Genomic DNA, 114,593 nt, shown 5'->3' with positions numbered 1-114,593 from the left:
CCGAGCGGGATCACCGCGCACGCCGAGCCGGTCAGGGCCAGGGCGAGCGCGACGCCGGCGGCGGCGCCGGCCCGGCCCGCCATGCTTCGCGCGGGCGCGATCAATGGGCACCTCCGTCCATCGCGTCGACCGGGGCGGGGGCCTGAGCCGGGGCGGAGGACGAGGCCGGCGGCGGGAGCGCGGGGGTCGCCTGGCCGCGCCAGGTACGCCGCATCTCGATCTCGGGCGGCACCAGCGACAGGGGTGAGCCGCGCAGCTCGGCCCCGGCCACGCGCGGCAGCGAGAGCCGGAACTGCGAGCCCTCGCCGGGCGAGCCCCACGCCTGGAGCCAGCCGCCGTGCAGCATGGCGTCCTCGCGCGAGATGGCCAGCCCGAGCCCGGTGCCGCCGATCGTGCGGGCCCGTGACGGGTCGGCGCGCCAGAAGCGGTCGAAGACCAGGTTCTCCTCGCCGGGGCGCAGGCCGACGCCGTGGTCGCGTACGGCGACCGCCACCGCGTCGCGGTCGGCGCCGACGGTGACCACGACGTCGCGGCCCTCGCCGTGCTCGATGGCGTTGAACAGCAGGTTGCGCAGGATGCGCTCCACCCGGCGGCTGTCGATGTCGGCCATGCACGGCTCGCTGGGCAGCCGCAGGTCGAACCGGATGCCCTGTTTCTCGCCCAGCGCCTCGGAGTCGGCGACCGCGCGCAGCACGACGTCGCGGATGTCCACCGAGTCGATGTCCAGGGTGGCGGCGCCGGCGTCGTACCGGCTGATCTCCAGCAGGTCGGCGAGCATCGACTCGAAGCGTTCGAGCTGGTTCTGCATCAGCTCGGCCGAGCGCGCGGCGGCGGGGTCGAAGTCCTCGCGCGCCTCGTAGAGCAGGTCGGCGGCCATGCGCACGGTGGTGAGCGGGGTGCGCAGCTCGTGCGAGACGTCGGAGACGAACTGCCGCTGGACCTGCGACAGCTCCTCGAGCTGGTGGATCTTGAGCGCCAGGTTGGCGGCCATCTCGTTGAAGGAGTGGGCCAGGCGGGCCAGGTCGTCCTCGCCGCGGACCTTCAGCCGCTCCTCCAACTGGCCGGCGGCCAGGCGCTCGGCGGCCTGGCGCGCGAGGCGTACGGGGGTGACGACCTGGCGGGTGACCAGCGAGGCGATGGCGGCCAGCAGCACCACGAGCCCGATGCCGACGACGACGAGCATCTGGCGCAGGTCCTGGAGGGTCTGCTCCTCCTCCGTCAGCGGGATGAAGTGGTAGATCTCGTAGCCGCCCTCGACCTTGACCCCGATGACCAGCCCCGGCTCCGGCTGCGACTTGCCGTAGTAGTACAGCGACGTGGGCTGCCACAGCGTGTCGTTGATCTGCCGGTCGCGCAGGTCGGCGCGCATCTTGGCGCTTATGCTGCGCGGCTGGATGTCGTTGGTGGCGCGGTACTCGCCCGGCAGCGACTCGTTCCTGATGATCACCGAGTAGCGGCTGGAGTCGCCCGCCCGGTTGGCCAGCGCGTTGGCCGCGCGGTCGATGGGCGAGTTGACCGCGCTCTGACCGGGCTCGCCGCCGATCGCGCCGGTCGCCTCGGGCCCCTCGGCGGTCTGGTTGAGCTGGGCCACGATGGTGGCGCGGTCGGCGAGCGCGTCGGTGACCGCGGAGGCGGCGCGCCCGTTCACGATCGTCGTGGTGATCTGCTGCATCAGGAAGAAGCCGAGCACCGCGACCACCACCACCGAGATGACCAGCGTGCTGGTGACGACGCGAAGCTGGAGCGAGCGGCGCCAGAAGCGGCGCACCTTGCCCGCGGCGCGGCGTGCCCGGCGGCGCACGCCGCGCGCGATCTGCGCCGGGGTGCGCCGCTTCGGCTTGCGCGCCGGGGGCTTGCGCTTGTCCTTCGGCTTCGCCTTCGCCTTCGCGTCCTTCGCGTCCTTCGCCTTCGGAAGGGTCATCTCGGGGTCCGGGTTCAACCTCGGGGGCGGGGGGATGCGGCCGTCAGGCCGGGCCGGCCTTGTAGCCCACGCCGCGGACGGTCACCACGATCTCGGGGTGCTCGGGGTCCTTCTCGATCTTGGCGCGCAGCCGTTGCACGTGCACGTTGACCAGCCGGGTGTCGGCGGCGTGGCGGTAGCCCCACACCTGTTCGAGCAGCACCTCGCGGGTGAAGACCTGGCGCGGCTTGCGCGCCAGCGCCACCAGCAGGTCGAACTCCAGCGGGGTGAGGTTGATGGTGTCCTCGCCGCGCTTGACGGAGTGGCCGGCCACGTCGATGGTGATGTCGCCGATCTGCAGGATCTCGGGCGTCGGCTCGTCGGTGCGGCGCAGCCGCGCGCGGACCCGGGCGACCAGTTCCTTGGGCTTGAACGGCTTGACGATGTAGTCGTCGGCGCCGGACTCCAGGCCGAGCACGACGTCGATGGTGTCGCTCTTGGCGGTCAGCATGACGATCGGCACGCCGGACTCGGCGCGGATGCGGCGGCACACGTCGATGCCGTCGGCCCCGGGGAGCATGAGGTCGAGCAGGACGAGGTCCGGCCGGGTGTCGCGGAACGCGTCGAGCGCCTTGTCGCCGTCTGAGACGAAGGACGGTTCGAAGCCCTCTCCCCGCAAGACGATGCCGAGCATCTCGGCGAGAGCGGCGTCGTCATCGACGACCAGCACGCGTCCTTTCATGGCCCCTCATTCGTTCTTCGCAGTTTGGGAGTAAATGGGCGAACCAGCACGATCGACGAAGGTTACCCCTGTCCAGCGCCAAAGCGGTACAAGGACCAACGCCGAGACCACTCGTCGCCGAATTTTAGGCGCACACGAAGCGAACGTGCCGGAATCCTCCCCGAATGGCGGCGACCGGTACCGGCCACGCGCCGGATGGTGCCCACGCGGACGCCTCCACCTCACAGTCTGCGATATCCGACGGTGTTTCGGCCATCCCCGCACCCGATCTCGGCGCCGGAACGGCCCTTGCGGGCCTCCCGGGACCCTCCCGCGGCCTCCTCGCGCCCCCTGCCGCCCCCGCGACCGCCGCACTTCGGCGCGCCTCATGCCAGGATTGGGGACATGTCAGACGGTCACGGGTCGCCCCCGGAACAGCCGCCCGGTTGGGCGGCCGAGCAGCCTCCCCCCTACACCGGGGCCTCGGCTTCACCCTGGGCCGCCCCCGGATCGTCCCCCGACGCCGGGTCCGGCGCGTCCCCCGCGCCCCCGCCCGCCCCTGGGCCGCAGGACGCCGCGCCGCCGCATGGGCAGGCGCCGCCGCAAGGCTACCCGCCCTACCCGCAGGCCGGATACGGCCCGCCCCCCGGATACGGCGGCCAGGGCGCCTACGGGTTCCGCCCGCCGCCGCCCGCGCTGCGCCCCGGGATCATCCCGCTGCGCCCGCTCGGCCTGGGCGACATCCTCGACGGCACCATCAAGCTGGTCCGGTCCAACCCCAAGTCGGTGCTCGGCCTGTCGGCGATCGTCGCCGCGATCGGCTCCATCCCGGTCGCGATCGGCAACGCCCTGCTGTACGGCGAGCTCGGCGAGAACCTGGACGACCCGGGGGCGCTGGAGAACGCCACCACCAGCGGGGTGGCCACCCAGTACGGCAGCACGCTGATCTCGCTGGCCGTGCAGTTCGTCGCGGTCACGCTGCTCACCGGGGTGCTCACCCGCATCCTGGGCCGCGCGGTGTTCGGCGGCCGGCTGACCGCGGGCGAGGCGTGGCGGCTGGTGCGGCCCCGCACCGGCGCGCTGTTCGGGCTGGTCGCGCTCACCGGCCTGATCATGCTGGCGCCGATGGTGCTGCTCGCCCTGCTGCTCGTCGCGGTGTACGCCGGCAACGCCGACCCGGTCGCGGCGCTCGGGCTGACGCTGGTGTTCCTCCTGCTCTACATCCCGTACGTGCTGTTCTTCACCACCCGGTTCGCGCTCGCCGCGCCCGCGCTGGTGCTGGAGGGGCGCGGGGTGACCGACTCCATGCGCAGGTCCTGGAACCTGGTCACCGGAGACTTCTGGCGGGTGCTCGGCATCCTGCTGCTGACCTCGCTGCTCGCCGGGCTGATCGGCTCGGTGTTCACCATTCCGTTCACCTTCGTCGGCGCCTTCGTCGGCCTGCTCGGCGGCGGCTCGACCGGCTCGATCATCCTGACCGCGGTGCTGATCACGGTGGGCGCCACCCTGGGCTCGATGATCACCTATCCGGTCCAGGCCGGGGTCTACGGCCTGATGTACGCCGACCGCCGCATGCGCGCCGAGGCGTTCGACCTGGTGTTGCAGACCGCCGCGATCGAGCAGCAGCGCCAGGGCTGGGTGCACGCCTCCGCCGACGACCTCTGGCTCCCCGAGAACGCGACCCCGCCGCAGCCGCCCCGCGCCGACACTCCCTGACCCCGACCCCACGCGCCCATGACAACCCCGTACCTCCTGCTGAGTCCGCCGGTCGACATCGAGCGCGGCGAGGCGCAGGGCCGTGCCCTGCGCGAGCTGCTCGGCGGGCGCTACGAGCACGAGTCGCTGCCCGACCGCGTGATGCGCACGGTGCAGCAGTACCTCGGCGACCTCTTCGACACCACCGCCGGGCCCGCCGGCGGCCTGCTGGCGGTCGCCGGGATCGTGCTGGTGCTCGGCGGGCTGGTGGCGCTGCTGGTGTGGCAGGCCAAGCGGGCCTCACGCGGGCGCGCCAAGCGGGCGGCGGAGGACATCTTCGGCGCGCGGGCGCGCAGCGCGGCCGAGCACCGGGCGGAGTCCGAGCGGCTGGCCGCCGAGGGCCAATACGCCGAGGCCGTACGCGAGCGGCTGCGGGCCGTCGCGCGCGACCTGGAGGAGCGGGCGGTGGTCGATGGGCTACCGGGCCGCACCGCCGACGAGCTGGCCCGGGAGGCCGGGCGCGCCCTGCCCGCCTTCGCCGCCGACCTGGCCGCCGCGGCCCGGGTGTTCGACGACGTCACCTACGGCGAGGTGCCCGGCACCCCGGCGGCGTACGAGACCCTGCGCTCGCTGGACGAGCGGCTGCGCGCCGCCAAGCCCGCGCTCGCCGAGGGGGCCCGGTGAGCGCGCCGGCGGCCCCGTCCACGTCCCTGGCCCCGACGCCGGGCGTGGTCTGGCGGCGGTGGCGGGGCACCCTGGTCGTCGGCCTGCTCGTGCTGTTCACGGCCGGGGTCGTGGCGGTCTTCTCCGGCGGCGACTCGGGCGAGGCGAACGACCCCGCCGACTCCTCCCTGTCGGGCTCGCTGGGCCTGGCCCGGCTGCTGGCCCAGGAGGGCGTGCGCGTGGAGCGGGTCACCAGCGCCGCGACGGCGGCGGCCGCGGCCGAGGCGGCGGGCGGCGACGCGCTGCTGCTGGTCACCGCGCTCTCCTACCTGACCCCCGGCGACCTGCGGACACTGGCCGACGCGCCCGGCGACCGGCTGCTCGCGGGCGTCGTCTCGCCGCACCTCGCGCCCGGTGTGACGGCGGTGGACAGGGCCCGGCCCCGCTCCCGCGAGCCGGAGTGCGCGCTGCCCGCGGCGGTGAAGGCGGGCTCGGCGTACCTGGGCGGGGTCGCCCTGGACGGCCCGCCGGGTGCAATCGGCTGCTATCCCTCCGCCGACGGGCCCACGCTCGTCTCCTACACCCACCAAGGCCGCCGGATCACGGTCGCGGGCGGCGCCGAGTTCCTGACCAACCTGCGCCTGGCCGAGGACGGCAACGCCGCGCTCGCGATGAACCTGACCGGCGCCCGCTCCACCGTCGTCTGGCTGACCGCCCCCGACGAGCCGCCGCCGCTCGCCGGGCCGTCCGGCAGGAGCTTCGAGGAGCTGATCCCCGCAGGCGTCTGGTGGGCGGCCGGGCAGCTCGCGCTGGCGGTGGCGCTGCTGGCGCTGTGGCGTGGCCGCAGGCTCGGCCCGGTGGTGGCCGAGCGGCTGCCGGTCGTGGTGCGCGCGGCCGAGACGGTCGAGGGACGCGGACGGCTGTACCGGGCCGGGCGCGCCCGCGACCGGGCCTCGGCGGCGCTGCGCGCGGGCCTGCTGGACCGGATCGTCCCCCGCCTCGGCCTGCCCCCCGACTCCGGCCGCGACGCCGTGATCGCCGCGGTCACCGCGCGCACCGGACGCGACGGCCACGAGGTGGCCGCGATCCTCTACGGGCCGCCCCCGGCCGACGACGCGGGGCTCGTGGCCCTGGCCTCGACCCTGGACACCCTCGAAAGGCAGGTCAAAGACTCGTGAGCACCGACTCCGTGAGCAGCGCGGCGGCCGAGCAGGCGCTGTCGGCCCTCGGGGCGCTCCGCGCCGAGGTCGCCAAGGCCGTCGTCGGCCAGGACGCCGTGGTCACCGGCCTCGTCATCGCGCTGCTGTGCCGGGGGCACGTGCTGCTGGAGGGCGTGCCCGGCGTGGCCAAGACCCTCCTGGTGCGCACTCTCGCCGCCGCCCTGTCGCTGGACTTCAAGCGGGTGCAGTTCACCCCCGACCTGATGCCCGGCGACGTCACCGGCTCGCTGGTGTACGACGCGAAAACCGCCGAGTTCGAGTTCCGCGAGGGCCCGGTCTTCACCAACCTGCTGCTCGCCGACGAGATCAACCGCACCCCGCCGAAGACCCAGGCCGCGCTGCTGGAGGCGATGGAGGAGCGGCAGGTCAGCGTCGAGGGCGCGGCACGGCGCCTGCCCGACCCGTTCGTGGTGGCCGCGACGCAGAACCCGGTCGAGTACGAGGGCACCTACCAGCTTCCCGAGGCGCAGCTCGACCGGTTCCTGCTCAAGCTGACCGTGCCGCTGCCGCCGCGCGAGCAGGAGATCGCGGTGCTGGAGCGGCACGCGCGCGGTTTCGACCCGCGCGACCTGTCGGAGATCAAGCCGGTGGCGACGGCCGCCGACCTGGCCGCCGGCCGCGCCGCCGCGGCGGCCGTGCACGTGGGCCCCGAGGTCCTGGGGTACGTCGTGGACCTCGCCCGCGCCACCCGCCAGTCGCCCTCGCTCCAGCTCGGCGTCTCGCCCCGCGGCTCCACGGCGCTGCTGGCCGCGGCCCGCGCCTGGGCGTGGCTGTCGGGCCGCGGCTACGTGACCCCCGACGACGTCAAGGCGCTGGCCCGGCCCACGCTGCGGCACCGCGTGCAGCTCCGGCCCGAGGCCGAGCTGGAGGGCGCGACGCCCGACGCGATCCTGGACGGCATCCTCGCCTCGGTCCCGGTGCCGCGGTGACGGCGGCGTACAGGGGGCCGCTGTGGCGCTGACGGGCCGCGCCGGGCTGCTCGCGGCGCTCGGCGCCGTCGCCGTGCTGTTCGCGCCCGAGCCGGGGCTCGCCCTGGCCGGGATCGCGCTGCTGCTGCTCGCGCTGATCCTGGCGGACCTGGCGCTGGCGGGCGCCGTACGCCCGCTGCGGTTCCACCGGGCCGGCGACTCGACCGTGCGCCTGGGGAACCAGGCGCGGGTGGAGCTGATCGTGGAGAACCCCGGGTCCCGGCGCGTACGCGGCGCGCTGCGCGACGCGTGGCCGCCCTCGGCGGGCGCGGCGCCGCGGCACCTGGCCCTGGACGTCCCCGCGGGCGAGAAGCGCCGCCTGGTGACCACGCTGACGCCCACCCGCAGGGGCGACCGCGAGGCGGTCACCGTGACGGTGCGCTCGCTCGGGCCGCTCGGCGTGGCCGCCAGGCAGGGCGCGCACGAGGTCCCCTGGACCGTACGCGTGCTGCCGCCCTTCCTCAGCCGCAAGCACCTGCCGTCCCGGCTGGCCCGGCTGCGCGAGCTGGAGGGACGCCATCCGGCGCTGGTGCGCGGGCAGGGCACCGAGTTCGACTCGCTGCGCGAGTACGTCGTGGGCGACGACGTGCGCTCCATCGACTGGCGGGCCACCGCCCGCCGCCACGACGTGGTCGTACGCACCTGGCGGCCCGAGCGCGACCGGCGCGTCCTGATCGTCCTGGACACCGGCCGCACCTCCGCCGGCCGCGTCGGCACCGCCCCGGTCCCGCTGGCCGGCGCCCTGCCCCGCACGCCACCCGGCGAGGCGGCCGGCGCCGACGCCGTGCCGCCCGGCTGGCCCCGCCTCGACTGGTCCATGGACGCCGCCCTGCTCCTCGCCGCCCTCGCCGCGCGGGCGGGCGACCGCGTGGACTTCCTCGCCTACGACCGCGCGGTGCGCGCCTGGGTGTCGGGCGCGAGCCGTACGGAGCTGCTGTCGGCGCTGGTGAACGTGATGGCCCCGCTGGAGGCCGAGCTGGTCGAGTCCGACTCGGCCGGGATGGTCTCCGCCGTGCTGTCGCACGCCAAGCGGCGCTGCCTGGTGGTGCTGCTCACCGACCTCAACTCGGCGTCGCTGGAGGAGGGCCTGCTGCCGCTGCTGCCGCAGCTCTCCGCGCGGCACCTCGTGCTCGTCGCCGCGGTCTCCGACCCGCGGGTGGCGGCCATGGCCCGGGGCCGCGGCACGCCCGAGCTGGTGTACGACGCGGCGGCGGCCGAGCGCCTGAACGCCGACCGCCGTGCCATCACCGCCCGCCTGCGCCGTCACGGCGTCGAGGTGGTGGACGCGCTGCCCGACGACATCGCCCCCGCCCTGGCCGACGCGTACCTCGCCCTGAAGGCCGCGGGCCGCCTCTAACGGGGGCCGGCCGCGCGGGGCGTCAGCCTGCCGACGGGGCCAGGTCGGGGGCGCGCTCGACGTCGCCGGTCTCTCCGGACAGCGCCGCCCGCCGCCCGAACACGAGCACGTACGCCAGGAACACGACCTCGGCCAGCACCCCGATGCCGATCCGCGCCCACGTGGGCAGCCCGGACGGGGTGACCAGCCCCTCGATCAGGCCCGCCACCAGCAGCACCGCGACCAGCCCGAGCGCGACGCTCATCACCGCGCGCCCCTCCTCGGCCACCGCCTGCATGCGGGCGCGCGCGCCGGGCGCCACCGCGGTCCAGCCCAGCCGCAGCCCCACCGCGGCGGCCAGGAACACCGCGGTGAGCTCCAGCAGGCCGTGCGGGGTGATCAGCCCGAAGAACACGTCGAGCCGGTCGCGCGAGCCCATCAGCCCGGCGATGACGCCGACGTTGGCGGCGTTCTGCCACAGGATGTACGGGATCGGCAGCCCGAGCAGGATGGCCGACACGATGGTCTGCGCCGCCACCCAGGCGTTGTTGACCCACACCTGGCCCGCGAACGAGCCGGCGGGGTTGGCGGAGTAGTAGTCGGCGAAGTCGTGCTCGACGAGCTGGGTGATCTCCTCCGGGGTGCCGACCGCGGCCTGCACCTGGGGGTCGCCCGCCACCCAGAACCCGATCACGGTCGCGACCGCGTAGAACGCCGCCGCGCTCCCGAGCCACCACCACCGCGCCCGGTAGGCCACGACCGGGAACGACACCGCGAAGAACCGCACGAACTCCCGCCAGGCCGGCGTGTGGGCCCCGGTCACGGCCGCCCGCGCCCGCGCCACGAGCGCCGAGAGCCGCCCCACCAGCGCCGCGTCGGCCGACCGCGACCGCACGATGGACAGGTGCGTCGCCACCCGCTGGTACAGATCGACCAGCTCGTCCACCTCGGCCCCGCTCAGGGACCGCTTGTGCCGCACGAGGTACTCCAGCCGATCCCACGTGCCCTTGTGGGCCCCCACGAACGCCTCGATGTCCACGCTCCGACCCTAGTGCCCGAGCGGGGACCCGTGGCGCCGCGTGGCCCCGCTCGCCCCCGCCGCCCCGCTGCCCGCCCCGTCGCCCGCTGCCCGCCCCGTCGCCCCGTCGCCCATCAGCGGCCGGAGCCCGGGAAAGGGCGGAGTGCGGCAGAATGGGCGCGGTGCGGGGGCGATGCGGCGAGGGGAGGCTTGTCGGGTGTCCGATGTGGTGACGGGGGACGCCGTCGTCGTCGAGGTACGGGTGGCGCAGCTTCCCAGCCGGGCGCTGGCCCTGATCATCGACATGGTCGTGCAGCTCGCGCTGATGCTGCTCGTGGGGCTGCTGGTCGGCAGCGCGACCGTGCTGACCGACGAAGCGCTGACGTTCGCGCTCACGCTGCTGCTGTCCGTCCTGGTGGCCGTGGGCTACCCGGTGATCTTCGAGACGCTGACCCGGGGGCGGAGCCTGGGCAAGTACGCGCTGGGGCTGCGGGTCGTGAGCGACGACGGCAGCCCGGAGCGGTTCCGGCAGGCGCTGTTCCGGGGCCTGGCCGGGGTGCTGGAGCTGTGGATGCTCAGCGGGGCGCCCGCGCTGATCTCCTCGCTGATCTCCGAGCGGGGCAAGCGGCTGGGCGACGTCTTCTCCGGCACGATCGTCATCTCCGAGCGCATCCCCCGGGCGGCGCAGGCGCCCGTGGTGATGCCGCCGCAGCTCGCCGGCTGGGCGTCCGGGCTCGAACTGTCCCGGCTGCCCGCCGAGGTCGCCGACACCGCGCGCCAGTACCTCTCCCGCTGGCACGACCTGTCGCCGTCCGTGCAGCACGCCATGGGCGGGCGGATCGCGGCGCAGGTGGCCTCGTACGTGTCTCCGCCACCGCCGCCGGGCGTGCCCGCGCACGCGTACCTGTCGGCGGTGCTGGCGGAGCGGCGGCGGCGCGAGGAGATGCGGCTGGCCCGGCAGTCCCCGTCCCCGGCCGTCCAGGCCCCCGCCGCCCCGGCGCCCCAGTACGGCCTTCAGTACGGCCCTCAGGGGACGTCCTACGCTCCCCCTCCCCCGCCTCCTCCAGCCCCGGCCCCGCCCCCGGCTCCAGCCTCGAACCCGGCCCCCGGCGAGGGGACGCGCGACCGGCCGACGCCGGGCGGGTTCGTACCGCCTGCCTAAAAAATTCTCTGGATGTGTGCATGAGTCCCCCTGTGCCGGGCAAAGGGGCACGAAGCGAGTGATTGGGGCATTGCTCGCTTTGGGGGACTGGGGACGGCCCGCGCGGAATGGGAGAGGCTGCGCGGACCGTCCCCTTCTTCGTGTTACGCCGCTACCGGCCTAGTGGTGGTGGCCCCAGGTCCGGTACGACTCCTGCGTCTGGACGTTGAGCAGGTCGAACTTGACGCGGTTGGCCGAGTTCGTCCGCCAGTCGTTGATCTTCAGGATGTCCAGGCCGTGGTTGAAGTCGGTGCCGTAGATGTAGCCGTTGTAGTAGTACGCCGACCAGAAGCCACCGGCCAGCGGGGTCGCGTACGGGCCGCGCTCGAAGTAGCCGATCTCCTTGGGGTTGGCGGAGTCGGTGAAGTCCCAGATCGAGACGCCGCCCTGGTACCACGCCTGCACCATGATGTCGCGGCCCTTGACCGGGATCAGGGAGCCGTTGTGCGCGACGCAGTTCTCGGTGTCCGCCTGGTGGCGCGGGATCTTGAAGTAGCCCTTGAACACGAGCTGCTTGTTGACGATGTCGTAGATGGCGTTGGCGCCGCGGTTCGGGCCGGTCGCCTCGTTGCAGGTGGCGCCGCTGCCACCGCCCAGCTCGTCGGTGAAGACGACCTTGTCGCCGCGGTTGTTGAAGGTCGCCGAGTGCCAGAACGCGAAGTTCGGGTCGGTGGTGCGCGCGATGACCTTCGGGTTCTCCCGGTCGCGGATGTCGAACAGCACGCCGTCGCCCATGCAGGCGCCCGCCGCGATGTCCTTCTCCGCGTACACGGTGATGTCGTGGCAGCCGGAGGTGGGCACGAGCAGGCCGGGCTGGGTCTCGTTACCGCCGTCGGGGAAGACGACCGGGGTGCTCACCACGGCCGCCGCCGTCGGGTTCCGCAGCGGGACCTTTACGATCGAGATCTTGTCGTGCGGCGTCTTGCAGTTGGGGAAGTTGTCCGCCGGCAGGTACGACGAGATGTACAGGTAGACGTTCTTGCCCCACTTGTCGGGGACGAGGGTGTGGGTGTGGGACCCGCAGTCGGTCTCGACGGACTTGATGTACTTGGGGTTGGCCTTGTCCCTGATGTCGAAGATCCGGATGCCCTCCCAGGACGACTCGATCGTCGCGCTCTGCGACGTGCTGGAGCACGAGTCGTTGTTCCTGGAGGAGTCCACGGAGCCGAACAGCAGGTCGCCGTAGACCGACACGTCCATCTGCGAGCCGGGGCACAGGACCGAGCTGACCACCTTGGCCTGCTTGGGGTTCTTGATGTCGTAGATGGTGAACCCGCCGTAGTTGCCGGCATAGGCGTAACGGCCCTGGAAGGCGAGGTCGGTGTTGATGGTCGTTGCCAGGGGCTCCGGCTTGGGCACGTTGAGAACATGCTGCACGTTCTGGCTCATCACGATCTCATCGGGCCCCGGGATGTCCGCTGCTTGGGCGGGCATCGCCGTGAACCCCAGCGCCGCCGCGACGGTGGTCGCGACGGCGATCCGGCCTCTCAGACCGGTCCGGGCGAGGGAGAACACTCAGGAACCTCCTTGGTCCTACGCACACAGATAAGGTGCGCATAAATGAGCAAATTCTGACTCCCATCCCGTCAATGGTCTAGGCAGCAATGTGTCAATAGAAAGTACATGTCTGCCCCCTTTACCCGACATACCGCCACAAGTTAGGGTGCACGGTCCCACATCAGACATGAAGGAGGTCGGGTGCGCACGGCATTCGTCCTGGTCAGGCAGATAAGGGCGGGACGCTTTTCCCCCGGGCTCGCGCTCGCGGGCACGGCGGCACTGGTGGCGCTGCTCGCCTCGGCCGGGTGCAGCGGCTCCCCCGCCGCCCCCGTGACCCGGCCCACCGCCCCGGTGATCGCCCCGGGCGAGCCGGGCGAGCCGGCCAGGACGCTCCAGCCGAGCGAGGCGGCGACCGCCATCCCGACGCCGACGGCCAACGCCGCCGACGTGCTGTTCATGCAGAACATGATCGTCCACCACCGGCAGGCCCTGGACATGAGCCTGCTCGCCCCCTCGCGCGCCGCGTCCGACGGCGTCAGGCGCTTCGCCGACCGGATCAAGGACACCCAGGGCCCGGAGATCAACCTGATGACGAGCTGGCTGCGCGAGCAGGGCCAGAAGGTGCCCGACCACCACGCCGCGCACGCCGGCATGCCGGGCATGGCCACCCCGGAACAGCTCGACCGGCTCAAGGCCGCCACCGGGGAGGAGTTCGACCAGCTCTACGTGCAGCTCATGATCGCCCACCACCAGGGCGCGATCACCATGGCCCGCGAGGTGCTGGAACGCGGCTCGCACGTACGGGTACTGGAGCTGGCCGAGGACATTTCGGTCACCCAGGCCGTGGAGATAAACCGAATGAGCCGCCTTTAATACGCTTTATTACCTAATGTCGGTTTCGGTGTCAGACGTAACACGCATTTGACCCGCCCTCAACACAGGCCGCGCCAGCCCGACCGATAAAGGGCCGGGCCGCATGAGCGCCCTGGTGTCCGCTCCTTCACCCCAGGCCCGTGCCGGGCCAGGGCGGTACGGGGCGCGGAACCGGTAGCAGCGCGCCCCCACCCCGCGCTCGTGCCGGGCCAGGGCGGCGCGGGGCGCGGAACCGGTAGCAGCGCGGCCCCACCCCAGACCCGTGCGAGGCCAGAGCAGTGCACGGCCGAAGCCGGTGGCAGCGCGGCCCCGCCCCCGGGCCCTTGCGGGGCCAGAGCAGTGCAGGGCCGAAGCCGGTGGCAGCGCGGCCCCGCCCCGGGCCCTTGCGCGGCCCCGCACCGGGCCCTTGCGCGGCCCCGCCCCGGGCCCTTGCGGGGCCAGGGCGGCGCGAGGCGCGGAACCGTAGTAGCGCGGGCCCGTGCGGGGCCTGGGTGGTGCAGGGCCGGCGCCGGTAGCAGCGCGCCCCCACCCCGGGCCCGTGCCGGGCCAGAGCGATGCGGGGAGCGGAGCCGGTAGCAGCGCGCCCCCGCCCCAGACCCGTGCCGGGCCAGGGCGGCGCGAGGCGCGGAACCGTAGTAGCGCGGGCCGTGCGGGGCCTGGGTGGTGCAGGGCCGGCGCCGGTAGTAGCGCGGCCCCACCCGGGCCCGTGCCGGGCCAGAGCGCGGTGCGGGGCACGGAAGCGGTAGTAGCGCGGCCCCGCCCCAGAACCGTGCGAGGTCAGGAGGCCGGCCTCTCACCTCGGCCTCCTGGGAGGCGGGGCGGACGGCCTTTCACATTCCCGGTCTCGTGGGCGGCCCGGGGCGGCCCACCGTGCACCGCGCATGCCACGCCTCGGACGAGGGGGCGCGCCCTGGGGGGCGGTTCAGGCGGTGCCGGAGCGCCAGGAGTGCAGGTACGCCTCCTGGTCCGGCGTGAGGGTGTCCACCCGTACGCCCGCCGCGTCGAGCTTGAGGCGGGCGACCTCGGTGTCGACCTCGGGCGGCACGTCGTACACGCCCGGTTCGAGCCCTTGGTGCTCGCGGACCAGCCAGGTGACCGCGAGCGCCTGGGCCGAGAAGGACATGTCCATGACCGCCGCGGGGTGGCCCTCGGCGGCCGTCAGGTTGACCAGGCGGCCCTCGGCCAGCAGCAGGAGGCGGCGGCCGTCGGGGAGGACGTACTCGTCGGTGCTGGGCCGGACGCCGCGGTGGACGGCGGCGGCCAGGCCCTCCAGCGCGCGGACGTCGATCTCCACGTCGAAGTGGCCGGCGTTGGCCAGGATCGCGCCGTCCTTCATCAGCACCAGGTGCTCGCCCCGGATGACGTCGCGGTTGCCGGTGACGGTGACGAACACGTCGCCGAGTTCGGCGGCGGCGGCCATGGGGCGCACGTCGTAGCCCTGGAGCGTGGCGTCCAGGGCCTTGACCGGGTCGATCTCGGTGACGATCACCCGCGCGCCCAGGCCCTTGGCCCGCTCGGCGACGCCCCGGCCGCAGTAGCCGAAGCCGGCCACCACCACGGTCTTGCCGGCGAGGAGGGTGTTGGTGGCGCGCATGATGCCGTCCACGGTGGACTGGCCGGTGCCGTACCGGTTGTCGAACATGCGCTTGGTTCGGGTGTCGTTCACCGCCACCATCGGGAACCGCAGCGCCCGCTCGGCGGCCATCTGGCGCAGCCGGATGATGCCGGTCGTGGTCTCCTCGCAGCCCCCGATCACGCCCGGCAGCAACTCCACCCGCTCGGTGTGCAGCGTGTTGACCAGGTCGCAGCCGTCGTCGAGGACGATGTCGGGCCCGATGTCCAGCGCGGCGTTGATGTGCCGGTAGTAGGTCTCGCGGTCCACCCCCGCACGGGCGTGGACCGCGATGCCGTAGTCGCCCAGCGCCGCCGCCACGTCGTCCTGGGTGGACAGCGGGTTGGACGCGGCCAGCGCGATCCGCGCGCCGCCCGCGCCCAGCGCGCCCATCAGCACCGCCGTCTCGGCGGTGACGTGCAGGCACGCGGCGATCTTCAGGCCGTCGAGCGGGCGCTCGGCGGCGAAGCGCGCGCCGACCGCGTGCAGCACGGGCATCGCCCGCGCCGCCCAGTCGATGCGCCGCTCCCCCGCCTCCGCGATCTCCACGTCGGTGCCCGCCCGGGTCGGCTCAGTAGCGGTAGTGGTCGGGCTTGTACGGGCCCTGCACGTCCACGCCGATGTACTCGGCCTGCTCCTTGGTCAGCTCGGTGAGCTTGACGCCGAGGGCGTCGAGGTGCAGCCGGGCGACCTTCTCGTCCAGGTGCTTGGGCAGGGTGTACACGCCCACCGGGTAGTCGGCGGTCTTGGTGAACAGCTCGATCTGCGCGATGACCTGGTTGGTGAAGGAGTTGGACATCACGAACGAGGGGTGACCGGTGGCGCAGCCCAGGTTCATCAGCCGGCCCTCGGCCAGGACGATGATGGAGTGGCCGTCGGGGAAGACCCACTCGTCCACCTGCGGCTTGATGTTGTTGCGCTTGATGCCCTCGACCCGGGCGAGGCCGGCCATGTCGATCTCGTTGTCGAAGTGGCCGATGTTGGACACGATCGCCTGGTGCTTCATCTTGGCCATGTGCTCGGCCGTAATGATGTTGAAGTTGCCGGTGGCGGTCACGAAGATGTCGGCGATGCCGACGACCTCGTCCAGGGTGGTGACCTGGAAGCCGTCCATGGCGGCCTGGAGCGCGCAGATCGGGTCGATCTCGGTGACGATGACCCGGGCGCCCTGGCCGCGCAGCGCGTCGGCGCAGCCCTTGCCCACGTCGCCGTAGCCGCACACGACGGCGACCTTGCCGCCGATCAGCACGTCGGTGGCGCGGTTCAGGCCGTCGATGACGGAGTGGCGGCAGCCGTACTTGTTGTCGAACTTCGACTTGGTGACCGAGTCGTTGACGTTGATCGCCGGGAACAGCAGGCGGCCGTTCTTGTGCATCTCGTACAGGCGGTGCACGCCGGTGGTGGTCTCCTCGGTGACGCCCTTGATGCCCTTGGCGATCTCGGTCCACCTGCCGGGACGCTCGGCGATCGAGCGGCGCAGCGTGTCGAGGATGATCTTCCACTCCTCGGGGTCGTCGGCGCTCGCGGTCGGCACGGCGCCGGCGGCCTCGTACTCGGCGCCCTTGTGCACCAGCAGCGTCGCGTCGCCGCCGTCGTCCAGGATCATGTTCGGGCCGCCCCCGTCAGGCCACTGCAGCGCCTGCTCGGTGCACCACCAGTACTCCTCCAGCGTCTCGCCCTTCCAGGCGAAGACCGGCACGCCCTTGGGGTCGTCGGGGGTGCCGTCGGGGCCGACGACCACCGCGGCGGCGGCGTGGTCCTGGGTGGAGAAGATGTTGCAGCTCACCCAGCGCACGTCGGCGCCCAGCTCGACCAGGGTCTCGATCAGCACCGCGGTCTGGATCGTCATGTGCAGTGAGCCCATGATCCTGGCGCCGGCCAGCGGGCGGGTGCCGGCGTACTCGCGGCGCGTGGCCATCAGGCCGGGCATCTCGTGCTCCGCGAGCTGGATCTCTTTGCGTCCGAAGGCGGCCAGCGAGAGGTCGGCGACCTTGAAGTCCATCTGATTCCCCTCTGGATGATGTCGTCGCAGCGAGTTTACGGGCGCGCTTCACACGGACGCACCTTGACGCGAGCGAATCTGACACAAGAATGTGAAGATGCGTATCACGGAGGCGGCACGGCGGCTCGGCATGTCCCCGCGGATGCTCCGCTACCGGGAGGCGCTCGGGCTCCTCCCGCCCGTGCGCGACCGGGGCGCGCACCGCAGGTTCGGCGAGGAGGAGCTGGCGGCGGTGGCCCAGGCCATGGAGCTGGAGCGGCGCTTCGACGTCTCCCCGGCCGAGCTGGCCTTCGGCCTGCGCGTGCTGACCGAGCCCGCGGTGGCGCACGCCGTACGCGAGCTGGGGCTGCGCATCGGCCGCATCCAGGCGCCCCGGCGCGCCCTGGACTTCGAGAAGGAGAAGGCGCTGCGGCTGCTCCGCGGCGCCCCGCCCCCGCGGCGCTAGCCCGCCGAGGGGGCCTTGGCCTTCTCGTCCTGGTAGAGGTCGGGTTCCAGGTAGATCACCCGGGCCATGGGCACCGCCGTACGCACCCGCTGCTCGGCGGCGTCGATGCCCCGCGCGACCTCCGAGGCCGTGTCGTCGTGGTCGATGGCGATCTTGGCCGCGACCAGCAGCTCCTCCGGGCCGAGGTGCAGCGTGCGCAGGTGGATGACCTTGGGGACCTCCGGCCCGGCGGTGAGCGCCTTGACGATCTCGGCCTCCATCTCCGGGCCCGCGCTCTCGCCGATCAGCAGCGACTTGGTCTCCACGGCCAGGACGACCGCGATGGCCGCGAGCAGCACGCCGATCATCATGGTGCCGACGGCGTCCCAGCGTCCGTCGCCGGTGACGACCGCCATGGTCACGCCGAACAGCGCGAAGATCAGGCCCAGCAGCGCGCCGAGGTCCTCAAGGACGATGACCGGCAGCTCGGGCGACTTGGACCGGCGGATGAACTGCACCCACGACTGCTTGCCGCGGACGTGGTTGGCCTCGCGGATCGCGGTGCGGAAGGAGAACGTCTCGGCGATGATCGCGAAGATCAGCACGCCGAACGCCACGATCGGGGTCTCGACCGGGTGCGGGTCGCTCCACTTGTGCCAGCCCTCGTACAGCGAGAACAGCGCGCCGACCGTGAACAGCACGACCGCGACCACGAAGGCGTAGAAGTAGCGCTCGCGGCCGTAGCCGAACGGGTGCTGCGGCGTGCGGGCGCGCTCGGCCCGCTTGCCGCCGACGAGCAGCAGGATCTGGTTGCCCGAGTCGGCCACCGAGTGAATCGACTCGGCGAGCATCGACGACGACGCGGTGATCACGAAGGCCACGAACTTGGCCGCCGCGATCGACAGGTTCGCGACCAGTGCCGCGATGATCGCCTTAGTACCGCCACCCGCGCTCACGTCTCGTCCCCACCCATCGTGTTGCGAAATAAGACCAGGGGAAGCTTATTGGGTTATTCGCGCCTTCAGTTCGGCGATGGCAGATACCGGGGTCGGATCGATGCCGTATCCCAGCGCCAGGTAGACACTGCCGTAATCGGCCAGGCCGATCAACCCCGCCAGCCGCTCCAGCGGATGCCCGCCCTCGCCGGCCAGCTCGGTCACCGGGACGTCGCGGTCGTGCGCCATGCGCACCGCGACCTCGCGCCGCCGCGCGTCCTCCTGGTACTCCTCGGTGTCGCGGAACACGAACAGCCGCAGCGAGCGCCCGGCGTCGTCGGAGAAGATGTCGCGGCCCGCGAACGGGCCGTCGAACACCGCGAGCTGGTCGTGCAGGGCCTCGGGGATCTCGCCCACGATCGCCGGGTACTTGGCGTTCTTGTGCAACTGGCCGGCCAGCCGCCTGGCCGCCACCGAGGCCACCGGCGCGGCCCCCCAGATGATCGGCACCGTGCCGGCCAGCTCCATGGCCAGCAGCTTGCCCGGGTTGATGAACGACTCGCTGGACGGGCGGCAGCGGTGGGCCATGTCCTCCAGCCGCCCGGCCGCCGCCTCGAACACGGCCTCGTCGATCCGGCTCAGCCCCAGCTCGCCCGCCGCGACCAGCAACGGCACCGTCAGGCCCCACACCGCCGTACGGGACGGGCCCTGTGCCCGCACCTCCGCGTACGGCGCCCCGGCCTGCCTGGCGATGGCCCGCAGCGGCGTGTCCTCGCCGCCCACGGCGAGCAGCCTGCACCCGCGGCGCACGGCCTCGGCCGCCACCGCCAGGGTCTCCTCCGACCGGCCCGAGTGCGACACCGCGATCACCAGGTCGGCCGCGCCCACCCAGCCCGGCAGCCGGTTCGAGCGCACGCTGAGGATCGGCACGGGGACGCCGGGACCGCACACCGCGGCCAGGATCTCGCCCGCGACGGCCGAGCCGCCCACGCCGGCCACGACGACCGCGCGCGGGCGCCCGTCGGCCGCCAGCGCGTCCAGCTTGGCCTCCCTGGCCAGCCGGAGGGCCACCCGGATCTGCGCGCCGGAGGACGCCACCGCGCGCAGCATGGCGCCGGCGTCGCGCTCGACCAGATGGTCCTGGTCGTCCAGCCGGTCGGGCTCCCACTGCAGCTCGCCGGTCACCGCGCCTCTCCCCTCGCCTCTCCCCGCATCGGGACCGGCGGCGGGACCCGGGTCACGGCTTGCGCGCCTCGTCCACGAGGAGAACCGGGATGTCATCGCGCACCGGATAGACCAGACCGCACGCGGACGACGTGCAGACCAGCTCCTCGCTCTCGGGCTCGGCGCGCAGCGGCGACTTGCACGCCGGGCAGGCGAGGATCTCCAGCAACCAGTCGTCGATCTTCACAGGTCTCTCCTCACGACGGCGAGGACCTCGTCGCGCACCGCCGCCATCTGATGCTCGTCGGCCGCTTCGGCGTTCAGCCGGAGAAGCGGCTCGGTGTTGGACGGACGTAGATTGAACCACCACTCCGGACCCGTGACCGTCAGGCCGTCGAGATCGTCGAAGCTCACGCCGTCGCGGCCGTCGTAGTGGGCGCGGACGCGGGCCAGCGCGGCGGCCTGGTCGGGGACCGTGCTGTTGATCTCGCCGGAGGCCGCGTAGCGGGAGTAGCCGGCCAGCAGCTCCGACAGCGGCCGGTCCTGCCCGCCGAGGGCGGCCAGCACGTGCAGCGCGGCCAGCATGCCCGAGTCGGCGTACCAGAAGTCGCGGAAGTAGTAGTGGGCGGAGTGCTCCCCGCCGAAGATCGCGCCGGTGCGGGCCATCTCGGCCTTGATGATCGAGTGGCCCACGCGGGTGCGCACCGGCACCCCGCCGTGCTCGGCCACGATCTCGGGCACCGCCCGGGAGGTGATCAGGTTGTGGATGATCGGCGAGCCGGGGTGCTTGGCCAGCTCGCGCACCGCCACCAGCGCGGTGATCGTGGACGGGGACACCGACTCGCCGCGCTCGTCGATCACCCAGCAGCGGTCGGCGTCGCCGTCGTAGGCGATCCCGATGTCGGCCCCCGACTCCACCACGGCCTTGCGCAGATCGACCAGGTTGGCCGGCTCGATCGGGTTGGCCTCGTGGTTGGGGAAGGTGCCGTCGAGCTCGAAGTACAGCGGCACCAGGTCGAGCGGCAGCCCGGCGAACACCACCGGCACGGTGTGCCCGCCCATGCCGTTGCCGGCGTCCACCGCGACCTTCAGCGGCCGGATCGACGACAGATCGACGAGGGTGCGCAGGTGGGCGGCGTACGCGCTGGTCAGGTCCTCGCGCGTGACCGTGCCCGCACGCGCGCCGGCCGCGGGCGGCGCCGCCAGGATCTCGGCGGCGCGGTCGCGGATCTCGGCCAGCCCGGTGTCGCCGCCGACCGGCACGGCCCCGGCGCGGCACATCTTCATGCCGTTGTAGCGGGCCGGGTTGTGGCTCGCGGTGAACATCACGCCGGGCAGGCCGAGCGCCCCGCTGGCGTAGTACAGCAGGTCGGTGGAGCCGAGCCCGGCGTCGATCACATCGGCCCCGCGCGAGGTCGCGCCGCGCGCGAACGCCGCCGCGAGCCCTTCGGAGGACTCGCGCATGTCGCGGGCGACCACCAGCCTGGTCGCCCCGACGACCTCGGTGAACGCGGCCCCCACGGCCTGCGCGACGGCCTCGTCGAGCTCGTCCGGCACGACGCCGCGGATGTCGTACGCCTTGAAGATCCTGGCGAGGTCGCCCACTCTGCTCCGCCCTGGTAGTCGCTTGGCCGCCTGACGAACGCTTCGAGCCTACGCTAGCGGTCGTGCTTGGGTTGCGCGGAGCGGAGCACTCTGAGATGGCCGCGGCGGCCCACCTCGACGCCCTGGCCCACCGGCTCCCCGCCCGGCGGCGGCGCCGGCCGCGCGGCCTCGCGCACCGCGTTGGCCAGCGCTTCGAGGTCGTCGGTGCTCGGCTGCCCGGCCTCGCTGGGCAGCCGCACGACCTCCCAGCCCCGGGGCGCGGTGAGCCGCTCGGCGTGTTCGGCACACAGGTCGTAACAGTGCGGCTCGGCGTACGTTGCCAAGGGGCCGAGAACAGCGGTCGAGTCGGCGTAGACGTACGTGAGCGTGAAGACGGCGGGCTGACTGCAGGCGGTGCGCGAACAGCGGCGGACGGGGCTCACGGAGGGACCGTATCCGGTAAGAGTCCGAGGCGCCACTATCCGAGCGCTCTTAACGAGCGTGTCGCCACAATTCGGGCGCGCTTAATGCGGTTGTTGTGCTTATGGCGCCTGCTCCACCCCGTCGCACCCCGCCCCCGACCTCGCCGTCGCCGCCCACACCCCCTGGCCGCCACCCGACCTTTACCCCACCGCGCCGCATTCGTAAACGGCCGAACACAAAGGGTAACCAGTGGCCAGGTATGGGAACCCCAAAACGGCCCACAGGGGTCCCGGTTCCCGGCAGGGCCGGTGACGGAGGGTGGCGGCGGGGCCTGGGCGCCGCGCTCGCGGCCCGCGTCCACCGCCGCCCTGTCGCCGTCCTCTTCCGGCGGAACCCTTGGCGTGCCCGCGCCCAAGCGCCGTTGGCCCACCTGCGCTTAAGCTCTTGCTGTGAGTTCGCATTCTGGAGGTCCGCGGCCTCGCGGTCCGCGCCGGAGGGATCGGCACGGGCGGGGGATGCGCGGGCCCATCGCGCCCTCGCACGTGCCGATCGCCAGGTCGCGCAGCGAGCGCTTCGACGATCTCGTGCTGGACGCGGTGGACCGGCTCAAGCCGCGGTGGAGCAAGCAGCTCGCGTCGGTGGAGTTCGTGGTGGAGGACGTGCCGCCGCTGTCGGAGCTGGGCGACGGGCCGGAGCGGGTCGGGGGCGAGCCCATCCCGTTCGGGCGGGCCGAGGCCGCCTCGGGCTCCGATCCGGCGAGCGTGGTGGTCTACCGGCGTCCGCTGGAGGCGCGGGCGCGCGACCGCGACCAGCTCGGCGCGTACGTGCACGACGCCGTGGTGGAGCAGGTGGCGAGCCTGCTGGGGCTGTCGCCCGAGACCATCGACCCGGGCTACGACGACCGGCACTGAGGACCGGCGCTGAGGAGCGGCGCTGACGACTGGCACCACGGGGTCGCGGCGGTGCCGGGCGCCTACGGCAGCACCGTGGAGGGGGAGTCGGTGAGCGGTGGTACCAGCGCCCAGGTGCGGCCGGCGGCGAGGGGCTGGGCGGTGATGAGCAGGCCGTTCCCGTCGCGCTGGTCCAGGACCCGGCCGCCGTAGACGGGGCCGGAGCCGGGCAGCGGCGTGACCGCGACGGCGAAGGCGCCGCGGACCTTGGGGAGCGCGATCTGCTCGGTCCTGGCGGCCGGGATCTCGGCCTCGGTGGCGGCGGGGGCGGCGCCCTCGGCGGGGAGCACCTGCACGCTCACCTTGGCCGCCTTGCCCGGGGCCGACAGGATCAGCGCCGACTTGGTGTCCTTGCCGGAGCGGTTGTCGGCGACCACGCTGCCCAGGTCGATCGGGGCCGCGCCCGCGCTGAAGGCGACGTCGAGCCGCGTGCCGGTCGCGGTGATGACCATGCCGGCCACGATCGGCGTCTCGCTGGTGAGCGCTATCGCGGCGGGCTGGCCGCCGATGCCGGTGGACAGGTCGAGCGTGGCCACCGAGCCGGCGGGCACCTCGACGGTCTCGCGGTTCTTCAGGGCGTAGAAGCCGTCCGCGGTGATCGCCTTGACCTGTACGACCGCGTCCGACTCGCCGGGCGCGGCGACGTACAGCTCGCGCCGGCCGCCGCCGCCCGGGATGCCGGGCACCACGACCGACTTGGCGGGGGCGGCGGCCTGCGGCAGCCAGTCCACGCCGCGCCCCTCGCCCATCTCGGCCCGCACCGCGCTGGCCACCCGGCCGCTGCCGGTGCGCACCGAGACGGCCATGACCAGCGGCGAGGGGGCGATGTCCTTGAGGTTGACCGTACGGTGCTCGCCCGGCTCGACCATGAACCCGTGGTCACCGACCACCGGACCCTCGCCCGCGTAGACGGCGACCTCCACCGAGGCGGGGGCGCTGTCGGGGTTGGCGACGTACAGCGTGACCTCGGCCGCGGCGGCCGGGCCCGGCCCGACGAACCACGCCTCGGCCGCGGGCTCGACGCAGCGTACGCCCGCGAGCCCGCGCCGGGCCCCTGAGGTGGCGGTGGCGGTCTGCGCGGCCTCCAGGCCGGCGGCCATCGCCCCGTCGCCCGCGACGATCAGCGGCCCGGTGCGCGCGGCCTGCTTCTTCTGCCACAACTTGCCGGGCTGGTCCAGGGTCGCAGCAGGTCCGGCCTTCTCGCCCGGCGCGGTCAGGGCGGTGACGGTGGCGGCGCCGCCGCGGGCGCCCTCGCGGCCGGGGGCGACGGCGCTCACCACGGAGTCGCCGGGGTCGGGGCAGACGGTGTTCACCGACTCCACGGTGACCCGCTTGGGCTGCGGGGCGGCGGTGACGGTCTCGGGGGGCTGGGTCACGTGGGCGACGCCGTACAGGGCGAGCAGCGAGATCACGACCAGCAGCAGCATGCCGAAGCGGTTCTCGACCAGGAACTTCACCGGGCGGCCACCTCCGATCGCTTCGCCCGCCTGCCGCGCCGTCCCGCCGGCCGCTCCGGCTCGGCGGGCGCGGCCTCGCCCGGCGGCGGGTCGGCGTAGTCGGGGGCGGCCTCGTCGGCCCGGGAGCCGGGCGCCGCCAGCACGAGCACCAGCGCGACCAGGCCGGCCTGCACCCACAGCCAGATCGCGTGCCACTGGTCGTCGTAGGCGATGCGGGCGGTTCCGGCGGCGGTGCCGAGGGTGAAGCCCTGGGCCCAGCCGTCCACGGTGGTGCGGGCGAGCGTGGCGCCGCCCAGGGTGGCGGTCCAGTCGCCGGCGGGCTCGGCCAGCACGAGCGTACGCCCGGCGGGCCCGGCCGGTACGGCGGCGGTGAGGCCGCCGTCGGGCGTACGGGTGACCTTGACCGGGGTGCGCGTGCCCGCGGAGTCGGCGATCCAGGCCCGCCCCAGCGGGGACGCCAGCCGCCACACGCCGGTGGTCTCGGTCAGGCTCATCCGGGCCAGCGCCGGCTGGGAGTCCAGCGCCCGGGTGACCGCGGGGTCGATGGGCGCGACCAGGACCACGAACCGCACGCCGTACGTGGCGAGCACCGCGGCGTCCTGGCCGCCGCGCCCGGAGGCCAGCCCGGACGCCGCCACGGCCAGCCGGCCGCGCGCCTGGCCGGGCGCGGGCAGGTCGGTCTCGCCCATGAGGGGGGTGCGGTTGCGCAGCACGGTGTAGGTGAGCCCGCCGGCCTCGCTGGAGCGCAGCACCAGCGTACGCTCGCCGTCCTCCGACCCGGCGGCGGCCAGGGCGGGCATCGCGTCCGGCAGGTCGCCCCGCAGCGGCCCGGTGACGCCCCGGTAGACCCAGAACCCCGCCGCGAGCACCGGGGTGGAGAAGGCGACCGCGGCGGCGAGCACCGCGGCGATCCGGCGCAGCCCGCCCGCGGCGCGGAACTCCGCCAGCCGGTGCGAGGTCAGCGCGACCACGACCAGCATGCCGGTCGCGGCGAACGCCAGCGGGACGCCGGGCCAGGCGGGGGCGGCCTCGCTGCCCGCGATCGAGGTCACGGTGGCCCGGCCGGCCAGGATCGCCACCAGCACCCCGAACACCGCCACGCCCCAGCAGACCGCCACGACCATGCGCTGACGGCGGATGAGCAGCGTGCCCAGGGCCGCAGCGATGAGCCCGGCGGTCACCCACAGCGGCGGCATGCCCGGCCCGCCCGGACTCAGCGCGAGCAGGTCGGCCGCGGGCAGCCGCGGGTCCACCAGGGACGGCCGGTGCAGCCCGGCCTCCAGCAGGATCTGCCCGGGGTGGCGGGCGATCTGGGCCAGCCAGGGGAACAGCAGCACCAGCGGCACGCCCAGCGCGATGCCCACCGACACGCCGACTCCGCGCCGCGCGCTGCCGAAGGCGGTGGCGCCCAGGACGCCGATGATCGCGGCCAGGACGTACACGAGCGGGGCGAACGCGGTGCCGACGGCCAGCAGCAGCCCGAGCCCCCACGCGGCCCGCCGGGAGCGGCGGCCCTCGGCCGCGAGCAGCACCGTGGCCAGCGCGGCGTACACCGGCAGCAGGACCAGCACCACGGCGGTGCCGAGCCGCCCGGCCGCGATGGCCCCGGTGGCGACCGGCATCAGCGCGTACGTCGCGGCCAGCCACAGCCGCGCGCCCGCGCTGGGGATCATGCGCCGGGTGGCGAGGTAGGCGGACACCCCGGCGAGGGGCACGCAGCCGAGCAACAGCACCGTAACGGCCAGCCACGGCTTGCCGAACAGGACCGTGGACAGCACCGCGATCACCGCGACGTACGGGGGCGTCCACGCGTCGGTGCCCAGGCCGGTGGCGTGGAAGCCCTCGGTGTACAGCCGCCACAGGTCCGAGGCCCCGCCGATCACGGGCACCAGCGCGCCGCCGCCCAGCCGGTCGCCGCCCAGCAGGGTGCGCTCGGCGGCCACGGTCACCGCGAGCAGGCCGAGGAACAGCAGCACGCCCGGGTTGCCGAACACGCGCTGCATCACGCCCGCGTCCACCAGCAGCTCGTCGCCGTCGTCCTGCTCCTGCCGCTCGGCCGCGGCGTGGTGGCGCCCGCTCGAATCCACCGGCCCGGCCCCGGACAGGAACCCCTGCACCATGTCCACGATCCGCCGGTACGACGCACCGGGCGGGCTGAGCAGCCGCTTGATCTGCGGGTAGTTCTGCTTCCTGCCCGTGGCGCGCGCCCGGCGGGCCCTGAGCATGCGCCCGGGGTGGGCGAGCACGGACCCGAGCGCGCTGATCTCGTCCAGGGCGTTGGCGGGCTGCTTGGCCAGCATGAACAGCACCGTCCGGAACAGCGAGCCCACCACGTTGCGGACCAGCGCCCACAGCAGCGCCCGGAAGGGCAGGTTCGCCATCACCACGAACATCGCGTTGCGCCGGTCGAGCCGCCGCGGATGATGGTCGCTGGCCGTGATCCGCCTGCGGCGCCGCGTCGCGGCCTCGGCGTGCCAGGCGACCGCATGGCTCACGTTGAGCACCCGGTGCCCGGCGTTGCGCACCCGCCAGCACAGGTCCAGGTCGTCACGGAACACCGGCAGGGCGGGATCGAGCCCGCCCACCTCGTCCCACACGTCCCGCCGGATCAGCATCCCGGCGGTGGACACCGACAGCGTGTCGTGCACCCCGTCGTGCTGCCCCTGGTCGTACTCGCGCGCCTCCAGCCCGGTGTCCCTGCGCCCGGTCCGATCGACGGTCACGCCCACTTCGAGCAGCAGCCGCCGGTCCAGCCAGTCGCGCAGCTTCGGCCCCAGCACCGCCGCCGACGGGTCATGGTCGGCCGCCCACAGCAGGGCCTCAAGCGCCCGTACGTCCGGCGCGCAGTCGTCGTGGATCAGCCAGACCCACTCCACGACCCCCGGCGCCCGCGCGGCCGGCAGCCGCTCCAGCACCTCCCCCACGGCCTCCCCGAACCCCGTGGAGCGCGGCAGCGCCAGCACGTTCCCCTGCCCGAGCGCCTCCTCCAGCACCCGCCCACCGCCGTCCCGGCTCCCGTTGTCCACCCCCACCAGCCGATCCACCGGCCGGCTCTGCCGCATCACCGCGGCCACCGTGTCCGCGAGCCATCGGGCGCCGTCATGCGCGACGACGATCGCGGTCACCGCGTGCCGCGCGCCGTAGGGAACATCTGTGCTGGACATGGACCCCGACTGTCAGTGGCGGAGGGAAGCCCCAATCGGACGTGCTCCGCACTTTATTGCAGGGCTTATGGCTCATGCTCAGCGATTCGCCCGCTTTTGCCCCACAACGCACGCCAACCGGCCGCCATGGAAGGCCCGGGACGCCCCCGGCCTGCGAATGGCGGACGCCCATCCATAGGGCCACCCCGGCTCGCCAAGGGCAAGCCAGGCCAGAGCGCACGCTCCGGTAATCGGGCGGACCGGTTGGGCGCGGGTCCCGCCTGGGCTGAGAAGAGTGCGAGACCACGAATGAGCCTCGCGACCGACGAGGGAAGACACGCCCCCCTCGATACGCCCGAACCGCGTTGTGCGAAGCACGGACCACAGGCACGCACCGGTCATAGGGCGCTGCGGAAGGCGCGCGGCGCGGAAGGCGCCTGGTGTGCCCAGGTGCGATGTCGCACCCGGTGTCCGCCCGTTGCGCCACGTCGTGCGCGCCGGAGGGGTGCCGCCCCACCCGCCGCCGAGGACGATGCCGGACAGGCCCTTCCACGAGACGCGCCCCGGCACCCTCGGCATGCGTGGTGAGCACGCGCCATGAGCGCGCGCGGTGAGCCGGGCGCGCCCGGGTATGCGCACAGTTGTGCTCGGGTGCGCCGGGTGTGCACCGGTTACGCCCGCGATACCCGCGCCGCATGCACTCCACGCGGGCCTGCGCGGCCGGGGCGGGTGTGCACGGGTGCGTGGGCCATTGGGCGCACGACCCAGAGGCATCCCGCCCCAAAGCGGGCCGTAGGCGTGCTGACCGCCCCGCGGAGCGCGCACCACCGTGGGCGCGCTACCCCGCCGCCCGCGCACTGCACGAGCTGCGCGCCCGGGTCCAGCGAACGGGCCACGCGTAGCTACGCACCGGCCGCAGGCGTGTTACCCCCGCCGCCCGCGAGCACATACTGGCCGGAGGGGCGTTACCCCGCCGTCCGTGAGCACGAACCGCCCGTACGCGCGCTACCCCGCAGCCCGCAAGTACGCCACTGCCCGCAGGCGGGCCGGCCCGCCCCTGGTGGCAGGAGACCCGGTCGTGGGCCGTTAACCGGCCTCTCGCTTGATTCGGCGGCGTTCCCGTTCGGACAGGCCGCCCCAGATGCCGAATCGTTCGTCGTGTTCGAGTGCGTACTCAAGGCACTCGGCCCGCACCTCACAGGAGCGGCAAACCTTCTTGGCCTCCCGGGTTGATCCTCCCTTTTCGGGGAAGAACGCTTCTGGGTCGGTTTGCGCGCACAAGGCGCGCTCCTGCCAGCCAAGATCTTCAGCGCTGAGCGCCTGTGCATCGACCAGGTCGGCCACTGCACACCTCCCTGCCGCCCGCCCGCAATGGAGCCCCCCATGGACGCCTCCCCCATACCCACCCTGCGGAAGGCGTAACAACACGTCTGTAATTACACGCACGTGCCGCGTGTGACGTCAAGCGGCATGCCGCTATACCGGGGGAAGTCCCGCTCGCCCCGGTTCGGTGTCGCATGCTTGCCATCGTCGCCGGTCTTCCCACCTGAGACCCCGGCCTACCGTGCCTGACCCCCTCGGCGGACGGAAACGTACCAGTACGTTTTCCAGTCCTGACCCAGACCCACCTTCTCTCTATGCGTTGATTGCACCGTCATTAAGCTCGCGGGTCACCGGGCGTGTATATCGCCGTGGGGTCGATCGGCTCGTCGCCCGGCCGGCTGACGTTCAGCGGGTCGGTCCCCTGGTACGCCTTCGGCTGGAAACGCAACGTCGAGTCCCCCAGCGGCTCCCCCGGCGGCCAGGACTGGTTCTGGCCCTGCTGGCCCTGCGGCTGGCCCGGCTGCTGCATGGGGGGCTGGTTGCTCGGCTGGCTGTGCTGCGGCGTGTACGACGACGCGGGCGGCGTCTGGGAGTGTCCGAAGGGGTCGTCGTAGTGCTGCGCCGGGGGCGTGCTCTCGGCGGGGTACTGGAGCTGCGGCTCGGTGCCCGCGTGCGCCTGCTGGTAGGTCTGCGCCTGCTGGTAGGCGTGCGCGAGCTGCTGGCTGCGCGGGTCCATCGGCACCGGGTCCTCATAGCGCGGCTGCTCGGGCTGCGTGGCGTAGCCCTGGTACGACGACGGCTGCTGCTGGCCGTACGCCGGCGGCGTCTGGTAGCCGGGCGTGGAGTACTGCTGCTGCTGTTGCTGCTGCGGGTACGGCGTGACCGCCGGGCCGCCGTCCTGGTACTCACCGGAGCCGAACTGCTGGCCCTGCTGCTGCCCCTGCTGCTGGCCGTAGCCGCCGTACTGGGCGGCGGCGGGCTCGGCGGGCTGCTGCTGGTACGGCTGCTGGGGCTGCTGGTAGGGCGACTGCTGCCCGTACGACTGGTACGCCGGCTGCTGCGGGGACCCCAGCGGGTTGTTGGCGTAGTCGCCCGGCAGGGGCGCGTTGGCGTAGTCGGGCGCGGGGCGGCCGAACTCGCCGCTGGAGGACTGCTGGCCGTACTGCGGAGCCGCCTGGCCGTAGTCGGGGGCGGGCTGCTGCGTGTGGGCGGCCGTGTAGGGCCGGGCGAGCGGGTCCTGGCCGTAGGAGGAGTCGTAGGACGGCTCCTGGGCGTACGACGGCTGCTCCTGGGCGGCCGGCTGGGGCTGCGGCTGCTGCTGCGGCGCGCTCTCCTGGGCGGCGGGAGGCGGCGGCAGCGCGGGCAGGGCGGCCTGCTGCGACTGGGCCTGCTGCGGCTCCTGGGGCTGCGGCTGGTACGCGGGCGCCTGCTGCGCCGGCTGCTGCGGGGACGCGAACGGGGGCTGCTGCTGCCCCGGCTGCTGCTCGAAGGAGGGCTGCTGGTGCTGCTCGTACGGCGACTGCTGCGGCTGGTGCGGCTGCTGCGGCTGCTCGTACAGCGGCGGCTGGGGTTGCGGCTGCCCCTGGGGCGCGGCGTACGGCGCACCGGGGCCGCCCGCCGGGCCGGCGCTGTGCGTCGGCACGTACCCCTGCCCCTGCTCCTGCCCCGGACCGGGGACGGGCTGCTGTGGCGGGTAGCCGAAGTTCTGCGGCGCGGCGGCCCGCTGCGGGCGGTCGGGGAGGGCCTGGGGGGCCAGGTAGAGCAGCGCGATCACGACCATGGCGAGACTGGCCAGGCCGGTGAGCAGGAACTCCAGCCCGGAGCGGAAGCTGAGGTCACCGGAGACCAGACCGCCGAGCAGGCCGATGAGACCGAAGACGGCCCCCACGGCGAGCGCGCCGAAGGAGGCCATGACGATCATCTTGGCGCGGGCGAGCGCCTCGCCGCCGATCTTGGTGGCGAGCAGGACCGCACCGAGCAGGAGCGCGGTGTTGACCGGCGAGACGAGGGAGGACAGGCTGCCGACCGCGCGCAGACCGAACGACGCCGATCCCCCGAATGGTGACGACTCGGACACGAGCAGGCGCTCGACGCCCACGACGATGCTGGTCGCGGCCACCGCGAACATGATCCACGCGGCCGGTTCCCTGAGCCGGCTCGCCTCGATTCTGATCACTACTGCCCCCAAGAAGGTCCGTGTCGCACCCGGGAAGTTTTGCACATGGCTGACTTTGGTGTCGGTACACCCATCAACCTCATGAAACCCATTAGTGCCCAAAGATGCACTTTTTCCTAGTTTTTCCGGCAGATTGGCAGGTCAGCAGCCCGCCGACGACGATCCCGAAACGATCACAAGACCCTCTCCCGGCCGGAACAGTTCCGTGACCACCGGCCGCCCACCGGCCGTCCGCTGGTCCATCCACTGGGCTATCCGCTGGTCCATCCACTGGCACGGCCACTGGTCCGGCCACCGGCCGTCCACTGTCCGGCCACCGGCCGGGCACGGACCGTCCACTGCCCGGCCACCGGCCCGGCACCGACCGTCCACTGCCCGGCCACCGGCCCGGCACCGACCGTCCACTGCCCGGCCACCGGCCCGGCACCGACCGTCCACCGGCCCGGCACTGGCCGATCACGATCCGCCATGGCGGCCATGGGTCCCCGCCGGTGAGGAGTGGGGCGGGCGCGGCTCGGCGTCGCGGACGCGCGAGACTGGGGGCATGCGTATTGTCTCCCTCGCCGGTGGCATCGGCGGCGCGCGTTTCCTGCGGGGCCTGCGGGCCGCGGAGCCCGACGCGCAGATCACCGTCATCGGGAACACCGGCGATGACATCACCCTGTTCGGCCTGCGGGTCTGTCCCGACCTCGACACCGTCATGTACACGCTCGGCGGCGGGATCGACGAGGAGCAGGGGTGGGGCCGGGCCAAGGAGTCGCACGTCGTGAAGGAGGAGCTGGCCGCGTACGGCGTGCAGCCGCAGTGGTTCGGGCTCGGCGACCGCGACTTCGCCACCCACATCGTCCGCACCCAGATGCTGAACGCCGGATACCCGCTGTCGCAGGTGACCGAGGCGTTGTGCGCGCGGTGGCAGCCGGGCGTACGGCTGATCCCGATGAGCGACGACCGGACCGAGACGCATGTCGTGATCGACGACGAGCACGGGCGGCGGGCGATCCACTTCCAGGAGTGGTGGGTACGGCTGCGGGCCTCGGTGCCCGCCGAGGAGATCGCGCTGGTCGGCGCCGACGACGCCCGGCCGGCCCCGGGGGTGCTGGAGGCGATCGGCGAGGCCGACGTGGTGATCCTGCCGCCGTCCAACCCGGTGGTCAGCATCGGCACCATCCTGCAGATCAGGGGCATCCGCGAGGCCGTGGCCGCCAAGACCGTCGTCGGCGTGTCACCGATCATCGGCGGGGCGCCGGTGCGGGGCATGGCCGACGCCTGCCTGACCGCGATCGGGGTGGAGACCTCGGCGCAGGCCGTGCTCGCCCACTACGGCGCCGACCTGATCGACGGCTGGCTGGTCGCGGAGGAGGACGCGGACGTGCGCCTGGACGGCGTACGCGTGGTGGCCCGGCCGCTGCTCATGAGCGACCCGGAGGCCACCACCGCCATGGCCCGCGCGGCGCTCGACCTCGCCCGGGAGTTCGCATGATCGAGATCAGGCCGGTGACCGGCATCGGCGAGGTGCGGGCGGGCGACGACGTGGCCGGCCTGATCGCCGCCGCGGCGCCGGACCTCGCCGACGGCGACATCCTCGTCGTCACCTCGAAGATCGTGAGCAAGGCGGAGGGACGGCTGCGCGCCGCCGCCGACCGCTCGGCCGCGATAGCCGAGGAGACCGTGCGCGTGGTGGCGCGGCGCGGCGACACCGTGATCTCCCAGAACCGGCACGGCCTGGTGATGGCGGCGGCCGGCGTGGACGCCTCCAACACCGAGCCGGGCACGGTGCTGCTGCTGCCCGAGGACAGCGACGCCTCCGCCCGCCGCATCCGGGCCGGGCTGCGGGAACGGCTCGGGGTGCGAGCGGGCGTGATCGTCTCCGACACCTTCGGCCGGCCCTGGCGCAACGGGCTCACCGACGTGGCGATCGGCGCGGCGGGCGTGAAGCCGGTCGAGGACTACCGGGGCCGCGAGGACACCCACGGCAACCCGCTGTCGGTCACCGTCACCGCGGTCATCGACGAGATCGCCGCGGCGGCCGAACTGGTCAAGGGCAAGCTGGCCGGGGTGCCGGTCGCGGTCGTGCGCGGGCTGGCCGGGCTGGTCACCGAGGACGACGGGCCGGGCGCGCGGGCGCTGGTCCGGGCCGCCGACGACGACCTGTTCCGCTACGGCTCCAGGGACGTGGTGTTCGCGCGGCGCACCATCCGCGAGTTCGACGACCGCCCCGTGGACGGCGAGGCCGTACGCCGTGCGGTGGCCGCGGCCATCGCCGCCCCCGCCCCGCACCACACCACGCCGTGGCGGTTCGTGCTGCTGGAGCGCCCCGAGACCCGGACCAAGCTGCTGGACGCCATGCGCGACGCCTGGATCGCCGACCTGCGCGGCGACGGCTTCACCGAGGAGTCGATCGCCAAGCGGATCAGGCGGGGCGACGTGCTGCGCGACGCGCCGTACCTCGTCGTGCCGTGCCTGGTCATGGACGGCTCGCACGCCTACCGCGACGACCGGCGCAACGCCGCAGAGCGGGAGATGTTCGTGGTGGCGGCGGGCGCGGGCGTGCAGAACCTGCTGGTGCAGCTCGCGGTGGAGGGCCTGGGGTCGGCGTGGGTGTCCTCCACGATGTTCTGCCGCCCGGTCGTGCGCGACGTGCTCGGCCTGCCCGCCTCCTGGGACCCGATGGGCGCGGTCGCGGTCGGCCACCCGGCGGCCCCGCCCCGCGACCGGCCGCCGCGCGACCCCGCCGCCTTCTACGTCGTACGCTAGCCCGCCGCCTTCGGGCAGGTGGGGTGGCACAGGCGGCGGGCCAGTGCCGACAGGAAGACGTCGATGATCTCGCCGGGCTCGGACGCGACGTGCAGGGAGCCGTTGGTGACCGACACGATCTCGTTCAGCCCGGCGCGGTCGGAGCCGTCGCCGAAGGCGACCACGACGATCTGGACCGGCTGGTCCGGGCTCCACTCCTCGCGCAGGGTCTCCACCAGCTCGCGCCGCGACACCCCGGTGCCGTCGTCGCGCCCGGCGGTGATGACGAGCAGCGTGTTGTTCATGGCGCTGTCGTAGTTCCCGGTCACCTCGCGGAACCCGGCCAGGATCGTGTCGTACAGCGAGCTGTCCAGCTTCGGGTGCGCGCGCATGGTCTGGGTGAGGGCGTCCAGGCGGCTGCGCCGGGTGAGGTCGCCGCTGCGCGGGGTCTCGCCGGGCGGTTCGGCGATCGGGCCGAGGCCCACCCGCTCGGCGTACGGCTCGCCCTCGCGTATCCCCTCGGCGAACTCCCACAGCCCCATGTGCGTGGAGTCGGGGAAGAGCTGGAGCCCGAGCCTGGCCGCGCGCAGCGCCACCGAGGACCGGGTGGCGCCCTTCTCCCCCTCGATCGGGCCGGCCATGTGCCGGGAGGAGTCGGCCAGGACCAGGATGTTGGTCGGCGGGGCGAGCCGGCTCCACGCGGTCAGCGCCTCGTCGATCATGTCGGGTGAGATCGACGGCCGGGCGCGGGGGCGTTCGGTGGGCAGGCCGGGGCCGCCGCCGTACGGGGGCAGCGCGCCGTCCGCCGAGCGGAACCCCATCCTGCGCACGGTCTCCTGCACGCTCCCGGAGCGCAGCCACTCCCCGAACGCCCGCGCCCCGGCCGCCGTGGCGGGGTCGGTGGCGCTGACGACGTAGGGGTAGTCGAGGTTGATCGTGCCCTCGCGCGGATGCAGGGCCACCACCGGGTCGGCGGCGGCGCCCTGCCGGTTGTGCTGCCACACCGACTGCTCCGGGACGATGACGACCGGCCTGCTCCAGAACGCGCGGTCGTCCACGGCGGCGAGCATGCTGCGGTAGTCGGGGGCCGAGCCCGCCTGCGCCCAGCGTACGAAGGCGGTCAGCGCCTTGTCGGCCTCCGGCCCCGACCCCACGATGTCCCGGGCCGCCGCCACGGTGGCGATGCCCGCGCCCGCGAGCGACGGGTCGGGCACCCGTACGACGTCCGGCTCCTGTTCCGTCGGCCGCAACCGGCCCCGGATCGTGGCGGGGAACACCATGCGCCAGTTCATCTCGATCCTGCCGACCGCGAACCGGTCGGCCAGCGACCGCCGCGTGGCGAAGACCAGCGGCGAGGTGGCGACCACGGTCTCTCCCTCGGCCAGGTCGCGCGCCCCCTGCTTGCGGGCCAGCCTGATCCAGGCCGAGGAGTCGGCGATCCACCCGTCGGGCCGTTCCTCCAGCACCCCGGCGCGGTCGCCGATCAGCGTACGCAGGACGGTGGCGGGCGGCTCCTCGGTCACCTGCACCAGCACGCACCGGCCGTCCACCTCGGCCCTGCCGCCGTTGAAGGCGACCGCCGCCTCCATCACCGCCGGCGCCACGTCCACCGCCGCCGCGACCCGGACGAGAACCGGTTCCCGCGCCGAGCACGGCCCCGCACGGTCGATCACGACCACCACGATGGCCAGCAGCGCCGCGGCCAGCGCGGCGAACGCGAGCCCGCCGCGCAACCGCGCCCGCCGCCTGCGCCCTCCGGAGTCCAGCGCGGCACGATGCCGGCCCTGCTTATTGCGCGTGCTCCGCACGCGCGGGGCTTGGGCGCCACGAGGGTCATGTCTTCCCTCGTCACTCCGGTCGCTACGCTCCCTGCGCTCCTCAGTCCAGACACGACCCGCGCCCAAGCCCTGCTTATTGCGCGGGCCCCGCACGCGCGGGGCTTCGGCGCCACGAGGGTCATGTCTTCCCTCGTCACTCCGGTCGCTACGCTCCCTGCGCTCCTCCGACCTTGGCACGACCCGACTCCAGCCATCCGCTCGCCTGGAGTAGACGATTCTTCCAATCAGCACCGGACGCGGCGCAAGCCTGTGCACCGGAGAAATATGAAACTTGTTATAACGTCAGGCGCTGCCCTCCAGGAGGGGCAGGGAGGCGCGGCGGACGCTCTGGCACACGCCGTCGCTGGCGGCCGCGGCGGCCTTGCGTTCCTCGCTGGGCTCGCCGTAGCCGGTCAGACGCTGGCGGACCGGGCGGCCGGTGGGCTCGGCCATCTTCACGATCTCGCTGATGGTCTTGTACGAGCCGTTCTCCGAGCCCGCCATGCGGCTGATCGTCTCCTCCATCAGGGTGCCGCCGAGGTCGTTGACCCCGCCCTGGAGCACCTGGCGGCACAGGTCGTCGCGGAGCTTGACCCACGAGCACTGGATGTTCTTGATCGCGCCGTGCAGCATGATCCGGGCCAGGGCGTGCACCGCGCGGTTCTCCCTGGCCGTCGGGCCCGGCCGGGCCACGCCCGCGAGGTAGATGGGGGCGCTGGTGTGCACGAAGGGCAGCAGCACGAACTCCGAGAAGCCGCCGGTCTCCTCCTGGATGCCGCGGATCAGGCGCAGGTGCCTGACCCAGTGCTCGTGCGTGTCCACGTGGCCGTACATCATGGTCGCCGTGGTCGGGATGCCGACGCGGTGGGCCGTGGTGATCACCTCCACCCACTCGCGGGTCGGGAGCTTGCCCTTGGTGAGCACCCAGCGCACGTCGTCGTCCAGGATCTCCGCCGCCGTGCCGGGCAGGGAGTCCACGCCGGCCTCGCGGGCGGCGAGCAGCCAGTCCTCGATCGACATGTCGGTCCGGCTGGCGCCGTTGACGACCTCCATGGGCGAGAACGCGTGCACGTGCATCTCGGGCACCCGCTCCTTGACCGCCCGTGCGATGTCGAAGTAGGCCGAACCGGGCAGGTCGGGGTGGATGCCGCCCTGCATGCACACCTCGGTGGCGCCGGCCTGCCACGCCTCGTACGCGCGGTCGGCCACCTGGTCCAGCGACAGGGTGTACGCGTCGGCGTCGGTGCGGCGCTGGGCGAAGGCGCAGAATCGGCAGCCGGTGTAGCAGACGTTGGTGAAGTTGATGTTCCGGTTGACGACGTAGGTGATGTCGTCGCCCACGGCCTCGCGGCGCAGCCCGTCGGCGATGCGGCACAGCTCGTCCAGGGCGGCGTCGTCGGCGCCGCGGCCCTCCTGGTCGCCGGCCAGCCCGAGCAGCACCAGCGCGTCGGCGTCGCCGATCCCCGCCGGGTCGCGCTCGGCGCGCCGGAGCGCCTGCGCCACGTCGGAGTCGGCCGCCGTGGTGGTCCGGGCCGCCGCGGCGGCGCGCTCCTTCAGCGCGTCCCAGTCGCCGTACACGTTGTCGAAGTCCTCGCGCCGATCGGCGGAGCGGCCCTCGGTGTCCACCGCCACGTGCAGGTCGGTACGGCCCGCCGCCGCGAACCCGCCGTCGGGCTCCTGCCACGGGCGTCCCACGATCACGGCGTCCTCGCGGGCGAGGCCGGTCTCCGGGTCGGCCAGCGCGGCGACGTGCTCGCGCAGCCGCGGGTCCAGCCACGGCTCGCCCGCGCGCACGTACTCGGGGTAGATCGTCAGCCGCTCGCGCAGCTCGAACCCGGCGGCGGCGGTGCGCGCGGCCAGCTCCTCGATCTGCGGCCAGGGACGCTCGGGGTTGACGTGGTCGGGGGTGAGCGGCGAGACGCCGCCCCAGTCGTCGATCCCGGCGCGCAGCATCAGCACGTACTCCTCGCCGATGAGGTTCGGCGGGGCCTGCACCCGCACGCGGGGGCCGAGCACCAGCCGGGCCACCGCGATCGTGGCGGCCAGCTCCTCCAGGTCGGCATCGGGCATGCCGCGCATCGCCGTGTCGGGCTTGGCGCGGAAGTTCTGCACGATGACCTCCTGGACGCCGCCGTACTCGCGCGCCACCCGCCGGATCGCGAAGATCGACTCGGCCCGGTCCTCGATCGTCTCGCCGATGCCGATCAGGATGCCGGTGGTGAACGGGACGTTGCTGCGCCCGGCGTCCTCAAGCACGCGCAGGCGTACGGCCGGGTCCTTGTCCGGGGAGCCGTAGTGCGGCTGCCCCTTCTCCTCGAACAGCCGGCGCGAGGTGGTCTCCAGCATCATGCCCATCGAGGGGGCCACCGGCTTGAGCCGCTGCAGGTCGCGCCAGGTCAGCACGCCCGGGTTGAGGTGCGGGAGCAGGCCGGTCTCCTCCAGCACCCGGATCGACATCGCGCGTACGTAGGAGAGGGTGTCGTCGTAGCCGTGCGCGTCCAGCCACTCGCGCGCCGCCGCCCACCGGTCCTCGGGCCGGTCGCCCAGGGTGAACAGGGCCTCCTTGCAGCCGAGCGCCGCACCCTGGCGGGCGATCTCCAGCACTTCGTCCGGGCTGAGGAAGGCGCTGTGCAGCTTGGCCGGCGCGGTGGCGAACGTGCAGTAGCCGCAGCGGTCCCGGCACAATCGGGTCAACGGGATGAACACCTTACGGCTGTAGGTGATCACGCCGGGCCGTCCGGCCGCGGCGAGGCCCGCGTCGCGCACCCGTCCCGCGTGGTCCATCAGCGCGGTCAGGTGGTCTCCGCGGGCGTGCAGCAGTACGGTCGCCTCGCTCAGGTCCAGGGCCTTGCCGTCGCGGGCGCGGGCGATGGCCCGGCGCATCGCGGAATCGGAGGGCACTGGGGACAAGGGCTCGCTCATAGCTGGCACACTACGACCCCCTGAGTACGTCACCGGCACCCAGGGGCGGGCAAAACGCTCAGAGATCGCGGCTCCGGCGAGACCTCTGTCAGAAAGCCCGGAAATCCCGTGCGGCCATGCGCGGGCCGCGGGCGGGCGGGCGCAGCCCGCTCAGCTCCACCAGCCGGGCGACCCGGTGACGGTGGCCGCGGTAGGGGGCGAGCAGCCGCAGCATGCCGGCGTCGTCGGTCTTGCGCCCGGTGAGGGCCCAGCCGACCAGCGACGGCAGGTGGTAGTCGCCCACCGAGACGGCGTCGGCGTCGCCGAAGGCCCGCTGCCGGATCTCCGCCGAGGTCCACACCCCGATCCCGGGCAGCGCGCGCAGCAGCCGGTCGGCCTCCGCGCTGGCCGCCGCCCGCTCCGCGCCGCTCGGCGCCTCGCCCACGGCCGCGGCCACCGCCTCCAGTTTGGCGGCGTGCCGGGCCGCGTTGACGATCGTCCGCGCCCGTACGGCCTCCGCCCCGGCCCGGTGCCAGTCCCAGGAGGGGATCAGCCGCCACACCTCCGGCGGCGGGACCACCCGCATCCCTTCGGGAGCCGGCCCCGGCGCGGGCTCGCCGTACTTGCCCAGCAGCCACCGCCACGCCCGCCACGCCTCCCGGCCCACCACCTTCTGCTCCAGGACCGCGGGCACCAGGGCCTCGAACACCCGCCCGGTACGCCCGATCCGGAGTCCCGGGTGCCGCCGGGCCACGTCGCGCACCACGGAGTGTCCCGCGGCGGCGAGGTTTGCGAACCCCGACACGTCGTCGTCGGCCCCCAGCAGCGCAGGCAGCATGTCGAGCACCCACCCGGCCCCCGGCCCCCAGGCCGTGCCCACCACGGTCCTCTCGCCCGGGACGACCGACACCCGCAGCGAGGCCGCACCGTCGGGCGTACGCGTGGTGCGCCACACCGCGCCGTCGGCCCCGACGCGCCAGGCCGGATCGCCGCTCCCCCGCCGGTACGCCCCCAGCACCAGCCCGACGTCCACGCGCGCTTCCGCCCGCCACCTCCGCTCCGGCACATCAGGCAGCCTACTGCGGCCGCCAGGTGTGCTCAGCGGGTCCGCCACTCGCCGGTCTGGCCGGCGAAGCCGCTGTCGAGGGCGAGCTGGAACCTGGCGATGACGGCGGACTGCGGGACCTCGAAGACGATCACACCCTTGCGGGTGTCGCCCTCGGCGATGGTGACGGAGCCCAGCGAGACACCCTCGCCGATCTCGGCGAGCAGGGCCGGCCGGAACTGCTGCCCCTCGGCGTCGTGGGGCGGTTGGTGCGGATAGGACATGGGAGCTCCAGGAGGATGATCAGCGCTCAAGGGACGCGCCGACGGCGCGTCCGGATTACCCGCCCGTCCCCGCGATCCCCGATCCCGCCCGCCGCGGGCGGTCAGCGGGAGGCGTACGCGAGGCGCCGGGCGGCGCGGTCTTCGGCGTTGAGCTCCATGGCCAGCTCGGCACCGCTGACGCGTCCGATGAGCGGACGCAGCCCGGCCGCGCGCTCCCGCGGGGTGAGCGGCGCGCGGAGGCAGGCCCACCACATGGGACCGGACCGGATGATCCACTCCGGCCAGGTGGCACGCATGATGGCCAGGCGGCGCGCGTCTTCCGCGCCCCGCGACGGCAGTGGGACATGACAGTAGCGATGCACTCCGTGCTCCCGAGAGTCGGCCGAGGTCTGCCACTGTTAGGAGCCCGGAACTCCCGGATCATGACGCGGCTGTGTCGATTTCGTGTGATCGCGTTCGTATGAGGGATGGGATGTCCCACAACCGAGAGGAGAGACGACCGATGTCGTTCACCGACGAGGAGATCGCCTATCTGCGCTCCCAGCCGCTCGCACGGCTCTCCACGGTCTCGCCCGACGGGCAGCCGGACGCGGTGCCACTGGCCTTCGAACTCGACGAAACCTGCCTCTGGGTCGGCGGCGTGGGGGCAGGCGTGCTCACCACCCGCAAGTTCCGCAACGTACAGGCGGGCAACACGAAGGTCGCCCTGGTCGTGGACGACCTGGTGTCCCTCGACCCGTTCATCGCCCGCGGCATCCGCATCTACGGGCGCGCCGAGGGGCCGATAGAGCGGGTGGGGATGATGGGCCCGGGGATCTACCTGCGCATCACCCCGACGGTCTCATGGAGCTGGAACCTCGCCGGCGAACCCGTCGGCGACACCTGGTACCCGTCACGGCGGGCCACGCACGGAACCGGCGCGGGCCGTTCAGCGACGGGCTGAGCGGCGTACCGGGACAGCGGCCGAACCACGAGGCGGCGACCTCTGCGGGCGGCTGCCCGCGTCCGCCATGTCGCGGAGCTGGGAGCGCGCGGTGACACGCCGTAGAGGTGGGAGCCGCGACCAGCGGTCGTCATGACGTGCAGGCGGCGGACCGGTACCGGCGCTGGCGGAACGACCTTGATTATGGTTAGCCTTACCTAACCATTAATTGGATTTCGCCCAGTTCGAGAACGGAAGCCCCCCATGTCCGCATGGCGTCCGCTCCTGGTAGTCGCGGCTCTGAGCGTTGTGCTCGCGGGCTGCGGGTCCGCCAGCACCTCCGGCACCGCACAGACGGCGGCCTCCGCCGCGCCCTCCGGCCCCTGGTCGTTCACCGACGGCTCCGGCAAGACCGTCAAGGCGGACAAGACCCCGACGCGGATCATCGCGCACGCGGGCGAGGCCGCCGCGCTGATGTCCTTCGGCATCAAGCCGGTCGGCATCTACGCCGACGAGTCGGTCACCACCGACCTGAACCTCAAGGATCTCGACCTGACCGGCATCGAGATCCTCGGCCAGGAGTGGGGCAAGATCGATGTGGAGAAGGCCGCGGCCCTGCGGCCGGACCTGATCGTCGGCGACTGGTGGCCGGCGGAGAAGGCGCACAGCGGCTTTGAGGAAGGCGTCGACGAGAAGAGCAAGAAGCTCGCCGAGCTCGCCCCGGTCGTGGGCGTCGCCCAGGGCAAGTCGATCGTCGACCTGGCCGAAGGGTACGAGAGCCTCGCCAAGAGCCTGGGCGCCGACGTCGCCGCGCCGGCCATCGCCGCGAACAAGAAGCGCTTTGAGGATGCCGTCGCCGCCTTCAAGACGGCGGTGGCGGCCAAGCCGGGGCTCACCGTGGCCGCGATGTCGCCCGCCGACGACAAGCTGTACGTCGCCAACCCCGAGTACGCCCCCGAACTCCTGGACCTCCAAAGCTGGGGACTGAAGGTGATCAACCCGGACACCCCGGACCCCGGCTTCCCGTACTGGGAGAACCTGAGCTGGGAGAACGCCGACAAGTACCAGCCCGACCTGATCCTGTGGGACGGCCGGAACTACAAGCCCACCTCCAACGCCGAGTGGGGTGAGAAGCAGCCCACCTGGTTCAAGATCAAGGCGGCCAAGGCGGGCGCGGTCGCGGCCTGGCCGGCGTACTGGCTGCACACCTACGGCGACTTCGCCACCGAGCTGGAGAAGCTGACCGAGGCGATCAAGACCGCGGACCCGGACATCGGCGACTGACCTCCCCCGATGAGCAACTCGACACACGTCACGCGCAGGGCCTCCGCCCTCGGTCCGGGGCTCGCCGTGCTGTTCGTGGCGCTGGCCCTGGTCGCCTTCCTCAGCGTGACTCAGGGCTCGCGCTCGATCGGCCTGCTGGAGGTGCTGCACGCCCTGGGCAGCCTGAACAGCGACGTCTCGACCGACAGCACGGTGACGCTGGAACTGCGGGTGCCCCGTACGCTGCTGGGCATCGTGGTGGGCGCCGCGCTCGGCGTGGCCGGCGCCATCCTGCAAGGCGTCACGCGCAACCCGCTCGCCGACGCCGGGATCATGGGCATCAACTCCGGGGCCGCCGTCTTCGTCGTGTTCGCCGTCACGGTGCTCGGCGTGCGCGGCGCGGGCGTCTACGTCTGGTTCGCCTTCGCCGGGGCGATCGCGGCCCTCGTGCTGGTCTACGCGATCGCCTCACTGGGCCGGGAGGGCGCCACCCCGGTCAAGCTGGCCCTGGCCGGCGCGGCCGTCACCGCGGGGTTGGCCTCGGTGACCGCCGGAATCGTGATGACCAATGTGGACGCGCTCAACGAGCTGCGGTTCTGGCAGGTGGGTTCGCTCGCCGGGCGCTACGCGCCGATCCTGACCGGGGTCGCACCGTTCCTCCTCCTCGGGCTGGTCGCCTCGCTGGGTTTCGGGCGGGTGCTCAACGGGCTCGCGCTCGGCGAGGACGTGGCCCGCGGCCTCGGCCAGCACGTCACCCGTACCCGGGCGGCGGCCTTCGCCGTCGTCGCGGTGCTCGCCGGAGCCGCCACGGCCGCCTGCGGGCCCATCGTCTTCGTCGGGCTGGTGGTGCCGCACGCCGCCCGGTTCATCTGCGGCCCGGACTACCGCTGGATCCTGCCGTACTCGATGCTGCTGGCCCCGATCGTGCTGCTGCTGGCCGACGTGCTCGGACGCGTGGTGGCCGCCCCCGACGAACTGCAGGTCGGCGTGGTCCTCGGAGTGCTCGGGGCCCCGGCGTTCGTCGGCATCGTCCGCTACGGCCGGCTGTCGGAGGTGTGACCATGACGGCGACCACCTCCGCCGCCCCGGCGGCCACGACCGCGGGCGCGTTCCGGACCGTCCGGCGGCGGCGGGCCACGCGTTCGCTCGTGGTGACGTCCGCGCTGGCCATGGCCGTCACCGCGCTGTTCGTGCTCACCATGATGGTGGGCAGCTTCCAGCTCACCGCGGGCGAGGTCATCGCCTCGGTGCTGCACCTGCGCGAGGACCCCAGCGTCGACTTCGTCGTGCGTGACCTGCGACTTCCCACCGCGACGTCCGCGCTGGCCGTCGGTCTCGCCCTCGGAGCCGCCGGGACGATCTTCCAGCAACTGCTGCGCAACCCCCTCGCCTCCCCCGACTTCGTCGGCATCACCTCCGGCGCCGGGCTCGCCGCCATCAGCGGGATCGTGCTGCTGCAGCTCGGCGGGCTGGCCGTCAGCGGGCTGGCCCTCGCCGGAGCCGTCGGCGCCGCCCTGCTGATGTACGTACTGGCCTGGCGCGACGGCGTCGCCGGCTACCGGTTCATCCTCATCGGCATCGGTGTCGCGCTCTTCTTCGACGGCCTCATCGGCTACATGCTGACCCGGGCCCGGCTGTCCGACGCGCGGCAGGCGATGCACTGGCTGACCGGCTCCGTCGGGCAGGCCGGCGCCGCCGAGCTCCGGCTCCTCCTCGGCGCCCTGGTCCTCCTCCTGCCCATCGCGGTCCTCCTCCAGCGGCAACTGCGGACGCTCGAACTCGGCGACGACACCGCTCGCGCCCTGGGCAGCCGCGTCGAGCTCGGCCGCGGCGGACTCCTCGCCACGGCCGTGGCGCTGGTGGCCCTGGCCGTCGCCGTGGCCGGCCCGGTCATCTTCGTCGCGCTCGTCGCCGGACCGATCGCCAACCGGCTGCTCGGCCCCGCTACGGGCGGGATCGTCGCGGCCGCGCTGGCCGGCGCCACGTTGTTGCTCACCGCCGACCTCGTCGCCGTCCACGTGCTGCCGACGCCGCTGCCCACCGGCGTGGTGACCGGAGCGGTCGGCGCGCCATACCTGCTGTGGCTGCTGGCCACCACGAACCGGCAAGGAGCGGGCGGATGACCCGGTTACGCGCCGAGGGCCTGACCCTCGGATACGACGATCAGGCGATCGTGACCAACCTGGACGTCGAGGTCCTGGACGGCAAGATCACCGCGATCGTGGGCGCCAACGCGTGCGGCAAGTCCACCCTGCTGCGCGGCCTGGCCCGGCTGCTCAAGCCCCGTCACGGCGAGGTGTACCTCGACGGCAAGGCCATGACCGAGCTGAGCACCCACGAGGTGGCCAAGATTCTCGGGCTCCTGCCGCAGACCCCGGTCGCGCCCGACGGCATCACCGTCGCCGACCTGGTCGCCCGCGGCCGCTACCCCCACCAGGGGTGGTTCCGCCGCTGGACCGAACGCGACGACGACGCCGTGACCCGGGCCCTCGACGCCACCGGCACCGCCGACCTGATCGACCGCCCGCTGCGGCAACTGTCCGGCGGACAGCGGCAGCGGGTCTGGGTGGCGATGGCGCTCGCCCAGGACACCGACCTGCTGCTCCTCGACGAGCCCACGACATACCTGGACATCAACCACCAGGTGGAGCTGCTGCGGCTGCTGCGGAAGCTGAACGCGGAGTCCGGCAAGACCATCGTGGTCGTGCTGCACGACCTCAACCTCGCCTGCCGCTTCTGCGACCACATCATCGCGATGGCGGAAGGCGCCATCGTCGCCGAGGGCGCCCCCACCGCCGTGATCACCCCGGAACTGGTCGAAAAGGTCTTCGGCCTCGCCTGCGTCGTGATCCCCGACCCGATCGCCGGCACGCCGATGGTGGTGCCTGCCTAGCACATGCCCTCGGCGTCTTGGCGATCGAGATCGAGCTGATCGACGAACCGGTCGTCTGAGAGGTCGTCTACGCCCCCGTCCGGCCGAGGCCGACGGGGGCTCCTTCGCTCGTGGGTCCCCCACGCCGCCTGCGACAGCCGTGGCCACGCGCTCACCGACAGTGTTCGTCGAGGTCCAGCGCACATTTGGCTGGGCTTGTCGGCCGGGCCCATTCGGCTCGTGCAGAACTGTGTAAGTCGGGGCGGGCTTGTCTGCTTGCGTGCCTTCACCTGCGCATTGGGAGGACCATGCGCGGGTGGGGAGCGCGAGGCGCTTGGGGGGTCGAAGGGGGGCCGGAGGCCCCCCTGGGAAGCACAGCCCTGAGCCTTTTGGCGCGAAGCGCCCGGACGCGAAGGACCGTGCCTTTCATGGCCCTGAGCTCTGGGACGCGGAGCGCCGGACGCGAAGGACCGTGCCCTTCGGGTCCGTGCCCGGCCTGCGGCCTATGTGTCGCTGCTGAAGCGGATGGCGCACTCGGGCAGGACCACGCCCGGCCACAGGCGGGTGCCGGCGAGTAACTCGTTGCCGGGGCCGACCACGGCGCCGTCGCCCACGACGGCGTCGCGGATCACGGCGCCGGTGGCGACGCGGGCGCCCGTGCCGATGACCGAGTCGATGACGGTCGCGCCGGAGGAGATCACGCAGCCGTCGCCGAGCACGCTGCCGCTCACGTTCGCGCCGGACTCCACGACCGCGCGGGCGCCGACGACCGAGCCGCCGGAGATCTTGGCCTCGGGGGACACCTGCGCGCCGGGGAGGACGAGGTGCTCGCCGGTGGGGCCGGGCAGGGCGGGTGAGGCCAGGCGGCCGAGCACGAGGTCGCGGGAGCCCTGGACGAACGCGGCCGGGGTGCCGACGTCCAGCCAGTACGACCGGTCGGCGTAGCCGAGCACCAGTTCGCCCGCCTCGATCAGGCCGGGGAAGGTCTCGCGCTCCACGGACACGACCCGGCCGTACGGGATGGTGTCGATGACCGAGCGGGTGAAGACGTAGCAGCCGGCGTTGATCCGGTTGGTGACCGGGTTGGGGGTCTTCTCCAGGAACGCGGTGACCCGGCCGGTCTCGTCGGTCGGCACGCAGCCGAACCGGGACGGGTCCTCGACCTCGGTGAGGTGCAGCGTGACCGCGGCGCCGCGGGCGACATGGGTGCGCACCTGGTCGCCGATGTCGTGGCCGGACAGGATGTCGCCGTTGAGCACCAGCACCGGCGCGTCGGGCGGGCTGGTCAGCGCCTCGGCCGCGTTGCGGATCGCGCCGCCGGTGCCCAGGGGCTGCTCCTCGGTCATGTACTCCAGGCTGAGCCCGTACGCCGACCCGTCGCCGAACGCCTCGCAGAACATGGAGGCCCGGTATGACGTGGCGAAGACGATCCTGCGTACGCCGAACGCCCGCGCGCGGGCGAGCTGGTGCGCCAGGAAGGGGACTCCCGCCGTGGGAAGCAGCGGCTTGGGCACGCCCAGCGTCATCGGGCGCAGCCGTGTGCCCTGCCCTCCCACGAGGAGGATGGCCTCAAGATCACCTGTTACAGGCGGATGGTTCTCCGTCACGCCGCGAGGCTAGCTCACTATTCCACCGCGCGTTGATAAGAAACGAGATGTGCCTCCGCGGAGGACTCCCATGTGAACTCCTGCGACCGGGCGAAGCCCGCCGAGGCGAGCTGTTCGCGCCGCTCGGGCGAGTCGATCAGGGCGCGCAGCTCGCGGCCGATGCTCTCGGCGTCGGGCTCGGTGTACGCCACCGCGTCGCCGCCGACCTCGGGCAGCGAGGCGCGGTGCGTGGTCAGCACCGGCGCGCCGCAGGCCATGGCCTCCAGCACCGGCAGCCCGAAACCCTCACCGCGCGAGGGGAACGCCACCGTGATCGCGCCGCCGAGGAAGCCGGGCAGGTCGGAGAACGCCAGGTATCCGGGGCGCACCACCCGCACGGTGGCCGCGACCTCGTTCACCGCGGCGTCCACCCCCTCGTCGCGCACTCCCCCGGCCAGCACCAGCGCGGGCGCGTCGCGCAGGCCCTTGACCGCGCCGGCGAAGCCGCGGATCAGGTTCGGCACGTTCTTGCGCGGTTCGAGCGCGCCGAGGAAGGCGACGTACGCCTGCCCGTGCAGGCCGAGCCGGTCGGAGACCCGCTTGACCTCCTGCTCGCTGGGCCGGTGGAACAGCGTCTTGTCCACCCCGTGATAGGCGACGTCGATGCGGGTGGAGTCGGCCGACAGGACCCGGATCAGCTCCTCGCGGGTCGCCTTGGACGGCACGATGACCCGCGTCGCGTGCCGCACCGCCGTACGGGTGGCGGAGCGGAAGAACGACGCCTTCATCGCGTTGTGCTGCCCCGGATCGGTGAACCAGGTGACGTCGTGCACGGTCACCACGGTCGGCACGCCCGCGCGCAGCGGGATCGAGTAGTAGGGCGCGTGGATCACCTGGGCCCCGACCTGGCGGGCCAGGACGGGCAGGCTGGTCTGCTCCCAGGCCAGGCGGGCGGCCCGGTTGCCGATCGAGGGCGGCCCGGAGATCACCCGGGCGGACGGCGCCAGCCCCCCGTAGCGCTCGGCGTCGGCTCGCTGGCACACCACGGCGAGGTCCGCGCCCGCCCGGTCCAGAGCGGCGACGAGTCCATCGACATACCGGGTTAGCGCGCCGCGATCGGCCGGCACGGCGGCCGCATCGACGAGCACTCTGGGCGTCAAGAAGGATCGCTCCCCTCACAGGATCAACGCGGGACCTTCGTCCCCCCTCTCCAGACAACTCTATTGGCAGGGTCCCCGGAATCGTGGGGTAAATCACAGGGCATTTCGCCGCGCGTCATTCTCTTCCACCCGCACTCCGCCCGCTTCCTGATCTACCTGGCGTTTCTCCACCGATCGGGCGGCCGTGGCCGCCGCGACGCCGGCGCAGAGCAGGTCGCCGGCGATGATGACGATCCGGGAGCAGAGGGCGGCGGCGATGGCCGCGCCCTGGTCGAGCACGGGCGACAGCACGGCGACCATGGCGACCTCGCGCACGCCCGCGCCCGCCGGCACCACGACGGTCATGATCCCCAGGCACCACGACAGCGCGAACGCCCCCACCGAGAACGCCACCAGGCGCAGGGCCTCCACCGAGGACCCCAGCTCCGCGATGATCGCCGCCAGGTGCAGGCCGTACGCGATCCAGCCGGTCAGCGCCCAGCCGAGCGCGGCGAGCATGCCCTTCCGGGTCAGGGCGCGCTCCAGCGGCTCGCGGCGCAGCCGGCGCAGGCCGAAACCGATCACGGCGTTGATCACGCGGGGTTCGAGCAGGACCGCCAGGAGCGGCACGAGCAGCAGCGCCCACGCGTACGGGGCGATGGAGCCGGGGCCCGCGGCCAGCAGCGTGGCGGCGGCGACGAGCAGGCCGCTGCCGAGCTGGACCGGCATGGTGAGGAAGAACGCGGCGGCGCTGCGCGAGCGGGGCACCCCGAGGTCGCGGCCCATCTCCATCTGGGCCAGCACCGGCCACACGGTCCCGGGGATGTACTTGCCGAGCTGGCCGACGAAGAAGACCTTGGCGGCCTGGCGTACGGGCAGCGGCGAGCCGAGGTCGGCGAGGAGCGCACGCCAGGTGAGCATGCCCCCGAACAGCGCGCCCACCACCGCGACCACCGACAGCGCGAGCGCGCGCCAGGACAGCCGGGCGAACCCGGAGGAGACCGCGTCCCACTGCCCGGCCACCGCCCACGCGCCGAAACCCAGCGCGACCAGCAGGAAGGCGATCCGGAGCACGCGGCGCGGCGAGAGCGCCCCGCCCCCGCGGGGAAGCGTCACAGCGGCCGTACCGGCTCGGGCGGCTGCGGCAGCTTCGCGCCCGCGGGGACGCGGCCGCCCTTGGTGGCGACCCAGAGGTAGGTCGGGACGAGCGGGAGCAGCAGGCGCAGCACCGGACGCGGCATGGCCGACAGCACCGCGCGCACCACCCGTCCGAGCACGCCCGGGAACAGCTCACCGCCCGCGAAGCGGCCGGGCGTGGCCAGCACCGGGAAGGTGTAGTCGTAGACCCGGAAGCCGCGCACCATGCGGCGCAGGCCCCTGCGGGTGCGGAACCGCTCGTAGTAGTGGTCGGCGCGGCCGAACAGCCGCACGTAGCGGTCGGCCAGCGCCGGCGGCAGGTACGACAGGAACGGCAGCTTGTAGTGCGGCTCCATCACCCCCAGCCGGTTGCCCAGCCCGAGGTAGAGCACGCCGTCCTCGGCCAGCACCCGGTGCAGCTCGGCCATGATCGCGTCGGGATCGACGACGTGCTCGTAGATGTGGTTGAACACCAGCACGTCGATCGAGCCGTCGGGGAACGGCAGCGCGGTGCCGTCGGCGCACAGGAACTCCACCCGCTCGCCGAACCGCTCGGCCGCCTTGCGCAGGCCGGGCACGTCGATGTCCACCCCGAAGGTCCGCCCGGCGCCCGCCGCGGCCAGCTCGTCGGCGATGAACCCGGCCGAGCAGCCGATGTCGGCCACGGTCAGCCCGGCCAGCGGACAGCCGCCGCCCTTGCCCCTCTCACCGTCCTTGCCGAGGAAGTGCGCGAGCACCGCGATGATCTTGGCGGCCTTGCGGCGGCGCTTCTCCTCATCCAGCATCGCCGACTGGAACTCGGAGTATTCGAGCTGCGCGAGACGTTCCTTTCCCACGCCGCCCAACAGTACCGGTGCGGCGCGGGCCCTACCGACGAGTAGCGTCCACGCGTACATTGTTCGGGTGCCGAGCACCGTCCGGACGCCGGGCAGGGCGAAGCAGGCCCTGGACCGGCTGCGCGCCAGCCGTCTGCTTCGGATCGCGCTCGCCCTCGTCGCGCTGGGGTTCGTGGGCTACGGTCTGGCGCGCAACCGCGAGGAGACCCTGGCCGCCGTACGCCTGCTGTCGTGGTGGTCGATCGCGGGCGCCATGGCCGCGGTCATGGCCGGGCTCGGCTGCATGCTCATCGCGTGGCGCACCGTGCTCGCGGGGCTGGGCAGCCGGGTGCCGTACGGCGTGGCGGCGCGGATCATGTTCGTGGGCCAGCTCGGCAAGTACGTGCCGGGCGCGGTGTGGGCGTACGCGGCGATGATGGAGCTGGGCCGCGACCACGGCGCGCCGCCCCGGCGTACGTTCGGCGCGGTGTCGCTGGCGATCGTGATCTCGCTCGGTTGCGCCCTGGGCGTGGCGGCGGCGACCCTGCCCGGCGTGGTGGGGCGGGCCTGGTACCTCCTGGCGCTGATCCCGCTGATCCTGATCGGCCTGCACCCGCGGGTGCTCGCCTGGGGACTGAACCTGGCGTTGCGGATCGCCCGACGCGAGCCGCTGGACCGCGTGCTGACCGGGGCCGACCTGGTACGCGCGGCGGCGTGGACCGTGCTCGGCTGGCTGGTCTACGGGGTCCACCTGTGGCTGCTGGTGGAGGAGCTGGGCGGCACCGGGCAGACCTACCTGCTGGCGGTGGGGGCGTACGCGCTGGCCTGGGCGACCGGCATCCTCACCGTCGTGGTCCCGGCCGGGATCGGGGTGCGCGAGGGCGCGATGGTGCTGGCCCTGGCCCCGGCGCTCGACGCGCCGCGCGCCCTGGTCGCCGCGGTGGTCTCGCGCCTGGTGTTCACCTTCTGCGACGTCGCCTGGGCCGCGCTCGGCTTCGCCCTGGGCCGCCGGAGGCGGTCAGCCGAGTAGCGCCGTGGTGTAGGAGTCCCAGTACGGCTCAGGGTCCACCGCCTTGACCCCGGCGCGCAGCCGCTCGGGCTCGCCCGGACGGTAGAAGCGCTCGATCGCCTCACGCAGCGCCTCCACCGAGCCCGGCTCGACCAGCAGCCCGTCCACGCCGTCGGTCACGTTGTCGGGCAGCGCGCCGACCCGGGTGGCGATCACCGGCACGCCGTGCTCGTGCCCGAGCCACACGTTCTGGCTGGCGGTCGCGCTGCGGTAGGGCAGCACCAGGGCGTCGGCGGCGGCGAACAGCGCGGGCACGTCCTGCGCCGGGACGTACCCGGGCCGCAGCTCCACCCGGTCGCCCAGGCCGAGTTCCGCGATCAGCTCGCGGGTGGCGTCGAGGCCGCCCCAGAACTCGCCCGCCACGGTGAGCGAGACGTCCGGCGGCAGGGCCCGCAGCAGCAGGTCCAGCCCCTTGTACGGGCGCACCATGCCGAAGAACAGCAGCCGCCGCCGCACCCCGCCGGTCGCGCCGCCGCCCCCGGCGACGGGCAGGTGCGGTGGCAGCGCGGCGACCGCGACCGGCGCGGGGGCCAGCTCCCGGGCGAGCGCGGCCTGCTCCTCCGAGTGCGCCAGCACGCGGTGCACCCGGCGCAGCAGCGCCGTCATCAGCGGCCGGTCGTACGGCTTGCGCTCGTGCGGCAGCACGTTGTGGCACAGCGCCAGCGAGGTCACGCCCCGGCCGAGCCCGGCCAGGATGCCCAGGTACGGCGGCACCTGCACCGGGCTGAGCACGGTGAGCACCACCAGGTCGGCCGAGGAGCGCAGCCGGCGCCCGCAGCGCAGCCACCCGGCCGGGCTGCGCCAGTCGAGCGCCCGCCGCACGTGGGAGTACGGCCTACCCTCGGGGCTGTCGATGGTCTGCTGCCCGGGGTAGAGGAACCCCGGGTACTGCGCCCGCCACGACTCGATGACCACGTCATGGCCGAGCGCGGCGAGCCGGTGGGCCAGCTCGGTGGTGTGCTGGGCGCCCCCGCCCTTGTACGGGTACGTGGGCCCGACGATCGCGATCCGCATGGGGCCGCTACTCGGGCCTGGAGCGCACGATCAGGTCGGCGAGCAGCGCGAGCGAGCCGATGAGCAGGCCGGACAGGAAGATCACGATGGTGTTGCTGGTGAGGTAGAACCCGTAGCGCACGATGTCCACCACGCCCTTGGCCAGCCCGATGCCGACCAGCCACAGCGCGGGCGGCATGAGCACCTTGAGCGGGTTGAAGTACATCACCATCCGCAGCACCTGGAGGATGTAGCGGTAGGCGTCGGAGACGAAGCTGAACTTGGACTTGCCCGCCCGCTTGCTGTACTCGATCGGCAGGTAGTGGATGTCGTGCTGGTTCGACAGGAACGCCAGCGTGATCGTGGTGACGCAGGAGAACCCGGGCGGCAGCAGCCGGAGGTACGGCCTGGCCACCGACTTGCGGAAGGCCCGCAGCCCGGAGTTGAGGTCGGGGATCTTCTGCCCGGCCAGCCGCTCGGCCACCTTGCGGATGAACCACTTGGCCGGCACCCGCAGCAGCTTGTGCGAGCCTTCCTCGCTGGTGCGCGCCCCCACGACCTGGTCGATCGAGTCGTCCTTCTCCAGGATGCGCACCAGTTCGGGGATGCGCTCGTTCGGATAGGACATGTCGGCGTCGGTCCACACGACGATCTCGCCGTTGGCCTCCTGGGTGCCGATCCTGCGCACCGTGCCCGACCCGCCGTTGCGGTGGAACGCGCGCACCCGCATGTTCGGGAACCGCGGCGCCGCCTCCTTCAGCCGGGCCAGCGTCGCGTCGGTGGAGCAGTCGTCAACGGCCACCAGCTCGTAGGTGTAGCCGCTTTCATCCATCGCCCGGCATATCCGCTCGACCTCGTCGATGACGTGATCCTGCTCGTTGTAACAGGGCAAGACGATCGTGACGTACGGCTTGGCTTCCACAACTGATCCAGTCTCAGGCGATAGGGCTCGACGGGCGAGAATACCGTCACCAGCGTACGGGCGACCGGACAACGCCGCGTCCTGTTACAGTTCCCCGCCCTGGAGCGAAACCAACGCGAGCCGTACGGAGGGCGCCGCGGCGCCGATGAGCGCCGGAGGTCACCGGGGCCGGAGGCGAGGATCGCCGCCCTGGCCCGGATCGCGGTCACCACCACGGTCGCGTCCACCACGATCGCGTCCACCACGATCGCGTCCACCACGGTCGCCTCGCCCGGCACGCCCGCACGGCACCCCCGCCTCCCGGCCCACGACCTCGCTCATGGCGTTGACGTGGCAGCCGAGCAGCAGCCGGGCCAGTGACGCCTGCCGCGCCCAGGCGCGCCACACCTGGGCGAGGACGGGAACGGGGACGGGAACGGGGACAGGGACAGGGACGGGAACGGGAACGGGAACGGGGACAGGGACGGGAACGGGGACGGGAACGGGGACAGGGACGGGAACGGGGACAGGGACGGGAACGGGGACAGGGACGGGAACGGGAACGGGAACGGGGACGGGAACGGGGACAGGGACGGGAACGGGAACGGGGACGATGATGTGCCTGTGCTCGTCGGGGGCCTGCCGGTGCAGGTGCCACGCCTCCGGCTTGTTCGCCTCGGCGGGGATGAGCATGCCCGCGTCGTACACGAGCGCGGCGCGCGGGGCCTTCGCCCTCATCCCGCCCGCCCGGCGGCTCCGCCGCCCAGCCCGCCGAACATCTCCGCGTCGGCCGTGGCGAGCTTCGCCGCGGCCCGCGAGAGGTCGCCCGCCCCGATCGGGCACATGGCTGTGGACGCGTCAGGGGGCGGCCAGCCAGACGTTCGTGGTGAGGGACCAGGTGGCGTCGGGCGGGGAGACCAGGGTGCGCTCGTCCTGGCGGGTGGACAGGTGCAGGACGTGGCGGGGGCGCGCGGAGTAGGGGGTGAGCTGGGCGGCCTCGGCGGCCAGGAGGACCGGGCGGCGGCCGGTGGCGCGGATGCGGTCGATCAGGCGGGTGACCTCGGCGCTCGGGGCCTCGTCGCCGTCGCGTTCGGTGGTGGTGGCCACGCGGTCGCCGGGGTTGCCGGGCGTGGCGGCGGGGATGGCGGCGCGGGCGGCCGGGACGCCGCAGACGCCCCGGACGAGCTGGGTGAAGCGGTCGCCGGTCACGCGCTCCACGATGAGCACGGACGCGTCGGGCGGTATGGCCGCGCACAGGCGGGCGACGGCGGCGGCCTCGCCGCGCTCGACCGGGGTGAAGGCGGTGCCGGCGGAGATGTAGACCGGGAAGGCCAGGGCCAGCGCGGCGCCCGCCAGGACGACGGCCCGCTGCGGCGCGGCGCCGTAGCCCATGCGGCGGGCCTTGTCGCGCAGCCAGCGCAGCCCCCACACTCCGAGCAGGACCATGCCGGGGATGATCACCGGCACCAGGCGGCGGGAGGCGAACGGGTGGTCGGGGGTGATCGCCGGGAGGGCGAGCGTGGTCACGGTGGTCCAGCCGATGACGCCGAGTGGCAGCAGCCAGCCGAACCCGGTGCCGCGGGCCAGCCGGCGGGTGAGCACGACGACGGCGAGGGCGGCCAGCAGCGCGACCGGGACGCCGACGTACCAGATGACCCAGTACAGCGACTGCTCGGAGTACAGCCGGGTGGGGTCGGCGGGCAGGCCGTTGGCCCGCTGGATCGCGCCCACGAACTCGGCCGTCAGCGCGTCTTCGGGGGTGGCGGGGTCGCGGCGTACGGTCTGGAGCAGCGGGCGCACCGCGAAGGCCAGCATGACCAGCAGCGCCAGGCCGGCGGCCAGCTCGGGGAGACGCGCCGGCGGCGACGGGGCCAGGCGCGCCAGCCGGGGCGCGAGCGCGGCGCCCGCCGCCGTGAGCGCGAGGACGGCCGCGCAGATCGCCAGCAGCGGGATCACCGAGCCGCGGAGGTAGGCGAGGTAGGGCCGGGCGAGGATCTGGGCGGCCAGGAAGCCCAGGGCGACGCCCGCGGTCACCCCGCCGAGCAGGGGCAGGCCGAGGCGGCCGTCGCCGATCGGCGCCCGCCCCGCCAGGCCGGGCATGCGGCGCAGGGCGATGAGCAGGCCCGCGTAGGCCACCACCGGCAGGACGTCGCGCAGGCCGTCGATGCGGATCAGGGTGGCCAGGCCGAGGCACAGCCCGGCCAGGGCCGCCGTCACCGCCGCCCCGCCCGACTGCGCGGCGCCGGCGGCGGCGAGCGCGGCCCGCATGCGCGCCACGCGCCGCCGCACCTGGCGCTCGTCGGGCGTGGCGGAGGCTCGACCGGCCTCCAGGCCGGGGGTGACGAGGGCTTCGCCGGCCTCCGGGCCGGGCGTGGCGAGGGCTTCGCCCAGGCCGGGGGTGGGGGCTCGGCCGGCCCCCAGGCCGGGGGTGACGGGCAGGAGGTTGATGCCGAGGGCGGCGGCGCGGAGGCGTTCGCGGGCGTCGAGGAGGAGCGCCATGCCGCCGAAGATCATGATCAGCGAGGGGATCTCGCTGAAGGTGGTGCGCGAGGTGTACAGGATCGGCAGGCTGACCGCGACGAGGGCGGCGGCCAGGGGCGCCCAGCGGGCCCCCGCCAGGCGGGCGGCGACGCCGGCGACCGTCAGGACGGCCAGGCCGCCCAGCACGGGCGGGACGAGGAGGAGGCCGGGCACGCCGCCCAGCCAGTGGCCGATCGCGAACAGCAGCGCCGGGCCGGGCATGAACTGCGGCACCACGGCGCCGTCGAAGTCGTAGAAGCCGACGCTGGCGAAGACCAGGCCGGGATCGGGGCCGCCGAACGCGGCCTCGCCGTACGGGATGGGCAGCGAGCCGTGGCGGGCCAGCCACGCGGCGTACTGGGCGTAGGTGGCGGGGTCGCGGCGCACGACGAGCTGCTCGGAGTGGAACAGCGCGTTGAAGACGGCCGAGGCGAGCGCGATGGCGAGCACGGACGCCGTCTGCCAGGCGCCGGCCTCGACCGCGGCGGGCAGGCGGCGCAGGCCGGCCAGGCACAGGGCCGCGGCCAGGGGCACGCCGAGCAGGAAGGCCGGCAGCGGCGCGAACCACCCGAGCAGGAGCAGGGGCAGCCCCGCCAGCAGCCATCCCGCCAGCGCGAGCGCGGGCGCGGCCGTGGCGACGGCGAGCACCCTGCCCGCCGACGGCCTGCGCGTGAGATCGAACCCGGTAGCTTTCATGCCTGGGCGCGAGCCTAACCGCCCGGACACGAGGAGGTGGAGTGAGCCGGACCCGGCTGTGGACGAACCGGTATGACGGGGTCCGGTCGCGAGTGCGCCTGTGGATGAGCGAGCACAGGTGGTTCGCGGCGGTGTTCGCCTTCGGGGCGCTGCTGCGGCTGGTCGCGATGCTGGGCTACCGGCCCGCGCTGTGGTTCCCCGACACCTACACCTATGTGGTGACGGCGCTGGTGCCGCGGCCCGACCTGGTGCGGCCGGCGGGCTACTCGATGTTCCTGCGCCTGTTCGAGCCGCTGCACTCCTTCGCGTTCGTGGCGTTCGTGCAGCACCTGCTGGGCCTGGCCACCGCCGCCATGGTGTACGCCGCCGCGCTGCGCCTGCGCGCGCCGCGCTGGGCGGCCACGGCCGCCGCCGCGCCGGTGCTGCTCGACGCGTACCAGGTCGAGCTGGAGCACCTGCTCGTCTCCGACACGCTGTTCATGTTCCTGGTGACCGCCGCCGTGTGCCTCGGCCTGAAGCGCGCGCCCGGGTGGCGTACGGGGATCGTGGCCGGCCTGCTCGTGGCCGCGGCGACGCTCACCCGGTCGGTGGGGCTGCCGCTGTTCGTCGTGCTCGGCCTGTGGCTGCTGGTACGCCGTGCGCCCGGCGCCGCCGCCATGGACCCGCGCCGGGAGGTGCGGGCGCGCGCGGTGCGGGCGGGCGTGATGCTGGCCGCCGCGGCGATCCCGGTCATCGCGTACGGCGGCTGGTTCTACGCCACCTACCAGCGGATCGGCATCGTCGGCGCCAACGGCGTCTTCCTGTACGCGCGCACGATGTCCTTCGCCGACTGCTCGGTGATGCGCCCTCCGCCCGACACGGCCGTGCTGTGCGACCCCCGGCCGCCCGAGCTGCGCCCGCCGTCGCAGGAGTACATCTGGGCGGCCGACTCACCGCTGGTCGTGCTGCCGGGCATCACCTTCTCGGAGGACAACGACGACCGGGCCGGGCGGTTCGCGACACTGGCGATCCGCAGCCAGCCGGGGGACTATCTGGCGTCGATGATGTCGGAGCTGGCCCGTACGTTCTCCTGGGGCCGCCCCGTCTACCCCGACCAGGAGATCTACGACTACTACGAGTTCCCCGAGAAGACGCCCGGCCCCCCGGGGCGCTACCCGGCCCAGGTGGGCAGGGAGCGCGCCATGCAGTACGAGCAGGGACCGATCGAGACCCGGGTGGTGGAGCCGTTCGCGTGGACCCTGCGGGCCTACCAGGACGTGGCGCGGCTGCCGGGCGCGGTGCTGCTCGTCGTGCTGCTGGCGCCGCCGGTGGTGGCGGGGGTGCGGGTGGCGGGGGTGCGGGTGGCGCGGGCCCGGCCGTGGCGGGCCGGGCCCGGCGGGTACCGCGAGCCGGGACGGGCGCTGCGCGCGGCCGGGGAGTGGGCCTGGGTCCTGCCCTGGGCGACGGCGTGGATGCTGCTGATCATGCCGCCCGCGGTGGCCGAGTTCGACTACAGGTACGTGCTGCCGGCTGTGCCGCCGGCCTTCCTGGCCGCCGCTCTGGCCGTACGCGGGCGCGTGCAGGCATCTGGAAATGCCCCCGCACCTGGGGATGAGCTGGGAAGTCGATGAACAACTCGTAAAAGAGACATCGTGAACATTCCACGAAATGTCAGCATCTGAGTATGCTTAGCAGCCGGATCATCGTGACTGGAGTGACGGCGATCAAGACTTGATTCCCCCGATCGCGGCGCCCGGAACAAGTGGTTGACCTAATCTTCTTGACGCGATGACCGACCGAACTGGCACGTGGCGTTCGCGAGTGCGGGCGGACCCCGGGCGAGCAGGGAAGGGGCCCGTGAGCGAGCGTAGCGAGGGATACGACAGGCTTTTCGGGCGCTCACCCGCGCGCCGCGCCAAGGGGGCCGCATGAGCGAGCGCAGGCACCTCGGCTCGGTGCAGGAGCCGGGGGCATACCCGGCCGAACCCGGCCGCCGCGCCGGACGGCGCCGCGGCCTGCCCCCCGAGGAGCCCCCCGGCGCGGGCTACGGCCCGCCGCCCAACGGCCAGAACGGCCACAGCGCTCAGAACGGCCACAGCGGCCAGAACGGCCATAACGGCAACGGATACGCCGGCAACGGGTACGCCGACGGCGGCCATGCCGCGCCGGCCGGACGCGGGCGCAGGGGCGTACGCGGCGCCGAGCCGGGCTACGAGGACGTGCGCCCGCACGAGGGCCGGGGCTTCCCCGACAACGGGGCCCGCCACGAACAGGCCCACTACGAGCAGGCCCACTACGAGCAGGCCCGCGACGAGCGGCCACGCGGCGGGGGCAGGCGCGCCCGTACGGCCGCACCGCCCGCCACGCAGCCGGGCGGCCCTCGGCCCGGCCCCCCTGCGGGCCCCCACCCCGGCGGGCAGCCGGGGCCGCAGCGCGGCCCGCGCACGGGCCCGCAGCCGGCGCAGGGCCGTACCGGCGTGCCCACCCAGCCGCAGGGCCGCACGGCCACGCCCACCGCGACCACCGGTCCCCAGGGCCGCACCGCCATGCCCGCCGGGCCGCGCACCGGCCCGCAGCCCGCCCAGCGCACCTCCTCGCCGCCGACCCACCCGAGCGGCGAGCCGCCGTTCGACGAGCCGCCGGGCCGCGGACACCGGCGCAAGGACGCCCAGGGGGGCGGCGGCAAGCGGATGAAGATGCTGGCCTGGGGCAGCATCGTGATGACCGCCGTCATGGTCGCGGCCACGCTCACCGGCTACACCCTCTACCGCAGCACGCTCAGCAACATCCGCACCGAGGACATCAACGCCAAGCTGGGCAAGGACCGCCCGGTCAACTCGACCGGCGCGCTCAACGTGCTGCTGGTGGGCTCCGACACGCGCGAGGGCGACAACCTCAAGTACGGCCAGAAGATGCTCAACGCCGGCAAGCGCACCGACACCATCATCCTGATGCACATCTCGCCCAACCGCGACAACGCGACGCTGATCAGCTTCCCGCGTGACTCGGTGGTGCAGATCCCCGCGTGCCAGGCCGAGAACGGCACCCAGCTCGCCCCGCGCACCGAGATGATCAACGCGGCGTACAACGAGGGCGGCATCGCCTGCACGATCAAGACCCTGGAGACCCTGACCAAGATCCGCATCGACCACTTCGTCGAGGTCGACTTCACCGGCTTCAAGAACATCGTCGACGCGCTGGGCGGCATCCGGGTCTGCCTGCGCACCGCGGTCAACGACAAGAAGGCCAAGCTGACCCTCCCGGCCGGATGGCAGGTCCTCAAGGGCGAGGCCGCGCTGGGCTACGTCCGGCTGCGCAACTACGGCGACGGCAGCGACATCCAGCGGATCAAGCGGCAGCAGGTCTTCCTGTCGCAGGTCGTGAAGAAGGCCACGAGCAGCGACCTGCTCACCAACCCGGCCAGGCTGCTGTCGTTCATCAACGCGGCGGCCTCCTCGGTCACGATGGACAGCGAACTCGCCAACAACACCGAGACGCTCGTCCAGATCGCCCAGAGCGCCCGCGCGCTGACCGCCAGCGGCGTCAAGTTCATCACCGTCCCCTGGGGCCCCCACCCCGATGACAAGAACCGGGTGATCTGGAAGCAGCCCGACGCCGACGACCTGTTCAACCGCATCCGCAGCGACGTCGAGATCCAGCCCACCGCCACGCCCTCGCCCAGCGGCACGACCTCGGCCAAGCCCGCGATCAAGCCCGGCGACGTGCGCATCCAGGTGCTCAACGGCACCAGCGTCCCCGGCCGGGCCAAGACCGTGGCCGAGGCGCTGGTCGCGCAGGGCTTCAATGTCACCCACGTCGGCAACGCGCCGCTCGCCGGGGCCGACCAGCCGCAGACCAAGCTGCTGTACGCCCGCAACGCGGCCAACGGCGCCGACTACGCCGCCCCCGTCGCGGCCAAGCTGCTGAACAAGGTCACCCCGGCCGCCGGGAAGATCAAGCCCAGCACGGTCGAGCCGTACGTCCCCGAGCCCGCCGACGGCGCCGCCACCCCGACCCCGGCCGCCTCCGCCGGAACCGCGGGCACGGCCCAGACCCCGGTCATCCAGCTCGTCATCGGCGCCGACTGGGAGGGCGTGAAGGCCCCGGTCAAGATCCCCGACAGCCTCAAGGACAACGTCGTGGACGCCAAGACCAACCCCTGCCAGTGACCCCCGCGCCGCCCCGATCCGGCACCCACTGACTCGGGGCGGCGCCGTCCGGCACGCCTCGCGCCGTGCGACCGCAGCACACTTGGGCCCCGGTCGGCCGGTCGTTCCGGCACGGCCGGGGATCACGGCTCCGTCGTATCACTGCGGCCTCCTGTCGGGAGCCGGGGCGGCGCCTGCGCGACCCGGCCGATGCTCTGGGACCTCGCCCGCATCCCGCTGTGACCAGGCCGGGGCGGCCGGTTCGGTGATCGCTGGAGGAAAGCTGACAATGACCTTCGGGTGAACGGTTTCTTCCGGCTGGGCCGCGACATCCGATCGCCGGGCCGTTAGGGTAGGTGGGTCGGCGAGGGAGCCAGCCCGAGTCGCCGGGCCGTCCCCCGCGGCGTCTCGGCTCCCGTGTCCGGCCACCCCCAGTCTCCGATAGATAGCCGAGCGTTCCCCCGTGAGTGACACCCGATCCTCCTTCCAGGTTCCGGGCTCGCGGAGCGACGGCGCGACCAGCGCCCGCCCCGAGGGTCCCGCCGACGCGCAGGCCACCGGGGCGCCCTCCCCGCCGCGCCCCTGGACGGACGACGACGCTCACGACGGCATGCCACGGCCGGCCCGGCGCGGCATGCCCTACGAGCGCGCCTCGTCCCGCCCGGCCCCCGACGCGCCTCACGAGCCCGCCCCCGAGTACCCCGGCTTCATCCGCGACCGGCGCACGGCCACGGGCGAGACCCCGTGGCCCACGGCCCCCGCCGCGCCCGCCGAGCCGCGCGACACGCAGGGCGAGTCGTTCTCCTTCTGGAAGGAGCCCGACCGGGGGCCCGACCCGGCGCCGCCCAACTGGGACTCCGCCCCGCCGCGCGGGTCCGGCTGGGACGCCGCGCCCACGTGGAGCGACACGCGCACCCCCGCCTGGGACGAGTCGAGCGCCCCCGACAACACCCCCGACGGCACCTTCGGCAGCGCCCCTGACAGAGCCTCAGGCGGCATCCCTGGCATGGCCTCAGGCGGCGCCCCTGGCATGGCCTCAGGCGGCGCCCCTGGCATGGCCTCAGGCGGCGCCCCGGGCAGCGTTGCAGGCGGTGCGCCCGGCAGTGTCCCAGGCGGTGTCCCAGGCGGTGCCCCAGGCGGTGCCCTCGGCGGGGTCCCCGCCGACGTCCCCGCTCCGGGAAGCGGCGCCGGGCGGCGGCGCGGCCGGCCCACCGACGGCTACCCGACCGATCCGGGCGGGCCCGCGGCCCCGCGTGCGTTCCAGGGCGACCCCCGCGAGCCCGGACTCGCTCCCGCCGCCCGGCCGCTCGACCTGAGCGCGACCGACCCGGGCGGGCCCGTGCCGGGCGTGCAGCGGGCCGCGACCGCCGTACGGGAGGCGCCCCCCGAAGACGCCGAGGGCGGGCCGCGCGAGGAGGCCGCGGCTCCCCCGGCCAAGAAGCGCCGCGACCCCTACCTCGACAACGTCAAGTTCATCCTGATCGCGCTGGTCGTGGCGGGCCACTCGCTGGTGCCCACGCTGGAGGCCGACTCCGCGCGCAGCGCGTACATCTTCATCTACAGCTTCCACATGCCGGCGTTCGTGCTGATCAGCGGCTATCTGAGCCGCAACTTCTGGCACTCCAACGCCAAGATCAACAAGCTGGTCGACACCCTGCTGATCCCGTTCGTGGTGGTGGAGGTCGGCTACGCGCTGCTCCGCGTCGCGCTGGGGCAGAAGTGGAGCCTGACCATCATCGACCCGGCCTGGCTGAACTGGTATCTGCTGGCGCTGGTGCTGTGGCGGATCTCCACGCCGGTGTGGACGCGGATGAAACAGCCGCTCCTCATCGCGGTGATCATCTATTTGGTGGCCGGATTCTCCGAGATATCCGGCGATTTCAGCATCGACCGGTTCTTCGGCCTGCTCCCGTTCTACGTCCTCGGCCTGCTGCTCAAACCGGAGCACTTCGACCACCTCAACCGCCTCTGGGTGAAGATCGCGGCGGTGTTCGTGCTGATCGGCGCGGCCGGGGTGGCCATCTACATCGCGCACACCGGGGCGAAGCTGGCGCCGCTGTACTTCAAGAACAGCTACGCCAAGATGGACATGAGCTGGTACGTCGGGCTCGGCACCCGGGCCGCGCTGCTCGTGGGGGCGCTCGTGATGACCGCGGCCGTGCTCGCCCTGGTGCCGCGCGGCGAGACCTGGTTCTCCGACCTCGGCACCCGCACGCTGTACGCGTACCTGCTGCACGGCATCCCGGTGCTGATCGCCAAGGAGATGGGCTGGCTCAGCGTCCCCTGGCTGTACGGCCCGCTGGGCGCGCTGGCGATCATGACGAGCTGTTTCGCGCTGGCGATCGTGTTGTGCCTGCCCGAGACCCGCACGATCTTCAAATGGGCCCTGGAACCCCGGCTGACCTGGCTGTATCGCCGAACGTCCAAATAAGGATCTCCGCCGGGATGTTAAGGCGCAGTTACCCCGTCATTCACGTAAGGCATCCGGATATGACGGGATAAGCACTCAGCATTTTGGCATGAGGGTATGCGTCGGGACCGTGGTCCACCATCCCGAGGACGCCCGGATCATGCACCGGCAGATCCGGGCGCTGCTCGCGGCCGGGCACGAGGTGACGTACGTCGCCCCGTTCACCCACTGCAACGTCACGCCCGCGCACGACGTACGGCCGATCGACGTGCCGCGCGCCGTGGGCGTACGGCGCAGGAAGGCCCTGAGAGCCGCCAGGAAGGCCCTGCGGCGCGGCTCCCGCGACGCCGACCTCCTCATCGTGCACGACATCGAGCTGCTGCTGGCGCTGCCCTCGGCCCGCCACCGGCCGCCGACGGTCTGGGACGTGCACGAGGACACCGCCGGGGCGCTGTCGGTCAAGGGCTACCTGCCCGAGGCGCTGCGCCGCGCGCTGCCGCCGCTCGTACGCCGCCTTGAGGCGCGGGCCGAGCGCCGCCTGCACCTGATCCTGGCGGAGGACGCCTACCAGGCGCGGTTCACGCGTACGCACCCGGTGGTCCGCAACACCACCTACGTCCCGGACCAGCCGCCCGCCCCGCCCGGCGAGGACCGGGTGATCTACGTCGGCCACCTGTCCGAGGCGCGCGGCGCCGGCGAGCTGGTGGAGCTGGCCCGCAGGCTCCGCCCGCACGGCGTACGGCTGGACCTGGTCGGGGCCGCCGACCCGGCGATCCGCCCCGTGCTCCGCGACGCGCAGCGCGAGGGGCTGCTCGACTGGTTCGGCTACGTCCCCAACCGGCACGCGTTGCGGATGGCCGAGGGCGCGCTGGCCGGGCTCTCGCTCCTGCACGACGTGCCCAACTACCGCCAGTCGCTGCCCACCAAGGTCATCGAGTACATGGCCCGCGGCGTCCCGGTCATCACCACGCCGCTGCCCATGGCGGCGTCCATGGTCGGCACGGTCGGCTGCGGCAGCGTGGTGCCCTACGGCGATGTGGACGCGGCCGTGGCGGCGGTGCTGCACCTCAAGGAGAACCGGGAGCTCCGGGTCGCCATGGGGGCCCGCGGCCACGCCGAGGCCCGCAAGCGCTACCACTGGCCCGACCACGCCCCCGACTTCGTCACCCAGCTCGAAGCCTGGGCCGCGGCCCCGCACACCACCCGTCCCCGCCCGCACCACCGCGTCCTGGCGGCCTGAACCGGCACGCCACGCGGCGCGCCTTGCCCCAAGCCCGTGACGCGGCGCCCCCGCGATTGGTCTACTTGAGCCATGGGACGGCATCTGATCCAGGGACGCGAGATCGCCACGCCGGTCCGCGTCCGCGACGCGACCGCCTGCTGCGCCACATGGCTCGTCCGCGCCGACGCCGCCCGAGCGGTGATCGCCTACTCCGGCCTCGACGTCACCGAAGCGCTCCCCGGCAAGGCCCTGTGCGCCCTGCTGTTCGTCTCGTACGCCGACTCCGACCTCGGCGCCTACCACGAGTTCGGCGTCGCCTTCATGGTGCGCCCGCCCGGCTCCCCGGCCCCTCCCCCGCGCGGCCTGCTCTCGGGCCTGACCGACGTCCGCCGCGCCGGCACCGCCCTGTTCGTGCACTGGCTCCCGGTGGACCAGACCTTCACCCTGGAGGCCGGCCGCGGCATCTGGGGCCTGCCCAAGGAACTCGCCGAGATCGACCTGCGGCTGTCGTCACCGTACAAGCGGTGCCTGGTGCGCAAGGACGGGCGTACCGTCCTGGACCTGCTGCTCAAGCCCGGCGTCCCGCTCGCGCTCCCGCCCCGCACCGCCGAGATCGCCCTCGACGCCTACGCGCACCGCGACGGCCGCCTGCACCGCACCCCGTGGACCATGACCCTGCGCACCCTGCGCACCCGCCCAGGGGGCGCGCTGATCCGCCTCGGCAACCACCCCGTGGCCAAGGAACTCAGCGAACTCGGCCTCCCCAAACACGCCCTGCTCACCGCCACGGCCCCGCACGTGAGCCTGACCATAGAGGAGCCGGTCCCCCTGCCGGGCGATGGCCCCTCCGCCCCGTAGGCCGCATCCTGGATCGGCACGGCGTCCCCGGCGCTCTCAGTCCCCGGGTTCCGCCGGTGTGATCGCGACGGCGGTGTCGGTCAGCGGGTAGGAGACGCAGGTCAGGACGCCGCCGTCCTCGACGATGCCCCGCACCTCGCCGCGGAGGAGCCGGACCCGGCATTCGCCACAACTGCCGACGGTGCACGAATAGGGCATCGGCACGCCCGCGGCGAGGCCCGCGTCGAGCATGGTCTGACCGGCGCCGACCACCACCTCACCGACGTTGTCCACCGTCATCGTCCGAACGGCCTGCTCCGAATCGGCCGCCTCCGGATCGGCCGCGGGCACGCTGGTGAACCGCTCCTCGTGCAGCCGGTCGGAGGAGACGCCGAGGCCGGTGAGAGCCTCGCGGACGGCGGCCGGCATGGTCGCCGGCCCGCAGATGTAGTAGTGGGCGCGCTCTAAGTAGATCAGGTGATCGGGGCCGATCCGGCCGGTGCGGCCGGTCCACCCCGGGCCGGGACGAGACAGCACGTGGTGGACCGTGAGACGGCCGGGATGGGCGTCGCGCAGTGCCGTGAGTTCGCCGGCGAAGATGATGTCGGCCTCGGTGCGGTTGCCGTAGATCAGGGTGATCGTGGCGTCGGGCGAGGCGGCGAGCACCGTACGGATGATGCTCATGAGCGGGGTGATGCCGCTGCCGGCCCCGATCAGGACGTACTCGGCGCCGGCCGCCGCGGGGTCCGCCACGCGGAAGTCGCCGGACGGCCCGAGGACGCGCATCTCGGTGCCGACGCGGGCGTGGTCGTTGAGATAGGTGGAGCACAGCCCGTCCCGCTTGACGGTCAGCGCGAGCCGATCCGTGCCGGGGACGGAGGTGGCCGAGTAGGCGCGCCGGAAGGTGCGCCCTTCGATGTCCATGATGAGCGTGTAGAACTGGCCGGGCGCGAACCCGGTGTCGGCTCCCGAGAGCACCAGCGTGACCGCGTCGGGCGTCTCCCGGATCACGTCGATCACCCGTACCGGCCGCCCGAGGCGGGTGCCGGTCGCGAGGCCGTAGCCTTCCTTTTCGAGCGCGCGGCGGTAGGTGGCGTCCATGACTCGCCGGATCAGCCGGGAGAACACGGCCAGCGCACCGGACAGGCGGCGCAGCGCCGGCTTCTTCACCCCGAGTTGCCGTGTGGTCAGCGCCATCAGCTCCGCGAGCGTGGCCGCATCGACGCGGTTGCCGCGATCCCAGACGTTCGCGGCGGCGACGGCCTGGTTGCGCCGCAGTTCGGCCCGCTCCACGGTGATGATGAGCGCGGCCTGCGGGACGGCGGCGCCCTGCGCCATGTCCGCCAGCAGGCTCGCGTCGTCCGTGATCACGGCGGTGCCGCTCACGTGCAGCACGTCGGTACGGCCGGGAACCAGCATCGCCACGGAGATCCTGTCGTCGGCGAGCAGGTTGCGGGAGGTGTCCGCGCGCTTGTTGCCGCGCCGGTCCGGGATGACCAGCGTGTGGCCGTCGATCACGCGGACGAAGCCGGGCACGTCACCGCGCGGGCTCGTGTCGCTGCCGCCGTCGCGGTCCCAGGAGGACACGATCAGGAACGGCGTGGCCGCCAGGAAGCCGGCGACGCCCGGGGCGGACAGCGGCCCGTCGGCGACGGCGGGAACGGGCGCCGCCGGAACGACCGGGTCCCACAGCCGGGACCGGAGAATCGCACGCGCGCAGTGGATGTAGACCTGGCTGACGGCGACGACGATCCGGCCGGGGGATCGCTCGGCGACCGAGCCGTTCACCCGGAGCGTCTCGCCGACGCCGGGCAGCAGGAAGACGAAGGAGACCGGGCCCGACGCGTCCACGTCGGTGGCGAAAGCGATCCGTGCCGGCGATTCGACCTCGGCGAAGCCGGGCTTTCCGCCGACCACCGTCGTCCGGGGCCGCCCCTCGTCGTCGCGGTAGCCGAACCCGGCGAGCGGCGCGATGGCGAGCATGCGCCGGCCGGCGTCGTCCAGCTCCGCGAGTTCCTTCATCATCACCATCGCCGGAGGGCGTCCGATGATCGCTTCGAGCTGCGCCACGGTCGTGATCCGGCTCATGGCACTGATCGCCGGCCGGCCGCTTTCGGTGGTCGCGGGTAAGGATCGCATCGTAGTGAGACCTCATTGGCTGTTCGAACGGGGAAAGGGGGTGAGGCCGCGCCATCTTCTCGCTGCCTCATCGAAGGCGGGACGGCCGTCCCTGGCGCGGTCTCCGTCGGGTCGCCACCCGCGGCGATCCGATCGCCGCGGAGCACACGGGATCGCCCGGATTCAGCGCCGGCCGTCCGGCGCCTCTGACGAGCCAACCGGTATGCCCGGAGTGTCGATAAGTGTCTTGAGCGCCTGGACGTGCCCGGCATAGGCGCGCCTGCCCTCGGCGGTGAGGCTCACCCAGGTCTTCACCCGGCCTCGGCCGGTCGGCTTGGAGATGGCGACGTACCCGGCGTCCTGCAGCACCTTCAGATGTTTGCTCAGCACCGAGTCGGCCACGCCGAGAATGTCGCGCAGCACCGCGAACTCGGCAGTGGACGAGGCGGCGAGAAGCGCGCAGATCCGCAGCCGGTTCGGCGCGTGCACCACCTCGTCGAACCGCTCGGTCATGCGCCCGCCCTCAGTTGAGCCCGCAGTGCGCTGTCGAACCCACGGCCCAGGACGACGCTGGCGGCGAACCCCACCACCGCCAGACACCACACCGGCCACCGCAGGCCGGTCAAGGCCCCGACCCCGAGGGCCGCGACGGCGGCCGAGAGCGTCACCGCGCCCCACGCGCCGATCCACCGGCCGGCGGGACCGGCGTGCAGGCCGGACACCCACAGCCCGGTGAGGCGGCGATAGAGGCGGGTGAGCGCCGCGCTGCCGACGACGAGCAGCACGACACCCCCGATCTTGAGCACGGTGCTGCCGAGCCCGAACGCGAGCACGCAACCGGCGATCAGCAGTCCGTAGAGCGGGTGGTACCACCACGGAGTGATCAGCCGATCGGCGACGGCCGCACGGGCTTCGGCGATGAGGGCCAGCCCTTCGGCACTGTCACTTTCCATGTTGGAAACCCAATCACATTCCAACTTGGAAAGTCAATGCGGGCCCTCCCCCGCCCTGACGCAGGCGGCCACACGGCCGCCGAACAGGTCCGCGCCGACCGGCCCCGGCCCTGACAAGGGCCGCTGGGAACGCCGATGAACAGGCCCGCGCCACGGCTCCGACCGGCGGGCCGGTCTCGATCGATGCGCCGGTTGCGCCCGGCCTGCCGGCGTGCGCCCCGATATGCGCACGTGAGGCCCGGTGTGTGCGGGGTGCGCCTCGGTTTGCGCCATATATGCGCCCGGCACGCCCCGGTGCGCCCGGCACGCCCCGGTGCGCCCGGCACGCCCCGGTGCGCCCGGCACGCCCCGGTGCGCCCGGCACGCCCCGGTGCGACTGGGTGTGGACCGGATGCGTCCCCGGCACGGCCCGGTACGCCCAGGCTCAACCCCGCGCGACCCGGCAGGCCCAGGCGCTCCCAAGCGTGGCCCCCGTGCGGCCGGGTGCACCGGGCTGCGTCTCCGGCACGGCCCGGTACGGCCGGACTGAACCCCGCGGAACCCGGCACGCCCAGGCGCTCCCAAGCGTGGCCCCGTGCGGCCCGGCGCACCGGGCTGTGGACCCGGTGCGAACGGGTGTGGGCACAGCGCAGGGCAAGGCGGAACAGCGCAGGGCAAGGCGGAACAGCGCAGGGCAAGGCGGAACAGCGCAGGGCACCGGGCCTCACCTGCGTATATCGAGTGCGCACTTCGGCACGCCGGCGCGGGTGTACCCGGCACACTGGGCGCAACCGGCGCACACCCGCCACGCCTGCCTACACCGGCCACGCCTACACAAATCGGCCACCCGCGCTCACATCGGCCCACACCGGGCCCCCGCGCATACCGGGTCCACACCCGGCCACCGCCACCCACACGGGCTACGCCTGCCCACCCCCGGCCACGTCTGCCCACGCCCGGCCACGTCTGCTACGGCGGCCCCCTCGCTGCACACCGGCCGCCTCCACACACAGCCCACCGCCGCGCACACACACCGGTCACGCCCCCGCATACCGGCGCACTTCGGCGCACCGGGCGCGGGTGCACCCGGCACACCGGGGCGGGACAGGTGGCACCCGCGTGCGCAGCGGCGATTCGACCGGCGGCTCCGGGCCCCGTCCCGGCTCGCCGGTCGTCGGGAGGGCGCCGTTCCGGCCTTTCCCGGGTCCGCGACCATCGGAACGGCTCACGTCGCGGAACCGTCCCTCCAGAGGATCAACGCACGAGGCAAGAGCATGCGCCAGGCGGTGGGCCGGCCCAAGGGGGGGCGTCCGAGCGGCGGGCCCGGGGCCGCGGCTGTCAGACGATCGGGGGGCGGCCGAGGCGGAGCATGCGCCAGGCGGTGCGCCAGGCCATGGGGCGGCGTTCGCCGGCGGGTTCGCGGAGGCCCTCGGCGAAGCCCTTGAACCAGGCGCGCAGGGCCATGCCGGAGCGTTCGCGCAGGAGGGTGAGCACGACCCAGTCGAGGAGGTAGAGGACGGCCAGGGGCCAGGGGAGGTTGCGGCGGGCCAGCCAGACGCGGTTGCGGGCGTTGAGGCGGTAGAAGTCGGCGTGGCGGGTGGGGGGCACCTGCGGGTGGTACATCACCGTCTCGGCGTCGTACTCGATGCGGTAGCCCTCGCCCAGCAGGCGCCAGGCCAGGTCGGTCTCCTCGTGGGCGTAGAAGAAGCGCTCGGGCAGGCCGCCGACCTGGAGGAAGGCCGAGCGGCGGATCGCGCAGGCGCCGCCGAGGAAGGTGGTGACCGGGGAGGAGCGCTGCGGGTCGCCGGCGCGGAGCCGGGGCACGTGGCGGCGCTGGCCGTTGCCGCCTTCGGGGTCCATGACCCGGAAGGAGATGACGGCGAGGTCGGGCTCGGTGGCGAAGCGCTCGCGCACGTGGGCGGCGACCTTCTGGTTGGCGTACCAGCCGTCGTCGTCGAGGAACATCACCACGTCGCCGGAGCACTCCTCGACGCCGCGGTTGCGCCCGCCCGGGATGCCGGTGTTGCGGGCCAGGCGCACGGTCTTGACGGTGCTGCCGGGCGGGGGCGCGGCGGTCAGCTCGGGCACGTCGGCGCCGTTGCCGACGATCACCACCTCGACGTCGCCGTCGGCCTGGCTGAGGGCGGACTCGACCGCCCGGTCCAGTTCGGCGACCCGGTTGCCCATGGTGAGGATGACGCACGAAATCTTCAACGCGTCATCGTCCTGACGCGTCGATGGTAGGTGCGGAGCATACTTTCATGATCACCGAGTCTGCATCGTCGGGCTGTTGCGTCGGGGCGCCTTGTTCCAGTTTTACCGGGAAATAAGCGTATCCGAACTGCTAGCAAACCCCCACCGAACAGTGGGTGTCCGCCAGTTACGACGCGCCGAGGCGCCCGTTGGTTCCTCATGGCCCGCACGCTCATGCCAGCCGCCTCGACGCGAGGATGCTGACCAGGTGCAACACGAGCTGGACCACCGCGACCACCGCGCAGGCGACGGTCAGCACCCGGGTGGCGGCCAGGCCGCCCGCCAGGGCGTCCCAGACCGCGGCCAGCACCGCGAGCAGCGACAGCTCCACCGCCTGGACGATCCGGTGGAAGCGCAGCGCGGCGGCGGCCTTGCGGGCCAGGCCCAGGCCGCGCGAGCGGAACTGGCCGGCCGACGTCTCGGTGGCGGCCACCAGGCCCGAGCGGGCCCGCGCGACGTCCACCAGGTCGGTCTCGGCCTTGATCAGGATGGCGCCGAGCGCGGCGGCGAACCCGAGCACGGTGTACCAGTCGGGCAGGGTCGCCGAGGCCCGGAACCCCAGCCCGATCAGCAGCGCGGCCTCGGCGAAGTAGTGGCCCACCCGGTCGAGGTAGACGCCGGTGATCGAGGTGCGGCCGGTCCAGCGGGCCAGCTCGCCGTCGGAGCAGTCGAGCAGGAGGTAGACCTGCACCAGCAGCGCGGCGCCGAGCGCCGCCCAAAGGCCGGGCAGCGCCAGCACCGCGCCCGCGAGCAGCCCGAACAGGATCATCAGCCCGGTGGTCTGGTTGGGCGTGATCGGGGTCTTGGCCAGCGCCCAGGTGACGTACACCGAGATGCGGCGCATGTAGAGCAGCCCGGCCCAGTGCTCGCCGCTGCGCCGGTCCATGGTGGTCTGCGGCTGCGCGACCACCCTCAGCTCAGCGACCGACGGCCCGGACATAGCCTTCCACCCGCTCCCTCGCCTCGGGCTCGGACAGTCTCAGGTGCTCCAGGATCGTGTAGCGCCCCGGCCGGGTGGAGGGCGCCAGCATCACCGCGGCGGTGAACTCCTCCTCGCTCAGCCCCACGTCACCGGGGGTGACGGGCAGCTCGTGCCGGCGCAGGCACTCGACGACCTGGTCGAGACGGGACCTGTCGTCCCTGAGATAGAAGCAGAAGGCGGCTCCGATCCCGGCGAGCTCGCCGTGGTTGGAGGTGCCCGGAAAAAGCTGGTCCACGGCATGCAGGATCTCATGGTCGCCGCCGCTGGATGGCCGAGATGAACCAGCGATGACCATTGACATACCAGAGAGGATCAACGACTCGGCCAAGACGGTGAGGAACGCGTCGGACTCGATCGAGTCGCTGCGGCCGATCACCGCCTCGGCCGCGGTGCGGGCCATGGAGCAGGCCAGGCCGTCGATCGGCTCGCCGCGCTCGGCCGCGCCGAGCTGCCAGTCCTCGATCGCCGACAGGTTGCTGACCACGTCGCCGATCCCGGCCCGTACGAGCGACGCCGGCGCGTCGTGCACGTAGTCGAGGTCCACCATGATCGCCAGCGGCATGGGCACGCCGAAGGAGCCCTTGCCGCCCTCGTGCACCAGCGACGCGACCGGCGAGCAGATGCCGTCATGGGACAGGTTGGTGGCGATGGCCACCATCGGGATGCCGGCCAGCGACGCGGCGTACTTGGTCGCGTCGATGGTCTTGCCGCCGCCGATTCCGATGACCGCTTCGTACGCCCCCTTGCGCAGGTCGCCGCCGAGGGTGACCGCGGCGTCCACCGACCCGTCGGGCACCCGGAACACCTCGGCCTCGCCCAGCGTGGCCGCGACCACGCCGGAGATCTTGTCGCCCTGGGCGGCGCCCACCGCCACGGCGACCCGGCCGGAGGTCGCCACCCGGCTGTCGGCGAGCAGCGGCCCGAGCTGTGCGATGGCTCCCCGGCGCACCTCCATCATCAGCGGCGCCGGGAGCATCCTGGCTAGTATCGGCATGCAATCTCCCTGGCCTTGGCCAGGTCCTCGTGGTTGTCCACCTCGACCCACTCGACCTTGCCGATCGGGGCGACGGCGATGCGCTCGCCGCGCGCGACCATCTCGGCGTAGCCGTCCTCGTAGTAGAGCTGCGGGTCGCGCTCGAAGGTGGCCTGCAGCGCGTCGGCCAGCCGCGCGGCGGCGCCGGGGCGGATCAGCGTGGCCCCGATGTACTCGCCGTACGCCTCGGCGGGCTCCATCAGCTTGGTGATGCGGCGCAGGTCGCCCTCGGGCGAGAGGGTGACCTTCATCTCCTCCTCGCCCAGGGTCTTCACGTCGTCCACCGCGAGGAGGATGTCGGTCTCGGCGGGCGCGGCGAGCAGGGTCTCCTCCACGGAGTGGGGGTGGACGGTGTCGCCGTTGACGAGCAGCGCGCCCTGCTCGAAGTAGTCGCGCGCGCACCACAGGGAATAGGCGTTGTTCCACTCCTCGGCCTTGTCGTTGTGCACGAGGGTGAGCTTCACGCCGTGACGCCGCTCCAGCTCGTCCTTGCGGTCGTGGACGGCCTGCGCGGCGTAGCCGATGATGACGACGACGTCACGGAGGTCCACCGCGGCGAGGTTGCGCAGCGAGATGTCCATGATCGTGGTGTCGCCGTCGACCGGCACCAGCGCCTTGGGCAGCGTGTCGGTGTAGGGCCGCAGGCGTCTCCCGGCCCCGGCGGCCAGCACCATTCCCAGCAACGTGCACTCCTCATCCGAGCGTTGCCTACCGTGGCGCTCAACTCCACCCCGGTCGGCGTCCAAGCGTGACTTCGTAGGCCCAAAGGTTAGTTGCCTTCAGGTCGTGATCGTGTAATCGCCCGTTAGCCGGGAGCTGAGATTGTATTAATCCTCAGCGCCCAAGTCGGCCGCGTCCAGCCCCGTTCTGGGGGCGGCCAGCCAGCAGGTCAGGCTCTCCCAGGCGAACAGGCCCCACAGGTACGCCGTGAGCAACAGGTACACCGGGGTCACCATGCCGGCGAGCCCGGCCAGGGCCACCAGGAGCATGCGGCCCTCCCAGCCGAGGCCGAGCGTGGCCAGCCAGGGCGGCGGGTAGACCTTCTGCCGCAGCCGATAGACCACGTCGTAGTGGTGGAAGGCCATGGCGCCGAGCACCAGGACGATCACGAACGGCGGCACGTCGTGCGCGAAGCCGACCGCGGCCACGAAGACGTACTCGGTGAGCCGCAGGATCGGCGGCACCAGCCAGTCGAGCCGCCCGTCGTGGGCGTGGGAGCTGCCGGGCCCGGCCAGCAGCAGCGCGACCGCGGGGGCGAACACCGCCAGGCCCTCGGTGCCGGCCACGCCGACGAGCAGCAGCACGGCGGTCACGAAGGCGCCCGCCAGCGCGGGCGGCAGCGGCGGGAGCTGCCCGGCGACGATCATGCCCATGCCGCGGGACAGGGGCCCGTCGTCGCGGTAGGCCACGAGCCTGCTGTGCGGGACCGGAATCATGTCCACGGAGATCATCTTCTCCCCCCGGCGCGGTGGGTCATGACAGGGACCTCGCGATCCGCCCGGTCAGGGTGTAGACGGCGGCGAGGCCGCCCCAGCACAGCAGCGCCAGGAAGGTGACCTTCGCGTCGAACAGGGCCGCGGTGACCGCGATGAGGGCCATGCGCTCGCCGATCGGCAGCACGATCGCCTTCTTCAGCATGCGGGTGGCCTGGCGGCGGTCCAGGCCGCGCGCCAGGCGCAGGAGCCCGCTGTCGCCCGCGGGGCCGGGCGGCGGGCCGGCGTAGGGGGCGTCGCCGGGGTCGGCGAGCGGGCGGGGCGGGAGCGGCGTCTGCGCCGCGGCGTCGCGGGCGGCGTCGGCGCGGGCGCCGGCGTACGAGAAGTCGATCATGTGCCGGAGCGCCTGGAGGATCATCGCGGCCACCGCCAGGGTCCAGATGGTGCCCCACCACGGCCCGATCGCCACGGCCCCGGCGGTGTATCCGGCGGCGAGGCCGATGTAGACCATGTACTCCTTCGCCCGGTCCAACGTGGCGTCGAGCCAGGCGCCGAGCGGGGAGAAGGACCGGGTGTAGCGGGCGAGCTGGCCGTCCACGCAGTCGAACACGAACGACAGGCACAGCAGCGCCGCGCCGTACAGCCGGCCGCGCGCGGAGTCCTCGGAGAACCAGATCGCGGCCAGGAACGCCAGCCCGGTGGAGATGCCGGTGACCTGGTTGGGGGTGAGCGAGAGCCGGGCCGCCAGCTTGACCAGGTGGCGCGACCACGAGCTGACGAGGTAGGTGGCCACGAAGCCGTCGTCGGGCTTGATCGCGGCGTCGAGGCGGGCGGCGGACTCGTCCACCTCGGCCAGGCCGCGCAGCGCCGCGTCGGCCGCGGCGGCGCCGCTCACCCGCTCGCAGTGCAGCACGCCCAGGCGCGAGGCGCGTACCGGGACGCCCCGGCGCACCAGCCCCACCAGGATCAGATCGCCCACCTCGGCGCCGGTGACCGAGCCGAGCCTGCCCGCGCGCACCAGGTCGGCCAGCTCGTCGGCCACCTCGGCGAGGCCGCCCAGGTCGGCCTCGCCGACCTGTAAGACCCCGCGGAAGACCCCGTTGGGGGCCGGCACGTGGTGGAAGGAGCTGCCCGCGGAGACCACCTGGCCGTGCTCGATCCGCACGGGCGGGGTGAGCGGCCCGCCGGGCGGGGCCGCGCCGGGCACGGGGCCGGGCGCGTCGGAGACGAGCGCGGTGGTGTCGCGCGCCGGGTGCTCGATCACCGAGGCGAGCGCCTCGGTGTGGGCGACCACGTCGCCGGGGACGATGACGACCGCGCCGGTGGACTCTCGGGCGATCTTGGCCACGCAGCGCAGGTCCTCCACCAGGCCGCGCGAGCCGTCTGCGGGGCCGGGCCCGACCGGCACCGAGGTGCGCGCCACGACGTGGACCTCGCGCACCGGCAGGGTGTCGAGCTGCCCGCCGAGGCGGTCGAGGATCGTGCCGTCCGCGCATGGCAGCCGGGCCGCGGGGGTCGTCGCGAGCACGACGGCTGCCGTCTGTGGGGCCTGCGGGCCCGTGGACTGTGCCAAGCGGCTTTCTCCCTTCCGTCGCCGGGATCGCCGTACGAACGGGAAGCGCGCACCCAGCGTAGCGATATGTTGACCGGATATCACGGGTGCGCGGTGACGTTTCGAGCGTGCTCGGGTAGTACCCCCTCCGGACCATTACGCTCGCGTTATCCGTACTCGACCCGCCTTTGCCAGCCGAAGGGACCATCCGATTTTGGCCACACCCGAAAGCAGCCGGCGCACCGTCGCGGTGATCCTCGCAGGCGGCGTGGGCCGGCGTATCGGCCACGGCACGCCCAAGCAGCTTCTGCAGATCGCCGGCCGGGCCATGCTGGAGCACACCATAGCGGTCTTCGAGGACGCCCCCGAGATCGACGAGATCATGGTGCTGATGGCGCCGGGCTACACCGGCGAGGTGGCCGAGCTGGCGGCGCGGCGCGGGTTCAAGAAGGTGGGCCGGGTGCTGGAGGGCGGCGCGACCCGCCCCGAGACCACGTGGCGCGCGCTGCGGGCGCTGGAGGGCGAGGAGCGGTGCGACGTGATGCTGCACGACGCCGCGCGCCCGCTGGTGTCCCGCTCGATCATCGCCAGATGCGCCGAGGCGCTGCGCGAGCACGTGGCGGTGGAAGTGGCCATCCCCACCTCCGACACGCTGCTGGTGGCCGCCTCAGGGCCGCAGGGCGGCGAATACGTGCGCGAGGTGCCCGACCGCTCGATGTACCGGCGGGCGCAGACGCCGCAGTGCTTCCGGCTGGAGCTGATCAGCCGGGCGTACGAGCGGGCGTTCGCCGACCCGGCCTTCCTGGAGCGGCCGGCGACCGACGACGTGGGGGTGGTGCTGCGCTACCTGCCCGAGGTGCCGATCTTCCTGGTGCCGGGCGGCGAGCACAACCTGAAGGTGACCCACCCCGCCGACATGGCGGTGGCCGAGACTCTGCTGCGGCTGGCCGAGGCCGAGGTCCCGGCGACCACGGCGGCGGCCAGGCGGGCGGCGCTCGGCGGGCGGACCATGGTCGTCTTCGGCGGGCACCACGGCGCGGGCGCCGACCTGGCGCGGCTCGCGGCCGGCTACGGGGCGACGGTGCGGTGCTTCTCCCGCACCCGCAACGCCGTACGCGTGGAGGACCCGGTCGCGGTCGCCGACGCGCTCGCCCAGGCGGCCGGCGAGACCGGCCGGATCGACTACGTCGTCAACGCCGCCCGGCTGCAGCACATGGGCAGGCTCGCCGAGGCCGCCGACGCCACCGTGGCCGAGGCCGCCGGGGTCGGCGTGCTCGGCCCGGTCAACGTGGCCCGCGCCGCCCTGCCCCACCTCCGCGAGACGCGCGGCCACCTGCTGCTGCACACCGGCGCCGCGCACGCCCGGGGCACGGCGGGCCGCGCCCTGGAGTCGGCGGCCGGCGCCGCCGTGGCCGGGCTCGCCCGCGCCCTGGCCGAGGAGTGGGCGGCGCACGGCGTACGGGTGTCGTGCGTGGACGCCGACACCGCCCGGTCGTGCGCCGAGACCTCGCTCGACGTCCTGGTGTCGGGCGCGGCCGGGGGTGTGGTGACGGGGTCTAGCGGGGCTTCTTGCTGAGGCTGGGCGGGCTGGTGATGAACCCCCAGCCCCAGGAGATGTGCATGGTCGCGTAGACCAGCGGCAGGCGCACCAGGGCCGCGGGCTCAAGGCCGCGGCCGGTCACCACCGTGCCGCCGAGGATGGCGGCGACGTACGCGCCGGGGATGAGCAGGCCCGGCCAGAAGAACGGCGAGACCGCCAGCCCGGCCGCCATCGCCAGCACGGCGAGCGGGGGCGCGAGGTAGCGCATGTTGATCGTGCCCGCGTGGGTGCGCGCGACGACCCGCCGCCAGCGGCCGTAGTGGAAGTACTGCTTGGCCAGCGCGCGCACGTTGGGGCGGGGGCGGTAGGTGACCCGCATGCGCGGCTCGAACCAGACCAGGCCGCCGGTCTCGCGGATGCGGTGGTTCATCTCCCAGTCCTGGGCGCGCTGGAAGTGCTCGTCGTAGCCGCCGACCCGCTCCAGCGCGGAGCGGCGGAACACGCCGAGGTAGACGGTGTCGGCGGGCCCCGCCTCGCCGCCGGTGTGGAACCGCGCGCCCCCGACGCCGATCTTGGACGTCATGGCGCGGGCCACGGCCTTCTGGAACGGTGTGATGCCCTCGGCCGCCATGATGCCGCCGACGTTGTCGGCGCCCGTCCGCTCCAGGGTCTCGACCGCCACCTTGAGGTAGTCGCCGGGGAGCATCGCGTGCCCATCGACCCGGGCGACGATGTCGCAGGTGGAGGCGCCGATGGCGGCGTTGAGCGCGTTGGGGGTGCGTCCGGTCGGGTTGGGCACCACGCGCACCCGCGGGTCCTCGGCCGCCAGCGCGTCGGCGACCTCCTGGGTGCGGTCGTGAGATGGCCCGACGGCGAGGACCACCTCGATGGGGCCGTCGTACGCCTGGGCGAGGACCTGCCGCACGGCCTCGCGCAGATGGCGCTCCTCGTTGAGCACGGGCATGACGACGGAGACGGGGGGCCAGTCGCGGGTCTTCCGGGATGTCTTCCGAGATTCGGACGATTGAGAAGAGGCCGCCGGCGCATGCGAGTCGGGGAACTGCTTCATGGCTGCGCTCACGCTACTGTACGAGCGGGTGGTGACGGCAACCTCATCGGCAAGGTAGACCAGGGTAAAACGGGGACCACGACAACCTAGGGGGGCGGCACATGCGCGACCCGGCGGAGGAGAGCTCGGGGGTGCGCGTGGGCGGCGACGCCTACGGCGGCGTACGGCTGAACGCGCGCCGCGCCACGCGGGCGTCCAAGAGCGCCAGGGTACGCCGGCGCAGGCTGGCGGTCGCCGGCTCGCTGTCGGGCCTGGTGCTGATGGGGTCCTGCGCGTCGTGGGCGCTGCCCAACTACGCCGCCGGGCGGATCGGCAAGGTGGACGCCGGGGTCACCGGCTCCGAGCCGCGCGGGGCGATGAACATCCTGGTCGTCGGGGTGGACAAGCGCGACAACCTCACCCGCAGGCAGCAGAACCTGCTCAAGCTGGGCCGCGAGTCGGGGCAGCGCACCGACACGATGATGGTCGTGCACCTGTCGGAGGACCACAGCAAGGTGACCGTGGTCAGCCTGCCGCGCGACACGTGGGTGACGATCCCGGGCAAGGGCCAGCACAAGATCAACTCCGCGTACCAGTTCGGCGGCGCGAAGCTGGCGGTCAAGACGGTGCAGAACGTGACCGGGCTGACCATCAACCACTACGTCGAGGTCAACGTGCTCGGCTTCATCGACGTGGTCGACTCGCTGGGCGGGGTCTCGGTGTGCACGCCGGTGCCGATCAACGACCCCAAGACCGCGCTGACCCTGCAGCCGGGCACGTACAAGCTGGACGGGGTGAAGGCGCTGGCGTTCGCGCGCACCCGGGCCACCGCGCGCTCCGACCTGGACCGGATCGACCGGCAGCAGCAGGTGCTCAGCGCGCTGCTCGGCCAGGCGCTCAGCACCGGCACGCTGACCAACCCGGCCAAGCTCACCAGCCTGGTCAACAGCACCCTGCAGACCCTGACCGTGGACGACGCGCTGGCCGACGACCTGCTCGGCCTGGCCGGCCAGCTCAAGGACGTCTCGACCGACGACGTCTCCTTCGCCACGGTGCCCATCGCCGACCCCGACTACAAGACCCCCACCGGCGAGTCGGCGGTCCTGTGGAACACCGCGGCGGCCAAGGAGCTGTTCCGCCGCATCGCCGCCGACGAGCCGCTGACCAAGCCGGCCGCCAAGACCCCCAAGCCGACCCCGTCCACCTCCAAGTCCTCCGCCCCCAAGCTGACGGTCCCGCCCGAGCGCATCGCGATCCGGGTGCTCAACGGCACCGGCATCACCGGCCGGGGCGCCGCGACCAAGGCCGACCTGCTCAGCGTGGGCTTCCAGGTGCCGTCCGACCCCGGCAACACGGCCACGCCCGACTACGAGAAGACCGTGATCCGTTACGGTCCCGGCCGCCGCGACAGCGCCCTGACCGTTTCCGCCGCCCTGCCGGGCGCCGAGCTGCGCGAGGTCACCACGATCGGCAACCGCATCGAGGTGATCCGGGGCCGCCAGTACGGCGGCGTCAAGAAGGTCACGGTCAAGCCCGAGACCCCCGCGACCACCGGCCCCAGCGCGACCCCGGTCCCGTCGGCCAAGACCGCCACGGAGAACATCTGCAAACCGTGAAATTCGCCGGACCGGCCGGCCACTTGACCGAATACTTACGTATTTCACGGGTATTTCGGTATTGAACGTGGTTCGGGTAGGGTGACCGGTTCCCGGCGTCCATAGGTACGGACCCCCGCTCCCCTCACCTGTTCGTCCCGGGGAGGAGTTGACTGCCCATGGAGATCCTCGCCTGGCGGGAGGGGCCGAGCACGGTGATCCAGCCGCGCGGCGACCTCGACATCGCCGCCACGCCGAGACTCAGGGTGGCGATCGACCGCGCGCTGCACACCGACGAGGCTCCATGCCTGATCCTGGACCTCGCCGAGGTCCCGTTCTGCGACTCGGTCGGCCTGGGCTTGCTGGTGCACACGCTCAACCGGGTGCGCGACGCCCGCGGCCGGTTCGTCCTAGCGGTCCCCGAGGGCATGATCACCCACCTGCTCACGATCACCAACCTGCACCGCCACTTCGAGACCTACCCCGACCTCGACCAGGCCAGAGCCTCCCTCGCCACCCGGACCTGAACACCCGGCCTCGCCCCACCCGGCGGAGAGGACCACGCCACCGGCACCCGGAGTCCGACCAAAGTAGCCCCCTTCCGCGACCGACGGCCGACGCGCGTCCCGTCCCCCCGCCTCCAGCCTGGTGCCATGAAACGCGCGCTCGAACTGGCCGGCGGCCTGCTCCTCCTCCAGGGGGTGGCCGGCCTGATCCACACCCTCTTCGGCTTCTGGACCTGGGCCCGCCCCATCCTGCTGGTCAATCTGCCCTTCCTGGACGGCTACGAGATCTTCACGGCCATCGCACTGGGCGTGCTCGGGTTCGCGCTGTACGCCGCCGCCGACACCATGTCCGGCAAAACCGACGATTAGTGGATCCGACTGCTCTGGCGCTGCTCGTAACGTACGCCGGAGTCCACCGACGCCTCCGCCTTCGCCACGGCCCCCAGGAACAGGTTCCTGGTGGACCTGCCGGCCTGCTTGTACTCGATCGCCAGCGCCCTAGCCGCGTTGACCAGCGAAGCCCCCCGCAACCGCAGGGCGGCGGCCTGCGGGACCTTGCCGGTCGCCCGCGCCTTCCAGTGCTCGGCGATGCGGAGCCACTGCCCGGACTTCTCCCGCTCCTCCTCTCCGTCGCCCGCGCCGTGGGCCTCGCACGCGAACAGCACCGCCAGCTCGTACGCGGCCTTGGGGTCCTCACCCGTCTCTGCGCGCTCGACCCGCCGCGCCCCTACCCGGCCCCACTCCACGGGCATCAGCCGCATGGTGGCCGTGAATCGCGCCGGGGTCTCACCGGGGGCCGGAGCCAGGATGTCCCCCGTCGTCTCGGCGTCGGCGGGGGACGCGGACCGCTCCTCGTCCTTGGCGGCCTGCCAGAGCGCCCGGAACTCCCCGCGCAGGTCGTCCAGCGGCTCCGGGCCAAGGTCGGACTCCACGGCTATCCGGTGGCAGACCAGTACGAACATCCGCACGGCCTGCCACGACGGCACCTTCCCGTGCCGGTTCCGCACCAGATCACAGGCCGTCGATCGGGGCAGCACCCTGAGCCGGCCGTCCTCGTCTCTGAACTCGGCGTGGATCCTGCCCGAGACCCGTTCTATGGCTTCGAACCCCGGCTCCCCGGCCTCCACGTAGTACAGCTTCTGGATGCGATCGATGAGCGACGCGAGGGCGCCGTTGCCCCGCTCGGTTTTGGTCATGGCTGAGCCTTACTTCAGGAATGACGGATCCCCGCTGTGGCATGGGGGGAGGGCACGCAGGACTTAGACACTGGCTTTGCCCCGAACGCCACCATTGTCGCACAAGACATCTCTCGTGGGGATTCATCACAAGTTTCACAACGGCGCATTCTGTTGCAGTTCAGAGGGAAACTTCCGGTGTCATCCGAAGTCTTCCGAGTTGCCGGCGATCACGTTCGACATCCCACACCCGCGGGCCCGGGCTGATATCCGTACCGCCATGACCCAACCCCGCACACGGCACCGAGGCCGGAGCCGCCGCCCGAGCACGGCGAGCCTGGTCTGGTCCGCGATCTGCGGCCTCCTGCTCTCCATCCTGGTCGGAGTCGCCGCCGCACTGCTCGCCCACGGCGGGGGCCACCCGATCGCCGACGCCATCATGACCGGAGCAGCGGCGGCGGGTGGTTTCGCCGGCCTGTGGATCGCGGGCACCGCGGCGTTGTACACCGCGATCAGGCGATAGCGCCCCTCTCACCGGGATGCCGTTTCCCGATCATGACTCACCAGACATACATTCGGTTATCAGCGGAAGTCATGAATTCCAGAAACCTCGCTTTTCACCACGATATCGAAAGCAACGATTACCACAACTCCCAGCAGCCGCACTCGCCGGCGTACCGTTCCAGGGCGGCGAGCCCACCCCCTGCGGCCGTGCATCCCGGAGCAGATCCTCTACATCGCCGCAGCCCTCATCGCGGCCAGGTCGGCCGGCCCCTCCGCCGCACCGTAGGCACCCCCACACGCCGCCGATCCCAGCCGACACACCTCACGCCGTCTCCTCCCCCGCCCGCCGGGACTGGCGCCACTCCAGCGCCTCCGGCAGGTCCCGGTACTCAAGGAGATGCTGTCCGGCGATCTTCTCCAGCAGTTCCCTCACCTCTGCCGGCGTGGCGTGGAAGAACTCCCTGCGGAGATTGACCTTGTTGACGCGCCGCTCGCTCAGCGCGGCGTGCAGGCGCGCCTCAAGCCCGACCGCGTCGTCACTGAAGATCAGCGCGTGCGTGTCGAACTTGAACGGCACCGAGGCGTCGCCCAGCTCCCGCACCCGGTCCTCGGGCTCCAGCCTGCGCGTCATGCCGATCTTGATCACGTTGTCCCCGAAGGCGCCCACGTTCGAGATCACGTACACGTATCCGGCCCGGATGTTGGCCTCTCGTGCCTCGACATCGCTGACCGCCGCTCCGATCTCCTCCAGCTTGGCCTTCAGCTCCGCCACCGCGCCCTCGTCCCCGTTGGCCAGCACCTTCGACAGGGCGGCACGGTAGTGTGCCTCCTCCTTGCGCAGCCTGGCCTTCTCGCGCTCGAACTCCCTGCGCGCGGCCTCCTCCTCCCGCTGCCGTTCACGCTGGGCGCGTACGCGCTCCTTCTCCTCCTCCTGCTTCGCCAGATGGTCGGCGGTCAGTTCGAGCTCCAGAAGCCGCAACCGGTGGTACTCCACGGTGACATGGATGTTCATCGTCTTGCCGAGCTTGACGATCAACTGGACCGCCTTCTCCAACCGGTCGATGGCCGACTGCAGCTTGTACGGCCTCATGGTCCGCACGCAGTTGTCGGCCTCGGCGTTGTACGCGCGCAACATCAGCTTGGAGAAGTCGCGCACCATGCGGCGTCCTTCGGCCAGTGAGCCGTTCACCTGCCAGTTGGTGGCGCCGACCACCGCATTGCCGTCCCTGGCCATCGCCTTGATCCGCGACCTGATCTCCGCGAGCCTGTCCTTGTAGGCGACGGCGTCGGTCAGCGGGTGGCGGTACTCGTAGACTCCCACCTCCTGCAGCAGGGCCGTCTCCTCGGTCAGCACGATCTGGCGCTGGACCTCCATGAGCCGGCGGCCGGCGTCCTCGATCGCCTTGCCCAGCTCGGCCTGTTGCTCGTACAGGTCGCGCACCATGGCGGAGACCTGCACGGCCTCCATGGCGCCGAGCCGGTCGATCCAGGCGCGCAGTTCGGCGTTCTCCGCCTCCAGCTTCTTCTTGCCGGTGAAGAACCCTCCACTACGCTCGGGCACGGCCGGTCGGGGAGGGGGGACGGCGGCCTGGGGCGGAGCGGGCGCCGTTTCCGCGGCCACCCAGAACGGCCAGCCAGGCGGGGCAGGCGGCCAGGACGGATCGGGCTGCCACCCCGCGGGCGGGCGCCAGTCAGGCGGGGGCACCGGCCATCCGGGGGGCGAGTTGAACCGGTACTCCATCTCCGCACACTCCTCACTTCCGTCACGGCCGGCGATAACCGCCACAGAAGAAAGGACAGCCGTCTCAGCGTTGTGGTTTACCGCCGCCGATATGACGAAACCACAGCAGCCATGATCAGGAAATACCGCGGTAACGAGCGACCTGGGGAAGCCGGCGGATGAATTCCGATTTGTCGCTGAGGTCCCATGAGTCGCCGCCAGGCTCCGCATGGTAGGTGATGAACGGGAACTTGGCCTCGATACCGCGGGCACGGACCGCCTCCCCGAGGCTGTCCGTCCCCAGTCCGGTCGCCTTCTCGTAGGGTTCGAAGCTCACACAGCCCAGCATCTCGAATTCGGGCCACTCATCGTTCGTCCAAATCGAACGCCGTTCGGAGGTGATCCGTGTCAGGCGGAATCGGCCGTCCTTGGACCAGGTCGTCCGCTCATAGCCGCGGAAGAAGGAGCGTCTCAGCTCCAGAACGTGCCGGACCTGCGGCAACTCCATCACCCGATCGGGATTGTCGGCCACCGCCTCGAAGGCATCGCGGCCCATGCCGATCAGCCAGTTCACGAAGTATTCGAACCCATCCGAGGAGCCCCGGCCCATCAGCGCCCAGAACACCGCGTACATGTCCCAGGAACAGCCGCGGTTGGCGGCGAGTGTCCACCAGCGCTCGTAGTCGATGATGTCCTCCACCGGCAGGGCGGAAAGGCGCTCCTGCAGCCAGGCCGTACGTGCGGCCTTTGTCTCCGTCTCCCGGCCAGAGCGCTCGATCAGCTCCCAGAAACCGTCAAGGTCCATGGACAGCGATCACGACATCCCAAGGGCTCTCGCGCCAGGCGGCAGAAACGGCAGACCCGGCCCTCCTCACGTGGGCGGACCGGGTCATCGGGCCGGTTGTTTCGGCTATTTGAGAAGCTGGCGGGCCATGACCATTCTCTGGATCTGGTTGGTGCCCTCGTAGATCTGGGTGATCTTGGCGTCGCGCATCATGCGTTCCACCGGGAAGTCGCGGGTGTAGCCGTAGCCGCCGAACAACTGCACCGCGTCGGTCGTGATCTCCATGGCGGCGTCGCTGGCGGCGGTCTTGGCGGCGCTGGAGAAGAAGGTGAGGTCCTTGACCGGGGTGCCGTGCATGGCGAGTTCGCTCTTGGCGGCGGCGGCGTAGGTGAGCTGGCGGGCGGCTTCGAGCTTCATGGCCATGTCGGCGAGCATGAACTGCAGGCCCTGGAAGTCGGCGATGGGCCGGCCGAACTGCTTGCGCTCCTTGACGTAGCGGATGGCGTGGTCCAGGGCGCCCTGGGCGATGCCGAGGGCCTGGGCGGCGATGGTGATCCTGGTGTGGTCCAGGGTGGCCAGGGCGGTGCGGAAGCCGGTGCCGGGGGCGCCGATCATGCGGTCGGCGGGGATGCGGACGTTGTCGAGGCGGACCTGGCGGGTGGGGCTGGCCTTGATGCCGAGCTTCTTCTCCTTGGGGCCGAAGCTGACGCCCTCGTCGTTCTTCTCCACCACGAAGGCGGAGATGCCCTTGGCGCCCGCGTCGGGGTCGGTGACGGCCATGACCGTGTAGTACTCCGACACCCCGGCGTTGGTGATCCACATCTTGGTGCCGTTGAGGACGTAGTGGTCGCCGTCGCGTACGGCCCTGGTCTTCATGGAGGCGGCGTCGCTGCCGGCCTCGGGCTCGGACAGGGCGTAGGAGAACATGGCGTCGCCGCGGGCGACCGGGGGGAGGTAGCGCTGCTTCAGCTCTTCCGACGCCGACAGCAGGAGCGGCACCGTGCCCAGCTTGTTGACGGCGGGGATGAGGGAGGAGGAGGCGCAGGCGCGGGCCACCTCCTCGATGACGATCACCGTGGCGAGGGCGTCGGCGCCGGAGCCGCCGTACTCCTCGGGGACGTGCACGGCATGGAAGTCCGCCGCCACGAGGTCCTTGTAGACCTCCCAGGGGAACTCCTCGGCCTCGTCCGCCTCGGCGGCGCGCGGGGCGATCTTCTCGTCGGCCAGGGCCCGCACGGCCTCGCGAAGCATCTCGTGCTCCTCGGCCGGCGCATAGAGAGGGAAGCTCATAGACAGATACTAGGACGTCCAACAAATTACGCCACGGGGCACTGGCCGTATCGCTGGTTTACCGGCCTGACACCGTGGAAGGCGTGGGCCGATAGCATGCCTCGGCGACCCGACGGCGATGATTGGGTGTGTGGAGGGAGAGGAGCGCAGACGTGCCTTACCGCCTCACGGTGTATGGAACCGGATATCTGGGTGCGACGCACGCGGCATGCATGGCCGAACTGGGCTTCGAGGTGATGGGCCTCGACATCGACGAGGCCAAGATCGAGCGATTGCGGCGCGGCGAGCTCCCGATCCACGAACCCGGGCTCGGTGAGGTGCTCAGGCGCAACCTCGACGCGGGGCGGCTGCGGTTCACCACGTCGTACGAGGAGGCGGCGGCGTTCGGCGACGTGCACTTCGTCTGCGTGGGCACGCCGCAGAAGAAGGGCGAGAACGCCGCCGACGTGTCCTACCTCGACGCCGTGGTGGAGTCGCTGGCCCCGCACCTGGACCGCGAGTGCCTGGTGGTGGGCAAGTCCACGGTGCCCGTCGGCACCGCGCAGCGCCTGGCCGACAAGCTGGTACGCCTCGCGCCCGCGGGCGCCCAGGTCGAGCTGGCCTGGAACCCCGAGTTCCTGCGCGAGGGCTTCGCTGTCCACGACACCCTGCACCCCGACCGGATCGTGCTCGGGGTGGCCAGCGAGAAGGCGGAGAAGGTGCTGCGCGAGGTGTACGAGCCGCTCGGCGACGTGCCGATCATCGTCACCGACTACCCCACCGCGGAGCTGGTCAAGTCGGCCGCCAACGCGTTCCTCGCCACCAAGATCTCCTTCATCAACGCCATGGCCGAGGTGTGCGAGGCCGCGCACGCGGATGTGAAGCTGCTGTCCACCGCCCTGTCCTACGACGAGCGGATCGGCGGCAGGTTCCTCAACGCCGGGCTCGGCTTCGGCGGCGGGTGCCTGCCCAAGGACATCCGGGCGTTCATGGCGCGGGCGGGCGAGCTGGGGGCCGACCAGGCGCTGACGTTCCTGCGCGAGGTCGATGAGATCAACATGCGGCGGCGGGCGCGCATGGTGGACCTGGCCCGCGAGCTGGCCGGAGGCTCGTTCCACGGGTGCACGGTCGGGGTGCTGGGCGCGGCGTTCAAACCCAACTCCGACGACATCCGCGACTCCCCCGCGCTGGACGTGGCGGTGACGATCGGGCGGCAGGGCGGCCGGGTCACGGTGTACGACCCGGTCGCCCTGGACAACGCGCGCAAGGCGCACCCCCAGCTGTCGTACGGCACCTCCGCGCTCGACGCCGCCCGGGGCGCCCACGTGGTGCTGCTGCTGACCGAGTGGCAGGAGTTCATCGAGCTGGACCCGGAGGTGCTGGGCTCCGTCGTCAGCGACCGCAAGATCGTGGACGGGCGGAACGCGCTCGACCCGGAGGTGTGGCGGGCCGCCGGCTGGCACTACCGGGCCCTCGGCCGCCCCTAGCCGAACGGTTCGGCGACGGGCGGCTAAAGTTCCGCGGCCTCGGCGCGCAGCCGCTCGCCCTTGGCGTACGCCTGCTCCTTCAGGGTGTGCTGGAAGGCCCGCATGCGGGCCTGGAGGTCGGGGTCGGAGGCGGCCAGGATGCGTACGGCCAGCAGGCCGGCGTTGCGGGCGCCGCCGATCGCGACCGTGGCGACCGGCACCCCGGCGGGCATCTGCACGATCGACAGCAGCGAGTCCATGCCGTCGAGGTGCTTCAGCGGCACCGGCACGCCGATGACGGGCAGCGGGGTCACCGAGGCGAGCATGCCGGGCAGGTGGGCGGCCCCGCCCGCCCCGGCGATGATGACCTGGAGGCCGCGGTCGGCGGCCCCCGTGCCGTAGGCGATCATCTCCTGGGGCATGCGGTGCGCGGAGACCACGTCGGCCTCGAAGGGGACGCCGAACTCGGCGAGGGCCTCGGCGGCCTGGCGCATCACGGGCCAGTCGGAGTCGCTGCCCATGACGATGCCGACCTGGGGGATGCCCTGGGGGCTGGTCACGTGTAGATCCCTTCGGTGAGGTAGACGGCGGCGTGGCGGGCGCGGGCGCGTACGGTCTCCAGGTCGTCGCCGAGGGCCGTCACGTGGCCGATCTTGCGGCCGGGGCGGACCTCCTTGCCGTAGAAGTGCACCTTGATCCCCGGGTCGTGGGCCATGACGTGCTCGTAGCGGGAGAAGATGTCCGGGTCGTCGCCGCCGAGCAGGTTGGCCATCACCACGACGGGGGCCGTCATGGCGGGCGAGCCGAGCGGCAGGTCGAGCACGGCGCGCAGGTGCTGCTCGAACTGGGAGGTGCGGGCGCCCTCGATGGTCCAGTGGCCGCTGTTGTGGGGGCGCATGGCCAGCTCGTTGACGACCATGCCGGACGCGGTCTGGAACATCTCGACCGCGAGCAGGCCGGTGACGTCGAGGTCGGTGGCGATCTGCAGCGCGATGCGCTGGGCCACCGCGGCGGCCTCGGGGTCGAGCCCGGGGGCGGGGGCGAGCACCTCGACGCAGATGCCGTCGCGCTGCACGGTCTCGACGACGGGGTAGCTGACGCCCTGGCCGTGCGGGGAGCGGGCCACCAGGACCGCGACCTCGCGCTCGAAGGCGACGTGCGCCTCGGCGATCAGCGGCACGCCGCTGCCCACGACCTCGGCGGCGTCGGCGGCGCTCCGGCAGACCCACACGCCCTTGCCGTCGTAGCCGCCCCTGGCCGCCTTGAGGACCACGGGCCAGCCGTGCTCGGCGGCGAAGGACTCGATGTCGGCGGTGGTGGCGATGCGGGCCCAGGCGGGGCAGGGGACGCCGATGGCGCTCAGGCGCTCGCGCATGACCGCCTTGTCCTGGGCGTGGACCAGGGCCTCGGCCCCCGGGTGTACGGCGGTGCCGTCGCCGGCCAGGGCGCGTACGTGCTCGGTGGGGACGTGCTCGTGGTCGAAGGTGACCACGTCGCAGCCCTTGGCCAGGTCGCGCAGGTCGTTGAGGTCGCGGTAGTCGCCCAGGCGGACGTCGGAGACGACGCGGGCCGCGCTCTCGCCGGGTGCTCCGGCCAGCACCCGGAGCTCGATGCCGAGGCCGATGGCGGCCTGCTGGGTCATCCGGGCCAGTTGCCCGGCTCCGATCATCCCTACGACGGGGCCTGTGACGTGCGTGTTGGGGCTGCTCACGAGCCTCCAGCCTACCCAAACCGCAACAGCGGTCAGCCGGTGGTCACGTCCGTCACCACCCTGCGGGACGCGACGGTGGACAGGGAGCCGTCCACGGCCACCCTGGTGGCCAGGATGAGCAGTTCGGTGCCGGTGATCCGGGAGGGCTTGGCGGTGCCGGTGAAGGCGCGCAGGTCGCGCTTGCCGTAGATGGGGTGGGCGGGCGTCTTGGCGCCGGAGCGGGGGCGCTGGCGGAAGGTGATCTCGACGGTGTGGAAGACGAGCGCGCCGCCGTCGGCCAGTGCCAGCGTACGGGCGGGCTCGTCGGCGGAGAGGTCCACGTCGGCGGTCAGCCGGTCGGGGCGTACGCGCGCGGGCCGGTCGCGTAACTCGTCGCGCAGGTCGCGCACCGGGTCGCCGGAGGGGAACGAGATGCCGGTCAGGCCCGCCGGGTCGGTGAGGTAGGACAGGTGGCTCTGCGGCACCAGCGTGGCCTGCACGGCCGCCGTCTCGGCGGGCCCGATGCCGGTCGGGGCGGCGTCGGGGGCCTCGCCGTCGAGCGGGAGCGCGCCCGCGACCAGCTTCCACCCGCCCTCGCGCCAGGCGAAGACCCAGTACGCCGGGTCGGGCTCGCGGGTCAGGGCGGCGAACCAGAGGTCGGCGGTCTCCTCGGCCGGGAACAGGAACACCGGGTCCTCGGGGGCGTCGAGCCGGGGGGCGGGCCGGCCCTTCCCGGCGGCGTCGCAGGCACGGCCGCCCAGGGTCCGTTCCGCCCCGGCGGTCAGGGCCCGCACGGTGTGGCAGTCGCGCTCGCGCCAGGCCCGTTCCAGCTCGCCGAGGAGGGTGTACGCCTCGGCGGCCTCGTCCTCGTCGAGGGTGCGCTCCTGGGTGGGCGCGGGGGGCGGGGGCGCAGTCTTGTCGATCTTGTCGATCTCGCCCGCCCGCGTGGCGCCGCATCCCGTGACCGCGAGCGCCGCGGCGGCGAGGGCGGTGAGGGCGAGCGTTCGACGCGGCAAGGGGTCCCCGTGGTGTCCTGGCCGTCCGTACGGCGGTCCCGAGTGCGCCTAGATTATCCGCTGAGAGCTCCCCATATCCCGTCAAAGACTGATATTTCGCGTGAGTGGGCCTGAGCAGCGGGAAGAAGCAGGACTATCCTCTCGACTGTGAGTGATCGGCCGGCCCCGCAGGGGCGAAGTGCGGCATTCGGGCGCGAAGGCCGGTCCTCACACCGGTAGCCTGAGGATGACCACTCGATGCTGTCAGCAGCGTCGCCGGCAGCGCAGCCGGGGCCGTCCCGCCTGCGAGAACCGAAAGGACCGTGCAGAAGTCGTGCAGCTCTTCCGGCGCGCCTACCGGCGTTTCGCGGTCCTGGTCCACGAGCTCGCCAAGTTCGGCACCATCGGCGCGCTGGCGTTCGTGATCGACTTCGGCGGCACCAACCTGCTGCGCTACGGCATCGGGCTCGGCCCGCTGAGCGCCAAGGCGATCGCGACCGTGGTGGCCGCGACCTTCGCCTACCTGGGCAACCGCTACTGGACCTGGCGCCACCGCGAGCAGAGCGGCCTGGCCAGGGAGTACATCCTGTTCTTCATCCTCAACGGCATCGGGCTGCTGATCTCGCTGCTGGTCATCGGGTTCGTCACCTACACGCTCAACCTGCACGACCCGATCAGCTACAACATCGCGCTGATCATCGGCACCGGGCTGGGCACGCTGTTCCGCTTCTGGTCCTACAAGAAGTGGGTGTTCCTGGAGCCCGAGCTGCCACCGGTGGCGCTCGCCGACGCCGAGGCCGCGCCGCGCGGCCGGTAAGCGCTCGGGCGCGGGCCGCCGCCCGTCAAATCCGTCACACCCGGCCGGTACGTACGGTATCGCCGGCCGTCAGGCCGGGCCGCTGACCACTCTGCGGCCGTTGCCGTCCACCGGCAACAGGAAGATCGCGAAGACCGCGGGCCGGGGGCGGACGAGTTCCAGCCGGCCGCCGTCGGCGGCGGCGAGGGCGCGGGCCAGGGTCAGGCCGAGGCCGGTGCCGCCGCGACCGCTGACGTTGCGCTCGAAGACCTTGGCCGCCAGGTCGTCCGGGATGCCGGGGCCCTGGTCGCCGACCTCGATCACGATCGACTTCTCGCCCTTGCTGGTGGACACCACCACCGGGCCGTCACCGTGCTCCAGGGAGTTCTCCAGCAGCGAGGAGACGACCTGGCCGAGCCCGCCCGGGGTGGCCATGGCGCGCAGGCCGCGGTCGCCGTCGAGCACGAGCTTGCGGCCGGCGCGCCGGAAGGCGGGCTCCCACTCGGTCACCTGCTGCACCAGGACGGTGTCGATGTCGATGGGCCGGGCCTGGGCGTGCCGCTGCCTGCGCGCGGCGGCGAGCAGTTCGTCGATCACCGCGGTGAGGCGCTCGGCCTGGACGATGGCCGCCTCGCCCTCCTCGCGGACGATGTCGGGCTGGTCGGCCGCCTCGACGATCTCCTCCAGGCGCATGGTGAGCCCGGTCAGCGGGGTGCGCAACTGGTGGGAGGCGTCGGTGGCGAACTCCCGCTCCCGGCTCAGCAGGTCGGAGATGCGGGTCGCGCTGCGGTCGAGGACCTCCGCGACCCGGTCGAGTTCCTGGATGCCGTAACGGTGCTTGCTCGGCCGGGCGTCGCCGGAGCCGAGCCGTTCGGCGATCATGGCGAGGTCCTGCAGCGGGAGGGTGAGCCGGCGGGACTGCACGATGGCGAGCCCGACGGCGACCGCGAGCGCCGCGGCGGCGAGCGCCACGATGAGCAGGAGCCGGGCGCGGACATCCTGCTCCACCTCACCTCGGTCACGGCTGACCTGGACCCACACCCCGCTCTCGGAGTGCGCGTCGGCGGTCATCTTGTGGTGGGCGATCGGTTCGGTGCCCACCATGGTGACTTTGGGGGGGTTACCACCCTCATACACCTGTATATAGCGATCCGGATAGTTCCGGGCTATCTGCTGGGGACTGATGGGTTCGTCCTGAATTCGGGCGTACTCGACCTCCCCGAGCAGGCGCCGGGCATCCGACTGCAGCTCCTGGCCGGCCTCGTCGACGATGAGCCTGCTGACGACGACGCCGAGAGGGACTCCCAGGAGCAGAACGGCGATGACCGCGACGACCAGGGTGGAGGACAGCAGTCGGCGGCGCATCCACTACTCGCGCTCGAAGCGGAAGCCGACCCCTCGCACCGTGGTGATGTACCGCGGCTTGGCCGCGTCGTCGCCCAGCTTGCGGCGCAGCCAGGAGATGTGCATGTCGAGCGTCTTGGTGGAACCCCACCAGTTGGTGTCCCACACTTCACGCATGATCTGCTCGCGCGTGACCACCTTGCCGGCGTCGCGCACGAGCACGCGCAACAGGTCGAACTCCTTTGTCGTGAGATGCAGCTCCTTGTCTCCCATCCAGGCGCGCCTGGAGTCGGCGTCGATGCGAACCCCCTGAACGACGGGGGTCTCGGACGTGCCGCGCCGCAGCAGCGCGCGTACGCGCGCCAGCAGCTCGGCCAGCCGGAAGGGCTTGGTGACGTAATCGTCGGCGCCGGCGTCTAGCCCGACCACGGTGTCCACCTCGTCCACCCGGGCGGTGAGGATCAGCACGGGCGTGCCGTGCCCCTCCGCGCGGATACGGCGGGCGACCTCCAGGCCGTCCATCTCCGGCAGTCCCAAATCCAGCACTATCAGATCGATTCCACCCGACAGCGCCCGCTCAAGCGCTTGCGGGCCGTCGGGGCTCACCTCAACCTGGTAGCCCTCTCGGCGCAGTGCGCGCGCCAAGGGCTCGGAGATCGAGGTGTCATCCTCGGCGAGAAGTACGCAGGTCATGGTGCGATCGTAGGACCTTAGGGGATCGTTTCCCGGGCACAGCGCGCGGTTTGACTCGTCATTGACCTATCCATTGGCATGGGCAAACACTGATAAATGACGGTTAGTCATCACGCAACGGTTCGAGTTTCAACGGTACAGGACGGGCCCCGCCGGGTACGGAGAGCAACGCCCCACCCTTTACGGCCCGCCGCTAATCCCCTACATATCCCCGCAGACCCATTTCAATCCGTGTCCGGCAGGCGTGTCGCGGCATCCCCCGCGATATCACTCCGCCCCGGGGCCCCTGCCCCTGCCCATGCCCATGCCCATGCCCATGCCCATGCCCGCCAGGATGCCGGGCCCACCCCGGCCGATCATCGTGGGCGGGCGCGTGCTCGGCAAGCTCATCCTCTGGGGACGCGCGCTCGGCGGGCGCGTGCTCCATGGGCCCGTGCTCCGCGGGCCCGTGCTCCATGAGCCCGTGCTCCACGGGCGCATCGCATGCTCGGCGGGCTCATCCTCTGGGGACGGCGTGCCGGGCTGCGGGGCGGCCACCGGGACCACGCCGGATGGCAGGAGCTCCAGGCCGCGAAGCAGCCGCCGATCTGGTCGTACCCGTGGCGGGCCAGGCCGCCCGAGGAGGTCGCGGCGTGGACCCGCTGCGCCGCCGCGACGCTCTCCTCGTCGTCCTCCTCCTCGTCGGCGTCGCCGTCGTAGGTGTGCGAGAGCACCAGGTGGCCGCGGGGCGACAGCCACTCCCTGGCGCGGGCGGCGATCCGCTCGGCCTCGGCGTCGCCGGGGACGGGAGTGCGGCACGGCCGCCGGCGGCACGGCTACGGGCGGGCGAAGTCGATGTGGGCGTGCGGGCGCGTGCCGCCGGGCCACCTGGTGCGTGTTGTCCTGCCTGGGCGGCCCCGCGCCGACGTCGATGAACTGGCGCACCCCCGCCTCGGCGAGGCGGCGTACGGCCCGGCCGGGGGAAGGCCCGGTTCGCGCGCGACGCTCGGCACGCCCGGATCGACCCCGGCCGGTAACCCCGCTCGGCCGGTCGGTGTCCAGCCGCGAGGGCTAGTCGTCGGACGAGCGCGGCCTGGCGTAGCGGGCGAGGTAGAGCTGCTCGCCCAGCGCCTCGATCAGGCCCAGCTCGGTTTCGAGGTAGTCGATGTGCTCTTCCTCGTTCTCCAGGATGTCCTCGAAGATCCGGGCCGAGGTGATGTCGCCCTTCTCGCGCATCAGCGTGATGGCCGGGCGCAGCCGCCGGATGACCCCGAGTTCGAGGTCGAGGTCGGCGCGGAGTTGCTCCTCGACGGTCTGGCCGATGTGCAGTGTGCCCAGGCGCTGGTAGTTGGGCAGCCCCTCCAGGAACAGGATGCGCTCGGTCAGCCGCTCGGCGTGGCGCATCTCCTCGAAGGACTCGGCCCGGGTGTGCTCGGCCAGCTTGGTGTAGCCCCAGTTCTCCTGCATCTTGGCGTGCAGGAAGTACTGGTTGATGGCGGTCAGCTCGGACGTGAGCTGCTCGTTGAGCAGTTCGATGATCTGCTTGTCGCCCTGCATCGGGGCCCCTCGTGCTATGCGGTCGGTGCTAGTTCCTCAGACCGCTTCAGCATCGCACAGATCTTCCGGACACATTGCGCGCAGTCCCCCCCTGCGCCCGTGGTGTCGCGAACCTGCCGCGCCGTACGGGCCCCGGCGGCGATGCAGTCGTGCACCTCGTTCTCGGTGACGGCTCGGCAGATGCAGACGTACATGCGGGGGTGGGACCTCTCACGACCGGCGAAGCATTAGGTTAGGCACACCTAAAGTACCTCACCGAGGTTAGCCTTGCCTATGTGAGCTGGCCCACACCCCCGCGTAACGTGCCAGGCTCAGTGGCCGCGGGCGATCCACTCGTCGAGGTGCGGGGCCTCGGCGCCGATCGAGGTGTCGGCGCCGTGGCCGGTGTGCACCACCGTGGCCTCCGGCAGGCTGAGCAGCCGCTCCCGGATCGACTCGATGATCGTGCCGAAGGAGGAGTACGACCGGCCGGTGGCGCCCGGCCCGCCCTGGAACAGGGTGTCGCCGGTGAACACCGCCCCGAGGTCGGGGGCGTACAGGCACACCGCGCCCGGCGCGTGCCCGGGGGTGTGCAGCACCTCCAGGCGCACGCCGCCCACGGTCAGCGCCTCGCCGTCGGCCAGCGGGGCGTAGCCGAGCTTCTCGCCGTACTCCATCTTCCACAGCACGTCGTCGTCGGGGTGCAGGCGGACGGTCGCGCCGGTGGCCTCGACCAGCCCGGCGGCGGCGTTGATGTGGTCGTTGTGCGCGTGGGTGCACACGACCGCCTTGATCCGGCGGCCGGCGACGGCGTCCAGGATCGCCCGCGCGTCGTGCGCGGCGTCGATGACCACGACCTCCTGGTCGTCGCCGACGATCCAGACGTTGTTCTCCACCTCCCAGGTGCCGCCGTCCAGCGAGAAGGTGCCGGACGTGACCACCCTCTCCACGCCGGTCACAGCACGACCACCGAGCGCAGCACGTCGCCGCGGTGCATCTTGGCGAACGCGTCCTCCACGTCGCCCAGGCCGATGCGCTCGCTGACGAAGCCGTCGAGGTTGAGCCGGCCCTGGAGGTAGAGGTCGATCAGCATCGGGAAGTCGCGGGTGGGCAGGCAGTCGCCGTACCAGGACGACTTCAGCGAGCCGCCGCGGCCGAAGACGTCCAGCAGCGGCAGCTCCAGGGTCATCTCCGGGGTCGGCACGCCGACCAGCACGACCGTGCCGGCCAGGTCGCGGGCGTAGAACGCCTGCTTGTACGTCTCGGGCCGCCCCACCGCCTCGATCACCACGTCGGCGCCGTGGCCGCCGGTCAGCTCACGCACGGCCTCCACCGGGTCGCTGGTGCGGGAGTTGATCGTGTGGGTGGCGCCGAAGTCGCGCGCCCACTCCAGCTTGCGATCGTCCACGTCGATGGCGATGATCTTGGCGGCGCCGGCCAGGGACGCGCCGAGCAGGGCGGCGTTGCCGACGCCGCCGCAGCCGATGACGGCCACGCTGTCGCCCCGGGTCACGTTGCCGGTGTTCAGCGCGGCGCCCAGCCCGGCCATCACGCCGCAGCCGAGCAGCCCCGCCACAGCGGGCTCGGCCCGCCGATCCACCTTGGTGCACTGCCCGGCGGCGACCAGGGTCTTCTCCACGAACGCGCCGATGCCGAGCGCGGCGCTCAGCTCGGTGCCGTCGGCGAGGGTCATCTTCTGCGCGGCGTTGTGGGTGTTGAAGCAGTACCAGGGACGCCCGCGCAGGCAGGCCCGGCACTCGCCGCACACCGCGCGCCAGTTGAGGATCACGTAGTCGCCCGGCTCGACCGAGGTCACGCCGGGGCCGACCGCCTCGACCACGCCCGCGGCCTCGTGGCCGAGCAGGAACGGGAACTCGTCGGTGATGCCGCCCTCGCGGTAGTGCAGGTCGGTGTGGCACACGCCGCACGCCTGGACGTTCACCACCGCCTCGCCCGGTCCCGGATCGGGGACCACCACGGTCTCCAGCGACACAGCCTCGCCCTTGCCCCGTGCGATCACGCCTCTGACTTCGTACGGCATGGCCCGTTCCTCACTTTCGTTGCCAACAGCAGCCATTGTGCCGCTAGAAACGTGATCAGGAACTCCGGCGTAGCACGTAGGGCTGAACCAGGCCCAGACCGCGGGCCGGGCGGCGGCGGATGCGGTGGACCTCCAGGCCGGGCGCGCCGCCCAGGGCCTGGGCCATGGCCTCGTCGATGACGATCGTGCCCGGCCTGGCGATGGCGGTCAGCCGGGCGGCCAGGTTGACCGTGGTGCCGAACACGTCGCCCATCATCGGCACGACCGGGCCGTAGGCCAGGCCGACGCGCAGGTCGGGGCCGGCGCCGCCGCGGCGTACGGCCTGGGCCAGGTCCAGGGAGAGCGCCGCCGCCACCTGGGGGTCGGGCGCGGTGAACAGCACCTCGTCGCCCAGGGTCTTGACCAGGCGGGCGCCGTGGGCGGCGATGACGTCGGCCGCCCGCGCCTCGAAGTCCTCCACCAGCCCGGCCAGGCCGTGCTCGTCGAGCTCCCGGGCGACCTGGGTGAACGACACCAGGTCGGCGAACCCGGCGGCGAGCGTGGGCCTGCCGGGCGCAGCCGGGGAGTCGAGGTCGGTGTTGGCGAGCAGGCGGGTGCCCGCGGCGCTGAGCTGGGCCCGCCACACGTGCACGAGCACCGACTCGAAGTCGGGCAGCAGCCGCGCGGCCGTGCCGAGCAGCCGGGCCAGCTCGGCGTCGCCGGGCGGGCGGCCCGAGGAGACGCGGTCGCCGTCGCCGATCAGCGCCTCGATCATGATCTCGGCCTGCCACTGGGCCAGCCTGGCGGTGGTCTGGCCGAGGGCCCGCGACATGCGGATCACCGCGCGCTCGTCGAGCAGCTTCTCATCCAGCATCGCGCGTACGCGCCGCAGCGCCCGCACGTCGGAGTCGGTGAACGCCACCGCGTCGTCGGCGAGCGTGGCGAAGCCGAGCGCGCGCCAGATCCGTTCGCTCAGGTGCTGGGGCACCCCCGACAGCGCGCTGACGTCGATGCGGGTGTACTTGGGCGTGTCACCGAGGAAGACCCTCTCGATGTCCTGCGTCGTGGGCCGTTCCATCGCAGGGGGTTCGTCTGATTCGTCCATCCCGTCCCTTCTCTCCCCAGGTCAGGAGACTACTCGGGACGGCCGCCGTCAACGCCCGTCGATGTCTCCGTCGGAGGCGTCCTCGACCAGGCGGAAGAGCTGGGCCCGCACCTCCTGGATCTTGGGGATGTCGCGCAGCGCGATCTGGCCGCGCTCCCCCGCCGACTCCACGGTGAGCGTGCCGCAGCCCAGGATGCGCTCCAGCACGGTCTGGTCGGAGCTGACCGTGTTGACCTTGGTCATCGGGATCTCGTCGGTGGACTTGTTCAGCACGCCGCTGCTGATCGTGAACCGGTGCGTGGTCAGCACGTACGCGGTGTTCTTCCACTTCAGATACGGCACGAACGACCAGATCGTGAGCAGGATGACCGCGACCACCGCGATGGCCAGCCGGGCGTACAGGGAGTACTCCCACTCGCCGGGGACGAAGTAGATGCCGGCCCCGGACGCGGCGACGATCAGCAGCAGGGCCAGGAACGGCCCGGCGAGCCGTTTCCAGTGCGGGTGGAAGGAGCTGACGCGCAGCTCCCCCTCGGTCAGATGATGATCGGGCAGACCCATGCGCCACATCGTGGCACGCCGCCGCCCGCCGCGTCACGGTTTGTGCGCGCCGCGTACATGGATGACGTCGCCCGCGCTCAGCGCCCGCTCGGCGCCCTCGGCCGGGTCGTCCGGCGCCACCAGGAGCTGCCCGAACGGGTCGATGCCGGTGGCCCGGCCGGTCAGGGCCCGGTCGCCGGGCAGCTCGACCCGCACCCGCGCGCCGACCGTGGCACTGCCGGCCAGGTAGGCCGCGCGCAGCCCGCTGGTGTCGGGGTCGCCGCCGTGCTCGGACCAGTCGCGGTAGTGCCGCTCGACCTCGCGCAGCACCGCGCGCAGCAGCGGGTCGCGGTCGGTCGAGGCGGCCTCCTCGATCGCCAGCGAGGTGGCGGTGGGCACCGGCAGCTCGTCGGCGCGCAGGGTCACGTTCAGCCCGATGCCGACGACCACGGCGTCGTCCACCCGCTCGGCGAGGATGCCGGCCAGCTTGCGCTCGCCGACGAGCAGGTCGTTGGGCCACTTCAGCCGGGCGTCCACCTCGGCCACCCGGCGTACGGCGCTGGCCGCGGCCACCCCGGTCAGCAGCGCCAGCCAGCCCTGCCGCGCGGGCGGCACGGTGGGCCGCAGCACGAAGGAGAAGGTCAGCGAGGCGCGGGGCGGCGCGGTCCAGGCGCGGCCCAGCCGCCCGCGACCCGCCGTCTGGGCCTCGGCCACGAGCACCGCGCCCTCGGAGACCCGCCCCTCCCGCACCGCCCGCGCCAGGTCGGCGTTGGTGGACCCGGTGCTGTCCACGACGGTGATCGAGGACCACAGGGAGCCGGGGCGGACCAGCGCGCGGGTCAGCGCCGCCGCGGACAGCGGCGGCCGGTCGAGGTCGGTGTACGGCGAGTCAGGCATGCGGCCATCCTCCCGCACCCGTGGGACACCCGTACCGGCAGGACACTCCTCAGCAGCAGGACACTCCTCAGCAGCAGGACAAGGCTCACCGGCGGGACAATGCTCACCGGCGGGACAATGGTCGTATGAGCGAACGCCTGGACCCGCGCATCCCCGACGACGCAGTGAGGCGGGTGAACCCGTGACGACCACGCACGACCGGCCGGGGCCGACCACGCGGGCCCGGGTGCGGGAGGTGACCCCGGGCGGGGCGCGCGACCGGCGCGACGACCTGGCCACCGAGGAGCCGCTGGAGATCCGGGTGCAGGCGGGCGCGGGCCCGGCCGCGCCGCGCCGCACGGTGGCGATCACCATGCGCACTCCCGGCGCCGACTTCGAGCTGGCCGCGGGCTTCCTGTACGCCGAGGGCGTGGCGCGGCCGGGCGACATCGCCGCCATCGGCTACTGCACCGACGAGGACGTGCCGCCCGAGGCCCGCTACAACACGGTGACCGTGCGGCTGGAGGCGTCCGCGCTGCCCGAGCTGCCGCAGCTCGACCGGCACTTCCTGACGTCGAGCGCCTGCGGGGTGTGCGGCACCGCGAGCATCGACGCGCTGCGCGCCCGCCGGCTCCCGCCGCTGCCGCCGCCCGGCGGGGAGCCGATCGCGCCCGAGGTCCTGTACTCCCTGCCCGAGCGCCTGCGGGCCGCGCAGAGCGTGTTCGGCAAGACCGGCGGCCTGCACGCGGCGGCCCTGTTCGACCGCACCGGCTCGCTGGTCGCGACCCGCGAGGACGTCGGCAGGCACAACGCGCTGGACAAGCTCGCCGGCTGGGCGCTGCTCGGCGGCCGGCTGCCGCTCGCCGGGCACGTTCTGCTGGTCAGCGGCAGGACCAGCTACGAGATCGTGCAGAAGGCCCTGGTCGCGGGCGCGCCGGTGGTGTGCGGCGTGTCCGCGCCGTCCTCGCTGGCCGTGGGGCTGGCCGCGGAGTTCGGCATGACGCTGATCGGCTTCCTGCGCGGCGAGCGGTTCAACATCTACGCCGGGCACGAGCGGGTCGCGGTGTGAGCCCGCTCAGCCGGTGTTCTGCAGCCCGGCCGCCACGCCGTTGACCGACAGCAGGAGCAGGGTGTTGAGCTGCTCGCGCTCCTGCTCGTCCAGCTCGTCACCGGCGCGCAGCGCGGCCAGGGCCCGGAGCTGGAGGTGCGAGAGCGCGTCCACGTACGGGTCGCGGAGCTGCACCGCGCGCGAGAGCACCCTGCGGTTCTCCAGCAGCCGGGAGTGGCCGGTCACGGTCAGCACCAGCCGCCGGGTCAGGTCGTACTCGGCCAGGACCTGGGCGCTGAAGTCCTCGCGCCCGCCCAGGGCGAGGTAGCGCTCGGCGATGGCCCGGTCGGTCTTGGCCAGCGACATCTCCACGTTGTCCAGCAGCGAGGCGAACAGCGGCCACTCGGCGTAGGCGGCCTGGAGCTCCTTGAGCCCGGCGCCGTCCTCGGCGGAGATCACGGCGTCGAGCCCGCTGCCCAGGCCGTACCAGCCGGGGAGGTTGACCCGGGTCTGCGCCCAGGCGAACACCCACGGGATCGCGCGCAGGTCGTCCAGGGAGCGCGGCGCGCCGAGGCCGCGGCGCGCGGGACGCGAGCCGAGCCGCAGCAGCCCGATCTCCTCCAGCGGGCTGACCAGGCCGAACCACTCGGGGAAGCCGGGGGCCTCGGTCAGCGCCCGGTAGGCGCGCTCGGAGGCGGTGGCGACGGTCTCGGCCAGGGCGCGGAAGCGGTCGGCGGCGACGGCCGTACGTTCCTCGACCGCGGGGGTGGAGGCCAGCAGCACCGCGTGGGTGACCTGCTCCATGTGCCGGCGGGCGATGGCGGCGTGGCCGTAACGGGCGAAGATGACCTCGCCCTGTTCGGTGACCTTGAACCGGCCGGACACCGAGCCGGGCGCCTGGGCGAGCACCGCCCGGTTGGCCGGGCCGCCGCCGCGCCCGAGCGCGCCGCCGCGGCCGTGGAACAGCGTCAGCCGGACGTCGTTGGCCCGCGCCCAGGCCGTCAGCGCCTCCTGCGCGTCGTACAGCTTGAGCGTGGCCGCGGCCGGGCCCAGCTCCTTGGCCGAGTCGGAGTAGCCGAGCATGACCTCAAGGCGGCGGTCGTTGGCGGCCAGCCTGGCCTGCACGGCGGGCAGCTCCAGCATGCCCGACAGCACCGACGGCGCGTTGGCCAGGTCCTCGCCCGACTCGAACAGCGGCACGACGTCGAGGACCGGCGCCCGGTCGCCGAGCGCGTGGGCGGCCAGCTCGTAGACCGCGGCGATGTCGCGGGCCGAGCGGGTGAACGACACGACGTAGCGGGAGCAGGCGGTGGTGCCGAACCGCTCCTGGATCCAGGCGATCACCCGGATCGTGGCCAGGACCTCCTCGGTGCGCTCGGACACCGCGCCCTTGGCGATCTCCTCCAGGGCGGCGGCGTGCACCTGGGAGTGCTGGCGCACCTCCAGCTCGGCCAGGTGGAAGCCGAAGGTCTCCACCTGCCAGATGAGATGCTGCAGCTCGCCGTACGCCTGGCGCGGCGCGCCGCCCTGCGCCAGCGACTCCTGGCACATCCGCAGGTCGGCCAGGAAGTCGGCGGGCGAGCGGTAGGCGAGGTCCATCTCGCGGCGGCGGGTCGCGGCGATCCTGGCGGCCAGGAACAGCAGCCACTGCCGGTGCGGCTCGCGCGGCGAGCGGGTGGCCAGCTCGGAGACCAGGTCGGGGTGGGCGTCCTCGGCCTCGGCGAGCGCGGCGCGCAGCGCCGGCGACGGCGGCGCGTACGTGCGCGCGACGGTCAGGCTGCGCCCGATGCGCGTGGTGGCGTTCTCCAGCGCGGTGAGCACGTGCTCGGCCTGGATCAGCATGGCCTGCCTGGTCACCGAGGCGGTGACGTTGGGGTTGCCGTCGCGGTCGCCGCCGATCCAGCTCCCGTAGCGGATGTAGGCCCGCGCCAGCGGCGGCCGGGACCCGGTGTCCAGGCCGAGCGCGGCGTCCAGCGACCGGTAGACGCTGGGCACCACCCGGAACAGGGTCTCGTCGAAGGCCGCCATGGCGGTGCGCACCTCGTCGAGCGGGTCGAGCTTGGTGTGGCGGAGCTGGGAGGTGCGCCAGAGCAGGTCGATCTCCTCCAGCAGCCGCCTGCGGGTCTCGGCGCGCTCGCCCGCCCCGCGCGCGGGCGCGTTGTACTCGGCGAGCTGGGTGCTGATCCGCTGGATCGCGGTGGCCACCGCGCGGCGGCGGGCCTCGGTCGGGTGGGCCGTCAGCACCGGGCGCAGCTCCAGCTCGCGCACCAGCTCGGCGGTGCGCTCGCGGCCGACCTCCGCCACCGCCGCGCCCAGCGACTCGGGCAGCGGCGCGGCGCCGGTGTCGCGCTCGCGCAGGATACGGATGCGATAGTGCTCCTCGGCCAGATTGGCCAGATGGAAGTAGCAGGTGAACGCGCGGGCGATCTGCACCGCCCGCTCCACCGGCCATTCGGCCGCCAGCGCGGCCACCTCGTCCACGCTGACCTCGCGCCGTCGCGCGGCGATGACCGCTTTACGCAGCCGCTCGACGTCGGCGAGGAGATCGGGACCGCCGTGTTCGGCGATCACCTGCCCGAGCAGCCCGCCGAGCAGCCGCACGTCGGCACGGAGCTCGTCGGGCATCTCGGTGACTGCGCTGTGGCGCCCCGCGGAGGAGCCTTCTGCCTGCTGAGAAGCGATGCCGCCCATGACTCGAAGGGTAGCGGGGCGCTCTGTGAAGCTGGATACCGGTCTCACCAATTGGACTAGACCATTGGCTGAACAGCGGGAATACCCTCGGCTACGACGGCTTGGAGACGGCCTCCAGGATGTCGGGCAGGCGGGCGTAACCGAGGTCGGCCCCCAGCCGCCGCCCGGCCCAGGCGACGGCGGCGCCGTACGGGACGGCCAGGACGCTGAGCCAGGAGATCCCGAGCAGCACCGGCAGCGCGACCGGCAGCACCAGGACGCCACTGGCGATCATGGCGCCGAAGGACCCGGCGAAGGCGATGCCGCCCTGGCCCGGGGCCGCGCCGGTGAAGGCGTTCATCCGCTCCGGGACCGTGTACGGGAAGACCACGCTGGTGACCGCGCCGGTCCCGAGCGTGACCCCGAGCACCCCGTACGCGGTGAGCGCGCCGGGCACGGCGGAGAGCGGGTCGCCGGCGAGCACCGCGGAGATGACCGCGAGCGCGGTCAGCAGCGGCACCGCGATCAGCGCGACCGCGAGGTGGCGGCCCGCCAGGTCGGTGCGCAGGGCGCGCGGGGAGCCGTGCACGACGGCGTTCATCCACAGCGAGCGGCCGTCGATGCCGAAGGAGTTGCACGCCTGCATGCCGACCATGAGGGCGCCCAGCGCCGCCGGGCCGATCGCCGCGAACGCGCCGCCGGGACCGTCGTCACCGCCGAAGCTGAAGGACAACAGGACGGTCACGCCGACCGCGGCCATCCAGCCCACCCGTCCGCGCGGCTCGCGCCGTGCGTACTTCAGCTCCTTGGTCACCACGGCGGCCAGGGGACCGTCGGGCAGCAGGCCGGCCAGGCCGCGACCGCGGGTCCGGCGCACGGTGGCGGCCTGGGTGGAGGCGTCGGGGCGGACCAGCGCCGCCCGCAGCGCGACGATCCACAGCCAGGCCAGCCCGGCGACGAGCAGGGCGAGGAAGACCAGCTCGGCGACCGCGACGAGGCCGCCATCGGTGATCGCGTGCGCGGCCATGCCGGGCGGGGTCCAGCGCAGCACCGCCGCGGTGTCGTGCAGCACCGCGCCCAGGTCGCCGTCCACGCCCCGGTTGACGAGCAGGTTGGGCAACTGGGCGGCCAGCACGACGAAGACCATGCCGACCGCGAGCAGGTCGCGCCCGCGCCTGCTGCGCAGCACGCCGGACAGCGAGGTGGTGACCAGCCGCGAGACCACCACGCACAGCGCGAACTGCAGCACCACAGCGACGACGCCGAGCAGCACGCCGCCCACGCCGCCGGGCAGTCCGATGACCGCGCCGGCCATGATCACCAAGGAGGCCAGCGGCCACGGGCCGGTGACCGAGCCGGCGAACATGCCGATCATGAGCTGGCGGGTGCGCAGCGGCAGCAGCGCCAGCTTGGCCGGGTCGAGCGTGTCGTCCAGGCCGAAGGCCAGCAGCGGCACCACGGTCCAGCCGAGCAGGAACACCGTGAACACGACCACGCCCAGGTCGGCGGCCACCGCACGGTCGGGGACGATGCGCAGCAGGGCCAGCAGCACGAACCCGAGCACGGCCACGCCCGCCGCGACGATCAGGGTGAAGGCGAAGCCGAGCTTGCGCGCCGTGTCGCCGCGCACGTTGCCGGCCACCAGGCGCAGCTTGAGCCGGACGAACAGCCGGAACGTCTCGGCCGCGCCCAGCGGGGTGAACGCCTGCCCGGCCTGCCGCGTCACGCCGAGGTCGAGCCCGGCCATGCCGTCCCCTCCTTTCCGCCCGCCGCCCGCCGCACCACGCGGAGGTCGAGCCCGGCCATGCCGCCCCCTCCTGTCCGCTCCGTTCCGCCCGCCGCCCGCCGCACCACGCGGAGGTCGAGCCCTCCTGTCCGCGCCGTTCCGCCCGCTGCCGGCCCCACTAGGCGGAGGTCGAGCCGAGCCACGCCAGCCCCTCCCCTTCGCCCGAGTCGCGCCCGGCCCCGACGAGGTCCAGGAACGCCTGGTTCAGGCTGCGCTCGCCGCGTACCTCGGCGAGCGGGCCCTGCGCCACGATCTGGCCCCGGCTCATCACCGAGACCCAGTCGCACAGCCGCTCGACCAGGTCCATCACGTGGCTGGAGAAGATCACGGTGGAGCCGGAGGCCGTGTAGCGGCGCAGCACCTCGACCAGCGTGTTGGCGCTGACCGGATCGACGCCCTCGAACGGCTCGTCGAGGAACAGCACGGCCGGGTTGTGCAGCAGCGCCGCGGCCAGGCCGATCTTCTTGCGCATGCCGGTGGAGTAGTCGACCACGAGCTTGTCGGCGGAGTCGAGGAGGTCCATGACCGTCAGCAGCTCCTCGGCGCGGCGGGCGACCTCGTCGCGCGGGATGCCGCGGAGCTGCCCGTTGTAGGCCAGCAGCTCGCGCCCCGACAGCCGTTCGAACAGCCGCAGCCCTTCGGGCAGCACGCCGATGCGCGACTTGACCAGCACCGGATCGCGCCAGACGTTGACCCCTTCGACCTCGATGAGCCCGCCGTCGGGCCGGAGCAGGCCGGTGATCATGCTCAGCGTCGTGGTCTTGCCCGCGCCGTTGGGCCCGACGAGCCCGGCGAAGCTGCCCTTGGGAACCACGAGATCGACCCCGCCGACCGCCACCTGCTGCCCGAAGCGCTTGAAAAGTCCCTGTGTGCGCACCGAATCGGCCATGTGCCCCTCTCCGCCGGATTTGCCGTAACCCCGGCTCCCATTCCTACAACGAACCGCGGCCCCCTGCGGTGCCGGTGATAAGGAGGCGGTTATCGTCGTGCCATGAGCGCAGAGCCCGTCCCCGGTTCGGCCGGCACTCCCGGCACTCCTGACGGCATCGACATTCACACCACGGCCGGCAAGATCGCCGACCTGGAGCGGCGCGTCTACGAGGCGGCGCACGCCGGGTCCGCGCGGGCGGTGGAGAAGCAGCACGCCAAGGGCAAGATGACCGCCCGCGAACGGCTGGAGGCGTTCCTCGACGAGGGCAGCTTCGTGGAGTTCGACGAGTTCGCCCGGCACCGCTCCACCAGCTTCGGCCTGGACCGCGAGCGACCCTACGGCGACGGCGTCGTCACCGGCTACGGCACCGTGGACGGCCGCCCGGTCGCGGTGTTCGCGCAGGACTTCACGGTCTTCGGCGGCTCGCTCGGCGAGGTGTTCGGCGAGAAGATCGTCAAGGTCATGGACCACGCGCTGAAGACCGGCTGCCCGATGATCGGCATCAACGACTCCGGCGGCGCGCGCATCCAGGAGGGCGTGGTCAGCCTGGGCCTGTACGCCGAGATCTTCAAGCGCAACGTGCACGCCTCCGGCGTCGTGCCGCAGATCTCGCTGATCATGGGCCCGTGCGCGGGCGGCGCGGTCTACAGCCCCGCGCTGACCGACTTCGTGCTCATGGTGCAGGAGAAGTCGCACATGTTCATCACCGGCCCCGACGTGATCAAGACGGTCACGGGCGAGGAGGTGACCTTCGAGGAGCTGGGCGGCGCGCACACCCACAACTCCAAGTCCGGCGTGGCCCACTACGAGGCCGTGGACGAGCAGGACTGCCTCGACTTCGCCAAGGCGCTGCTGTCGTACCTGCCCAGCAACAACATGGACGAGGCGCCGGTCTTCGACGCCGACCCGGTGATGGAGATCACCGACGAGGACCGCGAGCTGGACACCCTGATCCCCGACTCCCCCAACCAGCCCTACGACATGCGCCAGGTGATCGAGCACGTCCTCGACGACGCCGAGTTCCTGGAGGTGCACGCCGGGTTCGCGCCGAACATCGTGGTCGGCTTCGGCCGGGTCGAGGGCCGCTCGGTCGGCGTGGTCGCCAACCAGCCGATGAGCCTGGCGGGCACGCTGGACATCGCCGCCTCGGAGAAGGCCGCCCGGTTCGTCCGCACCTGCGACGCCTTCAACATCCCGGTGCTGACGTTCGTGGACGTCCCCGGCTTCCTGCCCGGCACCGACCAGGAGTGGAACGGCATCATCCGGCGCGGCGCCAAGCTGCTGTACGCCTACGCCGAGGCCACCGTGCCGCTGGTCACGGTGATCACCCGCAAGGCGTACGGCGGGGCGTACGACGTCATGGGGTCCAAGCACCTCGGCGCGGACATCAACCTGGCCTGGCCGACGGCGCAGATCGCGGTCATGGGCGCCCAGGGCGCGGTCAACATCCTGTACCGGCGCGAGCTGGCCGCCGCCTCCGATCCCGACGCCGAGCGGGCCCGGCTCATCACCGAGTACGAGGACACGCTGGCCAACCCGTACCTCGCGGCCGAGCGCGGCTACGTGGACGCGGTCATCCACCCCTCGGCGACCAGGCTGCACATCGTCAAGGCGCTGCGCGCGCTGCGCAACAAGCGACGCACACTGCCGCCCAAGAAGCACGGCAACATCCCGCTATAAAAGGAGAAGGTGCGGATGACGGATAAAGAGCCACCGCGGTTGCGGATCGTCCGCGGTGACGCCACGCCGGAGGAGATCGCGGCCCTCGTGATCGCCCTCGCCGCACGGGGCCCCGCCCCGGCCGGCCGCAACACACCTGCCGAAACGCCGAGCCCGTGGCGCGATCCTGCGCGTAGGATGCGTAAGCCCTTGGCGCACGGGCCCGGCGCCTGGCGGAACTCCGCTCTCCCGATTTAGACCAGATGCGTCCCGGGATTGGGGTGTCAAGTTCCCCAAGTGTTGGGACTATCTAGAAATGGGCGAATATAGTCAGCCGATCACCTAGTTACCGAGGCCTGGAGGACGACATGGCCACCCCGGACCTCAAGCCACACCCTGTGGCGGCCAAGTACACCGTCCTGGTAGACGTCGGCTACCTGTACGCGGCGGCGGGCGAAGTGATCCTGGGGGCCAAGGAGCGCAAGGAGTACCGTGTCGCGGCCGACGAGTTGATCCAGGCGCTGCAGAAACACGCCGAGGAACGCATCCCGGGCGAGTTGCTGCGGATCTACTGGTACGACGCCGCGCGCGACAGGGTGCCCACCGTTGACCAGAGAGTGATCGCCCAGCTCCCCTGGGTCAAGGTGCGGCTTGGCAACCTCAACGCGCGCGGCCAGCAGAAGGGCGTCGACGCCCAGATAAGGAGTGACCTGGAGGCGCTGGCCAGGCACCACGCGGTGAGCGACACGGTCCTGCTGGCGGGTGATGAGGACATGGTGCCGGCGGTGGAGGCCGCCCAGGCGTACGGCGTGCGGGTGCACCTGTGGGGCGTCGAGCCGCCCTACGGCACCAACCAGGCCGAGCGGCTGGTCTGGGAGGCCGACACGGTCGAGGTGATCAGCGCCGACTTCCTGCGCCCGTACTTCAGCCGCACCCCGCAGGCGGTGCCGGCGGCCCCCGCCACCCCCTCGCCGGCCCAGGTGTTCGCGGGCCGCACGGCGATGGGCGCCAAGCCGCCGGTCAAGACCGGCCAGGTGGCCAAGCTCGGCCCGAGCCGCCCGCACGTCGAGGAGGTCGGCGAGCACGTCGCGCAGAAGTGGATCCTCACCCGGGGCCGCGACAACATCCGCGACCTGCTGCCCGGCCCGATCCTGCCCACGGTCATCGACACCGAGCTGCTCATCGAGGCCGAGAAGGAGCTGGGCCACTCCCTGCGCCCCTACCCGGAGGCCCGGGTGTGGCTGCGCGACGGCTTCTGGGCCCGGGTGTACCGGGAGTTCGACCTGGGCGTCGGCGTGTCGTCCAAGTGACCCCGCCCTGAGGTCCGATTCCCGCCAGTCGTCCGTATTGAGGTGCGCATAGCCTCGTTGGCATGAGCACGGAGACCACGACGGCAGGGCTCGACTTCGACGCCTGCTACCGCGCCGTCTCGGCGCGGGACCCTCGCTTCGACGGCCGCTTCTACACGGCGGTCACCACCACGAAGATCTACTGCCGCCCGATCTGCCCGGCCCGCACCCCCGACGCGCGCAACGTGCGCTTCTACCCGCACGCCGCGATGGCCGAGGCCGCGGGTTTCCGCCCGTGCAAGCGCTGCCGCCCGGAGATCAGCCCCGGCGACCCGGGCTGGGACTACCGGGGCGACCTGGTGGGCCGGGCGCTCCGGCTCATCGACGAGGGGGTGGTGGACGACGGCGGGGTGGCCGCGCTGGCCCTGCGCCTGCACATCACCGAACGCCACCTGCACCGCCTGTTCACCGCCGAGCTGGGCGTCGGCCCGCTCGCGGTGGCCCGCACCAAGCGGCTGCTGCTGGCCAAGCAGCTTCTCACCGAGACCGCACTGCCGGTCACCGACGTCGCCTTCGCGGCGGGCTTCGGCAGCGTGCGCCAGTTCAACGCCACCATGAAGGAGCGCTACGGCTTCTCCCCCACCGAGCTGCGCGCCACCGCCGCGATCCGCCGCCCCGCCGCGACGCCCGACGCCGGCCCGGCCGGGACGCCCGACGCCGGCCCGGCCGCCCTGACGCTGCGCCTGCACTACCGCCCGCCGCTGGAGGCGGAGGCGCTGCTGTCCTTCCTGGCCGAGCACGCGATCCCGGGGCTGGAGCGCGTGGACGGCGCCGGCTACACCCGGTTCGTCCGCGGCGGCTCGATCGCGCTGGCCCCGCGGCGCGACCACATCGCCCTGGTCGCCCGGGTGGCCGACACCCGCCACCTGGCCAGGATCGTCGCCCGCGCCCGCCGCCTGCTCGACCTGGACGCCGAGCCCGGCGCCATCGCCGACGCGCTGGGCGGCACCGCGCTGGCCCCCCTGATCGCCAAGGCGCCTGGCCTGCGCCTCCCGGGTGCCTGGGACGGCCTGGAGCAGGCGATCCGCATCCTGCTGCCGGCCCGTCTCCTGCCCGGCCTGCTCGTCCCCGACCCCGGCGGCGCGGCGGGCTCCGCCGTCTTCCCCGACGCGCGGGAGCTGGCGGCGCTGGACCTCGCCGGGCGCGGGGTGCCCGAGCCGTACGCGCGGACCGTGCGGGCGCTCACGGGCAGGGTGCTCGACGGGGAGATCGACCTGGACGGGGCGCAGGAGCCCGCGCAGGCGGTCGATCGGCTGCTGCGGGTGCCCGGCGTCACCCCGCAGGCCGCGAGCCGTATCGCGATGCGGGCCCTGCGCGACCCGGACGCCTGGCCCGACGGCGATCCCGGCCTGGCCGCCGCGATGGCGCGGCTGGGCATCCCCGCGGACCACATCGAGCGCTGGCGCCCCTGGCGCGCCTACGCCGCGATCCACCTCTGGAGGTCATGATGATCGACGCGCAGACATTCCCCACCCCGGCCGGCGAGCTGTCGGTCCTGGTCCGCGACGGCGTGGTGGTGGCGGCGGGCTTCACCGCCGAACCCAAGGAGCTGTTCGCCCGGCTCTCGCCCGAGTTGCGGGCGGAGGGGCTGGCCGTGGTGGACGACCTGGGCGCGCCGGCCCGCGCCGTACGGGCGTACCTCGACGGCGACCTGACCGCGCTGGACGCGATCCCGGTGCGGCAGCCCGGCTCGCCGATCCGGCAGCGGCTGCTCACGGCGCTGCGCGCGGTGCCCGCCGGCACCACGGTCACGTACGCCGAGCTGGCCGAGCGCGCCGGCCTGCCGCGCGGGGCCGCCCGTGCCGCGGGCACGGCCTGCTCGCAGAACCTGGTCGCCCCGTTCGTCCCGTGCCACCGGGTGCTGCCCGCCTCGGGGCGCGTGGGCGCGTACTACTACGGCACGCCGGTCAAGGAGTGGCTGCTGGCCCACGAGTCCTGACGGATTCCGAGAGGCCCGAGGGCCCGCTTTCGGAGGCGTCCGAACGGCCCGGCACCGAGTGCCGGGCCGTTTCGCATGCCGTCAGTACACGGGCGGCTCCTCGCGGGCGCGCAGCTCGTTGACGACCTGGCAGGCGTTGTGGACCGGGTCGAACTCGTTGATATGCGCGGCGGCGCGCAGCAGCGTGGCGCGGAAGTCGTTCATCTCGCTCTCGTCGAGCCCGCCGAGGACGTGCCGCTCCACGTGGCGGAAGACCTCCTGACGGCGCTCCCACAGCGTGCGGCCCTTGTCGGTGGCGACGATGCGGCGGCTGCGCCGGTCGGCGGGGTCGGGACGGCGCTCGACGTACCCCTCTCGTTCGAGGTCGTCGAGCAGGTAGGTCAGCACGGTGCGGTCGATGCCGATGCGCTGGGCGAGCGCGCCCTGGTTGGGGGAGAGCTCGCGCACCGCGGCGTCGATCACCAGGTAGCCGCGGGGGCCGCCGGGCAGGTCGTCCACCGCCGCCTCCGCCGCCTTGACGAACGCGCGGTACAGCACACCGAGCGCCCAGCCCAGGTCGCCGTCGAGCCCGGCTTCCCCCCGGCCGGCCACGGGGGCGCTGGAAACACCGCCACTACTCCCCATGCTGTCACGATACCAGATCAGCGGCCCTCCATATGTTCTGCTTGACAACACATCTATGCTACAAAACATATCCGGGACAACACGTCCCCGTACCACGGAGGGAAGCATGATCCTGTTCAGGCTCGACGCCAGCATTCGCACCGAAGGCTCGGTGACCAGGCAGGTCGCCGACACGGCGCTCGACGCGTGGCGGAAGGCCCACCCCGGCAGCGAGATCGTCCGGCGCGACCTCGCCGCCGGCCCGGTGCCCGCCGAGGCATGGGGTGACGCGGTCTCCGCGATGGGCGTGCCGCCCGAGGAACAGACCGCCCGGCAGAAGGAGGCGGTGGCCCTGGCGTCCGCGCTCGCGGACGAGGTGGTGGCCGCCGACGCGTTCCTGTTCGCGGTGCCGCTGTACAACTACGGGGTCTCGCAGCACTTCAAGTCCTGGGTGGACCTGATCAGCACCGACCCGCGGCTGAACGTCAGCGGACCCAAGCCGCTGCGGGGCCGGCCCGCCACGCTGGTCACCGCCCGGGGCGGCGGTTACGGGCCGGGCACCCCGCGTGAGGGCTGGGACCACGCCACGCCCTGGCTGGTCCGCTACCTGAGGGACGTCTTCGAGCTGGACCTCAAGGTCACCGAGGCGGAGCTGACGCTGGCCGAGGTCACGCCGGCCATGGCGGAGCTGCGCGGCCTGGCCAAGGAGTCGCTGGAGAACGCGCACCGGACGGCCGACGTGCACGGCCGCTACCTGGCCGACCGCGTGGGCGCCGCCTGATCTTATTGCTGGAATAATATCTATCCGACAACATGACCGGGGAGGAGTCCCGATGGCTGACTACGGCCACGACCTGCTGTTCGGCACGTTCGTGACCCCCGCCGCCGAGCATGCGGCACGGGTCGTCGAACTGGCACAGGTGACCGAGGAGGCGGGGCTCGACCTGGTCAGCGTGCAGGACCATCCGTACCAGCCCGCCTTCCTCGACGCCTGGACGCTGCTGACGGCCATCGCGGCGCGCACCACCCGGGTTCGGGTGTTCCCCAACGTGGCGAACCTGCCGCTGCGCCCGCCGGCCGTGCTCGCCCGCAGCGCGGCCAGCCTCGACATCATCAGCGGCGGCCGGGTCGAGCTGGGGCTGGGCGCGGGCGCGTTCTGGGACGCCATCGGCGCCCAGGGCGGCCCGCGCCGCACCCCCGGCCAGGCCGTGGCCGCGCTGGCGGAGGGCATCGGGGTGATCCGCGCGCTGTGGACACCGGGGGGCGAGGCGTCGCTGGAGGGCGAGCACTACCGGTTGCGGGGGGCGCAGCCGGGCCCGTTCCCGGTGCACGACATCGGCATCTGGATCGGCGCCGTCGCGCCGCGCATGCTGGCGCTGACCGGCCGGCTCGGCGACGGCTGGCTGCCCAGCTCGCCGTACGTGCCGCCGGACCGGCTCCCCGAGTCCAACAAGATCATCGACGAGGCCGCCGAGGCGGCGGGGCGATCCCCCGCCGACGTACGCCGCCTGTACAACATCGTCGGCACCTTCGGCGGCCGGGGCGGCGGCTTCCTCCAGGGCCCGCCCGAGGTGTGGGCCGAGCAGCTCGCCGAGCTGGCCCTCGACCAGGGCGTGAGCGCCTTCATCCTGGCCAGTGACGGCGCCGCGTCCATCCGCCGCTTCGCCGCCGAGGTGGTCCCCGCCGTACGCGAGCTGGTGGCCGCCGCCCGCGCGGGCGCCCCCGCCCCGCGCCCCGAGCCGGAACCCCAGGCGCCCGCCACCGAGACGATCCGGATGGCGGCCAAGGTGCCCGCGGCGCCGAACCTGGGCGTCGTGCCCACCCCCGACGACGGCACCCGGCTGAGCGAGGAGCGGGTCTGGGACGAGTCGGCCCGGCCCACCGGCCCGGCCCCCGACCCCGGCCGGCGCTACACCCGGCACGAGCAGGCCGCCGGGCAGCACCTGATCGACGTGCACGACCATCTGCGCGCCGAGCTGGCCCAGGTGCGCGACATCATGGAGCAGGTCCTCGCCGGCGCCATGGACCCGGGCGTGGCCCGCTCCCACATCAACACCATGACCATGCGGCAGAACAACTGGACGCTCGGCACGTACTGCGAGACCTACTGCCGCCTGGTCACCGTGCACCACACCCTGGAGGACCAGAGCCTGTTCCCCCACCTGCGCCGCGCCGACTCCCGCCTCGCCCCGGTCATCGACCGGCTGCAGGCCGAGCACCACGCGATCCACGGCGTCATCGAGCGGGTGGACCGGGCCCTCGTCTCCTTCGTCAGCGCCCCCGACGGCGCGAAGGAGCTGCGCGCCGCCGTGGACCTGCTCACCGACACCCTGCTATCGCACCTGTCGTACGAGGAGCGCGAGCTGGTCGAGCCCATCGCCCGCCTCGGCATGGGCTGATGTGCGGGGGTTTGACACGATGGGGTCATGCCGATCGATCAGCGCCTGCTGGCGCTCTTCACCGTGACCACGCTCATCGCCATGATCACCCCCGGACCCGACATGCTGTTCGTGCTGGGGTGCGGCATCAAAGGCGGCCCGCGGGCCGGCCTGCTGGCCACGGCCGGGGTCGCGACAAGTGAGGCCGTGCACGTCGCGGTGGCGGCGGCGGGGCTGGCCGCGCTGTTCGCGGCGGCACCGGTCGCGTTCACGGTGCTGCGGATCGCGGGCGCCGCGTACCTGATCTATCTCGGGGTGCAGATGATCCGGCACCGCAACGACCCCCAGGACGAGTTGCCGGCCGGGAGCGAGGGGATGCCGGGGCGGCGGGCGTACCTCAACGGGCTGCTGACCAACCTGCTCAACCCCAAGATGGTCACCTTCACCATCGCCTTCCTGCCCCAGTTCATCGACCCGGCGCTGGGACGCGTCTGGTTGCAGTTCGCGATCCTCGGCGTCGTGCTGATCGTGCTGGAGTTCCTGGTGGACGGCGCGGTCGGGGTGCTCGCGGGGCGGATCGGGGCATGGCTGCGCCGGCGCAAGGCCGCCCGGCGCCGGATCGACGTCGCGACGGGCGGCGTCTTCATCGGCCTCGGGGTGCGCCTGGCCGCCGAACGCTGAGCGCCCCGCCGCTACGGCCGGCGCAGGTGGGCCAGGGTCTGCTCCAGCTCCGCCTGAAGGACGGCCGCCGCGGCGTCGGCGTCGCCTCCGGCGATGGCGCGTACGAGCGCCGCGTGGCTGTCGTCGCCCGGGTTCGGGTCGTGCTCGCGCAGCCCCAGCAGCTCGACCAGGTCGATGAGCCCCTGGCGCAGCGCCGGGACGAACTCGGCGAACAGGTCGCTGAGCACGGGGTTGTGCGCGGCGGCGACGACCGCGGAGTGCAGGGCGATGTCGGCGTCCACGAACGCGGCGTCGTCGCCGTCCGCCGCGGCCCTCCTGGCCTCCAGGGCGGCGTCAAGGGCGTCGAGGTCGGCCTCGGTGCGCCGCTGGGTGGCCAGGCGGGTGGCCTGCACCTCGACCAGCATGCGCACCTCGTACACGTCGGCGACGGCGGCGCGGCGCAGGCGTACGGACCAGTCCTCGGCCGGCTCGGTGGCGATCACGAACACGCCCGCGCCCTGGCGCGCCTGGATCAGGCCCGCCCCGGCCAGGGCGCGCAGCGCCTCGCGCACCGTGGAGCGGCCGACGCCCAGGGTCTTGGCGAGCGTGGTCTCGCCGGGCAGCTTGGCGCCGACCGGCCAGTGGCCGGCGGCGATCTCTTCGCGCAGGCGCTGCGCGGCCTGCTCGACCAGAGGGCTGGGACGAAGGGTGGCCAGCGGCATAGAACCTCTCAGGTTGTCTGAGGAGCTGAGGAGTTGTTAGTCTACCTGCCATGTCGCGGTTCACGCTGCTCCTTCTCGGCCGCCGCGGCGGGGCCTGACCGGACCGGCACCCCGCCGCGGGGTTCTGTGGTGCCGGTCGTTCCACCGGCAGCGCAGAAAGGCACCGCCATGTCCCCGTCGTTCCCGACCGTACGCACCCCCGCCGGGCCCGTCCCGCCCGGCGCCCCCGCCTGGAACCCCCAGCGTCCCAGCTCCATGCCGCACCACCGGTACCGCTCGGCGTACGAGCGGGTGCCGATCCCGCTGACCGGCCGCTCCTGGCCGGCGCGCCGCCTCACCCAGGCCCCGCTGTGGGTCTCGGAGGACCTGCGCGACGGCAACCAGGCGCTGACCGTGCCGATGGACGTGCCCCGCAAGCGGCGGATGTTCGAGCTGCTGACCGCGATGGGGTTCAAGGAGATCATGATCGGCTACCCGTCGGCCAGCCGCACCGACCTCGAATTCGTCCGGCACGTCGCGCGGACGGGGGTGCCGGAGGACGTGACCGTCGCGGTGCTCACCGCCGCCCGCGCCGACCTGATCGAGCAGACCTTCGCCGCCGTCGAAGGGCTGCCCCGGGTGGTCGTGCACCTCTACACCCCGACAGCGCCCGTGTGGCGGCGCACGGTCCTCGGCCTGGGCCGCGCCGAGCTGTACGCCATGATCCACGACGCGGCCACGCTCATGGCGCGCCTGGCGGACGCCAGGCCCCGGCAGCACATCCGGTTCGAGTTCTCGCCCGAGGTGTTCGTCCTCACCGAACCCGACTACGTCCTTCAGGTGTGCGACGGGCTGACCGCGCTGTGGGACGCGTCCCCCGACCGCCCCGTCATCCACAACCTGCCCGCCACGGTCGAGATCGCCTCGCCCAACGTCTACGCCGACCAGATCGAGTACATGCACCGCCACCTGGACCGCCGCGACTCGGTGATCCTCTCGGTGCACCCGCACAACGACCGCGGCACCGGCGTCGCCTGCGCCGAGCTGGCGATGCTGGCCGGGGCGCAGCGCGTGGAGGGGTGCCTGTTCGGCAACGGCGAGCGCACCGGCAACGTCGACCTGGTCACGCTGGCGCTCAACCTGCACGCCCAGGGCGTCGATCCGATGCTGGACTTCTCCGACATCGACACCGTGCGCGAGGTGGTGGAGCACTGCACCCGCCTCCCGGTGCACCCCCGCCACCCGTACGGCGGCGACCTCGTCTACACCGCCTTCTCCGGCACCCACCAGGACGCGATCAGCAAGGGCCTGGCCCGGCATGCCCGCCACGCGGCCGACCTGGGCGTCCCCGAGCGGGAGGCCCCCTGGGAGGTCCCCTACCTGCCCATCGACCCCGCCGACGTGGGCCGCGGCTACGAGGCGGTCATCCGGGTCAACAGCCAGTCGGGCAAGGGCGGCATCGCGCATCTGCTGCGGGAGCACCACGGTCTGGACCTGCCCGCGGAGCTGCGCGCCGACTTCTCCCGTACCGTCCAGGAGGTCACCGACGACACCGGCGAGGAGGCCACCCCGGACGACCTGTGGGAGCTGTTCGAGCGGACGTACCTGCGCCCGGCCGCCGGCGGGCCGGTCACGCTCGCGTCGTTCTCGGCCGGGGAGACGGCGCGGGGCGTCCACGTGGTCACCTGTGACCTGGACCCGGGCGACGGCCGCCGCCACCCCTGCCAGGGCACCGGCAACGGCCCGCTGTCGGCGTTCACCACCGCCCTGACCTCGGCCGGGATCAAGGTGAGCGTCCTGCGGCACGA

99 protein-coding genes (2 of these 99 only partly in view) are annotated in these 114,593 nt (G+C 72.9%); 40 read left to right on the top strand and 59 right to left on the bottom strand.

Annotation, left to right across the window (positions count from 1 at the left end; all coding sequences use genetic code 11):
• The 3 genes in view from HNP84_RS22245 to mtrA are tightly spaced (at most 43 nt apart) and all read right to left on the bottom strand, a layout consistent with a single transcriptional unit that may run on beyond the window.
• Positions 1-104 carry the 5' portion of an LpqB family beta-propeller domain-containing protein gene (locus HNP84_RS22245; RefSeq protein WP_185051710.1) on the bottom strand. It extends 1,702 nt beyond the left edge of the window, so only the first 104 of its 1,806 coding nucleotides appear in the window; it begins with the start codon at positions 102-104; its stop codon lies off the left edge, out of view.
• Entirely contained in the window at positions 101-1,921 is a 1,821-nt protein-coding gene (gene mtrB, locus HNP84_RS22240) for an MtrAB system histidine kinase MtrB (RefSeq protein WP_185051709.1), read from the bottom strand. The genes HNP84_RS22245 and mtrB overlap by 4 nt, the downstream gene beginning before the upstream one ends.
• A gap of 43 nt (positions 1,922-1,964) precedes the next feature.
• The gene (gene mtrA / locus HNP84_RS22235) at positions 1,965-2,642 is read right to left on the bottom strand and encodes an MtrAB system response regulator MtrA (protein ID WP_185051708.1); all 678 of its coding nucleotides are present in this window, start codon (positions 2,640-2,642) and stop codon (positions 1,965-1,967) included.
• A gap of 384 nt (positions 2,643-3,026) precedes the next feature.
• Between mtrA and HNP84_RS22230 the strand changes: the two genes are divergently transcribed.
• From HNP84_RS22230 to HNP84_RS22210, 5 genes are read left to right on the top strand one after another with little or no spacing between them, the layout of a single operon-like run.
• Positions 3,027-4,337 carry a DUF7847 domain-containing protein gene (locus tag HNP84_RS22230; RefSeq protein WP_185051707.1) on the top strand — a complete coding sequence of 437 codons (1,311 nt, stop codon included), beginning with the start codon at positions 3,027-3,029 and terminating at the stop codon, positions 4,335-4,337.
• A gap of 18 nt (positions 4,338-4,355) precedes the next feature.
• Positions 4,356-5,000 carry a DUF4129 domain-containing protein gene (locus HNP84_RS22225; protein WP_185051706.1) on the top strand — a complete coding sequence of 215 codons (645 nt, stop codon included), beginning with the start codon at positions 4,356-4,358 and terminating at the stop codon, positions 4,998-5,000.
• On the top strand, positions 4,997-6,157 hold the full coding sequence (locus HNP84_RS22220; protein WP_185051705.1) for a DUF4350 domain-containing protein: 1,161 nt from the start codon (positions 4,997-4,999) through the stop codon (positions 6,155-6,157). Before HNP84_RS22225 ends, HNP84_RS22220 begins: the two co-directional genes overlap by 4 nt.
• Positions 6,154-7,128, top strand: a complete 975-nt coding sequence (locus HNP84_RS22215; RefSeq protein WP_312925464.1) for an AAA family ATPase — start codon at positions 6,154-6,156, stop codon at positions 7,126-7,128. Before HNP84_RS22220 ends, HNP84_RS22215 begins: the two co-directional genes overlap by 4 nt.
• A 22-nt stretch (positions 7,129-7,150) precedes the next feature.
• Entirely contained in the window at positions 7,151-8,524 is a 1,374-nt protein-coding gene (locus HNP84_RS22210) for a DUF58 domain-containing protein (protein ID WP_185051704.1), read from the top strand.
• A 22-nt stretch (positions 8,525-8,546) separates the two neighbouring features.
• Here HNP84_RS22210 and HNP84_RS22205 read toward each other — a convergent pair whose 3' ends face one another.
• Complete coding sequence (locus HNP84_RS22205; RefSeq protein ID WP_185051703.1) at positions 8,547-9,542, bottom strand: stage II sporulation protein M; 996 nt, start codon at positions 9,540-9,542, stop codon at positions 8,547-8,549.
• A 196-nt stretch (positions 9,543-9,738) separates the two neighbouring features.
• Between HNP84_RS22205 and HNP84_RS22200 the strand changes: the two genes are divergently transcribed.
• A complete protein-coding gene (locus HNP84_RS22200) occupies positions 9,739-10,683 on the top strand; it encodes an RDD family protein (protein WP_312925462.1) in 945 nt (314 codons plus the stop codon).
• A gap of 159 nt (positions 10,684-10,842) precedes the next feature.
• On the opposite strand, the gene HNP84_RS22195 is transcribed toward HNP84_RS22200, so the two are convergent.
• Positions 10,843-12,237, bottom strand: a complete 1,395-nt coding sequence (locus HNP84_RS22195) for an LVIVD repeat-containing protein (protein ID WP_185051701.1) — start codon at positions 12,235-12,237, stop codon at positions 10,843-10,845.
• Between the two features lie 183 nt (positions 12,238-12,420).
• Between HNP84_RS22195 and HNP84_RS22190 the strand changes: the two genes are divergently transcribed.
• The gene (locus tag HNP84_RS22190; protein WP_312925460.1) at positions 12,421-13,095 is read left to right on the top strand and encodes a DUF305 domain-containing protein; all 675 of its coding nucleotides are present in this window, start codon (positions 12,421-12,423) and stop codon (positions 13,093-13,095) included.
• Positions 13,096-14,017: 922 nt separating this feature from the next.
• Here the strand turns inward: HNP84_RS22190 and HNP84_RS22185 are convergent.
• Both HNP84_RS22185 and ahcY read right to left on the bottom strand, forming a co-directional pair.
• Complete coding sequence (locus HNP84_RS22185; RefSeq protein WP_185051700.1) at positions 14,018-15,256, bottom strand: adenosylhomocysteinase; 1,239 nt, start codon at positions 15,254-15,256, stop codon at positions 14,018-14,020.
• Between the two features lie 22 nt (positions 15,257-15,278).
• A complete protein-coding gene (gene ahcY / locus HNP84_RS22180) occupies positions 15,279-16,709 on the bottom strand; it encodes an adenosylhomocysteinase (RefSeq protein WP_185051699.1) in 1,431 nt (476 codons plus the stop codon).
• 97 nt (positions 16,710-16,806) lie between these two features.
• On the opposite strand from ahcY, the gene HNP84_RS22175 reads away from it, so the two are divergent.
• On the top strand, positions 16,807-17,154 hold the full coding sequence (locus HNP84_RS22175) for a MerR family DNA-binding transcriptional regulator (RefSeq protein ID WP_185051698.1): 348 nt from the start codon (positions 16,807-16,809) through the stop codon (positions 17,152-17,154).
• Here the strand turns inward: HNP84_RS22175 and HNP84_RS22170 are convergent.
• The 5 genes from HNP84_RS22170 to HNP84_RS22150 are packed head-to-tail and all read right to left on the bottom strand — an operon-like array spanning position 17,151 to position 21,259.
• Positions 17,151-18,089 carry a cation diffusion facilitator family transporter gene (locus HNP84_RS22170; RefSeq protein WP_185051697.1) on the bottom strand — a complete coding sequence of 313 codons (939 nt, stop codon included), beginning with the start codon at positions 18,087-18,089 and terminating at the stop codon, positions 17,151-17,153. The two genes, HNP84_RS22175 and HNP84_RS22170, sit on opposite strands and share 4 nt — an antisense overlap.
• Positions 18,090-18,134: 45 nt before the next feature.
• Positions 18,135-19,253, bottom strand: coding sequence for an SIS domain-containing protein (locus tag HNP84_RS22165; RefSeq protein WP_312925456.1), 1,119 nt, complete (start codon positions 19,251-19,253; stop codon positions 18,135-18,137).
• Between the two features lie 52 nt (positions 19,254-19,305).
• Positions 19,306-19,479, bottom strand: coding sequence for a Trm112 family protein (locus HNP84_RS22160; RefSeq protein ID WP_185051695.1), 174 nt, complete (start codon positions 19,477-19,479; stop codon positions 19,306-19,308).
• Positions 19,476-20,837, bottom strand: a complete 1,362-nt coding sequence (locus HNP84_RS22155) for a phosphomannomutase/phosphoglucomutase (protein WP_185051694.1) — start codon at positions 20,835-20,837, stop codon at positions 19,476-19,478. Before HNP84_RS22155 ends, HNP84_RS22160 begins: the two co-directional genes overlap by 4 nt.
• A gap of 53 nt (positions 20,838-20,890) precedes the next feature.
• Complete coding sequence (locus HNP84_RS22150) at positions 20,891-21,259, bottom strand: DUF3499 domain-containing protein (RefSeq protein ID WP_185051693.1); 369 nt, start codon at positions 21,257-21,259, stop codon at positions 20,891-20,893.
• Between the two features lie 495 nt (positions 21,260-21,754).
• Here HNP84_RS22150 and HNP84_RS22145 point away from each other — a divergent pair, with 495 nt between their 5' ends.
• Positions 21,755-22,150 (top strand): metallopeptidase family protein, encoded by a 396-nt coding sequence (locus HNP84_RS22145; protein ID WP_185051692.1) that lies wholly within the window; start codon positions 21,755-21,757, stop codon positions 22,148-22,150.
• A gap of 62 nt (positions 22,151-22,212) precedes the next feature.
• On the opposite strand, the gene HNP84_RS22140 is transcribed toward HNP84_RS22145, so the two are convergent.
• From HNP84_RS22140 to HNP84_RS22125, 4 genes are all read right to left on the bottom strand, one after another.
• Entirely contained in the window at positions 22,213-23,646 is a 1,434-nt protein-coding gene (locus tag HNP84_RS22140; RefSeq protein WP_185051691.1) for a DUF5719 family protein, read from the bottom strand.
• A complete protein-coding gene (locus HNP84_RS22135) occupies positions 23,643-26,810 on the bottom strand; it encodes a glycosyltransferase (protein ID WP_246518481.1) in 3,168 nt (1,055 codons plus the stop codon). The genes HNP84_RS22140 and HNP84_RS22135 overlap by 4 nt, the downstream gene beginning before the upstream one ends.
• A 1,065-nt stretch (positions 26,811-27,875) precedes the next feature.
• Entirely contained in the window at positions 27,876-28,133 is a 258-nt protein-coding gene (locus tag HNP84_RS22130; RefSeq protein ID WP_185051690.1) for a WhiB family transcriptional regulator, read from the bottom strand.
• Between the two features lie 313 nt (positions 28,134-28,446).
• Positions 28,447-30,288, bottom strand: a complete 1,842-nt coding sequence (locus HNP84_RS22125) for a hypothetical protein (protein ID WP_185051689.1) — start codon at positions 30,286-30,288, stop codon at positions 28,447-28,449.
• 544 nt (positions 30,289-30,832) lie between these two features.
• Between HNP84_RS22125 and cofD the strand changes: the two genes are divergently transcribed.
• Positions 30,833-31,768 (top strand): 2-phospho-L-lactate transferase, encoded by a 936-nt coding sequence (gene cofD / locus HNP84_RS22120; protein WP_185051688.1) that lies wholly within the window; start codon positions 30,833-30,835, stop codon positions 31,766-31,768.
• The gene (locus HNP84_RS22115) at positions 31,765-33,042 is read left to right on the top strand and encodes a coenzyme F420-0:L-glutamate ligase (protein WP_185051687.1); all 1,278 of its coding nucleotides are present in this window, start codon (positions 31,765-31,767) and stop codon (positions 33,040-33,042) included. The genes cofD and HNP84_RS22115 overlap by 4 nt, the downstream gene beginning before the upstream one ends.
• Here HNP84_RS22115 and HNP84_RS22110 read toward each other — a convergent pair.
• The 5 genes from HNP84_RS22110 to HNP84_RS22090 all read right to left on the bottom strand — a co-directional run bounded on the left by HNP84_RS22110 (position 33,039) and on the right by HNP84_RS22090 (position 39,364).
• The gene (locus HNP84_RS22110; protein WP_312925450.1) at positions 33,039-34,829 is read right to left on the bottom strand and encodes a substrate-binding and VWA domain-containing protein; all 1,791 of its coding nucleotides are present in this window, start codon (positions 34,827-34,829) and stop codon (positions 33,039-33,041) included. The genes HNP84_RS22115 and HNP84_RS22110 overlap by 4 nt on opposite strands.
• A gap of 312 nt (positions 34,830-35,141) precedes the next feature.
• Positions 35,142-37,760 carry a bifunctional FO biosynthesis protein CofGH gene (locus tag HNP84_RS22105; protein ID WP_185051686.1) on the bottom strand — a complete coding sequence of 873 codons (2,619 nt, stop codon included), beginning with the start codon at positions 37,758-37,760 and terminating at the stop codon, positions 35,142-35,144.
• 88 nt (positions 37,761-37,848) lie between these two features.
• Entirely contained in the window at positions 37,849-38,805 is a 957-nt protein-coding gene (locus tag HNP84_RS22100; RefSeq protein ID WP_185051685.1) for a DNA-3-methyladenine glycosylase family protein, read from the bottom strand.
• 32 nt (positions 38,806-38,837) lie between these two features.
• Complete coding sequence (locus tag HNP84_RS22095; protein ID WP_185051684.1) at positions 38,838-39,068, bottom strand: DUF4352 domain-containing protein; 231 nt, start codon at positions 39,066-39,068, stop codon at positions 38,838-38,840.
• A 101-nt stretch (positions 39,069-39,169) separates the two neighbouring features.
• Positions 39,170-39,364: a hypothetical protein gene (locus HNP84_RS22090; protein ID WP_185051683.1), complete on the bottom strand. Its 195-nt coding sequence runs from the start codon at positions 39,362-39,364 to the stop codon at positions 39,170-39,172.
• Between the two features lie 206 nt (positions 39,365-39,570).
• On the opposite strand from HNP84_RS22090, the gene HNP84_RS22085 reads away from it, so the two are divergent.
• The 5 genes from HNP84_RS22085 (at position 39,571) to HNP84_RS22065 (ending at position 44,146) form a co-directional block, all read left to right on the top strand.
• Positions 39,571-40,011 carry a PPOX class F420-dependent oxidoreductase gene (locus tag HNP84_RS22085; protein WP_185051682.1) on the top strand — a complete coding sequence of 147 codons (441 nt, stop codon included), beginning with the start codon at positions 39,571-39,573 and terminating at the stop codon, positions 40,009-40,011.
• A gap of 243 nt (positions 40,012-40,254) precedes the next feature.
• Complete coding sequence (locus HNP84_RS22080; RefSeq protein ID WP_185051681.1) at positions 40,255-41,274, top strand: ABC transporter substrate-binding protein; 1,020 nt, start codon at positions 40,255-40,257, stop codon at positions 41,272-41,274.
• A 9-nt stretch (positions 41,275-41,283) separates the two neighbouring features.
• Positions 41,284-42,312, top strand: coding sequence for a FecCD family ABC transporter permease (locus tag HNP84_RS22075; RefSeq protein ID WP_185051680.1), 1,029 nt, complete (start codon positions 41,284-41,286; stop codon positions 42,310-42,312).
• Between the two features lie 2 nt (positions 42,313-42,314).
• Complete coding sequence (locus tag HNP84_RS22070) at positions 42,315-43,376, top strand: FecCD family ABC transporter permease (protein ID WP_185051679.1); 1,062 nt, start codon at positions 42,315-42,317, stop codon at positions 43,374-43,376.
• A complete protein-coding gene (locus HNP84_RS22065; RefSeq protein WP_185051678.1) occupies positions 43,373-44,146 on the top strand; it encodes an ABC transporter ATP-binding protein in 774 nt (257 codons plus the stop codon). Before HNP84_RS22070 ends, HNP84_RS22065 begins: the two co-directional genes overlap by 4 nt.
• Positions 44,147-44,628: 482 nt before the next feature.
• Here the strand turns inward: HNP84_RS22065 and manB are convergent, their stop codons facing one another.
• The 4 genes from manB to HNP84_RS22045 form a co-directional block, all read right to left on the bottom strand.
• On the bottom strand, positions 44,629-45,732 hold the full coding sequence (gene manB, locus HNP84_RS22060) for a mannose-1-phosphate guanylyltransferase (protein WP_312925444.1): 1,104 nt from the start codon (positions 45,730-45,732) through the stop codon (positions 44,629-44,631).
• Positions 45,733-45,749: 17 nt separating this feature from the next.
• Entirely contained in the window at positions 45,750-46,871 is a 1,122-nt protein-coding gene (locus HNP84_RS22055; protein WP_185051677.1) for a glycosyltransferase family 4 protein, read from the bottom strand.
• Positions 46,872-46,964: 93 nt separating this feature from the next.
• Complete coding sequence (locus HNP84_RS22050) at positions 46,965-47,966, bottom strand: lysylphosphatidylglycerol synthase domain-containing protein (RefSeq protein WP_185051676.1); 1,002 nt, start codon at positions 47,964-47,966, stop codon at positions 46,965-46,967.
• Complete coding sequence (locus HNP84_RS22045; RefSeq protein WP_312925442.1) at positions 47,963-48,823, bottom strand: class I SAM-dependent methyltransferase; 861 nt, start codon at positions 48,821-48,823, stop codon at positions 47,963-47,965. The genes HNP84_RS22050 and HNP84_RS22045 overlap by 4 nt, the downstream gene beginning before the upstream one ends.
• A 67-nt stretch (positions 48,824-48,890) precedes the next feature.
• Here HNP84_RS22045 and HNP84_RS22040 point away from each other — a divergent pair, with 67 nt between their 5' ends.
• On the top strand, positions 48,891-49,832 hold the full coding sequence (locus tag HNP84_RS22040) for a lysylphosphatidylglycerol synthase domain-containing protein (RefSeq protein ID WP_312925440.1): 942 nt from the start codon (positions 48,891-48,893) through the stop codon (positions 49,830-49,832).
• On the opposite strand, the gene HNP84_RS22035 is transcribed toward HNP84_RS22040, so the two are convergent.
• The 3 genes from HNP84_RS22035 to HNP84_RS22025 form a co-directional block, all read right to left on the bottom strand.
• Positions 49,821-50,885 (bottom strand): glycosyltransferase family 4 protein, encoded by a 1,065-nt coding sequence (locus HNP84_RS22035; protein WP_185051675.1) that lies wholly within the window; start codon positions 50,883-50,885, stop codon positions 49,821-49,823. The two genes, HNP84_RS22040 and HNP84_RS22035, sit on opposite strands and share 12 nt — an antisense overlap.
• A 7-nt stretch (positions 50,886-50,892) precedes the next feature.
• Positions 50,893-51,786: a glycosyltransferase family 2 protein gene (locus HNP84_RS22030; RefSeq protein WP_185051674.1), complete on the bottom strand. Its 894-nt coding sequence runs from the start codon at positions 51,784-51,786 to the stop codon at positions 50,893-50,895.
• Between the two features lie 837 nt (positions 51,787-52,623).
• Positions 52,624-54,981, bottom strand: a complete 2,358-nt coding sequence (locus HNP84_RS22025; protein WP_221336560.1) for a hypothetical protein — start codon at positions 54,979-54,981, stop codon at positions 52,624-52,626.
• 104 nt (positions 54,982-55,085) lie between these two features.
• On the opposite strand from HNP84_RS22025, the gene HNP84_RS22020 reads away from it, so the two are divergent.
• From HNP84_RS22020 to HNP84_RS22000, 5 genes are all read left to right on the top strand, one after another.
• Positions 55,086-56,591, top strand: a complete 1,506-nt coding sequence (locus tag HNP84_RS22020; RefSeq protein ID WP_185051673.1) for a phospholipid carrier-dependent glycosyltransferase — start codon at positions 55,086-55,088, stop codon at positions 56,589-56,591.
• A 297-nt stretch (positions 56,592-56,888) separates the two neighbouring features.
• Positions 56,889-59,129, top strand: a complete 2,241-nt coding sequence (locus HNP84_RS22015; RefSeq protein WP_246518480.1) for an LCP family protein — start codon at positions 56,889-56,891, stop codon at positions 59,127-59,129.
• 442 nt (positions 59,130-59,571) lie between these two features.
• Entirely contained in the window at positions 59,572-61,539 is a 1,968-nt protein-coding gene (locus HNP84_RS22010; protein ID WP_185051672.1) for an acyltransferase family protein, read from the top strand.
• An 88-nt stretch (positions 61,540-61,627) separates the two neighbouring features.
• Positions 61,628-62,758 (top strand): glycosyltransferase family 4 protein, encoded by a 1,131-nt coding sequence (locus HNP84_RS22005; protein ID WP_185051671.1) that lies wholly within the window; start codon positions 61,628-61,630, stop codon positions 62,756-62,758.
• Positions 62,759-62,830: 72 nt separating this feature from the next.
• Positions 62,831-63,598, top strand: coding sequence for an acetoacetate decarboxylase family protein (locus tag HNP84_RS22000; protein WP_185051670.1), 768 nt, complete (start codon positions 62,831-62,833; stop codon positions 63,596-63,598).
• Positions 63,599-63,634: 36 nt separating this feature from the next.
• Here the strand turns inward: HNP84_RS22000 and HNP84_RS21995 are convergent, their stop codons facing one another.
• The 9 genes from HNP84_RS21995 to HNP84_RS21955 form a co-directional block, all read right to left on the bottom strand.
• Complete coding sequence (locus HNP84_RS21995; RefSeq protein ID WP_221336559.1) at positions 63,635-65,665, bottom strand: pyridoxamine 5'-phosphate oxidase family protein; 2,031 nt, start codon at positions 65,663-65,665, stop codon at positions 63,635-63,637.
• Between the two features lie 213 nt (positions 65,666-65,878).
• Entirely contained in the window at positions 65,879-66,208 is a 330-nt protein-coding gene (locus tag HNP84_RS21990) for a transcriptional regulator (protein ID WP_185051669.1), read from the bottom strand.
• The gene (locus HNP84_RS21985; RefSeq protein WP_185051668.1) at positions 66,205-66,648 is read right to left on the bottom strand and encodes a hypothetical protein; all 444 of its coding nucleotides are present in this window, start codon (positions 66,646-66,648) and stop codon (positions 66,205-66,207) included. Before HNP84_RS21985 ends, HNP84_RS21990 begins: the two co-directional genes overlap by 4 nt.
• Before the next feature lie 1,317 nt (positions 66,649-67,965).
• A complete protein-coding gene (locus HNP84_RS21980) occupies positions 67,966-68,841 on the bottom strand; it encodes a glycosyltransferase (protein WP_185051667.1) in 876 nt (291 codons plus the stop codon).
• 211 nt (positions 68,842-69,052) lie between these two features.
• Positions 69,053-69,820, bottom strand: coding sequence for a CDP-alcohol phosphatidyltransferase family protein (locus HNP84_RS21975; protein ID WP_185051666.1), 768 nt, complete (start codon positions 69,818-69,820; stop codon positions 69,053-69,055).
• Entirely contained in the window at positions 69,798-70,838 is a 1,041-nt protein-coding gene (locus HNP84_RS21970) for an iron-containing alcohol dehydrogenase family protein (RefSeq protein ID WP_185051911.1), read from the bottom strand. The genes HNP84_RS21975 and HNP84_RS21970 overlap by 23 nt, the downstream gene beginning before the upstream one ends.
• Positions 70,839-70,843: 5 nt before the next feature.
• Positions 70,844-71,578 (bottom strand): phosphocholine cytidylyltransferase family protein, encoded by a 735-nt coding sequence (locus tag HNP84_RS21965; protein WP_185051665.1) that lies wholly within the window; start codon positions 71,576-71,578, stop codon positions 70,844-70,846.
• 144 nt (positions 71,579-71,722) lie between these two features.
• The gene (locus HNP84_RS55125; RefSeq protein WP_281396219.1) at positions 71,723-72,331 is read right to left on the bottom strand and encodes a DUF5941 domain-containing protein; all 609 of its coding nucleotides are present in this window, start codon (positions 72,329-72,331) and stop codon (positions 71,723-71,725) included.
• Between the two features lie 37 nt (positions 72,332-72,368).
• Entirely contained in the window at positions 72,369-73,901 is a 1,533-nt protein-coding gene (locus HNP84_RS21955) for a CDP-alcohol phosphatidyltransferase family protein (RefSeq protein ID WP_185051663.1), read from the bottom strand.
• A gap of 193 nt (positions 73,902-74,094) precedes the next feature.
• Here HNP84_RS21955 and HNP84_RS21950 point away from each other — a divergent pair, with 193 nt between their 5' ends.
• Entirely contained in the window at positions 74,095-75,456 is a 1,362-nt protein-coding gene (locus HNP84_RS21950; protein WP_185051662.1) for an SDR family NAD(P)-dependent oxidoreductase, read from the top strand.
• Here HNP84_RS21950 and HNP84_RS21945 read toward each other — a convergent pair.
• Positions 75,437-76,489 carry a glycosyltransferase family 2 protein gene (locus HNP84_RS21945; protein ID WP_185051908.1) on the bottom strand — a complete coding sequence of 351 codons (1,053 nt, stop codon included), beginning with the start codon at positions 76,487-76,489 and terminating at the stop codon, positions 75,437-75,439. The two genes, HNP84_RS21950 and HNP84_RS21945, sit on opposite strands and share 20 nt — an antisense overlap.
• 101 nt (positions 76,490-76,590) lie before the next feature.
• Between HNP84_RS21945 and HNP84_RS21940 the strand changes: the two genes are divergently transcribed.
• The 3 genes from HNP84_RS21940 (at position 76,591) to HNP84_RS21930 (ending at position 78,938) form a co-directional block, all read left to right on the top strand.
• Entirely contained in the window at positions 76,591-78,084 is a 1,494-nt protein-coding gene (locus HNP84_RS21940; RefSeq protein WP_185051661.1) for an LCP family protein, read from the top strand.
• 158 nt (positions 78,085-78,242) lie between these two features.
• A complete protein-coding gene (locus HNP84_RS21935; protein ID WP_185051660.1) occupies positions 78,243-78,590 on the top strand; it encodes an STAS domain-containing protein in 348 nt (115 codons plus the stop codon).
• A gap of 126 nt (positions 78,591-78,716) precedes the next feature.
• The gene (locus HNP84_RS21930) at positions 78,717-78,938 is read left to right on the top strand and encodes a hypothetical protein (RefSeq protein ID WP_185051659.1); all 222 of its coding nucleotides are present in this window, start codon (positions 78,717-78,719) and stop codon (positions 78,936-78,938) included.
• Here HNP84_RS21930 and HNP84_RS21925 read toward each other — a convergent pair.
• Positions 78,935-79,765 carry a hypothetical protein gene (locus tag HNP84_RS21925; protein ID WP_185051658.1) on the bottom strand — a complete coding sequence of 277 codons (831 nt, stop codon included), beginning with the start codon at positions 79,763-79,765 and terminating at the stop codon, positions 78,935-78,937. The genes HNP84_RS21930 and HNP84_RS21925 overlap by 4 nt on opposite strands.
• A gap of 259 nt (positions 79,766-80,024) precedes the next feature.
• Here HNP84_RS21925 and HNP84_RS21920 point away from each other — a divergent pair, with 259 nt between their 5' ends.
• Positions 80,025-80,267 carry a hypothetical protein gene (locus HNP84_RS21920; RefSeq protein ID WP_185051657.1) on the top strand — a complete coding sequence of 81 codons (243 nt, stop codon included), beginning with the start codon at positions 80,025-80,027 and terminating at the stop codon, positions 80,265-80,267.
• A gap of 303 nt (positions 80,268-80,570) precedes the next feature.
• Here HNP84_RS21920 and HNP84_RS53275 read toward each other — a convergent pair whose 3' ends face one another.
• The 3 genes from HNP84_RS53275 to HNP84_RS21905 form a co-directional block, all read right to left on the bottom strand.
• Complete coding sequence (locus HNP84_RS53275) at positions 80,571-81,809, bottom strand: SNIPE associated domain-containing protein (protein ID WP_312925432.1); 1,239 nt, start codon at positions 81,807-81,809, stop codon at positions 80,571-80,573.
• A 295-nt stretch (positions 81,810-82,104) separates the two neighbouring features.
• Positions 82,105-82,773: a DUF4240 domain-containing protein gene (locus HNP84_RS21910; protein ID WP_185051655.1), complete on the bottom strand. Its 669-nt coding sequence runs from the start codon at positions 82,771-82,773 to the stop codon at positions 82,105-82,107.
• Positions 82,774-82,878: 105 nt separating this feature from the next.
• Positions 82,879-84,042, bottom strand: a complete 1,164-nt coding sequence (locus tag HNP84_RS21905) for an acyl-CoA dehydrogenase family protein (protein ID WP_185051654.1) — start codon at positions 84,040-84,042, stop codon at positions 82,879-82,881.
• Between the two features lie 152 nt (positions 84,043-84,194).
• Here HNP84_RS21905 and HNP84_RS21900 point away from each other — a divergent pair, with 152 nt between their 5' ends.
• Positions 84,195-85,508: a UDP-glucose dehydrogenase family protein gene (locus HNP84_RS21900; RefSeq protein WP_185051653.1), complete on the top strand. Its 1,314-nt coding sequence runs from the start codon at positions 84,195-84,197 to the stop codon at positions 85,506-85,508.
• A 23-nt stretch (positions 85,509-85,531) separates the two neighbouring features.
• Here the strand turns inward: HNP84_RS21900 and purE are convergent, their stop codons facing one another.
• The 3 genes from purE to HNP84_RS21885 are packed head-to-tail and all read right to left on the bottom strand — an operon-like array spanning position 85,532 to position 88,193.
• A complete protein-coding gene (gene purE / locus HNP84_RS21895) occupies positions 85,532-86,029 on the bottom strand; it encodes a 5-(carboxyamino)imidazole ribonucleotide mutase (RefSeq protein WP_312925528.1) in 498 nt (165 codons plus the stop codon).
• 14 nt (positions 86,030-86,043) lie between these two features.
• Positions 86,044-87,198: a 5-(carboxyamino)imidazole ribonucleotide synthase gene (locus tag HNP84_RS21890; RefSeq protein ID WP_312925429.1), complete on the bottom strand. Its 1,155-nt coding sequence runs from the start codon at positions 87,196-87,198 to the stop codon at positions 86,044-86,046.
• A gap of 32 nt (positions 87,199-87,230) precedes the next feature.
• Positions 87,231-88,193 (bottom strand): DUF8094 domain-containing protein, encoded by a 963-nt coding sequence (locus HNP84_RS21885; protein ID WP_185051652.1) that lies wholly within the window; start codon positions 88,191-88,193, stop codon positions 87,231-87,233.
• Between the two features lie 313 nt (positions 88,194-88,506).
• On the opposite strand from HNP84_RS21885, the gene HNP84_RS21880 reads away from it, so the two are divergent.
• Entirely contained in the window at positions 88,507-88,989 is a 483-nt protein-coding gene (locus HNP84_RS21880; protein ID WP_312925427.1) for a GtrA family protein, read from the top strand.
• A gap of 69 nt (positions 88,990-89,058) precedes the next feature.
• Here HNP84_RS21880 and HNP84_RS21875 read toward each other — a convergent pair whose 3' ends face one another.
• Positions 89,059-90,333 (bottom strand): ATP-binding protein, encoded by a 1,275-nt coding sequence (locus tag HNP84_RS21875; RefSeq protein ID WP_185051650.1) that lies wholly within the window; start codon positions 90,331-90,333, stop codon positions 89,059-89,061.
• Positions 90,334-90,336: 3 nt separating this feature from the next.
• Positions 90,337-91,005: a response regulator transcription factor gene (locus HNP84_RS21870; protein WP_012888073.1), complete on the bottom strand. Its 669-nt coding sequence runs from the start codon at positions 91,003-91,005 to the stop codon at positions 90,337-90,339.
• 483 nt (positions 91,006-91,488) lie between these two features.
• On the opposite strand from HNP84_RS21870, the gene HNP84_RS53270 reads away from it, so the two are divergent.
• Positions 91,489-91,704, top strand: coding sequence for a hypothetical protein (locus HNP84_RS53270; protein ID WP_246518477.1), 216 nt, complete (start codon positions 91,489-91,491; stop codon positions 91,702-91,704).
• Positions 91,705-92,055: 351 nt separating this feature from the next.
• Here HNP84_RS53270 and bfr read toward each other — a convergent pair whose 3' ends face one another.
• From bfr to HNP84_RS21830, 7 genes are all read right to left on the bottom strand, one after another.
• On the bottom strand, positions 92,056-92,541 hold the full coding sequence (bfr, locus tag HNP84_RS21860) for a bacterioferritin (protein ID WP_185051649.1): 486 nt from the start codon (positions 92,539-92,541) through the stop codon (positions 92,056-92,058).
• Between the two features lie 14 nt (positions 92,542-92,555).
• Positions 92,556-92,735: a (2Fe-2S)-binding protein gene (locus HNP84_RS21855; protein ID WP_185051648.1), complete on the bottom strand. Its 180-nt coding sequence runs from the start codon at positions 92,733-92,735 to the stop codon at positions 92,556-92,558.
• A 117-nt stretch (positions 92,736-92,852) separates the two neighbouring features.
• Positions 92,853-93,470 (bottom strand): MBL fold metallo-hydrolase, encoded by a 618-nt coding sequence (locus HNP84_RS21850; protein ID WP_185051900.1) that lies wholly within the window; start codon positions 93,468-93,470, stop codon positions 92,853-92,855.
• A 5-nt stretch (positions 93,471-93,475) separates the two neighbouring features.
• Entirely contained in the window at positions 93,476-94,561 is a 1,086-nt protein-coding gene (locus tag HNP84_RS21845; protein WP_185051647.1) for an S-(hydroxymethyl)mycothiol dehydrogenase, read from the bottom strand.
• A gap of 55 nt (positions 94,562-94,616) precedes the next feature.
• Positions 94,617-95,645 carry an adenylate/guanylate cyclase domain-containing protein gene (locus HNP84_RS21840; protein WP_246518476.1) on the bottom strand — a complete coding sequence of 343 codons (1,029 nt, stop codon included), beginning with the start codon at positions 95,643-95,645 and terminating at the stop codon, positions 94,617-94,619.
• A 48-nt stretch (positions 95,646-95,693) separates the two neighbouring features.
• Positions 95,694-96,206: a PH domain-containing protein gene (locus HNP84_RS21835; RefSeq protein WP_185051646.1), complete on the bottom strand. Its 513-nt coding sequence runs from the start codon at positions 96,204-96,206 to the stop codon at positions 95,694-95,696.
• A 33-nt stretch (positions 96,207-96,239) separates the two neighbouring features.
• Positions 96,240-97,082: a biotin--[acetyl-CoA-carboxylase] ligase gene (locus HNP84_RS21830; RefSeq protein ID WP_185051645.1), complete on the bottom strand. Its 843-nt coding sequence runs from the start codon at positions 97,080-97,082 to the stop codon at positions 96,240-96,242.
• Positions 97,083-97,263: 181 nt separating this feature from the next.
• Here HNP84_RS21830 and fdhD point away from each other — a divergent pair, with 181 nt between their 5' ends.
• Complete coding sequence (gene fdhD, locus HNP84_RS21825) at positions 97,264-98,130, top strand: formate dehydrogenase accessory sulfurtransferase FdhD (protein WP_312925420.1); 867 nt, start codon at positions 97,264-97,266, stop codon at positions 98,128-98,130.
• 6 nt (positions 98,131-98,136) lie between these two features.
• Here the strand turns inward: fdhD and HNP84_RS21820 are convergent, their stop codons facing one another.
• The 3 genes from HNP84_RS21820 to HNP84_RS21810 all read right to left on the bottom strand — a co-directional run bounded on the left by HNP84_RS21820 (position 98,137) and on the right by HNP84_RS21810 (position 103,454).
• Entirely contained in the window at positions 98,137-100,800 is a 2,664-nt protein-coding gene (locus tag HNP84_RS21820) for a phosphoenolpyruvate carboxylase (protein WP_185051643.1), read from the bottom strand.
• Between the two features lie 91 nt (positions 100,801-100,891).
• Positions 100,892-102,526 carry a hypothetical protein gene (locus HNP84_RS21815; protein WP_185051642.1) on the bottom strand — a complete coding sequence of 545 codons (1,635 nt, stop codon included), beginning with the start codon at positions 102,524-102,526 and terminating at the stop codon, positions 100,892-100,894.
• A 157-nt stretch (positions 102,527-102,683) separates the two neighbouring features.
• Complete coding sequence (locus HNP84_RS21810; RefSeq protein ID WP_185051641.1) at positions 102,684-103,454, bottom strand: ABC transporter ATP-binding protein; 771 nt, start codon at positions 103,452-103,454, stop codon at positions 102,684-102,686.
• A gap of 102 nt (positions 103,455-103,556) precedes the next feature.
• On the opposite strand from HNP84_RS21810, the gene HNP84_RS21805 reads away from it, so the two are divergent.
• The 5 genes from HNP84_RS21805 (at position 103,557) to HNP84_RS21785 (ending at position 108,443) form a co-directional block, all read left to right on the top strand.
• Positions 103,557-105,176, top strand: coding sequence for an acyl-CoA carboxylase subunit beta (locus HNP84_RS21805; RefSeq protein ID WP_185051640.1), 1,620 nt, complete (start codon positions 103,557-103,559; stop codon positions 105,174-105,176).
• Positions 105,177-105,191: 15 nt separating this feature from the next.
• Entirely contained in the window at positions 105,192-105,413 is a 222-nt protein-coding gene (locus tag HNP84_RS21800; protein ID WP_185051896.1) for an acyl-CoA carboxylase subunit epsilon, read from the top strand.
• Between the two features lie 110 nt (positions 105,414-105,523).
• On the top strand, positions 105,524-106,465 hold the full coding sequence (locus HNP84_RS21795) for an NYN domain-containing protein (protein WP_185051639.1): 942 nt from the start codon (positions 105,524-105,526) through the stop codon (positions 106,463-106,465).
• A gap of 62 nt (positions 106,466-106,527) precedes the next feature.
• Positions 106,528-107,952 carry a bifunctional transcriptional activator/DNA repair enzyme AdaA gene (locus HNP84_RS21790; RefSeq protein WP_185051638.1) on the top strand — a complete coding sequence of 475 codons (1,425 nt, stop codon included), beginning with the start codon at positions 106,528-106,530 and terminating at the stop codon, positions 107,950-107,952.
• Positions 107,949-108,443 (top strand): methylated-DNA--[protein]-cysteine S-methyltransferase, encoded by a 495-nt coding sequence (locus HNP84_RS21785; RefSeq protein ID WP_246518474.1) that lies wholly within the window; start codon positions 107,949-107,951, stop codon positions 108,441-108,443. Before HNP84_RS21790 ends, HNP84_RS21785 begins: the two co-directional genes overlap by 4 nt.
• A gap of 81 nt (positions 108,444-108,524) precedes the next feature.
• Here the strand turns inward: HNP84_RS21785 and HNP84_RS21780 are convergent, their stop codons facing one another.
• Positions 108,525-109,067, bottom strand: a complete 543-nt coding sequence (locus HNP84_RS21780; RefSeq protein WP_185051637.1) for a MarR family winged helix-turn-helix transcriptional regulator — start codon at positions 109,065-109,067, stop codon at positions 108,525-108,527.
• A gap of 106 nt (positions 109,068-109,173) precedes the next feature.
• Here HNP84_RS21780 and HNP84_RS21775 point away from each other — a divergent pair, with 106 nt between their 5' ends.
• From HNP84_RS21775 to HNP84_RS21765, 3 genes are read left to right on the top strand one after another with little or no spacing between them, the layout of a single operon-like run.
• A complete protein-coding gene (locus tag HNP84_RS21775) occupies positions 109,174-109,827 on the top strand; it encodes an FMN-dependent NADH-azoreductase (RefSeq protein ID WP_185051636.1) in 654 nt (217 codons plus the stop codon).
• A gap of 52 nt (positions 109,828-109,879) precedes the next feature.
• The gene (locus HNP84_RS21770; RefSeq protein WP_185051635.1) at positions 109,880-111,445 is read left to right on the top strand and encodes an LLM class flavin-dependent oxidoreductase; all 1,566 of its coding nucleotides are present in this window, start codon (positions 109,880-109,882) and stop codon (positions 111,443-111,445) included.
• A gap of 27 nt (positions 111,446-111,472) precedes the next feature.
• Positions 111,473-112,105: a LysE family translocator gene (locus HNP84_RS21765; protein ID WP_185051634.1), complete on the top strand. Its 633-nt coding sequence runs from the start codon at positions 111,473-111,475 to the stop codon at positions 112,103-112,105.
• An 11-nt stretch (positions 112,106-112,116) separates the two neighbouring features.
• Here HNP84_RS21765 and HNP84_RS21760 read toward each other — a convergent pair whose 3' ends face one another.
• Positions 112,117-112,806 carry a FadR/GntR family transcriptional regulator gene (locus tag HNP84_RS21760; RefSeq protein WP_185051633.1) on the bottom strand — a complete coding sequence of 230 codons (690 nt, stop codon included), beginning with the start codon at positions 112,804-112,806 and terminating at the stop codon, positions 112,117-112,119.
• Between the two features lie 168 nt (positions 112,807-112,974).
• On the opposite strand from HNP84_RS21760, the gene HNP84_RS21755 reads away from it, so the two are divergent.
• Positions 112,975-114,593, top strand: the 5' portion of a protein-coding gene (locus tag HNP84_RS21755; RefSeq protein ID WP_185051632.1) for a 2-isopropylmalate synthase. It continues 172 nt past the right edge of the window; the window shows 1,619 of its 1,791 coding nt (coding positions 1-1,619); its start codon is at positions 112,975-112,977; the stop codon falls past the right edge of the window.

Origin of the sequence: Thermocatellispora tengchongensis, assembly GCF_014202315.1 — a bacterium.
Taxonomy (GTDB): Bacteria; Actinomycetota; Actinomycetes; order Streptosporangiales; family Streptosporangiaceae; genus Thermocatellispora; species Thermocatellispora tengchongensis.
This window is presented reverse-complemented; position numbering and strand designations above follow the sequence as displayed.

Excerpts from the sequence above, each read along its gene's own strand:
- mtrB (WP_185051709.1), bottom strand. The coding sequence starts at position 1,921 with ATGACCCTTCCGAAGGCGAAGGACGCGAAGGACGCGAAGGCGAAGGCG.
- mtrA (WP_185051708.1), bottom strand. The coding sequence starts at position 2,642 with ATGAAAGGACGCGTGCTGGTCGTCGATGACGACGCCGCTCTCGCCGAG.
- HNP84_RS22230 (WP_185051707.1), top strand. The coding sequence starts at position 3,027 with ATGTCAGACGGTCACGGGTCGCCCCCGGAACAGCCGCCCGGTTGGGCG.
- HNP84_RS22225 (WP_185051706.1), top strand. The coding sequence starts at position 4,356 with ATGACAACCCCGTACCTCCTGCTGAGTCCGCCGGTCGACATCGAGCGC.
- ahcY (WP_185051699.1), bottom strand. The coding sequence starts at position 16,709 with ATGGACTTCAAGGTCGCCGACCTCTCGCTGGCCGCCTTCGGACGCAAA.
- HNP84_RS22175 (WP_185051698.1), top strand. The coding sequence starts at position 16,807 with ATGCGTATCACGGAGGCGGCACGGCGGCTCGGCATGTCCCCGCGGATG.
- HNP84_RS22145 (WP_185051692.1), top strand. The coding sequence starts at position 21,755 with ATGCGCGGGCCCATCGCGCCCTCGCACGTGCCGATCGCCAGGTCGCGC.
- HNP84_RS22135 (WP_246518481.1), bottom strand. The coding sequence starts at position 26,810 with ATGTCCAGCACAGATGTTCCCTACGGCGCGCGGCACGCGGTGACCGCG.
- cofD (WP_185051688.1), top strand. The coding sequence starts at position 30,833 with ATGCGTATTGTCTCCCTCGCCGGTGGCATCGGCGGCGCGCGTTTCCTG.
- HNP84_RS22115 (WP_185051687.1), top strand. The coding sequence starts at position 31,765 with ATGATCGAGATCAGGCCGGTGACCGGCATCGGCGAGGTGCGGGCGGGC.
- HNP84_RS22105 (WP_185051686.1), bottom strand. The coding sequence starts at position 37,760 with ATGAGCGAGCCCTTGTCCCCAGTGCCCTCCGATTCCGCGATGCGCCGG.
- HNP84_RS22095 (WP_185051684.1), bottom strand. The coding sequence starts at position 39,068 with ATGTCCTATCCGCACCAACCGCCCCACGACGCCGAGGGGCAGCAGTTC.
- HNP84_RS22090 (WP_185051683.1), bottom strand. The coding sequence starts at position 39,364 with ATGCGTGCCACCTGGCCGGAGTGGATCATCCGGTCCGGTCCCATGTGG.
- HNP84_RS22085 (WP_185051682.1), top strand. The coding sequence starts at position 39,571 with ATGTCGTTCACCGACGAGGAGATCGCCTATCTGCGCTCCCAGCCGCTC.
- HNP84_RS22080 (WP_185051681.1), top strand. The coding sequence starts at position 40,255 with ATGTCCGCATGGCGTCCGCTCCTGGTAGTCGCGGCTCTGAGCGTTGTG.
- HNP84_RS22075 (WP_185051680.1), top strand. The coding sequence starts at position 41,284 with ATGAGCAACTCGACACACGTCACGCGCAGGGCCTCCGCCCTCGGTCCG.
- HNP84_RS22070 (WP_185051679.1), top strand. The coding sequence starts at position 42,315 with ATGACGGCGACCACCTCCGCCGCCCCGGCGGCCACGACCGCGGGCGCG.
- HNP84_RS22065 (WP_185051678.1), top strand. The coding sequence starts at position 43,373 with ATGACCCGGTTACGCGCCGAGGGCCTGACCCTCGGATACGACGATCAG.
- HNP84_RS22035 (WP_185051675.1), bottom strand. The coding sequence starts at position 50,885 with ATGCGGATCGCGATCGTCGGGCCCACGTACCCGTACAAGGGCGGGGGC.
- HNP84_RS22025 (WP_221336560.1), bottom strand. The coding sequence starts at position 54,981 with ATGAAAGCTACCGGGTTCGATCTCACGCGCAGGCCGTCGGCGGGCAGG.
- HNP84_RS22020 (WP_185051673.1), top strand. The coding sequence starts at position 55,086 with ATGAGCGAGCACAGGTGGTTCGCGGCGGTGTTCGCCTTCGGGGCGCTG.
- HNP84_RS22015 (WP_246518480.1), top strand. The coding sequence starts at position 56,889 with ATGAGCGAGCGCAGGCACCTCGGCTCGGTGCAGGAGCCGGGGGCATAC.
- HNP84_RS22005 (WP_185051671.1), top strand. The coding sequence starts at position 61,628 with ATGAGGGTATGCGTCGGGACCGTGGTCCACCATCCCGAGGACGCCCGG.
- HNP84_RS22000 (WP_185051670.1), top strand. The coding sequence starts at position 62,831 with ATGGGACGGCATCTGATCCAGGGACGCGAGATCGCCACGCCGGTCCGC.
- HNP84_RS21995 (WP_221336559.1), bottom strand. The coding sequence starts at position 65,665 with ATGAGCCGGATCACGACCGTGGCGCAGCTCGAAGCGATCATCGGACGC.
- HNP84_RS21990 (WP_185051669.1), bottom strand. The coding sequence starts at position 66,208 with ATGACCGAGCGGTTCGACGAGGTGGTGCACGCGCCGAACCGGCTGCGG.
- HNP84_RS21985 (WP_185051668.1), bottom strand. The coding sequence starts at position 66,648 with ATGGAAAGTGACAGTGCCGAAGGGCTGGCCCTCATCGCCGAAGCCCGT.
- HNP84_RS21975 (WP_185051666.1), bottom strand. The coding sequence starts at position 69,820 with ATGTCCGGGCCGTCGGTCGCTGAGCTGAGGGTGGTCGCGCAGCCGCAG.
- HNP84_RS21970 (WP_185051911.1), bottom strand. The coding sequence starts at position 70,838 with ATGCTCCCGGCGCCGCTGATGATGGAGGTGCGCCGGGGAGCCATCGCA.
- HNP84_RS55125 (WP_281396219.1), bottom strand. The coding sequence starts at position 72,331 with ATGATTCCGGTCCCGCACAGCAGGCTCGTGGCCTACCGCGACGACGGG.
- HNP84_RS21945 (WP_185051908.1), bottom strand. The coding sequence starts at position 76,489 with ATGAAGCAGTTCCCCGACTCGCATGCGCCGGCGGCCTCTTCTCAATCG.
- HNP84_RS21940 (WP_185051661.1), top strand. The coding sequence starts at position 76,591 with ATGCGCGACCCGGCGGAGGAGAGCTCGGGGGTGCGCGTGGGCGGCGAC.
- HNP84_RS21935 (WP_185051660.1), top strand. The coding sequence starts at position 78,243 with ATGGAGATCCTCGCCTGGCGGGAGGGGCCGAGCACGGTGATCCAGCCG.
- HNP84_RS21930 (WP_185051659.1), top strand. The coding sequence starts at position 78,717 with ATGAAACGCGCGCTCGAACTGGCCGGCGGCCTGCTCCTCCTCCAGGGG.
- HNP84_RS21925 (WP_185051658.1), bottom strand. The coding sequence starts at position 79,765 with ATGACCAAAACCGAGCGGGGCAACGGCGCCCTCGCGTCGCTCATCGAT.
- HNP84_RS21920 (WP_185051657.1), top strand. The coding sequence starts at position 80,025 with ATGACCCAACCCCGCACACGGCACCGAGGCCGGAGCCGCCGCCCGAGC.
- HNP84_RS21910 (WP_185051655.1), bottom strand. The coding sequence starts at position 82,773 with ATGGACCTTGACGGTTTCTGGGAGCTGATCGAGCGCTCTGGCCGGGAG.
- HNP84_RS21905 (WP_185051654.1), bottom strand. The coding sequence starts at position 84,042 with ATGAGCTTCCCTCTCTATGCGCCGGCCGAGGAGCACGAGATGCTTCGC.
- HNP84_RS21875 (WP_185051650.1), bottom strand. The coding sequence starts at position 90,333 with ATGCGCCGCCGACTGCTGTCCTCCACCCTGGTCGTCGCGGTCATCGCC.
- HNP84_RS21870 (WP_012888073.1), bottom strand. The coding sequence starts at position 91,005 with ATGACCTGCGTACTTCTCGCCGAGGATGACACCTCGATCTCCGAGCCC.
- HNP84_RS53270 (WP_246518477.1), top strand. The coding sequence starts at position 91,489 with ATGCTCGGCGGGCTCATCCTCTGGGGACGGCGTGCCGGGCTGCGGGGC.
- bfr (WP_185051649.1), bottom strand. The coding sequence starts at position 92,541 with ATGCAGGGCGACAAGCAGATCATCGAACTGCTCAACGAGCAGCTCACG.
- HNP84_RS21855 (WP_185051648.1), bottom strand. The coding sequence starts at position 92,735 with ATGTACGTCTGCATCTGCCGAGCCGTCACCGAGAACGAGGTGCACGAC.
- HNP84_RS21845 (WP_185051647.1), bottom strand. The coding sequence starts at position 94,561 with ATGCCGTACGAAGTCAGAGGCGTGATCGCACGGGGCAAGGGCGAGGCT.
- HNP84_RS21840 (WP_246518476.1), bottom strand. The coding sequence starts at position 95,645 with ATGGACGAATCAGACGAACCCCCTGCGATGGAACGGCCCACGACGCAG.
- HNP84_RS21835 (WP_185051646.1), bottom strand. The coding sequence starts at position 96,206 with ATGGGTCTGCCCGATCATCATCTGACCGAGGGGGAGCTGCGCGTCAGC.
- HNP84_RS21830 (WP_185051645.1), bottom strand. The coding sequence starts at position 97,082 with ATGCCTGACTCGCCGTACACCGACCTCGACCGGCCGCCGCTGTCCGCG.
- HNP84_RS21820 (WP_185051643.1), bottom strand. The coding sequence starts at position 100,800 with ATGGGCGGCATCGCTTCTCAGCAGGCAGAAGGCTCCTCCGCGGGGCGC.
- HNP84_RS21815 (WP_185051642.1), bottom strand. The coding sequence starts at position 102,526 with ATGGCCGGGCTCGACCTCGGCGTGACGCGGCAGGCCGGGCAGGCGTTC.
- HNP84_RS21810 (WP_185051641.1), bottom strand. The coding sequence starts at position 103,454 with ATGGCCGATTCGGTGCGCACACAGGGACTTTTCAAGCGCTTCGGGCAG.
- HNP84_RS21805 (WP_185051640.1), top strand. The coding sequence starts at position 103,557 with ATGAGCGCAGAGCCCGTCCCCGGTTCGGCCGGCACTCCCGGCACTCCT.
- HNP84_RS21800 (WP_185051896.1), top strand. The coding sequence starts at position 105,192 with ATGACGGATAAAGAGCCACCGCGGTTGCGGATCGTCCGCGGTGACGCC.
- HNP84_RS21795 (WP_185051639.1), top strand. The coding sequence starts at position 105,524 with ATGGCCACCCCGGACCTCAAGCCACACCCTGTGGCGGCCAAGTACACC.
- HNP84_RS21790 (WP_185051638.1), top strand. The coding sequence starts at position 106,528 with ATGAGCACGGAGACCACGACGGCAGGGCTCGACTTCGACGCCTGCTAC.
- HNP84_RS21785 (WP_246518474.1), top strand. The coding sequence starts at position 107,949 with ATGATGATCGACGCGCAGACATTCCCCACCCCGGCCGGCGAGCTGTCG.
- HNP84_RS21780 (WP_185051637.1), bottom strand. The coding sequence starts at position 109,067 with ATGGGGAGTAGTGGCGGTGTTTCCAGCGCCCCCGTGGCCGGCCGGGGG.
- HNP84_RS21775 (WP_185051636.1), top strand. The coding sequence starts at position 109,174 with ATGATCCTGTTCAGGCTCGACGCCAGCATTCGCACCGAAGGCTCGGTG.
- HNP84_RS21770 (WP_185051635.1), top strand. The coding sequence starts at position 109,880 with ATGGCTGACTACGGCCACGACCTGCTGTTCGGCACGTTCGTGACCCCC.
- HNP84_RS21765 (WP_185051634.1), top strand. The coding sequence starts at position 111,473 with ATGCCGATCGATCAGCGCCTGCTGGCGCTCTTCACCGTGACCACGCTC.
- HNP84_RS21760 (WP_185051633.1), bottom strand. The coding sequence starts at position 112,806 with ATGCCGCTGGCCACCCTTCGTCCCAGCCCTCTGGTCGAGCAGGCCGCG.